This window comes from Marinobacterium lutimaris (assembly GCF_900108065.1).
Taxonomy (GTDB): Bacteria; Pseudomonadota; Gammaproteobacteria; order Pseudomonadales; family Balneatricaceae; genus Marinobacterium_D; species Marinobacterium_D lutimaris.
Genome location: NZ_FNVQ01000001.1, coordinates 169,874 through 281,900 on the forward strand (window position 1 = coordinate 169,874; position 112,027 = coordinate 281,900).

Annotated in this window: 112 protein-coding genes, 7 tRNA genes and 2 pseudogenes (2 of these 121 cut by a window edge); 69 read left to right on the plus strand and 52 right to left on the minus strand. The window is 57.6% G+C overall.

What is annotated here, in order from left to right; genetic code table 11:
- Positions 1–71, minus strand: partial view of an amidohydrolase family protein gene (locus tag C4S72_RS00805; protein ID WP_104001189.1) — the 5' end (the start) only. The gene continues 763 nt to the left of window position 1, outside the view; only the first 71 of its 834 coding nucleotides appear in the window; it begins with the start codon at positions 69–71; the stop codon falls past the left edge of the window.
- A 189-nt stretch (positions 72–260) separates the two neighbouring features.
- Between C4S72_RS00805 and C4S72_RS00810 the strand changes: the two genes are divergently transcribed.
- Positions 261–1,004: a GntR family transcriptional regulator gene (locus C4S72_RS00810; RefSeq protein WP_104001190.1), complete on the plus strand. Its 744-nt coding sequence runs from the start codon at positions 261–263 to the stop codon at positions 1,002–1,004.
- A gap of 118 nt (positions 1,005–1,122) precedes the next feature.
- On the opposite strand, the gene C4S72_RS00815 is transcribed toward C4S72_RS00810, so the two are convergent.
- Entirely contained in the window at positions 1,123–2,388 is a 1,266-nt protein-coding gene (locus tag C4S72_RS00815; RefSeq protein WP_104001191.1) for an aromatic ring-hydroxylating oxygenase subunit alpha, read from the minus strand.
- Positions 2,389–2,850: 462 nt separating this feature from the next.
- Here C4S72_RS00815 and C4S72_RS00820 point away from each other — a divergent pair, with 462 nt between their 5' ends.
- On the plus strand, positions 2,851–3,978 hold the full coding sequence (locus tag C4S72_RS00820) for a hybrid-cluster NAD(P)-dependent oxidoreductase (RefSeq protein WP_104001192.1): 1,128 nt from the start codon (positions 2,851–2,853) through the stop codon (positions 3,976–3,978).
- A gap of 161 nt (positions 3,979–4,139) precedes the next feature.
- On the opposite strand, the gene choV is transcribed toward C4S72_RS00820, so the two are convergent.
- The 6 genes from choV to betI all read right to left on the minus strand — a co-directional run bounded on the left by choV (position 4,140) and on the right by betI (position 11,297).
- Positions 4,140–5,348, minus strand: coding sequence for a choline ABC transporter ATP-binding protein (gene choV, locus C4S72_RS00825; RefSeq protein ID WP_104001193.1), 1,209 nt, complete (start codon positions 5,346–5,348; stop codon positions 4,140–4,142).
- A 1-nt stretch (position 5,349) separates the two neighbouring features.
- The gene (gene choW / locus C4S72_RS00830; protein WP_104001194.1) at positions 5,350–6,195 is read right to left on the minus strand and encodes a choline ABC transporter permease subunit; all 846 of its coding nucleotides are present in this window, start codon (positions 6,193–6,195) and stop codon (positions 5,350–5,352) included.
- A 41-nt stretch (positions 6,196–6,236) separates the two neighbouring features.
- The gene (locus tag C4S72_RS00835; RefSeq protein ID WP_104001195.1) at positions 6,237–7,193 is read right to left on the minus strand and encodes a choline ABC transporter substrate-binding protein; all 957 of its coding nucleotides are present in this window, start codon (positions 7,191–7,193) and stop codon (positions 6,237–6,239) included.
- Positions 7,194–7,386: 193 nt separating this feature from the next.
- Positions 7,387–9,135: a choline dehydrogenase gene (betA, locus tag C4S72_RS00840; protein ID WP_104001196.1), complete on the minus strand. Its 1,749-nt coding sequence runs from the start codon at positions 9,133–9,135 to the stop codon at positions 7,387–7,389.
- Between the two features lie 24 nt (positions 9,136–9,159).
- Positions 9,160–10,620 carry a betaine-aldehyde dehydrogenase gene (gene betB / locus C4S72_RS00845; RefSeq protein ID WP_104001197.1) on the minus strand — a complete coding sequence of 487 codons (1,461 nt, stop codon included), beginning with the start codon at positions 10,618–10,620 and terminating at the stop codon, positions 9,160–9,162.
- A gap of 38 nt (positions 10,621–10,658) precedes the next feature.
- On the minus strand, positions 10,659–11,297 hold the full coding sequence (betI, locus tag C4S72_RS00850) for a transcriptional regulator BetI (RefSeq protein ID WP_104001198.1): 639 nt from the start codon (positions 11,295–11,297) through the stop codon (positions 10,659–10,661).
- Between the two features lie 457 nt (positions 11,298–11,754).
- On the opposite strand from betI, the gene C4S72_RS00855 reads away from it, so the two are divergent.
- The gene (locus C4S72_RS00855) at positions 11,755–13,572 is read left to right on the plus strand and encodes an SLC13 family permease (RefSeq protein ID WP_104001199.1); all 1,818 of its coding nucleotides are present in this window, start codon (positions 11,755–11,757) and stop codon (positions 13,570–13,572) included.
- A gap of 29 nt (positions 13,573–13,601) precedes the next feature.
- On the opposite strand, the gene C4S72_RS00860 is transcribed toward C4S72_RS00855, so the two are convergent.
- On the minus strand, positions 13,602–14,192 hold the full coding sequence (locus C4S72_RS00860) for a HutD/Ves family protein (protein ID WP_104001200.1): 591 nt from the start codon (positions 14,190–14,192) through the stop codon (positions 13,602–13,604).
- Positions 14,193–14,713: 521 nt separating this feature from the next.
- Between C4S72_RS00860 and C4S72_RS00865 the strand changes: the two genes are divergently transcribed.
- The 15 genes from C4S72_RS00865 to C4S72_RS00935 all read left to right on the plus strand — a co-directional run bounded on the left by C4S72_RS00865 (position 14,714) and on the right by C4S72_RS00935 (position 29,071).
- The gene (locus C4S72_RS00865) at positions 14,714–15,445 is read left to right on the plus strand and encodes an IclR family transcriptional regulator (RefSeq protein WP_160115424.1); all 732 of its coding nucleotides are present in this window, start codon (positions 14,714–14,716) and stop codon (positions 15,443–15,445) included.
- A 14-nt stretch (positions 15,446–15,459) separates the two neighbouring features.
- On the plus strand, positions 15,460–16,200 hold the full coding sequence (locus C4S72_RS00870) for a transporter substrate-binding domain-containing protein (RefSeq protein WP_104001202.1): 741 nt from the start codon (positions 15,460–15,462) through the stop codon (positions 16,198–16,200).
- A 38-nt stretch (positions 16,201–16,238) separates the two neighbouring features.
- Positions 16,239–16,907 carry an amino acid ABC transporter permease gene (locus C4S72_RS00875; protein ID WP_104001203.1) on the plus strand — a complete coding sequence of 223 codons (669 nt, stop codon included), beginning with the start codon at positions 16,239–16,241 and terminating at the stop codon, positions 16,905–16,907.
- Positions 16,907–17,677 carry an amino acid ABC transporter ATP-binding protein gene (locus C4S72_RS00880; RefSeq protein WP_104001204.1) on the plus strand — a complete coding sequence of 257 codons (771 nt, stop codon included), beginning with the start codon at positions 16,907–16,909 and terminating at the stop codon, positions 17,675–17,677. The genes C4S72_RS00875 and C4S72_RS00880 overlap by 1 nt, the downstream gene beginning before the upstream one ends.
- Positions 17,674–19,059 (plus strand): formimidoylglutamate deiminase, encoded by a 1,386-nt coding sequence (locus C4S72_RS00885; protein ID WP_104001205.1) that lies wholly within the window; start codon positions 17,674–17,676, stop codon positions 19,057–19,059. Before C4S72_RS00880 ends, C4S72_RS00885 begins: the two co-directional genes overlap by 4 nt.
- Entirely contained in the window at positions 19,060–19,842 is a 783-nt protein-coding gene (gene hutG, locus C4S72_RS00890) for an N-formylglutamate deformylase (protein WP_104001206.1), read from the plus strand. It begins immediately after the preceding gene.
- 371 nt (positions 19,843–20,213) lie between these two features.
- Positions 20,214–21,353 carry a methyl-accepting chemotaxis protein gene (locus C4S72_RS00895; RefSeq protein WP_104001207.1) on the plus strand — a complete coding sequence of 380 codons (1,140 nt, stop codon included), beginning with the start codon at positions 20,214–20,216 and terminating at the stop codon, positions 21,351–21,353.
- Between the two features lie 2 nt (positions 21,354–21,355).
- Entirely contained in the window at positions 21,356–22,204 is an 849-nt protein-coding gene (locus tag C4S72_RS00900; RefSeq protein ID WP_104001208.1) for a nitrate- and nitrite sensing domain-containing protein, read from the plus strand.
- Between the two features lie 225 nt (positions 22,205–22,429).
- Positions 22,430–23,215 (plus strand): DeoR/GlpR family DNA-binding transcription regulator, encoded by a 786-nt coding sequence (locus C4S72_RS00905; protein ID WP_104001209.1) that lies wholly within the window; start codon positions 22,430–22,432, stop codon positions 23,213–23,215.
- Positions 23,212–24,279, plus strand: a complete 1,068-nt coding sequence (locus C4S72_RS00910; RefSeq protein WP_104001210.1) for an ABC transporter ATP-binding protein — start codon at positions 23,212–23,214, stop codon at positions 24,277–24,279. The genes C4S72_RS00905 and C4S72_RS00910 overlap by 4 nt, the downstream gene beginning before the upstream one ends.
- Complete coding sequence (locus C4S72_RS00915; RefSeq protein ID WP_104001211.1) at positions 24,269–25,561, plus strand: ABC transporter substrate-binding protein; 1,293 nt, start codon at positions 24,269–24,271, stop codon at positions 25,559–25,561. Before C4S72_RS00910 ends, C4S72_RS00915 begins: the two co-directional genes overlap by 11 nt.
- 107 nt (positions 25,562–25,668) lie before the next feature.
- Entirely contained in the window at positions 25,669–26,541 is an 873-nt protein-coding gene (locus C4S72_RS00920; RefSeq protein WP_104001212.1) for a carbohydrate ABC transporter permease, read from the plus strand.
- 13 nt (positions 26,542–26,554) lie between these two features.
- Positions 26,555–27,364: a carbohydrate ABC transporter permease gene (locus C4S72_RS00925; RefSeq protein WP_104001213.1), complete on the plus strand. Its 810-nt coding sequence runs from the start codon at positions 26,555–26,557 to the stop codon at positions 27,362–27,364.
- Positions 27,361–28,239, plus strand: coding sequence for an endonuclease/exonuclease/phosphatase family protein (locus C4S72_RS00930; RefSeq protein WP_104001214.1), 879 nt, complete (start codon positions 27,361–27,363; stop codon positions 28,237–28,239). The genes C4S72_RS00925 and C4S72_RS00930 overlap by 4 nt, the downstream gene beginning before the upstream one ends.
- A gap of 1 nt (position 28,240) precedes the next feature.
- Positions 28,241–29,071 carry an HAD-IIB family hydrolase gene (locus tag C4S72_RS00935; protein ID WP_104001215.1) on the plus strand — a complete coding sequence of 277 codons (831 nt, stop codon included), beginning with the start codon at positions 28,241–28,243 and terminating at the stop codon, positions 29,069–29,071.
- A gap of 28 nt (positions 29,072–29,099) precedes the next feature.
- Here the strand turns inward: C4S72_RS00935 and C4S72_RS00940 are convergent, their stop codons facing one another.
- On the minus strand, positions 29,100–29,489 hold the full coding sequence (locus C4S72_RS00940; RefSeq protein ID WP_104001216.1) for a cupin domain-containing protein: 390 nt from the start codon (positions 29,487–29,489) through the stop codon (positions 29,100–29,102).
- A gap of 210 nt (positions 29,490–29,699) precedes the next feature.
- The gene (locus tag C4S72_RS00945) at positions 29,700–32,087 is read right to left on the minus strand and encodes an arylsulfatase (protein ID WP_200826634.1); all 2,388 of its coding nucleotides are present in this window, start codon (positions 32,085–32,087) and stop codon (positions 29,700–29,702) included.
- A gap of 303 nt (positions 32,088–32,390) precedes the next feature.
- Here C4S72_RS00945 and C4S72_RS25710 point away from each other — a divergent pair, with 303 nt between their 5' ends.
- The gene (locus tag C4S72_RS25710; protein ID WP_160115425.1) at positions 32,391–32,534 is read left to right on the plus strand and encodes a hypothetical protein; all 144 of its coding nucleotides are present in this window, start codon (positions 32,391–32,393) and stop codon (positions 32,532–32,534) included.
- The gene (locus C4S72_RS00950) at positions 32,534–34,165 is read left to right on the plus strand and encodes a hypothetical protein (RefSeq protein WP_104001217.1); all 1,632 of its coding nucleotides are present in this window, start codon (positions 32,534–32,536) and stop codon (positions 34,163–34,165) included. Before C4S72_RS25710 ends, C4S72_RS00950 begins: the two co-directional genes overlap by 1 nt.
- Before the next feature lie 26 nt (positions 34,166–34,191).
- Here the strand turns inward: C4S72_RS00950 and C4S72_RS00955 are convergent, their stop codons facing one another.
- Genes C4S72_RS00955 through C4S72_RS00965 form a run of 3 tightly spaced genes read right to left on the minus strand, consistent with a single transcriptional unit; the run spans position 34,192 to position 35,735 of the window.
- Entirely contained in the window at positions 34,192–34,647 is a 456-nt protein-coding gene (locus C4S72_RS00955; protein ID WP_104001218.1) for a hypothetical protein, read from the minus strand.
- Positions 34,648–35,151, minus strand: coding sequence for an AAA family ATPase (locus C4S72_RS00960; RefSeq protein WP_104001219.1), 504 nt, complete (start codon positions 35,149–35,151; stop codon positions 34,648–34,650).
- 47 nt (positions 35,152–35,198) lie between these two features.
- Positions 35,199–35,735, minus strand: coding sequence for a hypothetical protein (locus tag C4S72_RS00965; protein ID WP_146071845.1), 537 nt, complete (start codon positions 35,733–35,735; stop codon positions 35,199–35,201).
- A 234-nt stretch (positions 35,736–35,969) separates the two neighbouring features.
- Here C4S72_RS00965 and C4S72_RS00970 point away from each other — a divergent pair, with 234 nt between their 5' ends.
- From C4S72_RS00970 to C4S72_RS00980, 3 genes are all read left to right on the plus strand, one after another.
- Positions 35,970–36,932 carry a DUF6635 family protein gene (locus C4S72_RS00970; RefSeq protein WP_104001221.1) on the plus strand — a complete coding sequence of 321 codons (963 nt, stop codon included), beginning with the start codon at positions 35,970–35,972 and terminating at the stop codon, positions 36,930–36,932.
- 38 nt (positions 36,933–36,970) lie between these two features.
- Positions 36,971–37,921, plus strand: a complete 951-nt coding sequence (locus tag C4S72_RS00975; protein ID WP_104001222.1) for a glycerophosphodiester phosphodiesterase — start codon at positions 36,971–36,973, stop codon at positions 37,919–37,921.
- 165 nt (positions 37,922–38,086) lie between these two features.
- Positions 38,087–38,308 (plus strand): addiction module protein, encoded by a 222-nt coding sequence (locus C4S72_RS00980; protein WP_235009096.1) that lies wholly within the window; start codon positions 38,087–38,089, stop codon positions 38,306–38,308.
- A 130-nt stretch (positions 38,309–38,438) separates the two neighbouring features.
- On the opposite strand, the pseudogene C4S72_RS25980 reads toward C4S72_RS00980, so the two are convergent.
- The 17 genes and pseudogenes from C4S72_RS25980 to betC all read right to left on the minus strand — a co-directional run.
- Positions 38,439–38,552: pseudogene (locus tag C4S72_RS25980) on the minus strand (YkvA family protein); the annotation flags it as partial.
- Positions 38,553–38,979: 427 nt separating this feature from the next.
- On the minus strand, positions 38,980–39,435 hold the full coding sequence (locus tag C4S72_RS00995) for a DUF6998 domain-containing protein (RefSeq protein WP_104001225.1): 456 nt from the start codon (positions 39,433–39,435) through the stop codon (positions 38,980–38,982).
- Between the two features lie 68 nt (positions 39,436–39,503).
- Positions 39,504–39,944 (minus strand): hypothetical protein, encoded by a 441-nt coding sequence (locus tag C4S72_RS01000; protein ID WP_104001226.1) that lies wholly within the window; start codon positions 39,942–39,944, stop codon positions 39,504–39,506.
- A gap of 147 nt (positions 39,945–40,091) precedes the next feature.
- Complete coding sequence (locus C4S72_RS01005; RefSeq protein WP_104001227.1) at positions 40,092–40,376, minus strand: hypothetical protein; 285 nt, start codon at positions 40,374–40,376, stop codon at positions 40,092–40,094.
- Positions 40,377–40,454: 78 nt separating this feature from the next.
- Positions 40,455–41,045 carry a hypothetical protein gene (locus tag C4S72_RS01010; protein WP_104001228.1) on the minus strand — a complete coding sequence of 197 codons (591 nt, stop codon included), beginning with the start codon at positions 41,043–41,045 and terminating at the stop codon, positions 40,455–40,457.
- Positions 41,046–41,147: 102 nt separating this feature from the next.
- Positions 41,148–41,546 (minus strand): YccF domain-containing protein, encoded by a 399-nt coding sequence (locus C4S72_RS01015; RefSeq protein ID WP_104001229.1) that lies wholly within the window; start codon positions 41,544–41,546, stop codon positions 41,148–41,150.
- A 78-nt stretch (positions 41,547–41,624) separates the two neighbouring features.
- On the minus strand, positions 41,625–41,843 hold the full coding sequence (locus C4S72_RS01020; protein ID WP_104001230.1) for a hypothetical protein: 219 nt from the start codon (positions 41,841–41,843) through the stop codon (positions 41,625–41,627).
- Between the two features lie 63 nt (positions 41,844–41,906).
- Positions 41,907–42,755, minus strand: a pseudogene (locus tag C4S72_RS01025) (IS3 family transposase); the annotation flags it as partial.
- 5 nt (positions 42,756–42,760) lie between these two features.
- On the minus strand, positions 42,761–43,069 hold the full coding sequence (locus C4S72_RS01030) for a transposase (protein ID WP_200826635.1): 309 nt from the start codon (positions 43,067–43,069) through the stop codon (positions 42,761–42,763).
- A 164-nt stretch (positions 43,070–43,233) separates the two neighbouring features.
- The gene (locus C4S72_RS01035; protein ID WP_104001232.1) at positions 43,234–43,560 is read right to left on the minus strand and encodes a DUF7709 family protein; all 327 of its coding nucleotides are present in this window, start codon (positions 43,558–43,560) and stop codon (positions 43,234–43,236) included.
- A gap of 501 nt (positions 43,561–44,061) precedes the next feature.
- Positions 44,062–44,820 carry a hypothetical protein gene (locus C4S72_RS01040; RefSeq protein ID WP_104001233.1) on the minus strand — a complete coding sequence of 253 codons (759 nt, stop codon included), beginning with the start codon at positions 44,818–44,820 and terminating at the stop codon, positions 44,062–44,064.
- 132 nt (positions 44,821–44,952) lie between these two features.
- Positions 44,953–45,216, minus strand: coding sequence for a hypothetical protein (locus tag C4S72_RS01045; RefSeq protein ID WP_104001234.1), 264 nt, complete (start codon positions 45,214–45,216; stop codon positions 44,953–44,955).
- A gap of 335 nt (positions 45,217–45,551) precedes the next feature.
- Entirely contained in the window at positions 45,552–46,829 is a 1,278-nt protein-coding gene (gene aroA, locus C4S72_RS01050) for a 3-phosphoshikimate 1-carboxyvinyltransferase (protein ID WP_104001235.1), read from the minus strand.
- Positions 46,830–46,969: 140 nt separating this feature from the next.
- Entirely contained in the window at positions 46,970–47,449 is a 480-nt protein-coding gene (locus C4S72_RS01055) for a methylated-DNA--[protein]-cysteine S-methyltransferase (protein ID WP_104001236.1), read from the minus strand.
- A 160-nt stretch (positions 47,450–47,609) separates the two neighbouring features.
- The gene (locus C4S72_RS01060; protein ID WP_104001237.1) at positions 47,610–49,394 is read right to left on the minus strand and encodes a SulP family inorganic anion transporter; all 1,785 of its coding nucleotides are present in this window, start codon (positions 49,392–49,394) and stop codon (positions 47,610–47,612) included.
- Positions 49,395–49,545: 151 nt separating this feature from the next.
- Positions 49,546–50,505, minus strand: coding sequence for a choline ABC transporter substrate-binding protein (locus C4S72_RS01065; protein ID WP_104001238.1), 960 nt, complete (start codon positions 50,503–50,505; stop codon positions 49,546–49,548).
- Positions 50,502–52,103, minus strand: coding sequence for a choline-sulfatase (betC, locus tag C4S72_RS01070; RefSeq protein WP_104001239.1), 1,602 nt, complete (start codon positions 52,101–52,103; stop codon positions 50,502–50,504). The genes C4S72_RS01065 and betC overlap by 4 nt, the downstream gene beginning before the upstream one ends.
- A gap of 139 nt (positions 52,104–52,242) precedes the next feature.
- On the opposite strand from betC, the gene C4S72_RS01075 reads away from it, so the two are divergent.
- The 4 genes from C4S72_RS01075 to C4S72_RS01090 all read left to right on the plus strand — a co-directional run bounded on the left by C4S72_RS01075 (position 52,243) and on the right by C4S72_RS01090 (position 56,654).
- A complete protein-coding gene (locus C4S72_RS01075; RefSeq protein ID WP_104001240.1) occupies positions 52,243–53,172 on the plus strand; it encodes a LysR substrate-binding domain-containing protein in 930 nt (309 codons plus the stop codon).
- Entirely contained in the window at positions 53,162–54,955 is a 1,794-nt protein-coding gene (locus C4S72_RS01080) for an ABC transporter ATP-binding protein (protein WP_235009008.1), read from the plus strand. Before C4S72_RS01075 ends, C4S72_RS01080 begins: the two co-directional genes overlap by 11 nt.
- A 9-nt stretch (positions 54,956–54,964) precedes the next feature.
- Complete coding sequence (locus C4S72_RS01085) at positions 54,965–56,113, plus strand: phospholipase D-like domain-containing protein (protein ID WP_104002993.1); 1,149 nt, start codon at positions 54,965–54,967, stop codon at positions 56,111–56,113.
- Between the two features lie 64 nt (positions 56,114–56,177).
- Positions 56,178–56,654 (plus strand): outer membrane lipoprotein, encoded by a 477-nt coding sequence (locus tag C4S72_RS01090; protein ID WP_104002994.1) that lies wholly within the window; start codon positions 56,178–56,180, stop codon positions 56,652–56,654.
- Positions 56,655–56,685: 31 nt separating this feature from the next.
- Here the strand turns inward: C4S72_RS01090 and C4S72_RS01095 are convergent, their stop codons facing one another.
- Complete coding sequence (locus C4S72_RS01095; protein WP_104001241.1) at positions 56,686–57,264, minus strand: glutathione S-transferase family protein; 579 nt, start codon at positions 57,262–57,264, stop codon at positions 56,686–56,688.
- A 434-nt stretch (positions 57,265–57,698) separates the two neighbouring features.
- On the opposite strand from C4S72_RS01095, the gene C4S72_RS01100 reads away from it, so the two are divergent.
- The 3 genes from C4S72_RS01100 to C4S72_RS01110 are packed head-to-tail and all read left to right on the plus strand — an operon-like array spanning position 57,699 to position 62,388.
- The gene (locus tag C4S72_RS01100) at positions 57,699–59,474 is read left to right on the plus strand and encodes an N-acetylglutaminylglutamine amidotransferase (RefSeq protein WP_104001242.1); all 1,776 of its coding nucleotides are present in this window, start codon (positions 57,699–57,701) and stop codon (positions 59,472–59,474) included.
- Between the two features lie 2 nt (positions 59,475–59,476).
- Complete coding sequence (gene ngg, locus C4S72_RS01105) at positions 59,477–61,258, plus strand: N-acetylglutaminylglutamine synthetase (RefSeq protein ID WP_200826636.1); 1,782 nt, start codon at positions 59,477–59,479, stop codon at positions 61,256–61,258.
- Positions 61,255–62,388, plus strand: coding sequence for an osmoprotectant NAGGN system M42 family peptidase (locus C4S72_RS01110; RefSeq protein WP_104001243.1), 1,134 nt, complete (start codon positions 61,255–61,257; stop codon positions 62,386–62,388). Before ngg ends, C4S72_RS01110 begins: the two co-directional genes overlap by 4 nt.
- 64 nt (positions 62,389–62,452) lie before the next feature.
- Here the strand turns inward: C4S72_RS01110 and C4S72_RS01115 are convergent, their stop codons facing one another.
- Positions 62,453–63,622 carry a benzoate/H(+) symporter BenE family transporter gene (locus tag C4S72_RS01115; RefSeq protein WP_104001244.1) on the minus strand — a complete coding sequence of 390 codons (1,170 nt, stop codon included), beginning with the start codon at positions 63,620–63,622 and terminating at the stop codon, positions 62,453–62,455.
- Between the two features lie 233 nt (positions 63,623–63,855).
- Here C4S72_RS01115 and C4S72_RS01120 point away from each other — a divergent pair, with 233 nt between their 5' ends.
- The 3 genes from C4S72_RS01120 to C4S72_RS01130 all read left to right on the plus strand — a co-directional run bounded on the left by C4S72_RS01120 (position 63,856) and on the right by C4S72_RS01130 (position 66,682).
- Positions 63,856–64,413: a helix-turn-helix domain-containing protein gene (locus C4S72_RS01120; RefSeq protein ID WP_104001245.1), complete on the plus strand. Its 558-nt coding sequence runs from the start codon at positions 63,856–63,858 to the stop codon at positions 64,411–64,413.
- Positions 64,414–64,471: 58 nt separating this feature from the next.
- Entirely contained in the window at positions 64,472–65,389 is a 918-nt protein-coding gene (locus tag C4S72_RS01125) for an EamA family transporter (RefSeq protein WP_104001246.1), read from the plus strand.
- A 120-nt stretch (positions 65,390–65,509) separates the two neighbouring features.
- Positions 65,510–66,682 (plus strand): DesA family fatty acid desaturase, encoded by a 1,173-nt coding sequence (locus C4S72_RS01130; RefSeq protein WP_104001247.1) that lies wholly within the window; start codon positions 65,510–65,512, stop codon positions 66,680–66,682.
- Here C4S72_RS01130 and C4S72_RS01135 read toward each other — a convergent pair.
- Positions 66,679–68,343 carry a glycerol-3-phosphate dehydrogenase/oxidase gene (locus tag C4S72_RS01135; RefSeq protein WP_200826637.1) on the minus strand — a complete coding sequence of 555 codons (1,665 nt, stop codon included), beginning with the start codon at positions 68,341–68,343 and terminating at the stop codon, positions 66,679–66,681. The two genes, C4S72_RS01130 and C4S72_RS01135, sit on opposite strands and share 4 nt — an antisense overlap.
- Positions 68,344–68,369: 26 nt before the next feature.
- Positions 68,370–69,863 (minus strand): glycerol kinase GlpK, encoded by a 1,494-nt coding sequence (glpK, locus tag C4S72_RS01140; protein WP_104001248.1) that lies wholly within the window; start codon positions 69,861–69,863, stop codon positions 68,370–68,372.
- 124 nt (positions 69,864–69,987) lie between these two features.
- Between glpK and C4S72_RS01145 the strand changes: the two genes are divergently transcribed.
- A complete protein-coding gene (locus C4S72_RS01145; RefSeq protein ID WP_235009009.1) occupies positions 69,988–70,359 on the plus strand; it encodes a cupin domain-containing protein in 372 nt (123 codons plus the stop codon).
- Positions 70,360–70,380: 21 nt separating this feature from the next.
- On the opposite strand, the gene C4S72_RS01150 is transcribed toward C4S72_RS01145, so the two are convergent.
- Both C4S72_RS01150 and C4S72_RS01155 read right to left on the minus strand, forming a co-directional pair.
- Positions 70,381–70,626 carry a hypothetical protein gene (locus C4S72_RS01150; protein ID WP_104001250.1) on the minus strand — a complete coding sequence of 82 codons (246 nt, stop codon included), beginning with the start codon at positions 70,624–70,626 and terminating at the stop codon, positions 70,381–70,383.
- A gap of 30 nt (positions 70,627–70,656) precedes the next feature.
- On the minus strand, positions 70,657–71,235 hold the full coding sequence (locus C4S72_RS01155) for a YecA/YgfB family protein (RefSeq protein ID WP_104001251.1): 579 nt from the start codon (positions 71,233–71,235) through the stop codon (positions 70,657–70,659).
- 129 nt (positions 71,236–71,364) lie between these two features.
- Here C4S72_RS01155 and recQ point away from each other — a divergent pair, with 129 nt between their 5' ends.
- From recQ to hpaC, 5 genes are all read left to right on the plus strand, one after another.
- Positions 71,365–73,500 carry a DNA helicase RecQ gene (gene recQ, locus C4S72_RS01160; RefSeq protein WP_104002997.1) on the plus strand — a complete coding sequence of 712 codons (2,136 nt, stop codon included), beginning with the start codon at positions 71,365–71,367 and terminating at the stop codon, positions 73,498–73,500.
- A gap of 33 nt (positions 73,501–73,533) precedes the next feature.
- Positions 73,534–73,962, plus strand: a complete 429-nt coding sequence (locus C4S72_RS01165) for a YqaA family protein (protein WP_104001252.1) — start codon at positions 73,534–73,536, stop codon at positions 73,960–73,962.
- A 14-nt stretch (positions 73,963–73,976) separates the two neighbouring features.
- Positions 73,977–74,828 carry a zinc metalloprotease gene (locus C4S72_RS01170; protein WP_146071846.1) on the plus strand — a complete coding sequence of 284 codons (852 nt, stop codon included), beginning with the start codon at positions 73,977–73,979 and terminating at the stop codon, positions 74,826–74,828.
- Between the two features lie 163 nt (positions 74,829–74,991).
- Complete coding sequence (ttcA, locus tag C4S72_RS01175) at positions 74,992–75,951, plus strand: tRNA 2-thiocytidine(32) synthetase TtcA (RefSeq protein WP_104001254.1); 960 nt, start codon at positions 74,992–74,994, stop codon at positions 75,949–75,951.
- 67 nt (positions 75,952–76,018) lie between these two features.
- Positions 76,019–76,510 carry a 4-hydroxyphenylacetate 3-monooxygenase, reductase component gene (gene hpaC / locus C4S72_RS01180; RefSeq protein WP_104001255.1) on the plus strand — a complete coding sequence of 164 codons (492 nt, stop codon included), beginning with the start codon at positions 76,019–76,021 and terminating at the stop codon, positions 76,508–76,510.
- Positions 76,511–76,926: 416 nt separating this feature from the next.
- Here the strand turns inward: hpaC and cydX are convergent, their stop codons facing one another.
- From cydX to C4S72_RS01195, 3 genes are read right to left on the minus strand one after another with little or no spacing between them, the layout of a single operon-like run.
- Positions 76,927–77,028, minus strand: coding sequence for a cytochrome bd-I oxidase subunit CydX (gene cydX / locus C4S72_RS01185; protein ID WP_104001256.1), 102 nt, complete (start codon positions 77,026–77,028; stop codon positions 76,927–76,929).
- 12 nt (positions 77,029–77,040) lie between these two features.
- Entirely contained in the window at positions 77,041–78,183 is a 1,143-nt protein-coding gene (cydB, locus tag C4S72_RS01190; RefSeq protein ID WP_104001257.1) for a cytochrome d ubiquinol oxidase subunit II, read from the minus strand.
- A gap of 19 nt (positions 78,184–78,202) precedes the next feature.
- Positions 78,203–79,786, minus strand: a complete 1,584-nt coding sequence (locus tag C4S72_RS01195; protein WP_104001258.1) for a cytochrome ubiquinol oxidase subunit I — start codon at positions 79,784–79,786, stop codon at positions 78,203–78,205.
- Positions 79,787–80,022: 236 nt separating this feature from the next.
- Between C4S72_RS01195 and C4S72_RS01200 the strand changes: the two genes are divergently transcribed.
- The 5 genes from C4S72_RS01200 to C4S72_RS01220 all read left to right on the plus strand — a co-directional run bounded on the left by C4S72_RS01200 (position 80,023) and on the right by C4S72_RS01220 (position 84,240).
- Complete coding sequence (locus C4S72_RS01200; protein WP_104001259.1) at positions 80,023–81,378, plus strand: sigma-54 interaction domain-containing protein; 1,356 nt, start codon at positions 80,023–80,025, stop codon at positions 81,376–81,378.
- Between the two features lie 11 nt (positions 81,379–81,389).
- Positions 81,390–82,271: a thiosulfate oxidation carrier complex protein SoxZ gene (locus tag C4S72_RS01205; protein WP_104001260.1), complete on the plus strand. Its 882-nt coding sequence runs from the start codon at positions 81,390–81,392 to the stop codon at positions 82,269–82,271.
- 69 nt (positions 82,272–82,340) lie between these two features.
- Positions 82,341–83,123 (plus strand): hypothetical protein, encoded by a 783-nt coding sequence (locus tag C4S72_RS01210; RefSeq protein ID WP_104001261.1) that lies wholly within the window; start codon positions 82,341–82,343, stop codon positions 83,121–83,123.
- Entirely contained in the window at positions 83,120–83,680 is a 561-nt protein-coding gene (locus tag C4S72_RS01215) for an elongation factor P hydroxylase (protein WP_104001262.1), read from the plus strand. The genes C4S72_RS01210 and C4S72_RS01215 overlap by 4 nt, the downstream gene beginning before the upstream one ends.
- The gene (locus C4S72_RS01220) at positions 83,677–84,240 is read left to right on the plus strand and encodes a hypothetical protein (protein WP_104001263.1); all 564 of its coding nucleotides are present in this window, start codon (positions 83,677–83,679) and stop codon (positions 84,238–84,240) included. The genes C4S72_RS01215 and C4S72_RS01220 overlap by 4 nt, the downstream gene beginning before the upstream one ends.
- A gap of 98 nt (positions 84,241–84,338) precedes the next feature.
- Here the strand turns inward: C4S72_RS01220 and C4S72_RS01225 are convergent, their stop codons facing one another.
- From C4S72_RS01225 to C4S72_RS01240, 4 genes are all read right to left on the minus strand, one after another.
- A complete protein-coding gene (locus C4S72_RS01225) occupies positions 84,339–84,794 on the minus strand; it encodes a copper chaperone PCu(A)C (protein ID WP_104001264.1) in 456 nt (151 codons plus the stop codon).
- Positions 84,795–84,841: 47 nt separating this feature from the next.
- A complete protein-coding gene (locus tag C4S72_RS01230) occupies positions 84,842–85,444 on the minus strand; it encodes an SCO family protein (RefSeq protein WP_104001265.1) in 603 nt (200 codons plus the stop codon).
- A gap of 1 nt (position 85,445) precedes the next feature.
- Positions 85,446–85,931 carry a hypothetical protein gene (locus C4S72_RS01235; RefSeq protein WP_104001266.1) on the minus strand — a complete coding sequence of 162 codons (486 nt, stop codon included), beginning with the start codon at positions 85,929–85,931 and terminating at the stop codon, positions 85,446–85,448.
- A gap of 101 nt (positions 85,932–86,032) precedes the next feature.
- Entirely contained in the window at positions 86,033–86,281 is a 249-nt protein-coding gene (locus C4S72_RS01240; RefSeq protein ID WP_104001267.1) for a hypothetical protein, read from the minus strand.
- 89 nt (positions 86,282–86,370) lie between these two features.
- Here C4S72_RS01240 and pdxB point away from each other — a divergent pair, with 89 nt between their 5' ends.
- The 4 genes from pdxB to C4S72_RS01260 all read left to right on the plus strand — a co-directional run bounded on the left by pdxB (position 86,371) and on the right by C4S72_RS01260 (position 89,878).
- Positions 86,371–87,519: a 4-phosphoerythronate dehydrogenase PdxB gene (gene pdxB / locus C4S72_RS01245; protein WP_200826638.1), complete on the plus strand. Its 1,149-nt coding sequence runs from the start codon at positions 86,371–86,373 to the stop codon at positions 87,517–87,519.
- Between the two features lie 36 nt (positions 87,520–87,555).
- Positions 87,556–88,275: a flagellar brake protein gene (locus tag C4S72_RS01250; RefSeq protein WP_104001268.1), complete on the plus strand. Its 720-nt coding sequence runs from the start codon at positions 87,556–87,558 to the stop codon at positions 88,273–88,275.
- A complete protein-coding gene (locus C4S72_RS01255) occupies positions 88,275–89,384 on the plus strand; it encodes an ATP-NAD kinase family protein (RefSeq protein WP_104001269.1) in 1,110 nt (369 codons plus the stop codon). The genes C4S72_RS01250 and C4S72_RS01255 overlap by 1 nt, the downstream gene beginning before the upstream one ends.
- Before the next feature lie 122 nt (positions 89,385–89,506).
- Positions 89,507–89,878, plus strand: coding sequence for a DUF6812 domain-containing protein (locus C4S72_RS01260; protein WP_146071847.1), 372 nt, complete (start codon positions 89,507–89,509; stop codon positions 89,876–89,878).
- 78 nt (positions 89,879–89,956) lie between these two features.
- On the opposite strand, the gene htpX is transcribed toward C4S72_RS01260, so the two are convergent.
- Positions 89,957–90,847, minus strand: a complete 891-nt coding sequence (htpX, locus tag C4S72_RS01265; protein WP_104001271.1) for a protease HtpX — start codon at positions 90,845–90,847, stop codon at positions 89,957–89,959.
- A gap of 139 nt (positions 90,848–90,986) precedes the next feature.
- Here htpX and C4S72_RS01270 point away from each other — a divergent pair, with 139 nt between their 5' ends.
- Entirely contained in the window at positions 90,987–91,889 is a 903-nt protein-coding gene (locus C4S72_RS01270) for a class I SAM-dependent methyltransferase (RefSeq protein WP_104001272.1), read from the plus strand.
- The gene (locus tag C4S72_RS01275) at positions 91,890–92,366 is read left to right on the plus strand and encodes a 3'-5' exonuclease family protein (RefSeq protein WP_104001273.1); all 477 of its coding nucleotides are present in this window, start codon (positions 91,890–91,892) and stop codon (positions 92,364–92,366) included. It begins immediately after the preceding gene.
- Between the two features lie 45 nt (positions 92,367–92,411).
- Here C4S72_RS01275 and C4S72_RS01280 read toward each other — a convergent pair whose 3' ends face one another.
- Both C4S72_RS01280 and C4S72_RS01285 read right to left on the minus strand, forming a co-directional pair.
- Positions 92,412–92,777: a hypothetical protein gene (locus C4S72_RS01280; RefSeq protein ID WP_104001274.1), complete on the minus strand. Its 366-nt coding sequence runs from the start codon at positions 92,775–92,777 to the stop codon at positions 92,412–92,414.
- A gap of 161 nt (positions 92,778–92,938) precedes the next feature.
- Complete coding sequence (locus C4S72_RS01285) at positions 92,939–94,153, minus strand: pyridoxal phosphate-dependent aminotransferase (protein ID WP_104001275.1); 1,215 nt, start codon at positions 94,151–94,153, stop codon at positions 92,939–92,941.
- 210 nt (positions 94,154–94,363) lie between these two features.
- Here C4S72_RS01285 and C4S72_RS01290 point away from each other — a divergent pair, with 210 nt between their 5' ends.
- Complete coding sequence (locus C4S72_RS01290; protein ID WP_104001276.1) at positions 94,364–95,041, plus strand: DNA-3-methyladenine glycosylase I; 678 nt, start codon at positions 94,364–94,366, stop codon at positions 95,039–95,041.
- 14 nt (positions 95,042–95,055) lie between these two features.
- On the opposite strand, the gene syd is transcribed toward C4S72_RS01290, so the two are convergent.
- The 3 genes from syd to C4S72_RS01300 form a co-directional block, all read right to left on the minus strand.
- Positions 95,056–95,613, minus strand: a complete 558-nt coding sequence (gene syd, locus C4S72_RS25715; protein ID WP_160115426.1) for a SecY-interacting protein — start codon at positions 95,611–95,613, stop codon at positions 95,056–95,058.
- Positions 95,614–95,740: 127 nt separating this feature from the next.
- Complete coding sequence (locus tag C4S72_RS25720; protein ID WP_160115427.1) at positions 95,741–96,952, minus strand: hypothetical protein; 1,212 nt, start codon at positions 96,950–96,952, stop codon at positions 95,741–95,743.
- Positions 96,953–96,993: 41 nt separating this feature from the next.
- Complete coding sequence (locus C4S72_RS01300) at positions 96,994–99,570, minus strand: outer membrane beta-barrel protein (RefSeq protein ID WP_104001278.1); 2,577 nt, start codon at positions 99,568–99,570, stop codon at positions 96,994–96,996.
- 419 nt (positions 99,571–99,989) lie between these two features.
- On the opposite strand from C4S72_RS01300, the gene C4S72_RS01305 reads away from it, so the two are divergent.
- The 7 genes from C4S72_RS01305 to C4S72_RS01335 all read left to right on the plus strand — a co-directional run bounded on the left by C4S72_RS01305 (position 99,990) and on the right by C4S72_RS01335 (position 100,690).
- Positions 99,990–100,066 (plus strand) — tRNA-Asp (locus tag C4S72_RS01305).
- A 51-nt stretch (positions 100,067–100,117) separates the two neighbouring features.
- Positions 100,118–100,193: transfer RNA gene (locus C4S72_RS01310), tRNA-Val, on the plus strand.
- Between the two features lie 6 nt (positions 100,194–100,199).
- Positions 100,200–100,276, plus strand: a tRNA-Asp gene (locus C4S72_RS01315).
- 48 nt (positions 100,277–100,324) lie between these two features.
- A tRNA-Val gene (locus C4S72_RS01320) sits at positions 100,325–100,400 on the plus strand.
- Positions 100,401–100,406: 6 nt separating this feature from the next.
- A tRNA-Asp gene (locus C4S72_RS01325) sits at positions 100,407–100,483 on the plus strand.
- 48 nt (positions 100,484–100,531) lie between these two features.
- A tRNA-Val gene (locus C4S72_RS01330) sits at positions 100,532–100,607 on the plus strand.
- A 6-nt stretch (positions 100,608–100,613) separates the two neighbouring features.
- A tRNA-Asp gene (locus tag C4S72_RS01335) sits at positions 100,614–100,690 on the plus strand.
- A gap of 358 nt (positions 100,691–101,048) precedes the next feature.
- Here the strand turns inward: C4S72_RS01335 and C4S72_RS01340 are convergent.
- Entirely contained in the window at positions 101,049–101,471 is a 423-nt protein-coding gene (locus tag C4S72_RS01340; RefSeq protein ID WP_104001279.1) for a DoxX family protein, read from the minus strand.
- A 95-nt stretch (positions 101,472–101,566) separates the two neighbouring features.
- Between C4S72_RS01340 and C4S72_RS01345 the strand changes: the two genes are divergently transcribed.
- From C4S72_RS01345 to C4S72_RS01395, 11 genes are all read left to right on the plus strand, one after another.
- Positions 101,567–102,514 (plus strand): 1-aminocyclopropane-1-carboxylate deaminase/D-cysteine desulfhydrase, encoded by a 948-nt coding sequence (locus tag C4S72_RS01345; RefSeq protein ID WP_104001280.1) that lies wholly within the window; start codon positions 101,567–101,569, stop codon positions 102,512–102,514.
- A 53-nt stretch (positions 102,515–102,567) separates the two neighbouring features.
- The gene (locus C4S72_RS01350) at positions 102,568–103,449 is read left to right on the plus strand and encodes an NAD(+) kinase (RefSeq protein WP_104001281.1); all 882 of its coding nucleotides are present in this window, start codon (positions 102,568–102,570) and stop codon (positions 103,447–103,449) included.
- Positions 103,450–103,456: 7 nt separating this feature from the next.
- Positions 103,457–104,440 carry a metallophosphoesterase gene (locus C4S72_RS01355; RefSeq protein ID WP_104001282.1) on the plus strand — a complete coding sequence of 328 codons (984 nt, stop codon included), beginning with the start codon at positions 103,457–103,459 and terminating at the stop codon, positions 104,438–104,440.
- Positions 104,437–105,288 (plus strand): rhomboid family intramembrane serine protease, encoded by an 852-nt coding sequence (locus C4S72_RS01360; protein ID WP_104001283.1) that lies wholly within the window; start codon positions 104,437–104,439, stop codon positions 105,286–105,288. The genes C4S72_RS01355 and C4S72_RS01360 overlap by 4 nt, the downstream gene beginning before the upstream one ends.
- Positions 105,289–105,338: 50 nt before the next feature.
- A complete protein-coding gene (locus tag C4S72_RS01365; protein WP_104001284.1) occupies positions 105,339–105,608 on the plus strand; it encodes a YeaC family protein in 270 nt (89 codons plus the stop codon).
- 5 nt (positions 105,609–105,613) lie between these two features.
- A complete protein-coding gene (locus tag C4S72_RS01370) occupies positions 105,614–106,447 on the plus strand; it encodes a DUF2797 domain-containing protein (RefSeq protein WP_104001285.1) in 834 nt (277 codons plus the stop codon).
- Between the two features lie 14 nt (positions 106,448–106,461).
- Positions 106,462–109,095 (plus strand): aminopeptidase N, encoded by a 2,634-nt coding sequence (gene pepN / locus C4S72_RS01375; RefSeq protein WP_104001286.1) that lies wholly within the window; start codon positions 106,462–106,464, stop codon positions 109,093–109,095.
- Positions 109,096–109,190: 95 nt separating this feature from the next.
- Positions 109,191–109,577, plus strand: coding sequence for a hypothetical protein (locus tag C4S72_RS01380; protein ID WP_104001287.1), 387 nt, complete (start codon positions 109,191–109,193; stop codon positions 109,575–109,577).
- Positions 109,578–109,593: 16 nt separating this feature from the next.
- Positions 109,594–110,421: an AlbA family DNA-binding domain-containing protein gene (locus C4S72_RS01385; RefSeq protein WP_235009010.1), complete on the plus strand. Its 828-nt coding sequence runs from the start codon at positions 109,594–109,596 to the stop codon at positions 110,419–110,421.
- Positions 110,414–111,007 carry an HAD family hydrolase gene (locus C4S72_RS01390; protein ID WP_235009011.1) on the plus strand — a complete coding sequence of 198 codons (594 nt, stop codon included), beginning with the start codon at positions 110,414–110,416 and terminating at the stop codon, positions 111,005–111,007. The genes C4S72_RS01385 and C4S72_RS01390 overlap by 8 nt, the downstream gene beginning before the upstream one ends.
- Positions 111,008–111,160: 153 nt before the next feature.
- Positions 111,161–111,715 carry a hemerythrin domain-containing protein gene (locus tag C4S72_RS01395; protein WP_104001289.1) on the plus strand — a complete coding sequence of 185 codons (555 nt, stop codon included), beginning with the start codon at positions 111,161–111,163 and terminating at the stop codon, positions 111,713–111,715.
- 36 nt (positions 111,716–111,751) lie between these two features.
- On the opposite strand, the gene C4S72_RS01400 is transcribed toward C4S72_RS01395, so the two are convergent.
- Positions 111,752–112,027: the final stretch of a riboflavin synthase subunit alpha gene (locus C4S72_RS01400; protein ID WP_104001290.1), read on the minus strand. The gene runs 339 nt beyond the window's last position; only the last 276 of its 615 coding nucleotides appear in the window; the start codon falls outside the window, past its right edge; its stop codon occupies positions 111,752–111,754.

Sequence of the window (112,027 nt, forward strand, 5' to 3'; positions counted from 1 at the left end):
GGCAGATCACGGCAGAAAATGTGCGCGTGAGTGTCCACCCCTGCGATGCCGGGTGTAGTAACGTCATTCATTGAGCGCGTTTACCTCTAGATTTTCTTATCCGGCCCGACCAAATAGGAACGTCAGACCTTTTTTCGAATACATGTATTCATATATATGTCTGTAGAAACATATAATTCGACCAATAGACTGTCAATAGTTGTAGACCTCATCAATGGCCCGGATTAAAGTGTGGGTATGGTGAAATAGGGAACCCAAAAATGAGTTCGATGCAGTTGGGCCAGGATGAGCGCCTGCCTTTATATCAACGTCTTAGAGATGAAATTGCGGCCCGTATCGCGGCCGGAGACTGGTTGCCCGGTGAGGTGATACCCACCGAGGCTGAGCTGACAAAAACTTACGGCATCGCCACCGGGACGGTGCGCAAAGCGGTCGATGAGCTGGTTGCTGATGGTTTGCTGCAGCGCCGTCAGGGGCGCGGTACTTTTGTGCGCAGGCCCAATTTTGACAGCTCGTTCATGCGCTTTTTCCGTCAGGAAACGAAAAACAGCGAAGGTGTGCGGGAAGTACCGGAAGGCCGGGTCCTTGAGCGCCGCTGTGTAGTGCCGCCCGCCGAGGTGCGTGACGCACTTGAGCTGTCAGCAGGGGAGAAGGTGATCTACCTGGAGCGTCAGCGTCTGGCTAACGGCCGGATCCTGTTCCATGAGGATATCTGGCTGCCTGAAAGCCGGTTCAAAACGCTGATGAGCATTGAGCTGTCGGAGTTCGACAATCTGCTCTATCCGTTTTACGAAGAGGTCTGCGACCAGCGCATCGCGAGCGCCCATGAGGAGCTTACGATCGCTATCGCCGATGAAGCTATCTCGGCGGAGCTGTCGGTCAGCGCCGGGCAGCCGATCGTTGTGATTGAGCGGCTGGCGCGGGGCTATGATAAAAAGCCGTTGGAATATCGCCTGTCGAAAGGTGCTGCGGATACTTTCCGTTATCAGATCGATATCGCCTGATCGCCAGAGTCGGTGTTAAGGGGCCTGGCTAATCAGAAAAGCCAATCAGGCAACTCAGACAGAAAACGCCAGACAGAAAAAAGGCTGCCAATTGGCAGCCTTTTTTATTGGAACTTGCTTACTTCTCGAGGTTCTCCAGGGTGGTATCGGTGTACCAGTCCATGAAGTTGATGACGCCAAACTCGAAAGTCTTGGAGTACGGACCCGGCTGGTAAGCAACAGAGTTGATGCCGCGCTGGTTTTCCTCGCCCAGAACGCGGTCCTGGTCGTTGGTGGCGTCCCACACCTGACGCAGACGGGCAGGATCGTAATCCACGCCTTCAACCGCATCCTTGTGTACGAACCACTTGGTGGTGACCAGAGATTCCTGAGCGGAGATCGGCAGCACGCGGAACACGATGAAGTGGTCGGACTGCATGTGGTTCCAGGAGTTCGGCAGGTGCAGGATACGCATGGAGCCGAGTTCACGGTTCTTGATGCGGCCCAGCAGCTTGGTGCAGCCTTCCTGACCGTCGATGGTCATGACCTGAGTGCCTTCCTTCAGCGGCATACGGACGATACGGTTACGTAGGCCGAAGCTCTTGTGCTCGTGCGGAATGCCTTCTGCGTCCCAGGCAGCTGCCTGGCGAGCGTAGTGGTCGAGGAAGTCCTGCGGTGCACGCGGGTCGTTGGTGTCGTCCCATTCCAGCAGGGTGTTCAGCAGTTCCGGGTGGCTGCCCGCACAGTGGTAGCACTCACGGTTGTTTTCCAGAACCAGCTTCCAGTTGGCCTTTTCGTACATGTTGGACTCAACGGCCAGCTTGGTGTTCTCAACGTCGTACGGTTCCATGTACTCGTCGAGAGTCGCCAGGAACTCGTCGAAGTCACCTTCCGGCTCTTCTTTGCCCAGGCAGATGTAGATGAAGCCGCCGCCGACCTTGCAGTGAGCCTTTTTCAGACCGTGCTGCTTCATGTCGAAACCTTCACCCATTTCGGTACCGGCGAACAGCAGGTTACCTTTCAGGTCGTAGGTCCACTGGTGGTAAGGGCATACCAGGTTGGCAACTTTGCCGCGGTGCTCGGTGCAAACGCGAGAGCCGCGGTGACGGCAGGTGTTGTGGAACGCATTCACGCTGCCATCGGCGTCACGTACGATCAGAACCGGGTTCTGGCCGATCTCAACGGTGAAGTAGTCGCCGCGGGAGGGGATTTCGCTGGTCATACCAACAAAAAGCCACTCTTTCTGGAAGATCTCTTCCATATCCAGGCGGAACATGTGCGGGTCGTTGTAAAGCGGAGCCGGCAGTGAGTAATCACGGCGGCGCTCTTTGAGCATGCCGGTCATCGCTTCCCGAGCCTGGCCCAGGCTCGCGTAGGTGAGGTTAAGCAGATCGTTCTGGTTCATCAGTACTGTATCTCGAACATAACAGTGGGTTGCATGCCGCCGCGGCGGCCCTCTTATAACGACCCAATACCCGGTTGTCCGTGGTGTTCAGGGTGTCTGACGGCAATCCTGCCTTCGAGTAGGGTTATTCATTATTCTGTTCGCGACATCGACCCGTTCTATTTGAGACTAGGGGGGGGCAAAAAGGCCTTAAATGGTGTTTTTAAGACAATTCCACGTCGCGAATAAGTAAGTTATAAAATGTGCTTGAAATGACAATTCGCACTACACGAGATCCAGAGGGAGATCGTGAGCAAACTTATGGCATTTCAGGCTTCCAGCCGGGTAGCGATGGCAGCGAAATAAAGTTGCAACTCTGCCGTCGTCATCCACACTAAAGTGTGGTTCAAGCCGGGCTGAGACGCCATAAATTTGTTCACCTTCTTTCTCTAAACCCAACAGCCAATTTTGGAAGTGCCAGCCATGAACAATCCGAGCATTTCAATCGTTAACAGCGATGCTTTTGTTCCAGTAACAACCCAGACCTGGAGCAACGGTCGTCACGCTGTACGCTGCGTTAAGGTGATTCAGGAAACCTGGGACGTAGCCACGTACTGTTTCATGGCCGAGCAGCCGGTTATGTTCTTCTTCAAGCCGGGTCAGTTCGTGACCCTGGAGCTTGAAATCAACGGCGAGCAGGTGTTCCGTTCCTACACCATCTCCAGCTCCCCGTCTGTGCCGTACAGCTTCTCTATTACCGTCAAGCGTCAGCCGGGCGGTGTGGTATCCAACTGGCTGCACGACAATATGATCGAAGGCTACGAGCTGGCCGTGCACGGTCCGGTCGGTGCCTTCAACAGCATCGACTTTCCGTCGAACAAGGTGCTTTTCCTTTCTGGCGGTGTCGGTATCACGCCGGTGATGTCAATGACCCGCTGGGCGTTCGATACCAACGCTGATGTGGACATGGTGTTTGTGCATAGCGCGCGCACCCCGCGTGACATCATCTTCCAGCGCGAACTGGAAACCATCTCCTCCCGTATCACCAACTTCGATCTGCACCTGATCTGTGAAAAGGTCGAGCCGGGTCAGTCCTGGGCCGGTTACCGCGGTTTCCTGGATCGCGTCAAGCTGGACATGATTGCGCCGGACTTCATGGAGCGTGAGGTGTTCTGCTGCGGTCCGACACCGTATATGAAAGCGGTCAAGCGGATGCTGGAAAGCGCTGGCTTCGATATGAACCGTTACCACGAGGAAGCCTTCGGTGCGACGCCGGAAGCGGTGGAAGAGCAGGCGGTCGAAGACGCCGAGCAGGCAGCGGAAGAGCTGGATGCACTCGAAGCCAGCGATATGTTCAATGTCGAGTTCACCAAAACCGGCAAGAGCGTACGGATCGCACCGGGGGAAACCGTTCACGCGGCAGCTGCCAAACTTGGCCTGCATATCCCGAAAGCCTGTGGTATGGGTATCTGCGGTACCTGCAAGGTGAAACGTGTTGAGGGTGATATCGAGATGTCCCACAACGGCGGTATCACCGATGACGACGTGGCAGAAGGTTACTTCCTCTCCTGCTGCAGCGTGCCGACCGGCGATGTGGTTGTAGAGTATTAAGTAAATCACCGGGGGCTGATCGCGGCGGAGGCGCCGCTCCTACGGTCGGATTTAGCTGTAGGCGGCACGCCTGGCGCCGATTGAACCTGGCACGGAACATAAAAAAGGCCGATCCATCGCTGGATCGGCCTTTTTGCGTCTGAGGCTCAGTTGGTCGCGGTTCAGGCAGCGTCCGCTTCGCTATCGGTGCTCTGGGTGAAGTGCTTGCCTAGCAGTGCATGGTAAAAGTCGCGATCGGACAGCATGCCGACGAGTTTGTCATCCTCCGCCAGTAGCACCGGCTGGCCGCTGCGATAGCGCAGTTCGATGGCGTTGCGCATGGATACCTCCGGCGTGGTCACCATCAGCATATCCTTGCCGACCTTATCCAGGCTTTCCGACTCGTCCCAGTGGGTCAGTGTCAGTGATTCGGCACCACGCTTGGCGCCGACCGGGCAACCCTGTTCAAGCAACACTTCGCTGTTCTCGTTGGCATTCAGTGTCAGCGAGCCGCCACTGCGTTCGCCCTCAGACACCGGCGTCATCAGTGAGCGGCCACGCAGCACGTTGAGCGGGTTGGTGTGCGCGACAAAGTCTTCCACGTAGGCGTTGCTCGGGTTGAGGACGATATCCTCCGGCTTGCCGTGCTGGATGATACGCGCCGATTCCATGATGGCGATATGGCTGCCGATCTTCAGCGCTTCGTCCAGATCGTGGCTGACGAAGAGAATGGTCTTTTTCATCCTTTCCTGCAGTTCGATCAGTTCATCTTGCAGCTGGGCGCGGATCAGCGGATCAAGCGCCGAGAACGGCTCATCCATCAGCAGGATATCGCTGTCCATGGTGAAAGCGCGGGCCAGGCCCACACGCTGCTGCATACCGCCGGACAGCTCATGGGGAAATTTATCCTGCCATTCGGCCAGGCCCACCATCTCGAGCTTTTCCAGGGCTCGGCGGCGGCGCTCCTTCTTGCCGACGTTCTGCATCTCCAGGCCAAAGGCCACATTGTCCACCACGCTAAGCCAGGGCATCAGCGCGAACTTCTGGAACACCATGGAGATCCGCTTGCTGCGCAGGTGGCGCAGGGTGGGGGCGTTGCAGTGGGCCAGATCGACACTGTTATCGCCGTCCTGAACCTCCAGGCTACCGCGCGAGATGGCATTGAGTCCGTTAACCGCGCGCAGCAGGCTGGATTTGCCGGAACCGGACAGCCCCATCAATACGCAGATTTCGCCTTCGTTAACGCTCAGCGATGCGCCCTGAACACCGACCACATCGCCGGTTTTTTCCAGGATCTCCTGGCGTGACAGTCCCTGGTCGATCAGGCTCAGCGTCTGCGCCTGGTTGTTACCGAACACCACGTCGAGGTCTTTGATTTCTACGGCGGCCATATTAAATCTCCTCCTTGCTGCCCGGTTTCTTGCAGATGCGGTCCAGAATGATCGCCACCAGTACGATGGCCAGGCCCGCCTCAAAGCCCTGGGAAATGTTCACGGTGTTCAGGGCGCGAATCACCGGTTTGCCCAGACCATCGGCGCCGACCAGTGCGGCAATAACCACCATCGACAGCGACAGCATGATGCACTGGGTAACCCCGGCCATGATGCTCGGCATCGCCGCCGGTAGCTCTACCTTGAACAGCAGCTTGGTGTTGCTGGCGCCAAATGCCTTGCCCGCTTCGAGCAGCTCTTCCGGCACTCGGCTGATACCGAGGTAGGTGAGGCGGATAGGAGCTGCGATGGCGAAGATGATGGTGGAGATCAGGCCCGGCACCACGCCAAGACCGAACAGCACCAGGGTCGGGATCAGGTAGACGAAGGTGGGAATCGTCTGCATCAGGTCCAGAATTGGACGCAGAATGGTGTACACCCAGCGCTTGTGCGCCGCCAGGATACCGACGGGAATACCGATCAATACCGATAGCGATGTCGCCGTAAGCACCAGTACCAGAGTTTGCACCATCTCGGTCCAGTAACCCATGTTGAGGATCAGCAGAAGTGCTGCGACGGAAAAGATTGTCAGCGTCAGTTTGCGATGCAGGCCCCAGGCCATGGCTGCCACCAGGGCGATCAGCGCCCAGGGAGGGAACCAGAGGAAGACGTCCACCAGTGACAGGATTACCCACTCCAGCGAGATCGCGATGGCATCGAAAAAGCCCGCCGCGTTCCAGGTCAGCCAGTCGACAAAGGCTTCCATCCAGTCGCCAAGCGGCAGTTTATGGTCTGTTAACCAATCCATTAAAAAGTACCTTTATCATTTCTTTTCATGAGCAGCAGCGATCAGATTTCGAGGTGCGCTTTGACTGCAGTGAGGCCAGGTTTGCCGTCCAGGGTGGTCACCCCGTCAAGCCAGGTATCGAGTACTGCGGGGTTCTGCTGCAGCCAGGCTTTGGCGGCATCGCTGGGCTGTTCCTTGTCATCCAGGATCGCGCCCATCACTTCGTTTTCCATCTCCAGGCTGAAGCCCAGGTTGTTGAGCAGCGTGCCGACGTTAGGGCAGGCGTCGGTGTAGCCCTGGCGCACGTTGGTGTGTACGGTGGCGCCGCCGTAGTTGGGGCCGAACCAGTCATCGCCGCCATCCAGGTAGGCGAGCTTGAAGTTGGCGTTCATCGGGTGAGGCTCCCAGCCAAGGAAGACGATCCAGTTATCGCGGCGCACGGCGCGTTTAACCTGGGACATCATGCCCGCTTCGCTGGACTCGACGATCTCGAAATCGCCCAGCTCGAAAGCGTCCTTTTCGATCATCTCCTGGATCAGGCGGTTGCCGTCGTTACCCGGTTCGATACCGTAGATGCGGCCGTTGAACTCATCGGCGTGAGCGGCGATATCGGCGAAGGAGTGAACGCCGGCGTCGTAAACATACTGCGGCACGGCGAGGGTGTACTTGGCGCCTTCGAGGTTGGCACGTAGGCTTTCTACCGTGCCATTGTCACGATACTTGGCGATGTCGCCCTCCATGGTCGGCATCCAGTTGCCGAGGAATACATCGATATCGCCGTTGGCCATGGAGCTGTAGGTCACCGGTACGGAGAGCAACTGGGTGTCGGTTTCATAGCCCAGGCCCTGGAGTACTTCGCTGGCGATGGCGGTGGTGGCGGTGATGTCGGTCCAGCCGACATCGGAGAATCGCACGGTAGCGCACTGATCCGCGGCGTTGGCGGCTGTCGCACTCAGGCTCAGCAGCGCTGCGCCTCCGAGTGCGGTGATTAGTTGGGTGTTTTTTCTGGTAAGGGTCATCGGGTCGTACTCCTCGGTTACTGGTGGTACTTCTTGGGCACTGCCAGTCACCGCCTGGTCAGCCTGGCAATCACGGCTCGGCTGAGCAGGCGGAAGATCCTGGTCTGGCTCCGGTGCACGGAGCCAGCACTGGCATATCTCTACTTGTTTTGGTGTTGCGTGTTCTTGGTTCTGCTTTTAGTGGTTGCTGTTGTTAATGGTTTGCCAAGGGTCTTGTGGCCGGTTCTGGCCGTTGGCGGCTTTCCCATTCCGGGTCGACCCAGAACTCTGCGTCGCTGGCCACTTCCGGTGTCTTGCCCAGAATCAGGTCGGCGGCACGTTCCGCGACCATGATCGTTGGGGCGTTCAGGTTGCCGTTGGTGATGGTCGGAAAGATCGATGAATCAACAACACGCAGATGTTCAATACCACGCACGCGGCACTCGGGATCGACCACTGCCATTGGGTCATCCTTGTCGCCCATGCGGCAGCTGCACGAGGGGTGGTAGGCACTCTCCACGTTGGCGCGCACCCAGGCGTCGATCTCCTCATCGCTCTGCACGCTGGCGCCAGGCTGGATCTCTTCACCACGGAACTCATCGAGCGCCGGTTGGTTGAGGATCTCGCGGGTAAGACGGATGGTGTCGCGCCAGTCCTGTACGTCCTGTTCGGTGCTGATGTAGTTGAACAGAATGCGGGGCGGGATCTTTGGGTCTGGGCTTTCGATCCAGACGCGGCCGCGGCTCTCCGGCTTGTTAGGTCCCACATGCACCTGAAAACCGTGCCCGTTGAACGCGGCCCGGCCGTCGTAGCGCATGGCGGCGGGTAGAAAGTGGTACTGAATGTTGGGCCATTTGAGGCCGGCGCGAGAGCGGATAAACCCGCAGGACTCGAAATGGTTGGTAGCGCCCAGGCCCGACTTGAACAGAATCCATCGGGTGCCGATCAGTCCCTTGCTGATCAGGCCAAGCTTGGAGTTCAGCGTGATCGGTTTATCGCAGCGATACTGGAAGTAAACTTCCAGGTGATCCTGTAGGTTCTCGCCGACGCCGGGCAGTTCATGCTCCAGTTCTACCCCGGCGTTTAGCAGCACATCTGAAGGGCCGATGCCGGAGAGTTGCAGCAGGTGCGGAGAGCCGATGGAGCCTGCAGAGAGGATCACTTCGCGACGGGCGAACGCCTGGTAAAGGGCACCGCTGCTTTCGAACTCTATCCCTTCTGCCTTGCCGCTATTGAGCAGTATTCTGCGAGTCAGAACACCGGTGCGCAGGGCAAGGTTGGAGCGCTCGCGGGCGCGATCCAGGTAGGCGCGGCTGGTGGAGGCACGTACGCCGCCATCCACCGTCATATGCATGGGGCCAAAGCCCTCCTGCTGGTAACCGTTGTAGTCGGCGGTTTTCGGATAGCCCGCTTCCTGGCCAGCATCGATAAACGCCTGGTAGAGCGGGTTCAGCGACATCCCGTTGCCGTTATTGGTGCCTACCGGTCCCTGGCTGCCACGATACTTAACATTCGGACTATTCGGACTATTCGGACTATTCGGACCATCCTGGCTCTGGCTGCTTGAGTCGCTCCAGTGCTCTGCACGCTTGAAGTAGGGCAGGCAGTTAGCGTAGCTCCAGCCTTTGGCACCCTGTTGTTCCCACTGTTCGAAGTCGCAGGCGTGACCGCGCACGTAGACCATTCCGTTGATGGATGAGCCGCCGCCCAACACCTTGCCGCGCGGGCAGTGCAGCTGGCGGCCGTCGAGGCCAGGTTCCGGGTCGGATTCAAACTGCCAGGCAAATTTGGGCATGTTCATCGGGTAGGAGAGCGCCGTGGGCATACGGATCAGAATATTGTTATCCGAGCCGCCGGCTTCCAGCAGCAGCACGCTGTGTTCGCCGCTTTCGCTCAACCGGTCTGCCAGCACGCAGCCTGCGGAGCCGGCGCCGACGATGATGTAATCGAATGTCTGTTTCATAAGCTTAAATCGTATCTGTCCCGATCAGGCGTAAGGTGACGCAACGTCGCCGAGTTCCACGAACACCGATTTGGTCTGGGTGTAGGCTGCCAGGGTTTCCATACCGTTCTCTCGACCGATGCCAGACTGCTTGTAACCGCCGACGGGCATTTCCGCAGGGGAGGCACCCCAGGTATTGATCCAGCAGATACCGGCCTGGAGCTTGGCGATCACGCGGTGTGCGCGTGAAAGGTCCTTGGTGAACAGGCCCGCGGCAAGGCCGTATTCGGTATCGTTGGCGCGAGCGACCACCTCCTCTTCACTGGAGAACTTCAGCACCGACATCACCGGTCCGAAGATCTCTTCGCGAACCTGGGGCATCTCGTCACTGCAGTCGGCAAACACGGTGGGAGCGACGAAGTAACCCTTGTCGAGACCGTTTTCAGTGACCCGTTCGCCACCGCAGACCAGACGGGCGCCGGCTGCCTTGGCAGCATCGATAAAGCCCATCACCTTGCCGAGGTGCTCTTCGGAGATCAGTGCACCGATTTGGGTGTTTGGATTCTGCGGGTCGCCGACAACGAGTTTGGCGGTGCGCTCGGCGAGCTGTTCAAGGAAGGCGTCGTAGATCGATTCATGCACGAACACGCGGGTGCCGTGGGTGCAGACTTCGCCCTGGGTATAAAAGTTGGCCAGCATAGCGCCGGATACGGCGTTTCTGAGGTCAGCATCTTCGAATACGAGCAGCGGCGATTTACCGCCCAGCTCCATGGTTACCTCTTTCAGGCTCTGGGCGCTGGCGCCCATCACCTTCTTGCCGGTACCGCATTCGCCGGTGAAGGAAACCTTGGCGATCTCCGGGTGACCGGTGAGCATCTGCCCGACACGAGCATCGCCCTGTACTACGTTGAATACACCATCGGGCACGCCCGCCTCGGAGTAGATTTCCGCCAGTTTCAGGGCGGTCAGCGGGGTTTCCTCCGACGGCTTGAATATCATCGCGTTGCCTGCGGCGAGGCAGGGGCCGGATTTCCACATGGCGATCTGGATCGGATAGTTCCAGGCGCCAATGCCGGCGCAGACGCCCAGCGGCTCGCGGCGGGTGTAGAAGAAGTTGGTACCGCCCAGGTCCTGATGCTCGCCACCCAGGCTTGCTGCCAGACCAGCGTAGTACTCGACCACATCGGCGCCGGTGACTACGTCCACTTCCCGCGCTTCCTGCATCGGCTTGCCGGTATCCAGTACTTCCAGGTCGGCCAGCTCATCGTTGCGTTCGCGCAGAATCTGCACCGCTCGCATCAGGATGCGGCCACGCTCGGCGCCGGACATGGCGCCCCAGATCGCCTGACCCTCTTTGGCTGAGGCAACCGCGGCATCCACATCGGCCTCGGCTGCCTGCTGCACGTCGGCGAGCAGTTCGCCGGTGGCCGGGTTACGGGTCGGAAAGGTCTCTCCGGAGCTGGCTTCGCGGTACTGGCCGTGGATGTAAAGGGTCTGTTGCTGCATCGTTTTGTACTCTTTGTTAATCAGGTTCTCGCTGCTAATCAGCGGTTCGCTGTGCGGCGATTAGCGCCGAGGCGCTGGTGGAGTTCAAACAGTTCAGGGGGGAGGTGGCGCTCCAGATAGTCGTAGATCGTCGCCACCGCAAGATCTGCATTTATCCCCTCTGGGTTGAGCGCGCCGCGCAGCCAGATCCCGTCGATCAGCGCTGCAATCGCATGGGCAACAAAGTCGGCGCGTTCGGTGGGCAGGGCGCGTTTCAGTTCTCGCTTCAGGTGTGACAGCAGGCGTTTTTCATTCACGCGCTGCAGTCGGAACAGCTTCTCGTGGTGCATCGCATGGGCCCAGAAGGCGAGCCAGGTTTTCACCACGCTGGAATCCAGCTGGCGAGGATCGAAGTTGCCGCGCACGATCGCCTGGATCCGGCCCACCACATCATCGGGGTGGGTTTGCGCCATCTGTTCGCGTACGCCGATCGACAGGTCCTGGAGTACCGAGCGCATGGTCGCCTCGATCAGTCCATCCTTGCCGCCGAAGTAGTGATTGATAATGCCCGGCGACACCTGAGCGGTTCGGCCGATCAGTGCAACGCTAGTGGCATGAAAGCCCACCTCGTCGACGGCCTGCATGGTGGCCTTTATCAATTGCGGCTTGCGTACCTTGTCCATCCCCACTTTGGGCATAAGCGATCCGGCGTATTTATTTTGATTAATCGTTTAATTAAAAAATACGCACTTCGATGGAGATGTCAAAGGTGGTTCAAGGGTGAAGAGAATGATTTTGGCTATCTTCTTCAAAATGGAGGTTAAAATCTTTTAACGTGCAGGAATAAATCGATGATAAATGTCGCTTAAATATGTTGTATTGCGAAGTAGTTGGTGTGCGCTTTTAGTGCTTATTGGTTGTTATTTGCACTATTCTGGGTCTGATTCTTCGTGCTGCGAAGTAATGTATCACGTTTAAGACGTTGTTTCTGCTTCACCCGGCTTGGGTTAGCATCAGGGTAGACGCTTTTATGGTGAGCTTAGGCAGGGCCGGTTGAGCGATAGTGGCTGGGAATGCTCGCTGGCTGAGTCATAAAAGTGCCTGCAGTGACGAGTAAGCTGAATGGCCGGATGTTATCGATAACGGAATCAGGGAATGACCACAGAGATAGGCTTTGTCTTCGCAGTACTCGGAATCACCATTGCACTGTTTATCAGTGACAAACTGCGTATGGATCTGGTTGCGCTGATGGTTGTGGCTGTGTTGGCTGTTTCTGGCATCGTCACGCCGGCCGAGGCGGTGTCTGGTTTCGGTAATCCCACGGTGGTGATGATCGCCGCGCTGTTTGTGGTCGGTGAGGGGCTGTTCCGCACCGGCGTTGCGGCGGCTGCCGGTAACTGGCTGCTCAAGGTCGGCGGCGGTAGCGAAGTCCGCTTGTTGTGTTTTCTGCTGCCGGTGGTGGCGCTGCTTTCCGCCTTTATGAGCTCCACCGGTGCGGTGGCGCTGTTGATTCCGGTGGTGCTGAGCATGGCGCGTCGCTCCGGTATGCAGCCCTCAAAGCTGATGATGCCGCTGGCGTTTGCTGCGCTGATCGGCGGTATGCTGACGCTTATCGGCACGCCGCCGAATATCGTTGTCAGCGGTGCCCTGAAAGAAGCGGGACTTGAGCCGTTTGGCTTCTTTGAATTCACCCCGATCGGCGCCGCTATTCTGCTGGTCGGCGCTGTTTACCTGATTACCCTGGGCCGTCGTCTATTGCCTGCGCGCACCAGCGAGCAGCAAACGGATCACTGTGATGTGCCCGGGCTGATGGCCAGTTATGGCGTCAGCGGCCAGCTGCACAAGCTGGTGGTGCAGCCGCTTAGCCCGCTCAAACATCAAACCGTGGTTGAGGCGGCGTTGCGCTCGGAGCATCGCGTCACGCTGGTGGGGATCCGCCGCTCCGGCACGCTGCTCTCCAGTATTCTGCCGGTGCTGGCAAATACGCGGCTGGAGGTCAGGGACGAGCTCTGGGTGTATGGCCAGGAAAACGATATCGAAAGGCTCTGCCTCAGCCATCGGCTGACTCACTACGGCTCGCCAGCCAAAGAGATCAGCAGAATGGGGCGCGAGTTCGGTGTCGCCGAGGTTATGCTGCCGCCGGGTACGCCGCTACAGGGGCAGAGTATTAAAGAGGGCGCATTTCGCCAACGCTACGGCCTTAGTGTGATCGGCCTGCGCCGTCGCTGTGAACCGCTGGACACCGATTATCGCGAAACCCGGATGGAGGGCGGCGATACGCTGCTGTTGGCCGGCAGCTGGGAGCGGATACGGGCGCTGGAAGGGCGACGCGACCTGGTACTGTTACAGACCCCGGCAGAGCTGGGCGAGATTCCGGTGCATGGCAGCCGGGCACCGTTGGCGTTGCTGGTATTGGCGGCGATGCTGGTCTGTATGACAGCCGGCTGGCTGCCGGCGCTCACCACGGTTTTGCTGGCAGCCCTGGCGATGATACTGACCGGTTGCGTCAGCCTGCCGGAAGCGCTGCGCTCGCTGAATGCCACCAGCCTGATTTTGATAGCCGGCATGTTGCCGTTGGCGCTGGCGATGGAGAAGAGCGGGGCGCTGGCGTTTGTGGTTGAGCATCTGGTGAGTTGGCTGGGCGGAGCATCGCCGCTGCTGCTCAGCACCGGGCTGTTCCTGCTGACTTCATTGCTTAGCCAGTTTATCTCTAACACCGCTACCACGGTGCTGATTGCACCCATAGCACTGACCGCCGCGCAGCTGCTGGGGGTCAATCCAGAGCCGTTGATGATGACCGTTGCCATCGCGGCGTCCACCGCTTTCGCGACACCGATCGCCTCGCCGGTCAACACCCTGGTGCTGGCACCGGGTAACTATCGTTTTTCCGATTTTGCCCGGGTCGGTATTCCGCTGCAGCTATTGGCCTTGGCGATTACCCTCGTTATGACGCCAATCCTGTTCCCTTTCTGATTCCAGGGCGCTTCTCGGAGCGCCCTTTATCATCCCTTTCTGCTCAGCTCGATCAGGCAGCAGGCGCTGCCCTTGCCCGATAATACGAGTTCGGTCAGCGTGCCACCGGCTTCCAGCAGCAGGCAGTCATGCCGGCCCAGCGGGATCGCTTTTTGAGCGTTCCAGCTGAGGCTGATGCCCTCATCTGCCGCGAACACCATTACCAGGTCCGCGGATGAAAACAGTTTTATCTCCTCTATCGGTTTCAGCCACTGCAGGCGTGCGGCGTATTGTTGTGGCGCGTAGATGAGGTTGAAGTCCTGAATCGGCCCGTCGACCAGCTCGCATGCCACCTGGCTTGCGCCATCAAAGGCAAAGGCGTCGAGCCGGGTCAGTGGACGGGATTGCTCGCCATCCACCGTCAGTTTCATCCCCTGGCCTTCAAGTACGGTGATAACGCGCTGGTAGTCGTTAAACGTCGAAAAGGGCCCCGATTCAGCCACATCAGCGATCGACAGACGCCAGCCGAAGCTTTCCAGACCGCTGTCCGAGTCGCAGGCTATTTCGAGGGTGCTGCCGGCGCCGTTTTTCCAGGGCATAGGGTTGTAGTGGGCGGCGGAGAGCAGGCGGTAGGAAGCCATGGCGTCAATATCCTTAATGCAGTTTGCGGTGAGCATGATCTATGCGGTTCAGGCGGCGACCGGACGGAGAGCTGTGCTACGACATTAATGGGCTGGCGCCAGATAAGCGGCCTGTTGTGATGTCGAGTTGTGGCAAGTCGCGCAGATTTACGATCGGTGAGTGCCGCAATGACTGGCGTTCTGTCGGTGCCGAGGCGGGCAATCTTAGAGTTAAAGCTGCGAGGATATCAAACAGATCCGCATCGTCGGTGCAGGCTGAGGCCTTTCCTGATCGCTGCCTGAATGGATTTTTGCACCAAAATCATTCTGGTTTTTCTCTGCTGTGTTTCTTTCTGGTGCGCGTCGTTGGTCGCCGGAGCTAGCTGATCGCCCCGTAGTTTTTCCTAATTTATAAAAAATGGAATGAATAACTCGTTGATCAAATTAAAGTTCCCAATATATGGGAATTAAAGAATCATATTTTGGCACTGATCTGGCAAAGATCGATTTAACGTCGATTAATGCAGACAGAGAATAGTGCAGTGACTGAGACCGTTTCATCCCAGGAGAAGAACCTCTATCTGCTCAAGGTACTGGCAGAGAGTCAGGAGCCGTTAACGGTTCAGGATCTTTTAAAAACCTCGGGGTTTTCAAAAAGCACACTCTATCGCCAGCTCGGTTACCTGAAGCGGTGGGGGCTTATCTGTGAGTATTCCGGCCACTTTTTTGCCGGGGCGATCGCGCTGCAGCTGGGTAGTCAGAACAACTACATCAACCTGCTGAAATCCTGCGCTTATCCAGCGCTGAAACATCTGTCTGAAGTCACCGGTGAAACGGTGACGGTCAGCGTCGTCCATGATGACTTGGTTTTCTGTGTGCAGATGATCGAAGGCAAACAGGCGCTTCGCTGCTCGATTGAGAAAAACAGATCAATTCCTCTGAACCGGGGTGCAACGGCTAAATGCCTGCTGGCCCAGTTTGATAAAAAGCAGCAGATCCGCGCTGTGCGCGCGCTTATTCCGGACCGCATCAAGCAGGTCGAGCTTTTAAACGAGCTCGACCAGATTCAGGAAGATGGATATGCCACCAGTGAAGGTGAACTGGATAAGGATGTCTGGGGCGTAAGCTCGCCGATCTCTTTATTCGAAAATGGCACGTTTTACAGCTCAGTTTCACTGATGGCGCCCGTATTTCGGGTTGGTGAAAATCAGGGTTTCTTTATCGAGGAAACCCGAAAAGCTGCGCAAATGATTAAAGAAATAAATTTCGACTGACGAAGGAATTAAAAATGAAGAAGCTGTCTCATAAATTGCTTTCATCCCTGTTAATCACCCTGTCTGCGGCCAGCTTTAACGCCTCCGCCGAAGGCACGCTGAAGGCGGTGACCGATGCCACCTTCCCGCCGCTGGAGTTCGTCAAGGATGGCGAGATGACGGGCTTTGATATCGACCTGATCAACGAGGTCGCCAAGCGACTGGATATGACGGTCGATCTGGTCCAGGTCGATTTCAAAGGCCTGATCCCGAGCCTGGTTTCCGGCCGTGCCGATATCGCCATCTCCGGTATCTATATCACTGAAGAGCGCGCCAAGGTGGTCGACTTCACCAACACCTATCTGGCGGGCGGCCTGGTGGTGCTGACCCAGCAGGGCAATGAAGCGATCAACTCACCGGAAGATCTGGCCGGCAAGTCTGTCAGTGTGCAGATCGGCACCAAATCGGTGGCTTACCTGAAGGAACATTACCCCGAGACCAAGCTGGTTGAAGTTGAGAAGAACCAGCAGATGTTTAACCTGGTTTCTATCGGTCGCGTCGATGCGGCGGTCACCGGTAAGCCCGCGGCCTTCACTTACGCCACTGAGCGCGGCGGCGTCAAAATCCTTCCGCAGCAGCTGACTACCGAAAACTACGGCATCGCGGTGCGTAAGGATGCTGGCGATCTGAAAGCGCAGATCGATCAGGCAATTGAAGCAATGAAGCAAGATGGCACTTACGACGAGCTGTACCAGAAGTGGTTCCCGGCAACCTGATCACGTTCTTCTGTTACGCAAAAGTTAAGGTGTTTTAAATGAGTCTCGAATTAGATTTTACTCCGGTCATCGAAGGGCTGCCCACGCTGCTGGACGGCACGATGATTACCATCGCGGTGACGGCCTGTTCACTGGCTATTTCACTGGTGGTCGGCAGTATCATTGGGGTAATCAGAAGCAATCGCGGCACGCTGCTGTGCTACATTTTTGACGGCTATGTCGCGGTTATTCGCGGTACTCCGCTGCTGGTGCAGCTGTTTATCTGGTATTACGGCCTTCCCCGTGTCGGCATCATGCTGCCGGCCTTTCTCTGCGGGGTGGTGGGGTTAAGTCTATATTCGAGCTCATACGTTTCTGAAATTGTTCGCGGGGCTATCCAGTCGATCGATAAGGGTCAGATGGAAGCTTCGCGCTCTCTCGGCATGAGCAAGCAGCAGGCGATGCGTAAAATCATCATGCCGCAGGCTTTTGTCAGAATGCTGCCGCCGCTGGGGAATGAAACCATTGCCCTGATTAAGAACTCGGCGCTGATCTCACTGATTACCATCCATGACGTGATGCATGCCGGTGCCAATATCATCAGCACCTCCTATCGCGACCTGGAAACCTACATATTTATCGCTTGTATCTACTTTGTCCTGACCAATACGGCGACCTTTATTCTCCGCAAAATTGAAAAACACAAGCTGAAGGCGGGAGCTATTTGATGTCCAAGATTGAACCGCATAACAGCGCCCTGAGCCTCAGCGGAATACAGAAGTATTACGACGACCATCATGTACTCAAAAGTGTCGATTTCTCGGTGAAGCCCGGTGAAGTGGTGGTTTTGATCGGTCCCAGTGGTTCTGGCAAGAGTACCTTGCTGCGCTGCTGTAACGGGCTTGAGATCGCACAGGAAGGCGATATCACTATCTTCGGTCAGCCCCTGGTGGCGGGCGGTAAACTGATTGAAGACCGCGAGCTCAATCGCCTGCGTGAAGACGTGGGTATGGTGTTCCAGTCGTTCAACCTGTTTCCCCATCTGAGCGTGTTGGAAAACGTCTGTGTTGCACCGCTGACCCTGAAGAAGGCGACCCGCCCCAAGGCCGAGAAGCTCGCCAAAGAGCTGCTGGCCAAGGTCGGTCTGTCGGACAAGATTGACGCGATGCCGGGCAACCTCTCCGGTGGTCAGAAGCAGCGCGTGGCCATCGCCCGTGCCCTGGCGATGACACCCTCGGTGCTGCTGTTTGATGAGCCCACCTCTGCGTTGGACCCAGAGCTGGTTGGCGAGGTGCTGCAGGTGATGAAAATGCTGGCGAAAGACGGCATGACCATGATCATCGTTACCCATGAGATGAACTTCGCCCGTGATGTGGCCGACCGTGTTGTCATGATGGACAACGGCACCATCCTCGAAGAGGGAACACCGGAGCAGATCTTCAAGTCGCCGACCCATGCCCGCACCCAGGAGTTTTTGCAGACGGTGTTTGCAGCATGATGAATAACGTTATGAATACGCTGGCGGTGAAGCAGCTTTTACTCGCCGAAGGCTGGGTTGAAAACCGGTTGATCGAATGGGACAGCGCCGGAAATATCAGTGCGCTTGGTCCTATTCCCGCAGGCTACGATGGTCCTGAAGCGGGCACCGTGGTGGCGGGTATGCCCAATATCCATTCGCACGCTTTTCAGCGGCTGTCGGCGGGGCTGACCGAGTACCGTTATGCCGAGGACGACAGTTTCTGGAGCTGGCGTCAGCTGATGTACGCCTTTGCCTCGAAAATAACCCCCGAACAGCTCGAAGAGATCGCCACGCACCTTTATCGCGAGATGCTCTGGGCCGGCTACACCTCGGTCTGCGAATTCAACTACCTGCACAACGATGAGTTCGGCCGGCCCTACATGGAGCCTGACAGCTTCTTTACCGCCCTGATCCGGGCGGCGAAACGGGCGGGCATCGGGCTGACACTCCTGCCCGTGTTCTACCAGCGCTCAGGCTTTGGCGCCGAAACCGTCAATGACGGTCAGCGCCGCTTCGCCACCACGCTGGACGAGTACATGCAGCTCTGGGCCTCGCTGCAGGCACGTGCCCAGACCGAGGGGATCGGCCTTGGTGTTGCGCCGCATTCACTGCGGGCGGTCAGCGAGTCCGATCTGCAGCAGTTGATCGCCCGGGTGAAGGCGATTTCTCCCGAGGCGCCGGTACATATCCATATCTCGGAGCAGATCCGTGAAGTGGAAGACTGCCTGGAAGCCACCGGCTGCCGGCCGTTCGAACTGCTGCAGCGCACCTGCGCGGTGGATCAGAGCTGGTGCCTGGTGCACGGCACTCATTTTGACAAGAACGAGCTGGCCGCTGTGGCCGAAATCCAGGCGGTTGTCGCTATCTGCCCGACCACCGAGGCGAACCTTGGCGACGGCATCTTCGACTGGCTGGAGTTTGCGAGTCATGGCGGTCGCTGGGGCATAGGTTCGGACAGCAATACGCTGATCGACTCCCGTGAAGAGTTGATGTTGCTGGAATACTCCCAGCGCCTGCTGCGCCGCAAGCGCAATATCGTTTGCGACAGCAAACAGGCCCATGTCGGTACTCACCTCTACCAGGAAGCGCTGAAAGGCGGCAGTCAGGTCAGTGGTATCAAGGTGGGTCGCATTGAGGAGGGTTATCGCGCCGATCTGCTGGAGCTCGATGGCGAACTCTTTGAGGGCCTCAGCAAGAGCGGCGACTTTATCCTCGGCAACCATATATTTGCCGACTCGCACAAAACCAGCATTGTCGGTGTCTGGTCGGCGGGCAAACGGGTGGCGAGCCCCGCGACCGAAGCACGGCCCAAACTGCCAAAGGCACTGCAGGCGCTACGTAATCAGTATCTGGAAAACTAAATGGAACAACAGTTGTATCAGCTTCACCGCGGTGAAGCGCCGCTCGTGGTCACCATGCCACATCTGGGTACCTACGTGCCCCAAGAGATCAGCCAGCATTTTACCGAGGATGCGCAGGCGCGTATCGATACTGACTGGCACCTGGACAGGCTCTATAACTTCGTCGAGGCGCTGGGCGCCACGGTGATTCGGGCCGAGGTGTCGCGTTACGTGGTCGATCTGAACCGGCCGCCGAGTAATGAAAGCCTCTATCCGGGGCAGGTGGTTACCTCGCTGTGTCCCACCGAAACCTTCGATGGCAAGCCGGTTTACCAGCCGGGCTATGATCTGACCGACGCAGAGATAGCACGGCGCAAAGAGCTTTACTGGCAGCCCTGGCACGACTGTGTGGCCGCAGAGCTAGAGCGTCTGAAAGCGAAGCATGAGCGCGTGGTGTTATGGGATGCCCACTCGATCCGTTCGCTGCTGCCGCTGCATTTTGAGGGACGTCTGCCCGATTTCAATATCGGCACCAACTCCGGCCGCAGCTGTGACAAGTCGATTGTTGAGCCGGTACTGGCTGCCGTGCGTGAAGCGGCGCCGCTGACTCACATCCTGAATGGCCGCTATAAAGGTGGCTATATCACACGTCACTATGGCGATCCGGACAACCGGGTTCATGCCGTGCAGATGGAGCTGGCCCAGGCCTGTTATATGACCGAGCTGTCGCCCGATCAGTGGGATGACGATAAGGCGGTGGCCGTGCGTCGCGTGCTGGAGCGTATTCTGCGCAGCTATGTGTAGTTAAAACACATGAGTTAAAACACGTGAGCTAAAACATGTGAGCTAAAACATGTCAGTCAAAACAGCTCTGTTAAAGAGCCGCTAACGTGCGTAGCGGCTCTTTAACCTGTTGCTTCATGCACAAGTCTGAGCCGTGTTCGGCACCAGTGCAGTGCAAAAAGGCGCGATCCAGGCTCCGATTCTTGTATCCCGCATCCAGCTTTTTGGAGCCGCCGCTTTATTTATTAAATAGTTAGCAAAAGCTGGAACAGGGTTTGCTGTCTATTTTCTGAACAAGACAATCAGTTCAGGCAAAGAAGCCTTCGGAAGATCACCGGCGCAGAGCGCGGAAGATCTCCCGAAGGCTTTTTTTATTCCAGAGAGGGAGCTTTATGCGCAGCTTAACCTATCCGGCGTTTCTACTGCTGCATCAGCTAGGCATCAAGGGTGTGTCCTGGTTGCTGGCGCTTTGCGCCTTGGTAGGGCTGGGGAGTAATCATCTGGCACAGCAGCCGGCTACCGCGTCGCTGTTCTTCGGCGTTGCAGCCTATCTTGGGCTGGCGCTGCTCTGGCGCGTCTCGTATGAGCTTGGAGCGCTGCTGCGGCACTACGAAAACAGCGATGTTGAGGCGTACCAGGCGCAGTCGACACTGGCCGACTGCCAGCTGCTGCAGCCCCTGGGCCAGTGTTTCCAGCAGCGGCTCATCCAGGCGCGACGGGCACAGGAGGGGCTGCAGCAGCGTCTCGATGAGATTTCACACTCCTCCCATGAACTTGAGCAGAGCGCCGTCCGGGTGACTCTGAGTGCCGAGCGCCAGACCGATGCCGCCGGCACCGCCTCCGCTGCGGTAGAGGAGCTGAACCTGGGGCTGCATGAAGTGGCCGAGCTGGCGGATAGTTCCCGCGTTGGCAGCGCAGAGGCGGGCCAGCAGCTGGCGCAGGGCGTCGAAGAGCTCAACGCGCTGGGTGAGTGCATCGCTGCCATGGCGGAGCAGGCCGCGATCACCAATCGACTGATGCAGCAACTGAGGGAGAACTCCAGAAGCATCAACGCCATGTCGGCGGTGATTGGCGATATCGCCGATCAGACCAATCTGCTGGCGCTCAATGCAGCCATCGAGGCGGCCAGGGCCGGCGATAGCGGTCGCGGCTTTTCGGTCGTCGCGGATGAAGTACGCCAACTGGCCACCCATTGCCAGGCGTCCGCCTCGGGGATCGCCACCAATATCGACAATGTGCAGAAACACATCGAAGAGGTGGAGCGGCAGATGGCCGGACTATCCACCCTGGCGCAGCAGAGTGTAGCGGGTTCGATGGATGTCAGAACGCTGCTGCAGCGGGTCCAGGAGCGAACTGCAGAGCTGACCCGTCGCGTGATCCAGGTCGCAGAGAGCACGGAACAGCAGAGTCAGGCGGTGGCGGAGATCGCAGCCCTGACAGAACAGGTCTCCAGCGGTAACTCGGAAAATCTGAGCGCCGCCGGTCAAGCGCGCAGCATAGCGCACCATCTTGCAAAGCTAACGGAGTCTTAATCATGAACTTCTCAGAGTTGGGGTTGGGTATTGAACTGGCGGCGCTTACATTGGCAGGAGTTAGCATTCTGATGCTGGTGCTGCATCGGTGTCTTGTGGTGCGTAGGCGACGCCTGCTGCATGGCAATATCGAGCAGCTTCAGGTGCTGCGTGGGCTACTGGCCGATCTGCAGTGCCACCGGGGGTTGAGCACCGGCCTGTTATCCGGTGACAAGCGTCTGCGCCAGGATGTGACCAGCACCTGTGACAGGCTGGATCGCAGCATCCGTTACGCGCAGACGCTCGATGGCTCCCACGCCGAGCGCTGGCAGTCGATTACGCGGCAATGGCAGGCGGTGCGTAACGTTCATGGGCGGGATCTGGCAGTTAACCTGATGGCGCACAACAAGATCATCGGCGATACGATATTCCTGATCGAGGATATCTACGCCGAACGAGATCTCTGCGCCGACAGTGCCGAACTTGGCTACCTGGTCTGTATCTGGCGCGAGGTGGTGCAGACTGCAGAGTGGAGCGGCCAGGCTCGTGCGCTGGGAACGGGAATAGCCGCAACCCGCAGCAGCAGTGTCGACCAGCGTGTGCGTCTGCGCTTTTTGCACCAGAAGATCGGCGAGCTCTCGGATCTGGCCTTTGAGCATCTGGAACAGGGCTTCGCGGATACCCACAAACTCAGCGCCTGTCGTGAAGCGGTAAAGGGGTTTCTCGCCAGCCTGGAGAGCGAGCTGTTGAGCACGGATCGGCCCAGCATCGAGGCCAAGCAATACTTCGATCAGGCCACCGGCGCCATCAATCAACTCTTCGGCTTGGTGGATTGCGCACTGCTGGACCTGAAGCGGATTCACGGCGCCTGATTGTCTTCCCGTCATCTTATTATCAGGGGCTCAGATGCTGAGCCCCGGTTCAAGCCTCTCCCATTTCGCCCTGCTTGCTTGTCCCGCTGTTTAAATTGTTTTGAAACATAAACTTAGCTTTTCTGTCATCTGTGCGTTGCCGCACTGTCATCAAGCGTCCCGATAATTTCGTTCGAAGCTAAATCGCACTGCTGAGCAGTAGTAATAAGGTTCGAACGAAACTCAATGAGCTTATCTGATCGACAAAACCGCATCCTGGCGTTTCTTAACCAGGCGGGCGGCAACCTGACCAGCACCGAGCTGACCGATGCTTTCGATGTATCGGTGCAGACGATCCGCAAGGACCTTAACGAGCTGAGTAACCAGGGACTGGTGCAGCGGGTTCACGGCGGTATCACGCTGCCACGGCAGAACCGCAACCTCTCGTTCAGCAATCGTCAGGTGATCAACCTGGATGCCAAGCGCTCCATCGCCCAGGCGGTGGCCGATCGCCTGCCGGAAGGGGCGTCGGTGTTTCTTGGCATCGGCACCACGCCGCAGCAGGTGGCGCAGGCGCTGCTGGGTCATCCCGGTCTGCAGGTGGTGACCAATAACCTCAATGTGGCGCTAACCCTGTGCCGCAACCCCAATATCGAAACCCTGATCGCCGGTGGCCGTATCCGCCCCGCGGATCAGGACGTGATGGGGGAGGACACCACCCGTTTTCTGCGCCGTTTCCAGGTCAACTTCGGCATTTTCGGCATCGGTGGCCTGTCGGAAAGCGGCGAACTGATGGATTTCTCATTGGAAGAGTCCCACCTGTCGCGGGCGATTCTCGATTGCAGCGATCAGCGCGTGCTGGTGGCTGACAGCAGCAAATATCTGCGCAGTGCCCCCATCCGTACCGGCCTTCTCGATGAGGTGGATCTGTTCGTGACCGATCACTTGCCGGAACCCGTGGAGGCGCTGCTGCGTGACAAGCACACGGAGGTGATCTGTACCTCCGGCAATGAAACAGGAGAGAGCGCATGAGCCAGTTGCAGGTTCAGGGGCTTTGCAAGGCCTGGGGCGAATCCCGGGTAGTCAGTGAGCTTAACTTTTCCATCGAACCGGGCGAGTTCGTAGCGCTGCTGGGGCCGTCCGGTTGCGGCAAATCCACTACGCTGAAAATGATCGCCGGGCTCGAAGAGCCAACCTCCGGGGTTATCAGTCTTAACGACAGGGACATTACGCATCTGGCGCCGGGCAAACGCGGGCTGGCGATGGTGTTTCAGTCCTATGCGTTGTTCCCACACCTGAGCGTGGCCGAGAACATTCTGTTTGGTCTCAAGGCACGCCGCGTGGCGGCCGATGAGTGCCAGCGCCGCCTGAAGCAGGTGGCAGAGCTGGTGGATCTGGGTGCGCACCTGAACAAAAAGCCGGGGCAGTTATCCGGCGGTCAGTGTCAGCGCGTGGCGCTGGCGCGGGCGATCGTAGCGCAAGCGCCGCTCTGCCTGATGGATGAGCCGCTCTCGAATCTCGATGCCAAACTGCGCAACGAGATGCGTGCCGAGCTGCGCGCATTGCAGCAGCGCCTGGGTATGACCGTGCTCTACGTGACCCACGACCAGGTCGAGGCGATGAGCATGGCGGATCGTATCCTGCTCCTCAACAAGGGCGAACTGGCCCAGGAAGGCACACCCGAAGCGCTGTATAACCGGCCCGAAAATACTTTTGTGGCGCGCTTTATCGGTAACCCGCCGATGAACCTGATCGAGCAGGGCGGTAGTCTGCTCGGCGTGCGCCCGGAACATATCTATACCGCTGAGCAGGGCCTCGGTGCCCAGGTGACCGGCTGTGATTACCACGGCGCCGATACCATTATCGATGTGCAGCTGCCGGTGTTCGGCAACCAGGTCGTCAAGCTGCGCAAGCCCGGTCATCAGGTTTTACCTGTTGGTATGGAGCTGAAGCTTGGCTGGCCGTCTGAACACGAGCACCGCTTCGACAAGGCGAGCGGGCAGCGTCTCGATTCCTCTTTAGCGTCACCCTCAACCAAACCATCAAGCTCTTCTTTAAATAACCCCTCCAAAACGGAGTCTTCCCATGTTGGATAAAGGCAAGCTGCATAAAGGCAAACGACTGCTGGCTATCGCTGTTACTTCACTGGCGGCTACTGCGGCCCAGGCCCAGACCGAACTGACCATGTACTACCCGGTATCTGTGGGCGGCCCACTGACCCAGGTGGTGGATGGCATGATCGAGCAGTTTGAACAGCAGAACCCGGATATCGACGTCAACGCCATCTACGCCGGCAACTACAACGATGCCCGCATGAAAGCGCTGGCGGCGCTGAAGAGCGGTGAACCGGCGCAGCTGTCGGTGATGTTCTCCATCGACGTGCATGAGCTGAAAGACCTGGATGCCATCGTTTCCTTCGACGATGTGGTGGAGACCGATGAGGAGCGCCAGTGGCTGGACAGCTTCTACCCGGCGCTGATGGAGAACGGCAAGGTTGATGGCACCACCTGGGGTATCCCGTTCCAGCGCTCCACCATCGTCATGTACTACAACAAGGATATGTTCCGCGAAGCTGGGCTGGACCCGGAACACCCGCCGCAGAACTGGGACGAACTGGCCGAGATGGGCCAGAAACTGGTGAAGAAAGACGCCGACGGCAATGTGGAGCGCTGGGGCGCCATGATTCCGTCCACCGGTTATCCGTACTGGATGTTCGGCGCGCTGGCCAAGCAGAACGGCGCCGACCTGATGAACAGCGCCGGTAACGAGACCTACTTCAACAAGCCGGAAATGGTCGAAGCGCTGCAGTACTGGAAAGACCTGGGCAGCAAATACAACGTGATGCCGGAAGGCACCATCGAGTGGGGCACCCTGCGTCAGAACTTCCTGGAAGGCAAAACCGCCATGATGTGGCACTCCACCGGCAACCTGACCGCCGTTAAGAACGCCGCCGATTTCGACTTCGGTGTCGCTTTCCTGCCGGCCCACAAAAACTTCGGTTCACCCACCGGTGGCGGCAACTTCTACCTGTTCAAGGATGCCACCCCGGATGAGCGTCGCGCGGCGCTGAAACTGGTGCGCTTTATGACCTCACCGGAGCAGGCGGCTCTGTGGAGCAAGGACACCGGTTACATGGGCGTGAGCCCTGCGGCCTATGAAACCGACATTCTCAAGCAGTACGTGGCCGAGTTCCCGCCGGCAGCGGTGGCCCGCGACCAGCTGGAGTACGCCACTGCAGAGCTGTCGACTCACCAGTCCGGCCGTGTCCGCAAACTGCTGGATGATGCGATCCAGTCAGTACTGAACGGTCAGGCCGAGCCGCAGGAAGCGCTGGATTCTGCCCAGAACCAGGCGAAACGCATCCTGTCCCGCTACTGATCTGAAACCGGGCCGTGGCACCTCGCACGTATGAAGAGCAGGTGCCACGGCTTTGCATTACGGCTCCGGTATTAGGGGCCTGGCCGATCCATTTCAAGGCAATAGAGATGAAACGACTGTCATGGCTGCACGCCTGGCTGATGCTGCTTCCTGCGCTGGCCATGCTGATGGCATTCACCCATATCCCTGCGTTGACCACCATCTGGCATTCGCTGTTTTACCCGGCACGGGGGAGCGAACCGGAGGAGTTCGCCGGGCTCGATAACTACCGCATGATGCTGGATGACGATGTTTTCTGGCAGGCGCTGAACAATAACCTCTGGTATGCGCTAGTGACCGTGCCGGCCTCCATGGTGCTGGCGCTGGCGATGGCGCTCTGGGTGAACGGCAAGATCCGTGGACGCAGTGCGCTGCGCCTGGCGTACTTTACGCCGACCATGCTGCCGATGATCGCCGTGGCGAATATCTGGCTGTTTTTTTACAGCCCCGAGATCGGCCTGTTTAACAAGGTGCTGGGGTGGTTTGGCGTCGCCGGGATCAACTGGCTGGGCGATACCGACTGGGCTTTGCCAAGCCTGATGCTGATGACCATCTGGAAAGAGGCGGGCTTCTTTATGATCTTCTATCTGGCGGCCCTGCAGGCGCTGGATCGTGATATCTACGATGCCGCCGCGCTGGAAGGCGCCAGCCGCTGGTATCGCTTTCGCCGCCTGACGCTGCCGCTGCTGATGCCGACCACGTTGTTTGTGCTGGTCAACGCGGTGCTCAACGCGTTCAAGCTGGTGGACCACCTGTTCATCTTGACCAAAGGCGGCCCCAATAACGCCAGCAACCTGCTGCTCTATTACATCTACGAAAATGCGTTCAGCTTCTTCGACGCCAACTACGCCGCCACGCTGACCGTGGTGCTGCTGGCGATGCTGATCCTGCTGGCGCTGCTGCAGTTCGGCGTGCTCGAACGCCGTATCCACTATCGTTAAGGGCGAACAGATCATGGCTCGCTTTACTCATGCTTTATCGACTTCCGCTGCCTGGCTGCTCGGGCTGCTCTGGATTCTGCCGCTGCTCTACGCCTTCTGGGCCTCGACCCATCCGGCGGAATACGCTACCCGGTTCGACTTGTTTGCACCGCTGACCGGGGAGCACTTTGTTACCGCCTGGAACCAGGCGCCGTTTATGCGTTACATGCTCAACACGGTGATCATCACCGGGCTGATCCTCACCTTTCAGCTGATCCTCTGCACCCTGGCCGGCTATGCGCTGGCGCGGATGCCGTTTCGCGGTCGCGGGCTGGTGTTCGCCTTGGTACTGCTGCAACTGATGGTGATGCCGGAGATCCTGATCGTTGAGAACTACCGCACCCTGTCGATGATCGACCTGATCGATACCCATATCGGTGTGGGCCTGCCGTACATGGCCAGCGCCTTCGGTATCTTTCTGCTGCGCCAGACCTTCAAAACCGTGCCCCAGGAGCTGGAAGACGTCGCCCGTCTTGAGGGCTGCTCCCGCCTGGGCGTGCTCTGGAAGGTCTACGTGCCGCTGGCCAAGCCGACTTATCTTGCCTACGGCCTGGTGTCGATCAGCCACCACTGGAACAACTTCCTCTGGCCGCTGGTGGTGACCAACACAGAGAGCAGCCGACCCCTGACCGTGGGTATGGCGATCTTCGGTGCGCCGGAATCCGGAGTGGACTGGCCGGTGATCTGTGCCGGCACGTTGATCGCCATCGGCCCGCTGTTGGCGATCTTCCTGCTGTTCCAGCGCCGCTTTGTGCAGTCGTTCATGTATGCGGGGCTAAAATGATGACTCAGCCCATACGGATACTCAGCTGGAATATCCAGAGCGGTCGCGGCTGCGATGGTCTGATCGATATCCAGCGCACTATTAATTTTCTAAAAAAGGATTTTTTAAAACAGGATTGCCTGAAAAAACAGGCTGAGCTGGATGTTATCTGTCTGCAGGAGGTCGCGCGCTATTTCCCCGAGTACACGGCAGCGGGCCAGCGGGATCAGTTGCAGGCGCTGATCGAGGCCTTTCCCGATCACACCCCGGTCTGGGGTGCTGCGCTAAGCTGGCCGGGAGAGAGCCCGGATTGCCGTCGCGAGTTCGGCAACCTGACGCTGACCCGTCTGCCGCTGCTCGATTCGCGGGTGCACGTGCTGCCGGGCATTGCCCCAGACTCTGTAGGCGATGAGCTGCGCACGCCGCGCTGCGCCGTGGAAACACTGCTTGAATGCGGCGGCGCGCCTTTGCGTATTCTGAATACGCACCTGGCGTTTCACGATGGCGCCGAGCGCATGGGGCAGCTTGATTATCTCAATCGAATTCAGCTTGCAGCTAGCGCTGAAGCGCTCCGGCAGAGCGGCAGGGGCGCCGGTATTTTTGCAGCTCCCTTTACCACCGCACGCACGCTGATCTGCGGCGATCTCAACCTGGATTCCCGCTCCGATCATTACGGCTGGATCAGCGAACAGGGCTGGCGCGATGCCTGGCGCAGCTTGAGCCCTGAGTCTGACCATGCGCCCACCTGTGGCATTTTCGACAGCGCGCAATGGCCCGAAGGTCCGCACTGCCGCGATTACTTCTGGCTGCAGCAGATCGATGCACTCGATCTTCATGTTGATACCGCCACCGATCTTTCCGATCACCAGCCTTTGCTACTGACTCTGGAACCCTGATATGCCCGTAAACCGTTCAACCCTGCCAAGCCCCTTGCCGGCGCAGCTGGAGCATTCCGTGCGCTACCTGTTTACCGATGTGGACGACACCCTGACCTGGGAAGGGCGTTTGCCTGGCGCCACGTTTACTGCTCTGGAACAACTGCACAAGGCGGGCGTTCAGGTGATTCCTGTTACCGGCGCCTGCGCCGGCTGGTGCGACTGTATTGTCAGAACCTGGCCCGTGGCGGCGGTCATCGGTGAGAACGGCGCCTTCTGGATGCAAAAGGACAGCAACGGCCATGTGCAGCGCCGCTATATGCAGTCGCTGGAGGAGCGTACAGCCAACAGGGCGCGCCTGCTGGAGGTGCAGAAGGAACTGCTCGCTGAGCTCGGTTTTGCACGTATGACCGTTGATCAGACCTACCGCGAAACCGATATCGCCTTCGATGTGGGGCAGGAGCAGAACCTGACATCACAGCAGCGTCATCTGTTATTGGACCTGCTGCATCTGTCCGGTGTTCAGGCGCGGCTGAGCTCCATCCATATCAACGCCTGGCTCGGCGATTACGACAAGGCCAGTAGCGCGATGGCCTGGCTGGAGCAGGAGTCTATTCAACAGCGACGAGTGATAGCCGATCAGGAGGTGGCGTTTATCGGTGATTCAGGTAACGACGTGGCGATGTTCGAACAGTTCAGCAACACTGTGGGGGTAGCCAACATCCAACCGTTTCTGGAAAGCCTGAGCCACAAACCCAGGTTTATCACCAGCGCGAACGGTGGCTTTGGCTTTGTGGAGCTGGCTGAGCGAATCCTGGCGAGAGCCGGCTCGTTCGATGCGGGCGCCGCCTGAAACAGCAACCGTCAGGGCGGGGTGAGTGCTAATCTGATGACACCGAATCCCTGTCCCATACGAGATTGTTCCTGGATCGGTCAAAGTACGGAGCAAATACCGAAAGCGCGGCGAAGCTTTGTCCCTCTCTCAGTATCGGGCCGTGCAGCGTACCCTGGGGGATAAAGACCAGATCTCCGCGATGAACTTCTGTTACTTCATCGCCCACTTTGAAATCCACGTCGCCGTCGATAATGACCAGTACTTCGTCATGCTGATTCTGGGTGTGAAGTGCATTGCCGCTGTCGCGCACGATGCCCACGTTGGCGGTCAAATGCTTGCCATCGAACACAAAGGTTCGCTTGATCGGATCGCTCCTGGTCGATTCATCGGTATCGAGTGACCGAACGATCTGGTCGAGGTTTTTAAAGTATTTCACTTTAACCTCCTTGATCTATTGCGCAGCGAAGAATGGGAGGTGAGTCAGGGCGAAGTTGCAAAGCGATGCCCGGTTCATCACCCCATCTGTGGCTGCCATATCAATAACCATAGAAGACCATAGGGGAATGTGTATTGAGCGGAGTTCGCGGAGCGAGACGGGTAATAAAAAAAGGCCTGCCGTGTCCGGCAGGCCTTCTCTGTTTCGAGCTTATTTCTTCAGATTTACCACCACCTGCTCCAGCGAGCCCTGGAAGGTGAACGGCGGGGTGTAGTCGTAGCTCACCGGGGTACCGGTATCGGCGCCGATATCCTGGTTTTCCGACAGTGAGTATTTGAACGGTGTGGTGCGTTCAATGGTGCCGCTACCGGCGTTGCGGCCATCGATCATCAGTTTGACCGAGCCGGCTTTACCCATCTCATCGCCACCTTCGTAACTGAACTCCATCTTCAGCTCATGCTCGCCGGCGGGTACCTCGGCTTCACTCGCGACGGTATAAACCTCAACATCGATGTAGTTGTGCGCCACCTTCAGGACACCGTCTTTCAGGTAGAACGCCCAGCCGCCAGTGTTGCCGCCCTGGGTGAAGATCATACCGTTGGCTTTCTCTGCCACGTTGACCTTGGCGCTGACGCTGAATGATTTGTTCTTCAGATCCGGCGCTGAGGATTCCGGCAGGCCGGTCAGCGGGCCCTGGTAGACAAACTCGTCACGTCCGCTTGCCAGGTTGGGCTTGCCGGTAAACTCGGCGCTGAAGCGTTCGGCGCCGCGCCAGTCCAGCGGCAGCGCCTTGTTGGCGGAGGCCTGGGCCCACCAGAGCGCCTTCATCTGTTCCAGTTTGGCGGGGTTTTCGGCAGCCACGTCATGAGCCTGAGAGAAGTCTTCTTTCAGGTTGTACAGTTCCCAGTCGGCCGTGAACGGATCGAAGTCACCGCGCACCGGGTCCCAGGGCTCGAAGGAGAGGGACGCGGCCCACCAGCCGTCCTGATACATACCGCGGTTGGCAACCATTTCGAAGTACTGGGTAGTACGAATTTCCGGGGCGTCGGCATCCACCAGCGTGGAGAGGAAGTCCTTGCCCTGGATCGGTGTCTGAACCGTACCGTTGACGCTACGTGGCTGGGCAACGCCCGCTGCTGCGAGAATGGTCGGCGCGATATCGATCACGTGCAGGAACTGCCGACGGATCTCGCCGCCCTTGTTATAGCGTTCCGGCCATTTGACCACCATCGGGTTGCGGACGCCGCCCAGGTGGCTAGCTACCTGTTTTGTCCACTGGAACGGAGTGCCCATGGCCCAGGCCCAGGCAGCCGGGAAGTGGTTGAAGTGCAGTTCGGTACCGATCTCGTCGATACGCGGCAGCATATCTTCCGGCGTCATCAGGTAAGCGTTAAAGAAGGCGTTCTCGTTCAGCGTGCCATCCAGGCCGCCCTCGGCTGAAGCGCCGTTATCGCCGACGATATAGATAATCATCGTGTTGTCGGCATCGGGCAGGGTTTTAACGTAATCGAGCACACGGCCCACTTCCTGGTCCACATGTTCGCCATAGGCGGCGAACACCTCCATCATGCGGGCGTAGAGCTTCTTCTGATCCGCGCTCAGGCTGTCCCAGGCTGGCAGACTTTCCGGGCGTGGCGTCAGATCGGTGTCTTTAGGGATGATACCCATCTCTCTCTGCTGCGCGATGACCTGCTCACGGTAGGCATCCCAGCCCATATCGAACTTGCCCTTGAACTTGTCGATCAGCTCTTTCGGCGCCTGGTGCGGGGCGTGGGTTGCGGCGGGCGCAAGGTAAGCGAACCAGGGTTTGTCCGGCTGGATCGCTTCCAGTTCTTTCAGCCAGTTGATGGTGTGGTCGGCCAGATCGACACTGAGGAAGTAGTCATCCTCTTCCGGTGTGCCTATGGGAGTCTGGTTCTCAAACAGGTAGGGGCGGATCTGGTTTGTATCACCGGCCATGAAACCGTAGAAGTAATCGAACCCCAGGCCGTTGGGCCAGTGATCGAACGGGCCGGCCTTGCTGGTTTCGTAGATCGGGGTGTTGTGGTTCTTGCCGATCCAGGAGGTCACGTAACCGTTCTGGCGCAGCACCTCGGCAACGGTGGCGGTGTCCTTGGGAATAATGCCGGTGTAGCCGTCGTAACCGGTAGCCAGCTCGGTGATAACGCCGGTGCCTGACACGTTATGGTTGCGTCCGGTCAGCAGTGCCGCACGGGTGGGCGAGCAGAGCGCCGTGGTATGGAAGTTGGTGAAGGTGACGCCTTCTTCTGCCAGCTGGTCCAGCGAGGGCGAGGGTACCTCGCCGCCGGTCACCGCAAACTGGCCAAAGCCGACATCATCCAGCAGCACCAGCAGCACGTTCGGGGCACCTTCGGGGGCGGTGATCGGCTTGGGGAACTGGGGCGCGTCTGCGTCCTTGTAGGTGGTGCCCAGGTTGCCGGAGAACTTCTGCTCGGCGTAGGGCAACACAGCCTGGCCATCTCGGGCGGCCATGGCCGTTTCCGCGGCCTGGGCGGTGGCGAACAGGCTTAAAGGCGCGGCGGCGATCAACACGGCCAAACGGGCGCGGGTAAATCGCAGGGTGAAGTTGATACCCATCGAATCATTCCTTTTCCATTTGCGAACAATTAGGAACTACTGCCTAGCACTTGAGAGTCGGCTTGGTGTTCTCTCCAGCGCAAGATTCCTTTCTTTGAAATGAGCACACCAGATCAGCTTAGACCATTTAAGTGATGGGTGTATGAAGAAAAGCGTCATGTAACGTATTGATTAAGATCTTTTTATGACGGGTCGCGGGGAGTGGAAAGTCAGACTGCTGATTTCCAGCAGCCGGTTGTTATTCCACAACGGGCTAATTAGACTCCGGCGCTTGATTCTAATGACATCGCCTGAGAACAAGGGATGTTGCAGACGGTTGTCGAATGCCTGGATGCGATCCGGGTAAGCAACGCAGATGCAGTGGTAGACGCCATACAACTGCTGCTGCGACTGTCGCTGTCCGGTCCGTCGATTCACTGCTATTTGATGTACAAGGATGTAAGTTAATGAAACCGAAGTCGTCTTCACGCCGCTATGTCGGTGTGATCCTGCTGTCTGGCTTACTACTGGCCACTTTTCTGACCTGGCGCTCAAGTCCCCCCGAAGGGCTCAGCTTTAACCCCAAACCCGGTGACTCCCGAGACTATCGTGTCGATCTCCATATGCTCATCACCGCGGAGGGGGCTTCACCTTCGCATCATGAGAATGTTGTCAGTCTGCAAAGCCTGTTGCGTTATAGCGTTGATTCTCTGTGGTCCCAGAACATCCACGTACAGCCCCTTTTTATGAGCGTCTCCGATGGCTATGACGTTATGACCAGTGCGGGCAGAGGCCCCTTCGGTCGCTCCTCGATCAAAGAGCTGATGAGTGCCGGTTTTAATCTGACGATGGATGATTCACAAACGATGATCAAGGCGGTCAACGAGGAGACCTGGCGCGGCCTGCTTGAGCAAACGGGCGAGGAACTGGAAGCGCAGATGCGTCAGCAGATCATGGTGCCTGCGGTGACCAGCGCCATTCCGATGCAACAGGACGCCGAGGTTCATGTGCAGGGGTTCCAGGGAATGCCGCCGCTTAACCTGAGGGTAGAGGCGGTGGATGACGACGGAATCACGGTTGACCTGGTCAGCGAAGCGGGTGCCCCCGCACTAGCTGTTGCTGTTGGCTCTGATGAGGTCAGAACGCAGATCATGGACGTTAAAGGACGCATGCGCTTAAGCCGCGATGGCGGTTGGGTTGAATCGATGGTCCTACTCAGCAGCCAGAAGGTGGAAGCTCATGGCCGACGTGCGAATGTGCGGGTCGTGCTGTCGGTACATCATGTTGACAGTGCTGCGTCTGTTCCTGTCGAACTGAGCCTGAAACGTGGGCTAGGCCTTGCACGGCTGATCGCCAACACTAAAGGTCTGGAAATGAACTTGCCGCAAACGGCGAGCGAGCAGCAACAGCTTCCTGTTTTAGAGCCAGTCGCCGCGCCGTTTGCAAACCCGGAAGGGCAGCTATCGGTGGATAAGGAAGCTGGCCGAGTGGAGCTTCAGCTGAATCTTGATATGCAGCCAAATGAAGATTTTGGGCAGATCATTGGGGTAGAAACACTCGAACTTTTCAACGCTGAAGGTGAGGTTCTCGACATCCCACTGGTACTGGAGGAGATCGGAACGGGAGGTTTGCACGGCGCCGACTTTGTCATCCGCTTTCTGGCGGCGGGATGGGAGAAACCCGACCTGGAAAAAATCGCCAAAGCGGAAGCCGTTCTGCAGTATCGCGCTCCGGCTAACCCGACTAAGGTCTCGCTTCCATTGGCAGATACAGCGACCGATATTCACGAGGGAAATGCCCAAGCCCGGGCTATTCCGACGGAGGGTGGCTGGCGCGTGATCCTGAAAAGTACTGGCCATGACTATTATCTTCTCGATCGCTCGGACACCTTCCCTGGACTGTCGGCACAACTGGCCAGCAGCCCTTTTGAGGGCACCACGGCTATTGAGCGGGGCATGCTGGGACGAGTCACCACGACAGACGCCTGGGAGACCAATTATACGGTTCAGGGCGAGGGTGACCGGTTTAAACTGCTCTTGGTGAAAGGTGCTCCCGTTATCGAGACATCTCCTCTTAGCTTCATCAGCGAGCAGGAGTAGTACTCGAGCCGCATTTTCCGGCGAACCTATAGAGCCGGTTTCGGCATAGCAGCTTGATCCCGAATAGCTTGATCCCGAATAGCCTGATCGGCGCTTGTCGGCCCGCATGGAGTCATCGGTAATCTTTCCAGCATCAGTAGCCACGAGTGAGCGATCTCCTGGCTGCTGAACGCCTGTTGCAGCACGCCACTGGAAACCGCAGCAGAGATGGTCACGCGTAAGAAGGTCGCGCGGAAGAAGGTCTGCCCGCCCGCCAGTATCTCCACCTTCTTGCCGATATGATGCTGCGTCAGGGTTTCAAAACTCTGGCTGCCCGCAGGCGTCAGTTTTACAAAGACCGGCCAGCCGAAAGAGTTCGGTTCTCCCATGCTGACCTGTTCAACGAAAGCGGGGCAGAGGTGGAACTGCAGCGGCTTTTTTTGCGGCTCTTCGGCAGCGGCAAGAGTGGTCAGCAGTGATAAAACGAGCAGGACCCATTTCATTCAGTCACGCTCGATGCGCAGGATATTGAGATTTTCCTCTGCTGTTGGCGGCTCGAAAAATCGGGTGACATGGGCGAATACTTCAGCGGTGTCGAAGTGAGCCCGCTCTGGCTGCTCAAGACGCCGCTGCGCGACCTGAGCCAGACACTGGTCATCGGTGAGATCCAGAAACTGCATCTGATGCTCACAACCAACTTCACAGCATAATGCCTTAAACCAGGCGCGTTGGTTCACCGTGTTGGCGGGAAAGTCCATCACTACGCTGGTGCCGGTGGCGAGGATGTTTTGGACATGGGCATGGATAAACGGCTTGATGCTTCTCGACAGGGTCAGGTAGTCATCGAAGGTTTGAATCTGCTCCGGGTAATGCGCCGCCAGCCACTCATCTTCTGAAATCAGTACCGCGCTGTTTTCTGTGGCGACCGCTTTGGCCAGGGTGGATTTGCCTGCGCCCATCTTGCCGCAGAAAAAGAAAAGTGTTCCCGGTTGTCCCTCGGTGTTCATGCCCAATCCGTTGGTCCCTGTAGTTTGGTTTTAGTCGTCTTTCGATGTTAGCTGCTGGTTGCTCTGCCTTGGTTCTCAATCTTCTCTTCGGCCGCTGCCGGCGCCTGGCAGGAGGGTGTGCCCTGGGAGTTTTGATAAAGAGCATAGGCGGAAAACATCAGCACGATCAGGCCCGCCGCAATCAGCGGTTTGTCCCTGCCGAGATTCTGAAGCCCATCCCGCTTGGCTTTTGCCAGATCATCCGGGTGATAGACACCGGCGCGGCAGAACAGCAGCGTCACAAAGAACATACCGGCAACGGCCAGAAAAGTATGCAGCGTATAGGTGAAGGCGATCAGCGAGCAGGCGTTACTGATGCTGTTGGCGCTCACGCCCAGTACTGCCGCGCAGGCCATCATCGCCAGAGCAAACAGATTGATCGGTGTTTTCGAACGGGTTACGGCGGCCCATGCGGTGCTATGAAAGCTCGAAGGCTGCGGACTCGATCTGTCAGCACCTGCCTTGATCGGGCGGCCGCACTGGACGCAACTGGCAGCTTGATCGGATATCTCGTGATCGCAGTCCATGCATCGGATTAAAGCCATAATGCGTCTCCTGACGGTGGTTTATCTGGGCAGCTGCTGTGCCGCTCTTTTACCGGCATGCCGATAAAGAATAGTGGTGCAGGGGCACAAGTGCCGGAAAGTTGATGCACTGCCCAGTTTTGACGACAAACTGAAATTGGGCACGCCAGCCGGATCAGCTCCTGTAAGCTCTCTGGCCAGGTATGCGCAATTGCGGTTTAATGCGGCTACTTGCAGTGAGATACACCGATCATCATGCCCATAGAGATATCGCCTGAGCAGCAGCTTTCCCGCGCCGAGATAGAACAGGCGATCAACTCGGGTGTTGAGCGTTACTTCAATGATTGCCGTGCGCGGGTTCCCGCGTTTATCCGGCGCCATTTCCAGTACCCCGGTGCCATTGCCACCAACCGTGTAGCGCTGGGCTGGGATACGCTGCGTGCGCCGGTCAATCTGCTCTGGGCGCCGATGTACGCGTTGGCATCTGTGCTGAAAGCCCTGACCAGAAAACGCAAAGGTCTGGGCTGGCTATATCGTGCTGCCGCGCTGGTGCCGGCGGGTTTTACCACCCGGGTTCAGCAGCATATCTCCGATCTGATCCTGATCGAGCTGTTGAACGACGGTAAAGAGGGGCAGCTGCTTGAGAGCTATCTGGTTGACGCTCTGGAGGCGTTATACGCCCGCCACACCTGTGAAGCGACCGACCATCGCCAGTTCATCCGCACCATTGAGCCGCTGGTGGCCGATGCGCTCAGCCAGTACCGGGTCACCCGCACCGCATCCGCCGATATCACCAACAGCATCTCCTGCACCGTGCTCGGCGCCTTCGCCTTTCAGAAGTTCACCCCCGGCGGTATCGGGCTGGGCGTGGTGCTGGCATCTATCGTCGCGAAAACTCTCGCAGCCCGGGACTTTATCTTCGGGGAGGCCGCCGGAAACTGGTACTACGGCTGGTTTCCGCCGGAGCCCTCCTGGACCATAACCGCCGCCGTGATGCTTGCCGTACTGTCTGCACTGGCAGCGTTTGCTGCGCTATCCGGCATGATCTTCGACCCGCTTCAGGCAAGTATTGGTATGCATAAGCGGCGCCTGCATAAGCTGCTGGATCACCTGGAAAGGGATGTGAACCGCAGCACCCAAAGCAGCTTCCGCCCCAAAGATCAGTTTGTCGCGCGGATACTGGATGCATTTGATCTTATCCGCACCGGGCTACTCTAACGCCATACACTTTCAATGCATTAAGGACAGGGATCGCCATGAAGCATAGAGATTTGAACCGCCGTCCGTTGACGTCACTCCTCGCCATAGCGGCATCGCTGCTGGCTTTCACCGCGCAGCTGCCTGCCCATGCAGACGACAGTGGCGTTCAGACCCACCCGGATGATCTGAAAACCTTCAAGTTGATCGCCCATCGCGGCGCCAGTGGCCATGCACCGGAGCACACCTGGGCCGCCTACGATAAAGCGCGAGAGATGGGGGCCGATTATCTGGAGCTGGATCTGCATATGAGTGCCGATGGCGAGATCATCGTGATCCACGATGACAGTCTGGATCGCACCACCAATGGCGAGGGCAGGGTGCAGGAGCATAACCTTGAACAGCTCAAAGCGTTGGATGCCGGTTCCTGGTTTAACGAGAAATACCCCGACCGTGCCGATGAAACTTATGTAGGTGCAAAGCTGCTGACACTGGATGAAGTGATCGGTCGCTACGGCAAAGAAGTGCGCTACTACATCGAAACCAAGTCGCCACAGCGCTACCCCGAGCTGCAGCGTGAACTGGTGGAAACCCTGGATGAGGCGGGGCTGATCGAGTCAGGTTCGGTGGTGATCCAGTCCTTCAGCCAGGCCAGCCTGCAGGAGATTCGCGGGCTCAATGCCGATATACCGCTGGTACAGCTGCTCTGGTATTCACCGCGGGAAGAGGGCGGCCTGAAAGAGTGGAACGACACCACACCGGCCCCGGAAGATATGACCGATGCCGATTTCAAGAAGATCGCCAGCTACGCCATCGGCGTCGGCCCCAATGTGATCTATCGCGGCAATGAAGTGATCGATCAGCGTTTTATCGAACAGGCCCACAACAACGGTCTGATCGTGCATTCCTACACCATCAACGAGCCGGAACAGATGCAGCGCCTGATCGGCTGGGGTGTGGATGGGATGTTTACCGACTTTCCGGATCGGCTGAGGGCGATGGTGGATTGATTGCTGCCGGTGTGCTGATTAAAAAGCAGGTCACGACAGCTTGATCCGTACGGGATTTCGAGTGCCAGACTGGCTACGAACAGCATGTCTGTCTGCCTTGTGGCCGATAGTTAATCGAGCTAGCATAATCTTATTGCCGAGGCCGGAGGTAGCATGACTGCTGAAATGTTAAACCAACTGCGCGCTCAGATATCGACTCTAACCGAGTCGGAACGGGCCGAGCTCGCTTGTGAGCTCATTACAAGTCTGGATGGGCCTCGAGACGACTCAGCGGAGCCAGCGTGGCAGGATGAAATTTCAAAGCGCCGCTCTAAGGTAGAGAGCGGCAGCGCAAAGTTGCTTAGCCGCGAAGAGTTCCGAGCCAAAATGCGAGAGAGGATCGGCTAGAAACGGTGCGGCGATCACGCAGACTCTTCCCATTGCTCTAACAGCTAACCTGCGTTCGCAGCTATACCTGTTTCAGTTTCCACTCTTTGTACTTGTGAAGATCGTTCTCGATCATCGATAAGCAGGCGGCGACAACAAAAGCATCGTCAACAAGGCCGATAACCGGTATTACATCAGGGATAAGATCTATAGGCGTCAACACATAAAGCAGCGCCGCTACAATCGCCGCGATCGAGTACCAGGGAATCTCCCGGTAGCTGCCATTAACGTAATCCTTCACGATCGCAAAAAGCAGCTTCAGATCTTCGATATATCTGCCCAGCGGACCGCCGGTTTTGAACTTGTCCTCGATCTCTTTCTGCTTGTTCAGAACCGTATCGACATCTTCTTCGGTGACCTGTTGAGACCTTTTTTTCAGCTCTTCATTGGCCTGTTCTTTGGTTATCTTTGTCATGATGCATCCTTGATAGAAAGATCTAATGCCGGATTAAGGAGCTGAAACACCGGCTAACTCTTCGATATCTATTAGATCGACTTCGCGTCCCAAGATTCTTTTGTATTGCACTAACTCTGGAACCGGAATGACCGGAACCTCGATGCCCTCATAATTTCTGACGACCGAATGCCAAGCATACCGGTGACCTTAGAGGAGCATCCTCAGCAGTGGCTTGTTAAAAGGCTTTAGGCACCCGGTCCGTTTGCGCCACTGTGTGATTGAGTTGCCGGAGTTTGTTGAGAGAGATCTGAAACTGACCGTTACTTGGTAGTGGGTTGCCTTTGAACTGCTCCCAGACCAAAGCACCGGGCCCGTTATAGATCTCCTCGAAGGTACCATCGGGGAGGATCTTGATACAGATCGTGTGTTCAGGCTCGCTCCTGAACGCTACCGATCTCGCCTGGGTTGCCTTGATCTCAACGTTCAAACCCTCAGGTGTGATCGCGTCATAGCCCTTATTAGAGGCCGTCATCAGCTTCAGGCCATAGGCGTCGGCTACCAGGCATTCACCGATACTTCCGACCATATGACCATCGGGAGTGAAATGCCTGCCTGGGAACATCTGCTCAAGCTCACCGACCGTTGCATAGAGTTGAGTCACCAGTCTTTGGAACTCTTTATGATTGATCACTCCTGGCCAACTCCTTTCCGTTCGATCATGCACAAAGCCCGAGGCGCACATACCATTACTTTCGGCTATCACCTTACTGTAGCTTCAGCAGAGGGTGACAGTTTCCTGTTATAAACGAGTATCTGGATAGCGCAGAGCATAGGCCAAAGTGCGAGGCCAAACAGCAGAACCTGTTCGAATGGAGCGAAGCCTGAAACGCTTATCTTGTATAGCAACGCAAGGGTGAGTAGGGCGCCTATGACGAGTGATAGAGAGTACTTTCTGACGTTGATTGTCTCGTTAATGCAATGGCGGTAAGTCAGCATCGTAAACTTGATCAGCGAATAGATGCCCGCCCAGTAGATAAGTGTTATCAGCAAAACCGATCTGTCGATCCCTTCGCGGCTGTTGGACAACAGGCTGACAACTGAGGTGAGTGTAAAGAGGAAGCCATAAATCGAGCTGGATACCAGAAGATAGCAAAGCGTGGCAAGTATGAGAAAGGCCTGAATACTGATGAGGTTTTTCATGGTTATTTAAGACGTTGGAATGTGCATCCGTATGCTTGTCAATTTGTTCACCTAATTCCCGCGTGGCTAACTCAATTGACGGCGCAGGAATGGTCGGCAACGGAGCAACGTGCAACTAGAGTTCCTTTGAGTATCTTGCTGACTGGTTCATTCGCCTATAAAAATGATGCCGTAGCCCTCAAGTTCTGACTTTTTGAGAACAGAGATTAGAGACTTGTAAATCTGACTACCGGTGCTCTTTGCTTCAAGAGACTCAATCAGCGGTTTTACCCCGGAGCTCAATTTCAGGTCGCTGTACTGATCGATGAACAAGCCCGTCTTTGCTCGGTACAGCTCGATAGCTGGAAGAATTTCGGCGTACTCGGTACTGTTGATTGACAATATATGATCTTGCGTCCGACCGTCGATAATTTTGTGAACATCTATACTCATTGACTTATAAATCCCACTTTGAATTGGGTGGATCGTGCCGTTACGTAACAGATACTTTTAATCGCATTGTTTTAGTATTTAGAATGCCAGTAATCTATTTAATTTTTTAACAACACTATCGCGGACACTTTGTTTTTTGAAAGTTGTTGGAATATGTAAAAGGAAGCTTGCCCACCGATATTTACTGGTTTTTCTATCAGTTGACTCAATATAATCTCTGAGATCGACAGCTGATTCTCGATTAAAAGCCCAGAGCGTTTCATTTTTGACGTTGAAAGAGTAAAAGGCATCATAGGGCCAATTTAAAATGTATGGCTTTCTGGTATGGCAATGACCACATGATACCGAGCCAAGATCCGTACCCTGGCTTCTGGTTAGGTACTTAGAGTGATTCCAGTTTTCTGGCTTGTACCCTTCAGGTAGTTCGTAGATGGCTTCAGTAGAGCCGCCATGCAAATTTGCATAAAAAACTGCTCCATGCCATTTGTGACCACATGAATCTTTGAACTGATAATATTGAAATAGATCACTTTCCTCGAAGAATGGGATATCTTTCTTCAGGGTAATCCTGACGACTTCACCAAATTCGAAGACAGCATGCTCGCCACACCACGGACATTTAATGTCCAAGATGTGAGGCATTGGATTCCATTCGTACGTTCCAGTCATCTCGATCTCAATTTGCGATAACGCCTAATGTAGGGGCGGATCAGCGTAGCTGAGGAGGTCCCAGCCACACGCTGTATGGCGAAAAGTGCATTGTTATAAATATTATCTAATATCAACTATGCATTTTCCTATTGGCATCAAAGCGATATTTACAAGTTTTATATGCTGTAAACCAAACGGAATACCGATTATAGTAATAAAGAAAAATAGAGCTGAAACAAGGTGCCCTAGGGCTAACCAAATACCTGCAAATAGCAACCAGATTATATTCCCGATAAGTCCTAAACTTCCTGTCCCGATATCTGATTTTCCGGTAGAAACCTCTCGTGATACGGCCTCTTTTCCAAAAGGGAAAAATGAGAATAGGCCAATATTAAAGCACGCTCTGCCCCAGGGTATACCGATAATACTAACGAAAGCTATCAGTCCAATCAGGAACCAAGCCATGCCCATAAAAAAACCGCCAAAGACAAACCAGATTACATTTCCAATTAATCGCACTTTAGTACCAACTCCTTTTTGATAATTTATAACAGTCTGTTAATGAGGTATGCGACCTCATAATAATTATAAAACTAATTACGCTCGGGACTCACCTTCTTTGACCAGATCTCGCTTAAACATTAAAACTGCAAGGTAAATAAGACCGAAAATAGGCACTATAGAAAATACTGCCCCAAGCACGGCAGCCAACACAGGCGTTTCTGTTTTTCTTCTGCCCAAGTAGTAGCTGATGATCGCAACAACTACTGAAAAGATGGCTATGAACTTTCCAATTACTGTTAAATTTATATACATGGGAATACTACTTTATTCTCGTTACTTTGGTTTTGGTCCTACCCACAAAAAGTAGACACTAGATTATGCGCATTTGCGCTCATACTCTGCTGGGCTGACATAGTCCAAAGCTGAGTGTCTACGTATGCGGTTATAAAATACTTCGATGTACTCGAATATCCCTGATTTAGCTTCGTCCACTGTTCGATATTGTTCAGCATAGATCAGCTCCACTTTGAGCCGACTGAAAAACGACTCCATCACTGCATTGTCCCAACAGTTCCCTTTTCGACTCATGCTGGGTTGGCAGCCGTGACGCTCCATCAAGGCCTGATAGCGGTTCGAACGATACTGGACGCCACGATCCGAATGGATTATTAAACCAGGCTCGATATCACGACGTTTAAATGCCATTTGCAGCGCATCAGTGATCAACTGTTCGGTCATGCTGGTATCAAGCGCCCAACCGACGATGCTGCGCGAATACAGATCCATCACCGTGGCCAGATACAACCAGCGATCCTTGACCCAGATATAGGTGATATCAGTGGTCCACTTTTGGTTTGGACCATCCGCGTTGAAATGACGTTTGAGAAGGTTATCGGCCACGCCGGTCATCGCTTCGGTGTTCGGCGAATACTTGAAGGCCTTGCCGTTACGAGCCCTGGTACCGTGACGTTTGAGGATCTCAGCCACGTAATTGACCGAACACGGGATGCCTAGAGCGTTGAGCTCCTTGGCGATTCTTGGTGCACCATAGCGGGCTTTGTAAGTGGCGAAGGTATCCATGACCTGCTCTTCCATGATCTGCCGCTTGAGCTCACGAGAACTGATATCCCGGTTGAGCCAGCGGTAATATCCTGATGCCGATACCTTTAACACTCGAAACATCAGACGTATCGAAAACTGTCCTCGATACTCCTGTATCAGAGCGTACTTTACTCGTGCTGGCTCGCAAAGTACGCAGCAGCCTTTTTTAGAAACTCGAGCTCCTTCTTCAGCGCATCCCGCTCGCGCTTTAACTGGCGAACTTCTTCGCTTTCAGACTTGGAGTAGTCGACACCATTCAGGCTGTTGAATTGCTTCTCCGACAATCGGTTGAACTGGCGCTTCCAGTTATAGATCTGACCCGGATGAATCCCCAGTTCTTTCGCAACCGAGGCTGCTGTATTCCCAGGTTGACCCGCGCGCTTTACCGCTTCGCGTCGGAACTCCTCGGTATAGTGCTGATACTTTTTCCTGGCCATCTTACACCTCCCCGTCAGGCGTAAACCTAACTATAGAAGGTGTCTACTGTTCGTGGGTAACTCGGTCATCTAACGCCGAAGCTCGGTTGCCGCCGGAGCAGCCGAAGGCTGCAGAGGAAACCCAAAGCGCGGCAGCGCTTTGGGCGGTCAACTGCAGCGATCTGTTAGCTTTTCTTTGCCAAGTATTTTTTCGCAGACTGCCCAACGAAACTGCGCCCAGGATTTGACCCACTAATCCATTCATCCAGAGAGAATAATTCGAAAAGTCCGACTTTAATCAACGTTGGCACCGCAGTTTCTAATTCTTCTTCGACTTTGCCGCGCTCGCCTGAGTTGTATAAGGCGACGTTACGCAGCATTGTTGCCACAGTGCCTGTTTGTACCCTGCTGCCGTCCTTGAGAGTTACCGCCGGGAGTTCTTCTCCTTCGGCTACGATTTTTTTATTGATAGCACCAAGTTGTTCGGTATTTTCTGGCGACTCTTCGGACATCTCTAACTCCTTTAACAAGCCTTGTGCAGCTAACAGTCTGTTAATGAGGTCTACGACCTCATAATAATTATTAGCGGGTATACCTTTTAATTTTCATATCTTACCGTAGCGTTTTATAAGCTACTGATATAAAAGAGATAAAAAATAGGTGGTTTCGTTCTGAATTGAAGAAAAGGTATTTCATCGCGTAGCGATGTTTCTAAACAGGTAGCAGACTGGGCAGTTGCTGAAGTGTTCGCTGTAGTGATGTGGCCAAGCTCAGCTGGATGATTAGCTGTAGGAGAGGTCAATGAAGCCCAACTATCCATGTATCAGTCCCTTGGGATCGTTTGCTTTGGTGTTTATGCGTCTACTTCCTGTAGGACGCGGGAGCCAGTTTGGTTCTTTTTGTACGAAGGCACAAGCTTTACATGTCTTTATGGGGCAGGTGTTGGGTGAGGCTATAGTAGGTAGAAGGGCGGATTAGCACGAGTAGACAGGATACTCCGGGCAATATAGGCTCTACCGCTTGAAAGAACCGGTCTCTTCCTCCGTGAGAAACCTACCCTCATCAACATCATAGTAGCGCGGCGTCTTTTCATAACTTTCTACCATGATATTGCGGCCAGGGCTAAACGCGCCGCTGGGCATGGGGCGTAGCTCCTTGGTCCATTCCGATGCAGGCATCAGGGCAGAAGTCTGGTCGAACTCTTTAAGAATATTGCGGGAAGTATCGACCACTTGCAGGGCGAATTCATAGCGTTCCAGAAGATCGTTTAGCGTCACTGACAGCTCATCAGCCAGTGGTTGCCTTGCCAGTTGCTGGCGCAGCTGATTGATCTCTATCGCCGGGCCCCAACCATCAATATGGTTCAGCGAATAGAGCGTTTCTGCGCGGGTGTATACACCGCGAAGGTAGGTGTGGTCGATGGTCGCCTGCTTGGCTGCGGTGTCCCGGCGCAGCCGCTCGGCTTCCGCTGCATAGTGGGTTTTAAGCTGCAGCAGGGTTTGAACCTCCAGGTTCAGGCTATCTTTCTGATCCTGTAACTGCTCCTTTTGAGCTTGCAACCGGTCACGATCGGCCAGGGCGATATAAGCTTGGTTGTACTGTTTGATTTCGCCTGCGATCCAGAGGCCGAAACCTGCCAGCAGCGGCAGAAGTGTCGCCAGTGCAGCGGGGGTGATCCATTTGGTTCGCCCAGCGGCGCGCAGCTGTTTGATCTCTTCCCTGAGCTTTTCCTGTTCCAGTGCCCGTTGCTCGGCAGCTTCCTGGTCAGACATGGTTAGCGTTCTCCGTACAAACGGCCCGATTGTCTGTTGATGCTGCCGTGCTTCCCGTTTTATCGATTTCTATAAATTTTATGGCTAGGGGCGGGAGCACGGCTGTTGGATCAAGCCGGTTGGGTACCGGGCTTAGGAGGCTTCGAAGAGCTCAACCGTTGCCGGGCGGACACCGTCGTACTTCATTGCGGCCGCGGCATCATCCCCTTGCAGGGCTTCGGTAAGCGCGGCGACGCTGGACACGTTTTCTATAACAAGTCCTACTTTGTTACCGCCGTTTGGGCTGACAAAGGTTTTCGCAGTCATTCCGTGACTCGCCAGAAACTCGTCCCGTTTGGGGGAGCTTAGCCAGTGGGCAACATCGTCCACTTCATGAATAGCTATTACCGTAGTCATATTGGCAACCTCGTGGCGGCCAAGCGCTGGCGCCTGGAAGCCGTGCAAGTTATCGGGCTGTCTAATTGATCGGCCCGTTCAGTTGTGGGTCAGCGATGTGAAGCAAGGGCAGAATCCACGCCTCATAGCGCCAACCGTAACCGAATTAAACTTAGTGTAATGAGTGATTACCCGCAAAGTTGGCTTTATGCCGGTGGCACGAGAAGAGCTTCGGGAGAGGCGAGGGGATTGCTCTGGCTTCTGTCTAAGCTGTTCGGTAGAAGCCGTTTTGTAGAAAGAATAAGGGCCCCATCAAGGAGCCCTTATTCAGCACGATTTGGTTGGATCGCTGGCGATCAGCCGGTGACCTGTTTGAACAGGTCGAAGTATTCGGGGAAGGTCTTGCGGGTGCAGCCCGGGTCGTTGATGGTGATCGGAGCGTTACCGAAAGCGGCCAGGGAGAAGCACATCGCCATGCGGTGGTCATCGTAGGTGTCGATGGCCGCACTGGTGATCTCGGCCGGCGGGGTGATCTCGATAAAGTCTTCGCCTTCGACCACTTCGGCACCGACTTTACGCAGCTCGGTGGCCATGGCGGCCAAACGATCGGTTTCCTTGACGCGCCAGTTGTACACGTTGCGGATCGCTGTGGGGCCTTTGGCGAACAGGGCGGTAGTGGCGATGGTCATGGCCGCATCGGGGATGGCGTTCAGGTCCAGATCCACGCCGTTCAGTTCGCCCTTGGTGACTTCCACCCAGGTTGGCCCGTAGCTGACCTGTGCACCCATCTTGCCGAGCACTTCGGCGAACGCCTTGTCGCCCTGTACGCTGTCGGAGCCAACGCCATATACGCGGATGGTACCGCCAGCGATGGCGGCAGCCGCCAGGAAGTAGGAGGCAGAGGAGGCATCGCCTTCCACCATCACTTCGCCCGGTGAGCGGTAGCTCTGGCCGGCTTTAACGATAAAGCGCTGGTAGTTGTCGTTGATCACCTCAACGCCGAACAGCTTCATGCTGTGCAGGGTGATATCGATGTAGGGTTTGGAGACCAGTTCGCCATCAACGACGATAGTCAGGTCATCCTTGGCCAGCGGCGCCGCCATCAGCAATGCGGTGAGGAACTGGCTGGAGATGTTGCCCTTGATGCTGACTTCGCCGCCGTTCAGGCCAGAAGCCTTGATCTTCATCGGCGGGTAGCCTTCATCACCCAGGTATTCGACATCGGCGCCGAGCGGACGCAGGGCATCGACCAGGTCCTGGATCGGGCGCTCGTACATGCGCGGCTCGCCGGTCAGTTCAAACTCGCCGTTACCGAGGCAAAGCGCAGCGGTGAGCGGGCGCATAGCGGTGCCGGCGTTGCCCAGGAACAGCTCGGCGGCATCGGCCTTGAACGGACCTGCAACGCCCTGCACGGTGCAGCTGCGGCGGTCTTCGGCCAGCTCGTAACTGACGCCCAGCTTAGTCAGGGCGTTGAGCATATGCCGCACGTCATCGCTGTCGAGCAGGTTGGTGACCCGGGTTTCTCCCTCGGACAGGGCGGCCAGCAGCAGAATGCGGTTGGACAGGCTTTTAGAGCCCGGCAGTTGCACTTCGCCGGAGGCGTGTTTCAGCGGAGAGAGAGTCAGTGATTCCATGGTCATCCGTTCGTGCCGTTATTCTGGGTATCTGGCAGGGCCGGGAGCTAGCGCCCGGCGCCATTGGGGCTGCATAAACTACCTGCAAAGGGCTACTCGGACAAGTGTTCAGCAGCGTCTGCTTTCAAGGTTGGCCGCTATTATGATCGACTACTTTCCAGGTCAAGCAGGGCCTGTTTGATCAGCAAACCGCCAGCGTAGCCGGTGAGGGCGCCATCGGCACCGATCACGCGGTGGCAGGGGATCAGTATCGCCAGCGGGTTGCGGTTATTGGCCAGGCCTACCGCACGGGCGGCGCGTGGTTTACCGAGGCTGTTGGCCAGTTCACCGTAGCTGCGGGTTTCACCGAAGGGGATCGCCTGCAGTGCCTGCCAGACCTCGCGCTGAAACTCGGTGCCCTCGGGCGACAGTGGAAGGTCAAAGGTCTGTCGTTTGCCAGCGAAGTACTCGCTGAGCTGGTGCGCCGCTTCCAGCAACACATCGTTAGGCACATGATCCAGAGATACATGTTCAACGCGGCCAAACTCCACGCCGGTCAGGGCTTCATCGCTGGCGGTCAGCGTCAGCGCACCGATCGGCAGGTCGGTGAGGTGTAGTTGGGCGGTGGCTTGTGTGTTCATCTTTCCTCCCGGGCTTGATCGTTATCAATGCCCTGTGACAGTAGGAAGAGGATAGTGTGAAGGCTTTAGCACGACAACTAACCCAAGGTTTCGGACACCGCTGGGTAACTTTTCGAAGCCCGCCGACTGCGATCCAGTATGGCGGGTTTCTTTTGTTTGGCTATCTGTCTTCTTCCAATCCATCTTCTATCGAGCAATCCACGGCAGGGATTTTCTCCAGTGAATCGGGCGCCGGTGGGCACTCCCTGAAAATCCTTGCCGTGCAGTGGTCGCAGATCTCCCGGTCCAGTTCAGGCACCACACTGGCGATCGCCTCTTTCGGACTGCCGAAGAAGCGAGCCGCGCCGATTCGGCCCAGCAGTCCGGTGCGCTCCAGGTCATCCAGCAGCACGCCCTTGAAGGCGCAGAACATCAGCTGGCCGCCGCGCTTTTCAATCAGCTCTGCTTCCTGAATCAGCATCTCGAACGCCGATACATCGATAAAGTTGATCCCCTTTCCGAGAATCAGAATCCTCGGTGGGCCGATGCTTTGCTCCGCAAGCTGCCTCAGGTGGATCTGGATATGCTCGACGCAGCCAAAAAACATGGAGCCATCGATACGGATGATCTGGAACTGCGGGCATTCACGCAGCTGGTGGCGCTTGATATTGCGGATACTGCGGCGCGGCGTGTTCTGCAGCGGCGCCACCGGGATCACCGACGGCCGCGAGGTGCGGCGCAGATAAAAGGCGATCGACAGGAATACGCCCACGTAGATCGAAAATACCGGGTCGATCAGCAGGGTGGCAGCGAATGTCGCCAGCAGGACGATACTCTCCTGGCGGCTGATCTTCAGGATCTGAGCGATATGGTGACGGTCGATCAGGTTCCAGGCGATCAGCAGAATGGTGCCCGCCATGGCGGACATCGGCAGCCACTGGGTGATGCTGGGGAATGAGATCAGAATCACTGCCACGATCAGCGCATTGGTAATCGCCGCCAGCGGCGTCACGGCGCCGGCATCGTAGTTGGCGCCAGAGCGGGTGAATGAGCCGGAGCCTGCAAAGCAGGAGAAGAAGCTGCCGACACTGTTGGCGATTCCCTGGCCGATAAATTCGCGGTTGCCGTCGATCTGCTGGTGCGAACGCAGGGCGATGGCGCGGGCGATGCTGACCGCCTCTATCAGCCCCAGCAGCGCCAGTGCAAAGGCACCGGAAGCCAGGGTGCTGATGCTGGATAAACCCATCTCCGGCAGCGCGGGCAGCGGCAGCCCAGAGGGGAGGGCACCCACGGTTTCTATACCGTTCTCCTCGCCACCGAGCAGCCAGCCGCAGAGCGATCCGATGACCAAAGCCAGTAGCAGATGCGGCAGACGTCTATGGATACGGCGGATAATAATGGCGCTGAGCAGCGTGGCCGCGCCGACTATCAGCGACGAGATATGCGCATCGGGCAGGGCGAGCCAGAGCTGCTGGAAGGTTTCAAACAGGTTGAGCCCGCCTGGCAGTTCGACACCAAGCAGGTATTTAAACTGGCTGGCGGCGATCAGAATCGAGGCTCCGGCGGTAAAGCCGATTACTACCGTGTGGGAGATAAAGTTTACCAGCGAGCCGATCCGCAGCAGACCCAACAATAGCTGTATCAAGCCGGTCAGCAGCGTCAGCGTCAGCATGGTGGAGATAAACTCGGCGCTGCCGGGTTCCGCCATTTCGCTGACGATACTCATGAGCACGATGGAGACGGCCGCCGCGGGGCCGGTGATCATATGCCAGGAGGAACCCAGAATCGCCGCCAGCGCGGTGATAATGATGGCAGAGTAGAGGCCCGTTTCCGGCGGCATGCCGGCGATCAGCGCGTAGGCAACACACTGCGGCAGGGCGATGATCGCGCCGGTGATGCCGGCGCTGAGATCGTCACGCAGCTGTTGTTTGCCAAGGTGATGGCGCCATTTGAAGTATTCGATCAAGCCCGGACTCCGGCCAAAAGATCAATGATGGGTTCTAGGACTGTTATAGCGGAAGTGTACTCTTTTCCCGTACTTTTTGATTTTAGTACAGGGGACTCTTCAAACAGAAACCCCGGCACGCGACGGTGCCGGGGAATGTACGTGCCAGCGCTTACTTCTGCGCCAGGCTGGCTTCAACCGCAGCCAGGCCCGGTTCGCCGGACAGGGTGGTGACGTTTTCCAGCCAGGGCTTGATCGCCTCCGGATTTTCGCTCAGCCACTTGCGCGCGGCGTCATTGTCGGACATGCCGTCATCAAGGATGTAGCCCATGATTTCGTTTTCCATCTCCAGGTTGAAGCTCAGGTTGGTGAGCAACTGACCCACGTTGCCGCACTCTTCGCTGTAGCCTGTGCGGGTCAGTGTACGCACGGTGGCGCCGCCGAAGTTGGGACCGAAGTAGTCGTCGCCGCCAGTGAGGTACTCCATTTCCAGGGTGTTGTTCATCGGGTGCGGCTCCCAGCCGAGGAACACGATGAACTGTTCACGGCGCACGGCGCGGCGCACCTGGCTCAGGGTGCCCTGCTCGCCGGACTCGACCACGCTCCAGCCTTCGAGGCCAAAGTCGCCGCTTTCAACCATGTTCATCAGCATCTCGTTACTGGCGGAACCGGGCTCAATGCCGTAGATCTTTTCGCGGAACTCGTCGGCAAACTTGGCCAGGTCGGCAAAGTCGGTGACGCCGGCGTCATAGACGTATTTGGGCACGGCCAGGGTGAACTTGGCACCCTCTAGGTTGGTGCCGATAACGTCGACGGAGTCTTCATATTTTGCAAAGAAGTCTTTCTGTGCCGGCATCCAGTTGCCGAGGAACAGGTCCACTTCGCCACTTTTCAGTCCTTCAAAGCCGATCGGCACCGCCAGCGTATCCACCTTGGGGGTGTAACCCAGGCCCAGCAGCAGGGTGCTGGTGACCGCGTTAGTGGCAGCGATATCGGTCCAGCCAGGCCCTGACATGCTGACATCGCGACAGCTTTCCGGGTCCTGGGCAGCCAGTGCGCCGCCGGATAGCAGGCCAAGGCCCAGAGTGGTGGCCAGGCTTAGGGTGTTCAGCTTGAATAGAGACTGTCTCATGTAGCGTCCTTTTGTTCGTTAGCGTTGGGACGAGGGAAGCGCGCGTTGTACTCCAGGTCGTCCAGATCGATGTTGTTGCGCATGTAGCTGCGGCTGGCGTCGGTAAACGGCTGGTGGTCCCAGGCCGGTTCGACACCCTGCTTGTGGGCTCGGGCAATCAGCTTGCGGCGGCGCTGGCTGACCAGCACGCGCTCGGTGATGGCGTCGCTGTCCCAGCGCTGTGCAGACTCTCGCCGGAACGCTTCCAGCGTATCGGCAAAAGCGGGGTTATCCGCGAGGTTGTTCAGCTCTTTTGGGTCTTCCGCCAGATTAAACAACTGGTCCGGATCTCCCTTGCAGCACACATATTTGAAGTCGCCACGCCGGATCATGAACAGGGGCGCTACCACGCCCTCGCCGGTGTACTCACCGATCACTTCATCATGGCCGTTTTCACCCCTGAGATGTGGCATCAGGCTGCGGCCATCGATCGGCATGGCGTATTCGATGGGGGTAAAAGACTGACCGCTGAGGCCCGCCAAGTCAACAAAGGTGGGCAAAAGGTCAATGGTGGAGACCGACTGGCTGACCCGTTTCGGGGTAAATCGCTTGGGCGACCAGACCAGCATCGGCACCCGCGCGGACCACTCGAAATAGCTCATTTTGTACCAGAGGCCGCGCTCGCCGAGCATGTCGCCGTGATCGCCTGAAAACACCACGATGGTGTTATCGGCAAGGCCTGTCTGCTGCAGGATCTTCATCAGTTTGCCGATCTGGTCATCCACGTAGCTGGTGTTGCCGTAATAGGCGCGACGGGCGTTACGGATCTGCTGTTCGCTGATCTGCTTCTCATCTTTCTGGTACACGTGCAGCAAACGGGCAGAGTGCGGGTCCTGATCGGCATCGGCGATATTCACGCTGGGCAGATCGATCTCTTTATCCGTGTAACGATCCCAGTATTCCGGTGGAGTGGCGTAGGGGTCGTGCGGATGAGTCATGGAAACGGTCAGGCAGAACGGCTGGTCATCGTTGCTGCGGGCGCGGTCGTAGAGGTAGCGCTGGGCCTGAAAAATTACCTCGTCATCGAAGTCGAGCTGGTTGCTGCGCAGCACCGGGCCCGCCTGGGTCACCGACGACATGTTGTGATAGTAGCTTGGGCGGGTGTCGAAGTTTTCCCAGTCGACAAACCAGCCGTAATCCGCCGGATAGATATCGGTGGTCAGACGCTGTTCAAACCCGTGCAACTGGTCCGGGCCGCAAAAGTGCATCTTGCCGGATAGGGCGGTTTTGTAGCCCCGCAGGCGCAGGTAATGGGCGTAGGTCGGGTAGTCGGCCGGGAAGTCCGCGGCGTTGTCCCAGGCGCCGATGCGTGTGGGCAGCTGGCCGGTCATCAGCACATAGCGGCTCGGCGTGCAGAGCGGGCTGTTGCAGTAGGCGGATTCAAACACCACGCCCTCCGCCGCCAGGCGATCCAGGTTAGGCGTTTTGGCGGTATTGCCGCCGAGAAAGGATAGCGTCGGCGCGGCCAGCTGATCCGCCATGATGAAAAGGATATTGGGTTGGGCCTGGTTGCCGCTATTGGCGTGGCGGAGCCCCTGGGAATCTGTGCTTGCGGACATAAAAACCTGTATTCATGGTGAGACCCCGAACGGGGTGGGATTAGCCTGGTTGATCGGTGCGCACCGGTGAACTTAGCTTTTCATAGGGCTGGCAGGGTGTAAACTGACTGAAAACTGATGGTTGGAATTAGGCTGGCTAATGTTACTTTGCGATCGACTGCCCTCGCTGCAAAGCCTGCTGATCTTTGAATCGGCGGCGCGGCATCTCAGTTTTACCGGCGCCGCGCGCGAGCTGGGCACGACCCAGTCTGCGGTTAGTCAGCAGATCCGCGCGCTGGAGTCTCAGTTGGCGTTAGTGCTGTTCAACCGTATCTATCGCGGTGTTGAGCTGACGCCGGATGGCCAGGAGCTGTTCAAGGCGGTAGAGCAGGGGTTGCAGGGCATTGCCGGAACCCTGGAGCGTCTGCAGCACCGGCGCCTGCACCAGAAGCTGAATGTGGCCACCGATTTCGCCCTGGCATCCTACTGGCTGATGCCGAAACTGCCCGAGTTTCGTCAACGCCATCCGGAAGTGGATGTGCGCATTTTGACGACCCAGCACCCCTTCGATATGGATGAGCAGGATCTGGATGTGATTATCGGGTTTGCCAGTCAGCAACCGGGTGGCTCCGCTACGCGTCTGTTTGCCGAAGAGGTGTTCCCGGTTTGTCATTCCAGCCTGGTCAGCGATCCGGCCAGCGTCGATGGTACCGCGCTGGCGCGCCTGCCGCTGCTGGATCTGCACGATGAGATGGGCGCCGGCTGGCTCTCCTGGGAGCGCTTCATGTCGCATCACGCTGTGAGCGCGGCGGAAGCCGTGCCGGTGTTGACCATGGATAACTATATCCTGTTGATGCAGGCGGCACTGGCCGGGCAGGGCGTGGCGCTGGGCTGGGGCACGCTGGTGGATGGTCTGATCGAGCGTGACCTGCTGGTGGCGCTGCGGCAGTTTACGGTGACCACGCCGGGCGGTTACTTTCTGGTAGAGCCACATCCGCAGGAAGCGGTGAACGCCAAGCGGCATTTTATCAATTGGTTGTTGGAGACGCAGGGTGACAGCGAGGCAGAAGGACTCTCTCTTGAGCAGTGAAAAGAGCGGCCACTATGACTGGCGCTACATTCTGAATATCGGCCTGGAGCACCGCCGCGAGCTGGTGCTGGCCAACCTCATCGCGATTCTGGCCACGGTGGTGTCGGTGCCCTTGCCGCTGCTGATGCCGCTGCTGGTGGATGAGGTGCTGCTCAATCAGCCGGGGCCGATGGTGGGTTTCGTTAACCCGCTGGTGCCGGAAAGCTGGCACGGGCCCTATCTCTATATCGGCGCGGTGCTGTTGCTGACCGTCGTGCTCAGGCTGCTGGCGTTGGGGCTCAACGTCTGGCAGACGCGGCAGTTTACGATCATCTCCAAGGATGTGATCTTCCGTATCCGTTCGAACCTGCTGCAGCGGTTGCAGAAGATCTCCATGAACGAATACGAAACCCTCGGCAGCGGCGCGGTGGCGTCTCACTTTGTGACCGACCTGGATACCGTGGATCGCTTTGTCGGTACCTCGGTGAGCCGCCTGCTGGTGGCGTTGCTGTCGATTCTCGGCACCGCCGTGATTCTGCTCTGGATGCACTGGCAGCTGGCGCTGTTCATCCTGTTCCTGAACCCGTTGGTGATCTATCTGACCATGTCGATCGGCAAGCGGGTGAAGCTGCTGAAAAAACGTGAGAACCGCGCCTTTGAGGTGTTTCAGGGCGCGCTCACCGAAACCTTGGACGCAATCCAGCAGATCCGCGCCGGCAACCGCGAGCGTCACTACCTGGTGCGCCTGACCGACAGGGCCCGCGAGGTGAGAGATCACTCCACCGCGTTTGAATGGCAGTCCGATGCCACCAACCGCCTCAGCTTTATGCTGTTTCTGGTCGGTGTGGATGTGTTCCGCGCCGCGTCAATGCTGATGGTGGTGTTCTCCGATCTCAGCATCGGCGAGATGATGGCGGTGTTCGGTTACCTCTGGTTCATGATGGGGCCGGTGCAGGAGGTGCTGGGCATCCAATACGCCTGGTTCGGGGCCCGCGCTGCATTGGCCCGTGTTAACCGGTTGATGGATCTGAATCTGGAGCCGGCCTATCCGCACCTGAAAGATCCGTTTGCAGACCACAAGCGGGTGGGTATCGAACTGGACGATATCCACTTCAGCTATATCGAAGGTCAGGAGGTGCTGCGCGGCATCAGCCTGAAGATAGAGGCCGGAGAGAAAATCGCCCTGGTGGGTGCCAGTGGCGGCGGCAAATCTACCCTGGTGCAGGTGCTGCTGGGGCTGTATCCGCCGCAAAAGGGCGAGGTGCGCTTCGATGGCGTGCCGGTGACCCAGATCGGTCTGGATCGGGTGCGGGAGCATGTGGCCACGGTGCTGCAGGCACCGGCGCTGTTTAACGGCAGCGTGCGTGAAAACCTGGCCATGGGCCGAGAATATGAAGATGACCAGCTTTGGCAGGCGCTGGGAGTGGCGCAGCTGAAGGGATTTGTTGAACAGCTGGGCGGCGGCCTGGATACGGTGATCGGCCGTCAGGGTGTCCGCCTTTCCGGTGGTCAGCGGCAGCGCCTGGCGGTGGCGCGGATGGTTTTAAGCGACCCGAGCGTGGTGATTCTGGACGAGGCAACCTCGGCTTTGGACACGGAAACGGAACATGCGCTGCATACTGCACTCGAAGATTTTCTACGCGGTCGTACAACGATCATTGTCGCGCACCGGCTCAGTGCCGTGCGTCAGGCGGATCGGGTGTATGTGTTTGACGGCGGTGAAATCAGCGAGGAGGGAAGCCATGAGGAGCTGCTTGACCAACAGGGACTGTACGCAAGGCTGTATGGAGCGAGGCAGCACTGAGTGAGCGGTATGAGCAGAATACGCGCAGGGAGGCCGCGTTTCGGCTGGCGTGACGGCAACAGCGTCGAGCTGTTTGTCGACGGTGAGCACTTTTTTCCCGAGATGATCTACGCGATCCAGTCGGCGCAGCAATCGGTGATGCTGGAGATGTACCTCTGCTCAAGCGGCATTGTCATGAATCGCTTTATCGCTGCTCTGGCCGAGGCCGTCGGCCGGGGTGTTAAAGTCTTCCTGTTGCTCGATCACTACGGCGCGCGGGGGCTGGTAAGCGAGGACCGGCAGCGCCTGAAGGATGCGGGTATTCAGCTTGGCTTCTATAACCCGGTCGCCTTTAGCAAATGGAGCCGCAATTTTGCCCGTGATCACCGCAAACTGCTGGTAGTCGACAGGCGTTGCGCCTTTATTGGTGGCGCCGGGCTTACCGATGATTACGCTATCGATCAGCCGCGCAAGCCGGAAACGCCCTGGCATGAATTGATGTGTCGGGTGGAAGGCCCGGTGGTTCACGATATGGCGGTACTGTTCCGGCATCTCTGGTGGCGTGTTACGGCAGAACACATTGGTCTTGGGCCAGAGCTGTCGCCGCAGAGCGGGATTGGCGCGGCCCAGGTTCGTTTGCTAAGTACCGCGGGGCTGGCCAACCAGAGTATTAAAATCAGTACACTGAAATGCACCGCTCGCGCGAAAGAGCGAGTCTGGATCTGTACCGCTTATTTCCTGCCGTCGTTTTCCCTGCGTCGGTCCCTGCGGCGGGCAGCCCGGCAGGGGCTGGATGTACGCCTGCTGGTGGCAGGTCCGCTCACCGATCATCGCTGGATCTACTACGCCTCCAAGCGTTTCTACCGCCGTCTGCTTAATGCCGGTGTGCGCATCTACGAATACCAGCCGCGTATGTTGCACGCCAAGGTGGCGCTGTTCGACGAGCGGGTTTCCGTCGGCTCGTGCAACCTGGACCACTGGAATCTGCGCTGGAACCTGGAGGCCAATATCGAGGTCTGTGAACCCGGCTTTACCCGCGAGGTCGAACAGTTATTCGAAACCGATTTCGGCGATAGTGTCGAGGTCGATGCGGTAGAATGGGAGAAGCGTCCCTGGTACCGCAAGGTTCGGGAAACGGTATGGGCGCTGATCTGCCAGTGGATACTGCGTATCCGTTAAGTCTGGAACAGGCGGAGCGGGACAGGAAATAAGCGCCCCGAGGTGCAATACAGGTAGGACAATGATGAAACGAGTAACAAGTTTGAAAGCCCCGGCGTTACTGCTGGTGCTGACAGCGGCGCTGGGCGGCTGTGCGCAGCAGAGCCTGACCGGTGATGCTTACAGCCGCAGTGAAGTGCAGCGTGCGCAGAATGTGCAGTATGCGGTGGTTGAATCGGTGCGTCCGGTGGTGATAGAAGGCCGCACTGACGGTGTGGTCGGCGGTGGCGCCGGTGCGATTGTTGGCGGCGTGGCCGGTAGCACCATTGGCGGTGGGCGTGGCTCCGTGATTACTTCGGTGCTGGGCGCCGTGGCCGGTGGTATCGTCGGTCAGCGTATCGAGGAATCAACCAGCCGTACCCAGGGGCAGGAGATTACCCTGCGCATGGATAACGGCCAGTTGACCTCCGTGGTGCAGGAAGTCGAGAACCAGAACTTCTTCCGTGCCGGCGACCGGGTAAGGGTATTGGGCAGCGGCAGTACGCTGCGCGTCACTTACTGATCGGTCTGGCCGGCGCCGCTGAGCGCTCCGGTCAGACCAGACGCGGATCGGTCGGAATCACATCCGGCCGTTCCTGCTGTTCAGACAGCCAGCTCACCAGAGCGGGCGTATCTTCCAGCACCAGGGTGTCACGGAATAGCCCCCAGTCCAGCGCGGTGAAAAGACAGATCGCGCGATAATCCCACTGTTTGAACAGGCCATCCTGCACCAGGCCTTCCAGCGCCTGGAGCGACAGGGTCACCCTCTCTTTCTGCAGATTAAACAGCAGCCGGTCTTCGTTGGTATCCAGGCCCGAACGCTGCGACAGCAGCAGTGTGACCATGGAGTCGTTGACCGCATCTATCACCGTGAGCTGGTTCTCTTCCTTCCAGCTCAGCGCAGGCAGGCCCAGCTTTGCTGCCAGGTAGCGGAAGATCACCCGCGAATCGTAAATCACGTCGTCGCCATCATGAAGCACCGGGATCTTCAGCGCCGGATTCTGTTTGCGCAGCTCATCGCGATCTTCACCGTAGATGTTCAGATCGACAAACTCGTATGCCTGACCCGTGGCGGCCAGCAGCAGGCGGATGCGGCGTACATAGGGGGAGGTGGTGGATCCGATCAGTTTCATGGTGTCCCTTCTTTTCAGCCGGTTGAGTGTTACTCGAGTGTACTGCACCGGCGACCAGAGTTAGACCTTCAGATTGAATGGCTTTAAAGGTTTTTAGGTCGTAATAATCAAATCTTTTAAAACAAATACTTATATCTTGGCGCCCGTTTGTGGTGCGGTGCTGGCTTTGCTAGGGTAAAAGGCATCACTTCTTGATGGGTAGGGCAGGGTGTTCAGTACAACGCACTCAGGCCTCAAGGGCCTGAGCCCCGGCAAGATAGTCTTTGCCTCTGTGCCAACGCGGGTTCGGCTGAACCCCTTTTCTTGGGTCGTTGCCGACCCGGGCCCCCGCTCAGTTCTTAATTCTGTCGCTTTATCTTCATCCCGTTCCCTGAGAGTACGTCGGGAGCGTCGCGACCTTTACCCCATGCGCTGTTAAGGAACTACATAAGCCTATGTGCGGAATTTGTGGAGAGATCATTTTTGACGGCGGTACGCCGTCGGTTACCGCCGTTGAACGGATGGCGGAGAAACTACGTCCCAGAGGGCCCGATGCGGGCGGTATCTATTCCCAGAAGAACTTCGTTTTTGGCCATCGCCGCCTGAAAATTATCGATCTGTCGGACCATGCTCAGCAGCCGATGCATGACCCGGACCTGGGCCTGACCCTGGTATTCAACGGCTGTATCTACAACTACAAGGAACTGCGCGAAGAGCTTCAGGCGCGTGGCTACCGTTTCTTTTCAAGCGGTGATTCCGAGGTGATCCTGAAGGCGTTTCACGCCTGGGGACCTGACTGTGTCAGCCGCTTCAACGGCATGTTTGCCTTTGCCATCCATAACCGTGACACCGGCCGTGTGGTGATGGCGCGGGACCGCTTCGGTATCAAACCGTTTTATTACTCCGAGCAGGAAGGCAAGCTGCGCTTCGCCTCCTCGCTGCCGGCACTGCTGGCCGCCGGTGGCGTCGATACCGAGATCGACCCGGTAGCGCTGCACCACTATATGCAGTGGCACGCCGTGGTACCGCCGCCCTACACCCTGCTGAAAGGCGTACGTAAGTTGCCGCCGGCCACCTACCGGGTGATCGAGGCGGATGGCTCCTTCAAGGATACCCGTTACTGGACCCAGACCATGGGGCCGAAGGACAAGGCCGACGAGGGCAAGACCCAGCGGGAGTGGGAGGACGAACTGCTCGAGGTGATGCGCCGTTCGGTGGAACGTCGCGCCGTGGCCGATGTGCCGGTGGGCGTGCTGCTCTCTGGTGGGCTGGATTCCAGCCTGATTGTCGGTCTGCTGGCAGAGCATGGTCAGACCGGGCTAAACACCTTCTCGGTGGGTTTTGAGGCCGCCGGTGGCGAGAAGGGGGACGAGTTCAAATACTCAGACATCATTGCCAATCACTACAACACCGAGCATCACCAGATCATGGTGCCATCCAGCCGCCTGCTGGAAACCCTGCCGGAAACCTTCGGCGCCATGTCTGAGCCGATGGTGAGCTATGACAACGTGGGCTTTTACCTTCTCTCCCATGAGGTCTCCAAACACCTGAAAGTGGTGCAGAGCGGCCAGGGGGCCGATGAAGTCTTCGGCGGCTACCACTGGTATCCACCGATGCTGAATAGCGAAGACGCGGTGGAGGATTACAGCAAGGCGTTTTTCGATCGCAGTGAAGAGGAGTTCGCCGAGGCGATCAGCGCAGACTTCGTAGGCGACAACTACTCACGCCAATTCGTAGAGAACTACTTTGCCGGGATCAGCGCCCCGCGTCCGGTTGATAAGGCGTTGCATATCGATACCAACGTGATGCTGGTGGATGACCCGGTCAAACGTGTCGATAACATGACCATGGCCTGGGGGCTGGAAGCACGGGTGCCGTTCCTCGATCACGAGGTAGTGGAACTGGCAGGGCGCATTCCTGCCGAACTGAAGGTGAAAGACAGCGGCAAGTATGTGCTTAAGGAGATGGCGCGGCGGATCATCCCCAACGAGGTGATCGACCGGCCCAAGGGCTATTTCCCGGTGCCAGCGCTGAAGTATATCGAAGGGCCTTACCTTGAGTTTGTGCGCGATTACCTGGACAGCGACACCTGCCGCCAGCGTGGCCTATTCCGCCGGGAATATCTGGACCAGCTGATGGATGCACCCCGCGATCATATAACACCGCTGCGTGGTTCCAAGCTCTGGCAGGTATCCCTGCTGGAGATGTGGCTGCAGACCCATGGAGTCTGACCGTGACCAAGAAACCGGAACAGGATAGCTCGCAACAGAAAGAGCGGCAGAACCCGATGGATCCCTCGGTGATGGCGTCGCTGAAACACTGGGGCGATCCGCTGGATCTGCCCGGTGAAAAGATGCGCGAAGAGGTGGCACTGGACTGCGGTTGGGGCCGGCTGATCTTCGGCCAGACCTTCCGCGATCCGCAGAAGCTGGCGCAGCTGCTGCGCAAGGAGCGCGAGGGACGGCGCGATATTGCACTTTATGTGCGTGAGCCGCACGTGGTGCTCTCCTATGCGCCCCAGGATCTGTTTATGGATCCGTCGCTGACCTACCGCCTCGACTTCAGCAACTATCAGGAGCGCGACGACTTCCCCGAGGGGATGCGGATTCGCGAAATCACTCCGCAGGATGACCAGCGCCGTATCAACCGCCTGCATATGGCGCGGCATATGGTGCCCGCCTATGACGGCTTCTACTCCAAGCTGCCGGACAAGCCGGAGCTGACGGTGCTGGTGGCTGAAGAGGTAGCCTCCGGCGAAATCATCGGTGTGGTCACCGGCGTTGACCATCGTGAAGCGATCAACGACCCGGATAACGGCTGCAGCCTCTGGGCGCTGGTCAGCGATCCCCAGGCGCAGATTTCCTCGGTAGGTGAGTGGCTTTCGCGCGCGCTGATCGAGCTGATGCGTGACCGAGGCCGGGCGTTCATGGATCTGTCGGTGATGCACGATAACCATGCCGCCATCCATCTCTATGACAAGCTCAATTTTGAACAGGTGCCGGTTTACTGCCTTAAACACAAAAACTCGATCAACGAGAAGCTGTTTATCGGCCAGGACCCGGAAGAGGAGCTCAACATCTATGCCCGCCTGATCACCAAGGAAGCGCGCCGACGCGGTATTGGTGTTGAAGTGCTGGATGCCGAAGGTGGCTTTTTTCGCCTGTCGCTGGGCGGTCGCTGGGTGACCTGTCGCGAATCCCTCAGCGAGATGACCTCCGCCGTCGCCATGAGCCGCTGCGACGACAAGGCGGTCACCCGTCGCCTGCTGCAGAAAGAGGGGCTGCGCGTGCCCGAGCAGCTGGTGGTCAGCGATGAAGCCGGGATCGAGAACTTTCTATCGCGTCATCACTCGGTGGTGGTCAAGCCCGCCCGTGGCGAGCAGGGCCGTGGTATTCAGGTGGGTTTGAGTAGCCTGGATGAGGTCAGCGATGCTGTGGACGCGGCGCGGTTCTACTGCGACAAGGTGCTGCTGGAGCAGTGTGTCAAAGGCGAAGACCTGCGCATTATCGTTATCGATTACAAGGTTGTGGCCGCGGCGGTGCGTCGTCCACCGAAGATTATTGGTGATGGCGACCAGACTATCGGCGAGTTGATTGAACGTCTGAGCCGCCGCCGGGCGGCGGCTACCGATGGCGAAAGCACCATCCCGCTCGATGCTGAAACCGAGCGCTGTGTGGCCCGTGCCGGTTACAGTCTCGATGAGATCCTGCCCCGTGGTGAGTGGCTACAGGTGCGAACCACGGCTAACCTTCATACAGGAGGCACTATTCATGATGTGACCGGCGAGCTGCACCCGGTCCTCTCGTCGGCGGCCATTCGCGCTGCCAAAGCGATCGAAATCCCGGTGGTGGGACTCGATTTCATGGTGCCCGATGTGAGTGGGCCCGATTACGCCATCATCGAAGCCAATGAGCGCCCGGGGCTGGCCAACCATGAGCCGCAGCCCACGGTGGAGTGCTTTGTCGATCTACTCTTTCCCCACACCCGCAGCCAGAAAGAACGGAGCAATAAGTGACCAAACTGCAAATTGATCAGGAATACCTCAAGGAGCAGCTGAAGAACCTGCTGCTGACGCCCAGCCCCTCCGGCATGACCGACGATGCGGTGCGTTACGTTTGTGGCGAGCTGGAAAAGCTGGATATCCGTTACGAGCTGACCCGGCGTGGTGCGATCCGCGCCATTATCCCCGGCAAGAATGATTCCCCGCGCCGCGCCATCGCCGCGCACCTGGATACCCTGGGCGCCATGGTAAAAGGGCTAAAACGGGAAGGGCGCCTGCGCGTGGTGCCGATCGGCCACTGGAATGCTCGCTTTGCCGAAGGTGCACGGGTGAAGGTGCATTGCGATAACGGCCAGGTCTACACCGGGACTATCCTGCCACTGAAAGCCTCGGGTCATACCTACAATAAGGGTGTCGATGAGCAGCCCTCGGACTGGTCCAACCTGGAAATCCGTATCGATGAGCCGGTGAATCAGATCGATCAGCTCTGGGATATGGGGGTCCGTGTGGGCGACTTTGTCTCCGTGGACTCCAAGCCCGAGTTCTGCCCGAGCGGACATATCAACGGCCGTCATCTGGATGACAAGGCTGGCGTTGCCAGCATGCTCGCGGCGGCCAAGGCAATGATGGATGCGGACGTGAAGCCGGAGCTGGACTGCCACCTGCTGTTCACCATTTCGGAAGAGGTGGGCGTGGGCGCATCCCACGTGTTGCATGGCGATATCGCCGAGATGGTCTCCATCGATAACGGTACCATCGCACCGGAGCAGAACACCTGCGAGTACGGCGTCACCATCGCCATGCAGGATTCCAGCGGCCCATTTGACCGTCCGTTGACCCAGCACCTGATCAACATCTGCAAACGTGAAGAGGTGGAGTTCAGCCGCGATGTGTTCCTCTACTACCGCAGCGATGCCGCCTCGGCGCTGGAGGCGGGCAACGATATCCGCACCGCGCTGATCTGCTTTGCCCTGGATGCCTCCCATGGCTGGGAGCGCACCCATATAGGCTCACTGGAATCGGTGGCGAGTCTGCTGGTGGGTTACATGCGCTCGAAACCGCTGTTCGCCGAGCATGAAAACGTCATCGGTGATGAGAGCGAATACCCGCTGATCGCCGCCGACCGCGAACGGTTGAAAATGTAAGTCGGTTTGGGGTGCCGCCGCAGCTATTTTTCGTAGGAGCGGCGCCCCGCCGCGATCACCCGCCTTATGTTCGTGTTGCCGCTACGATCTTTGGCAGGTGGTAAGCCACCAACCCCGCAACCAATCCCCAGAATGCGCTGCCGACCCCCACCAGGGTCATACCTGATGCCGTGGCCAGGAATGTAATCAGCGCGGCATCGCGCACCTCGTCGTCCTTGAGTGCCGCCGACAGGCTGCTGCTGATGGTGCCGAGCAGGGCTAGGCCCGCGATAGCCATCACCAACTGCGATGGAAAAGCCGCAAACAGGGCGGCTACCGTGGCGCCGAAAATACCGGTCAGCAGGTAGAAAAAGCCGGCCCAGGCGGATGCCAGGTAACGTCGTTTCGGATCTGGATCCGCCTCTTTGCCCATGCAGATCGCTGCAGTGATCGCCGCCAGGTTGAAAGCGAAGCCGCCCAGCGGCGCCAGGATCAGACCGGTCAGACCGGTACTGGTGATCAACGGTGAGGCAGGAGTGTCGTAGCCGTTGGCCCGCAGTACCGCCAACCCGGGCACGTTCTGTGACGCCATGGTGACGATAAACAGCGGTACGCCGACGCCGATCAGGGCGGGCACCGAAAACTCCGGCCAGGTCCAGATCGGACGGGCCAGCTCCCAGCTCAGGGTTTCTACCTCGAGCATTCCCTGCAGCGCAGCGATCAGCAGACCCATGGCCAGAGTCAGCGGAATCACATAACGTGGCAGCAGGATACGGCCGAGCAGATAGGTCAGCAGCATGGTGCCTACCAGCAGCAACTGGGTTTCCATGGCGCCGAACAGTTGCAGACCGAACTGGAACAGCACGCCCGCCAGCATGGCGGCCGCAAGAGGCGCGGGAACCTGTTTCATCAGGCGATCGAACCAGCCGGTGATACCGCACAGGGTGATCAGCGCGGAGCTGAACAGGAACACGCCCACCGCCTCATTCAGGCTCAGGCCGGAAAGGCCAGTGACCAGCAGCGCAGCGCCCGGCGTGGACCAGGCGGTGAGTACCGGCGTTTTGAAATAGAGCGACAGACCCCCGCTGGTGAGTGCCATGCCGATACCCAGGGCCCATAGCCATGAACTGATCTCGGCGGCGCTGGCGCCCGCGGCGGATGCGGCCTGAAAGATGATGGCAGCGGAGCTGGTGTAGCCCACCAGTACGGCGACAAATCCGGCTGAAATATGAGAGAGGCTAGGCGTAAAACGCATGATGCTTACCAATATGTTGAGCTGATGGCTTCGGTCGATGATTTTTGGCTGTTTATTAATCTGTGCGACTTATTAATGTTTGCGACAGGGAACGGTTATTCAGCGCCGCTGGCTTGGAAATGTCGGACGCTATAGCGCACAATATGCGCAAAGGATACGCTCGGACGTTATAGCGCACAATGGTTTTACTAGTCATTGCTTATATATTCAGTGCGCTTTTGGCAGGAGATGGCATGAAAGAACCCGGTCAGTACCTGGCGCAGGTGCTTAAACAGCGCCGCCAGGCCAAGGGATGGAGTCTGGATCAGACTTCCCGCAACACCGGCGTCAGCAAGGCGATGCTGGGGCAGATAGAGCGCGGCGAGTCGAGCCCGACGGTGGCCACGTTGTGGAAGATCGCCACCGGTTTCAATGCCGCCTTGTCGGACTTTCTTGAGCCTCCAGACATTGAGGATCAGGGAAGCGTGCGTCAGGCGGATGAGCTGCGCCACCAGCCGGCCGTGGATCAGATGCTGGTGGCGACCATCTTCCCCTACGATGCAGCGCTGGGTTTTGAAATGTTCGAACTGACCCTGATGCCGGGCTATACTCGCAGCTCTGAACCGCATGCGCCCGGCGTCATCGAGCATGTGGTGCTGCTTAGAGGCGAGATGGAACTGCTGATCGAAGGGCGCTGGAAGCTGCTGCTTGAGGGTGACGCCATCCGCTTTGCCGCCGACCGTCCACATGGTTATCGCAACCTTGGCCGTGAACCCGCGGTCTTTCATAACCTGATTCATTACCCTGCCTGATACCTCCGTCACGGAGCGATCGACATTTCCCGGCGTAGCGCGCCGGTTCGGAGCTGTTTTGAGTATTTCGCATTGGGGCCTGGCGCTGCTGATTGTGCTGGGCTGGGGGCTTAATTTCGTTGTTATCCGCTTTGGTCTTGATGAGCTGACGCCAATGCTGCTCGGCGGATTGCGTTTTCTGGTGGTAGCCATCCCGGCGGTATTCTTCATCAAGCCGCCGAAAATGCCGTTGAAGTGGCTTCTGGGGTATGGCCTCACTATCAGCTTCGGGCAGTTTGCGCTGCTGTTTACCGCCATGCATCTGGGGATGCCGGCAGGGTTGGCCTCATTGGTGCTGCAGTCGCAGATGTTGTTTACCATGATTTTTGCGCTGCTTCTGCTCGGCGAACGCTGGCATCTGCCACAGCTGATCTCCCTGGTGGTAGCGAGCATCGGCCTGGTGTTTCTGGCCAGCGCCACGCCAGCCACCGAAATGACTCTGGTTGGCTTTTTGCTGACAATTGCGGCCGCCGCCAGTTGGGGCTTGGGGAACATCGTTACCCGGCGCATTGGCCAGATGGACGGTGTCAATCTGATGAGTGTGGTGGTCTGGGGAGCGCTCATTCCACCGATCCCGTTTTTCCTGCTCTCCTGGTGGCTTGAGGGGCCGGAGATGATCTCGCAGAGCCTGGCCAGCGTAGGTTGGAAGTCGGTGGGAGTTCTGGTTTATCTGGCGACGGTCGCGACCTTGTTTGGCTACGGTTGCTGGTCGTTCCTGATGAGCCGTTACCCGGCCTCTACCGTGGCGCCGCTAACACTGCTTGTTCCTGTGGTTGGGCTGCTTGCCGCCTGGATTGTGCTGGGGGAGTCGTTGAGCCTGTCGCAGGGCATCGGCATCGTACTGATTCTGCTGGGTTTGATGATCAATGTGTTTGGCCAGAACTTGAGGCTTAAACGCAGGCTGCGTCGCATGGGGATCGATAAACCCGAAATTTGATCAATTAGTGAACACAGACTCCGGTTGCGGTGACTAAGATTTAGACACTGCTGTTGAGATCCGCCGCGCCTACTTTTTCAGTGGGTGTGGATTCGTAAACCTCCCAAACCGGAGTTTGCCATGCTGACAGGCTTTTTTGACCTGCCCTGGTGGGGCTATATCGCGGTCGTTCTGCTGCTGACCCACCTGACGATTGTTTCCGTGACCGTCTTCCTGCATCGTAGCCAAGCACATCGCTCGGTCTCCCTGCATCCTGTACCTTCGCACCTGATGCGTTTCTGGCTCTGGCTGACCACCGGTATGGTCACCCGCGAATGGGTGGCAATCCACCGCAAACACCATGCTCATTGCGATGCTGATGAGGATCCGCACAGTCCACAGGTGGAGGGCATCTCCAACGTGCTCTGGCGCGGGGCGGAGCTATACCGTGGCGCCCTGGATGATCCGGAGCTGCTGGCGCGCTACGGCAAGGGCACACCGGATGACTGGGTCGAGCGCAAGCTGTACAGCCGTTTTCCATACCTGGGCATCAGCTTGATGCTGGTGATCGATGTTCTCTGTTTCGGGGCCATCGGACTTACGCTCTGGGCGGTGCAGATGGTGTGGATTCCGTTCTGGGCGGCGGGGGTTATTAACGGCGTCGGCCATTTCCTCGGCTATCGCAATTTCGAGACCGGCGATGCGTCGCGCAATATCAGCCCTCTGGGGCTTCTGATCGGTGGTGAAGAACTGCACAACAACCATCATGCGGCACCTTCATCGGCACGACTTTCCTGTCGCTGGTTCGAGTTCGATATCGGCTGGTTCTATATCCGTTGCCTCTCCGCTCTACGTCTGGCGGAGGTACGCAGTGCCGGCATGATCAGGCAGCTTCCTCTGGCACCTGATGGTGCGCTTAATCGCCTCCAGTTGCTGCGCCTTTATGCCCGCCAGGTGGTGCTGCCGATTCTTAAGCAGGAGCGGCGCGCGGGCAGTCGTGCTACCCGTGAACTGCTGCGTCGCAGTCGCTGGCTGCTGCTGAGGGAGAAACATCGTCTCAACGCGGCGCAGCGCTCACGGGTGGATTCGTCGCTGTCACTGAGTACGCGTCTGGCCACGGTTTATGAATATCAGCATCGGCTGCGGGAGGTCTGGACGCTGCCGGGACGTTCCAGCGAGCGGCTGAGTCGGGCGCTGCATGACTGGTGTCTGGATGCAAAAAGCTCCGGCATCGCCGTGCTTGAGGAGTTTGCCGAGCGGCTGATGAGTGTGTCTCAGGTCAGCCGCGCGGCGGTCAGCTCGCGTTCTCTTTAGCCGTTTGGCTCTGTAGTGCTTGGCTCTGCATTGGTTGGCTTGGAAGCAGGCTCGGAGCTCTGGCTTTGCAGATACTCCGCCAGCTTCTCTTCCGCGCGGTCGCCAAACAAAATGACACAGGCTTCTCTCAGCCCGGGGGCGTCGCGCAGAGCGTCTTTGGGCACTACCTGAGCGATCTTGGAGCGGCGCCGCAGAAAGTCGTCCAGCCGGGTGACCATCTCCCGACGCGCCGCCATCTCTACCTCTCCGCGCAGGTACTCGGCGTTGTCGATCAACAGCTCGCCCCAGCTCGGGTTTTCCCGTATTCCCTCGAGCAGTTCCAGTGAACTGGCGCCATAACGACGCCAGAGGCGCGAGGTGAGTTTCTCGCTGGATGAGCCGGGTGTCATGCCATCCAGGTTCATCAGCCGCGCCTGGTGCAGATATTCCGCATAAACGCTTTTGTGGGGTTCGCCGTACCAGATCCGCTGGGCGTAGGGCAGGTCGATATCCAGCTTGCTGATGATCTCGCAGATCTCTTCGCCCACGTTGATACAGTCGGTCAGCTTGCCGCCGAAGATGCTCAGGTGACGCTGTTGCTCGTTCACATCGATGGCGTGTTTGCGTGACAGTTTGACCCAGTCCGCCTGTTTGCCCTCACCGTTGCTGACCGCCAGCGGTCGCACACCGCAGCGTTCGGCGATGATATCTTCCCGGGTCAGCGGTCGTGGCAGGTTGAGAAGGGCGTTGGCGTTATCGAGCACGAACTGTCGGTCGGCCTCAGAGACCTGGGCCTCGGCGCTCTCCACCTGGGTATCGGTGGTGCCGATACAGGTTTTCGGCCCCATGGGGATGACGAAAAACAGTCGGCCGTCGCTGGCAAAGAAGGTCAGGATGCGGTTGCTGTCGGTAAGCCGCTCGACGATCAGGTGGATCCCCTTGGAGAAGAGGTGCCGGTGCCGGGTGTTCTGGCCGCTGCCCTGGTTGATCTTGTCGGCCCAGGGGCCGCAGGCGTTGATTACCGCTTTGGCTTTTATCTGCAGTGTATTGCCGGACTCCAGGTCCTGGGCCCTGGCGTGCCAGAAACCGTCTGTCCAGGTCAGTTCCTGGCATTCCACGTAGTTGGCCGCGCTGGCGTCGTAATCCATGGCGCTGCGGATAAAGTTGAAGGTAAAGCGGGCATCATTGTCATACAGATAGCAGTCTGAATACTCCACGCCGGCCTGGGTAGCCGCCGTGTTGATGACCGGCTCACGAGCTTTCAGCCGGCTCGGCCCCATGATTTCCGGCAGCCGGGTCTTGCCCCGGCCAAACAGCCAGTAGAGCAGGGTGCCGGCATAGAGCATCCAGGGCGGTTTGCGAAAGCCGTTTTCCACCGAGGCGAGAAAGCGTATTTCACGCACGGTGGAAGGGTAGGCGCGCATTAACTGGTTACGGCTGCGGCAGAGTTTGTTAACCAGCAGATACTCGCCGCTCTCCAGGTACTTGATGCCGCCCCAGGCCAGGTTTGAACTGTTGGAACTGGTTTCTCCGGCAAAGTCGCCCCGGTCAATCAGGGCCACGCGGGCACCGCGAGCAGCCAACGCCGCCGCAGAGACGGCACCGTTGATGCCGCCGCCGAGAATCAATACATCGAACTGGCCCGATTGCAGACGCCCAATGTTGCGGCTTCTAAGACTCAAAATATGATCGCTCCCTGAAACTCTCTTTATTCCTCTGATTTCAATACACGCTTGATCGCATCGGCCCAGCCACTCAGCAGCTGTTGGCGCTGATCTACCGGCATGCCGGGCTCGAACTGGCGCTGACACTGCCAAAGCTCGGTGAATGCCTCAAAATCGCCATAGAGCCCCGCCTGGCGCCCGGCCAGATAGGCGGCGCCCACGGCGGTGGTCTCTGCAATCTGGGGTCGGATAACGGTAGTGCCGAGAATGTCCGCCAGAAACTGAAGCATCCAGTCGTTGGCCACCATGCCGCCGTCCACTCGCAACGTGGCGGGTGTAATGCCATCGGCTGCCATCGCCTTGAACAGATCGCTGGTCTGATAGGCCATCGCTTCCAGCGCCGCCCGGGCGATCTCGGCCCGGCCGCTGCCACGGGTCAGGCCGAACAGCGCACCACGCGCATCGGGTTGCCAGTAAGGCACACCGAGGCCGGTAAATGCGGGTACCAGGTAGACACCGTTATTGCTTTCGATGGAGCGGGCAAGTGTTTCGGTTTCGGCGGCGTTGCGGATGATCCCCAACTCGTCTCTGAGCCACTGCACGGCGGCACCGGCGACGAAGATAGAGCCTTCAAGTGCGTAGCTGGGTTTGCCATCAAGCTGGTACGCAACGGTAGTGAGCAAACGTTGCGAGGATATGACAGCTTCATCACCGGTATTGAGCAGCACGAAGCAACCGGTGCCGTAGGTGCTCTTGATATCGCCCTTGGAAAAACAGCACTGGCCGATACTGGCGGCCTGCTGGTCGCCGGCAACACCGAGAATCGGCAGCGACTGGCCAAGCAGCGAGGCGTCTGTGGTGCCAAAGTCGCCGGCGCAGTCGCGAACCTCGGGCAGCATGCTGGCGGGGATACGGAACAGCTCCAGCAGTCGCTCGTCCCACTCTCCCTGGTGAATGTTGTAAAGGTTGGTACGGCAGGCGTTGGTGGCATCGGTCAGGTGCGAGGCGCCGCTGGTGAGCTTCCAGATCAGAAAGCTGTCGACGGTGCCGAACAGCAGTTCGCCCCGTTCAGCCCGGGCGCGGTTGTCGGGGTTGTGATCCAGTATCCAGTTGAGTTTGCTGGCAGAAAAATAGGGATCCAGCAGCAGGCCGGAGCGTGCCTGCAGTTCCTCTTCGACACCCTCGCGCTTCAAGTGCTCACAGTAGTCGGCAGTACGCCGGTCCTGCCAGACAATGGCGTTGTAGACCGGCTTGCCGGTGCGTTTGTCCCAGACCACCGTGGTTTCGCGCTGGTTGGTAATGCCGATGCCGCAGATCCGGTAATCGTTCTCCCGCGCCCAGTCCAGCATTCGTCTGACCACGGTCAGTGAAGAGTGCCAGATATCCATGGGATCGTGCTCAACCCAGCCGTCGTGAGGATAGTGCTGGGGAAACTCCTGCTGTGCCGAAGCCAACTGGTTGACCTGGTCGTCGAAGAGTATGGCGCGGCTGCTGGTGGTGCCCTGATCGAGTGCGAGGATGCACTGCCTGTCCGTCATTCCTGGCTCCGTCCTGTTATGCTGAATGAATAGCTGAGCTCTTTTGATGAGCTCTTGGATAGTATTTCAGTATAGAAACATTGATCAAAGTGCCAGCCGCAAAGGCTGGGCTAGGGAGGCAATTTTGACTCAGGTTAACAATCTGCTGGCGAACCTGCCGGATGCATCGACAGCGGAGGTGTTCGAAGCGCTGGCCAGCGCCAAGGGTGTGGAGATCGAACGGATCGTCTCCCACGGGCAGAGCTCACCGGAGATCGGCTGGTATGAGCAGGACAGAAACGAGTGGGTGATGGTGCTGCGCGGTGCGGCGCGGATCGATTTCGATAGCGCCGACAGTTCGGAGTTGGGAAAGAGTGCTGAACTGAGGGAAGGGGACTCGCTGAATATCCCTGCAGGCTGTCGTCACCGCGTTGGCTGGACCACGCCGGATTTCCCGACCGTCTGGCTGGCGGTTCATTACCCGCCCGATCAGGATCCGTTCGACGAAGGTTTTTAAACCAGGCCTTATGCGCTGCGCTCAGCCCGGATTGCGGCGTCCGGGCTGAACAACGGGAATCTGCTGATCCGGACTCTCAGTGGTGCCTGCCGAGAGTTTGACGATAGCGTCGGGACCGTCCGGGTCGGTGTTGCTGAGCGCCCGATCCACACTGATCACCTGGTAGGTGAGCTCATCGATACGCATCGGCTGCCCGGCCTTGGGTAGCTCGGAGAAGCGGCACAGCTCCTCCTTTTTGTCCGCGAAGATCAATTTGACGGTCAGCATGGCAGGCTCCCTGCTGCAGAGCGGCCGGAATTACTTCTCCGGCGCGTGGAAATTGAGGTACAGGTCGATCAGTACTTCCGGGATCTGTTCGCACATCTCTTCAGACAGGGCGCGATCCTTGCGGATATCGGTGATCTCGCTGTCATCGAACAGCTCGGAGGCAACCATGATCGGCAGCAGCAGACCGGCTACCGCTTCTTCATCATCACCGAACCACTCTTCTTCACGCAGGAATACACCTTCCATGAACGACTGCGCCCAGAGAGTGATCTCCGCCAGCTCTTCGTCATCTTCGGTTTCCAGCGTCAGCTCGCAGGGCAGCAGAATTTCCTGATCGGAATATAGATCGCTGCCGATGGTGCGGTAGAGTTTGCGCAGCAGATCGAGCATCTGGCTCTTCTGGGCATCGGATTCCCACTTGGGTTCACCGTCAAACAGCAGCTCAAGCCACTCGCTTTCCGGTACATCGACCGGAGAGATATTGATCGCGCACAGCAGGCCGTGGGCGCTGATCAGGTCGAGAGCTTCTTCCGAGACGGCGGACGAAAACAGAAACTCTTCGAGGATATCCAATTCGTCTTCGGTGATAAGGGCGGTTTGAGCGGTCATGGGCGTGCATCCAGATAGATCGGTTTGCGGCCGATTCTACTCTCTAAAACCGCCTACTGGTACCGCTTTCAACCGCTTCTTTGCGCGCTCTGGATGACTTGAAGGTCCGCTTCGCGGATAATGCGCCGCATGATTGAGCGCGCACAGCAGATACTGGCCGAGGTATTCGGCTACGAGAGTTTTCGCCCGCCGCAGGACGCCGTTGTGGAGGCACTGCTGGCAGGTCAGGACAGCCTGGTTATCATGCCCACCGGTGGGGGCAAATCCCTCTGTTACCAATTGCCATCGCTGGTTCGCGAAGGCACGGGTGTGGTTATCTCTCCGCTGATCGCACTGATGCAGGATCAGGTCAATGCACTGTCTCAGCTGGGTATTCGCGCTGGCTGTCTTAATTCCTCGATACCGCTGGAACAGCTTCAGGCCACCGAGGCACAGCTGGTCGCCGGCGAGCTGGATATGGTGTACATCGCGCCGGAGCGCCTGTTGCAGCCGCGTTCGCTGGCGCTGTTTCAGCGTGCCAGGCTGTCACTCTTTGCGATCGACGAGGCGCACTGCGTATCCCAGTGGGGGCATGACTTCCGCCCCGAGTACATGCAGCTCAACCGCCTGCGCGAACTCTTCCCCGGTGTACCGCGAATAGCGCTGACCGCCACCGCAGACGCCCGTACCCGCCAGGAGATTATCGATCGCCTGGAGCTCACCGATGCCGCGCGCTTTATCCGCGGTTTTGACCGTCCCAATATTCGTTACCGTATCGGTCAGAAAGACCGTGGCCGTGAACAGCTGCTGCGTTTTCTGCGTGATGAGCACGCCCAGGATGTAGGGATTGTTTACTGCCTGTCGCGCAAACGGGTGGAAGATACCGCCGCTTGGCTCAGTGAACGTGGTTTTAATGCGCTGCCGTATCATGCGGGCCTGTCGCCGGAGCTGCGACAACACCATCTGCACCGCTTCCTCACCGAAGAGTCGATCATCATGGTCGCCACCATCGCCTTCGGCATGGGGATCGACAAGCCCAACGTCCGTTTTGTGGCGCACCTGGATCTGCCGAAATCGGTGGAGGCCTACTACCAGGAAACCGGCCGTGCCGGCCGTGACGGTGAGCCCGCCGACGCCTGGATGGTTTACGGTCTGCAGGATGTGATCTTCCTGCGGCAGATGCTGGAAGGCTCCCAGGCCGACGAGGTGCACAAGCAGGTTGAGCGGCAGAAACTGGAAGCGATGCTGGGCCTGTGTGAGATCACCAGCTGCCGGCGCCAGGCACTGCTGGCCTATTTTGGCGAACCGGATCATCAGCCCTGCGGCAACTGCGATACCTGCCTTGAGCCGGTGCCAGTCTGGGATGGCACCGAGGCTTCGCGCAAGGCGCTGTCTGCGGTGTTCCGCTGTGGCCAGATGTATGGCGTCAATTACATCATCGATGTGTTGCTGGGCGAGAGTTCCGATAAATCCCGCCAGCGCGGCCACGAGCAGCTGTCCACCTGGGGTATCGGCAAGGAGCTGGATCGTAACCAGTGGCGTTCGGTGTTCCGCCAGTTGGTGGCCCGTGGCTATCTGAAGGTGGAAGCCAGCCACGGTGCGCTGCAGCTGTCGGAGAGCTGCCGTGCGCTGCTGCGCGGTGAAGAAACCCTGGAGCTGCGTCGCGATCTGCGTACCAAAACTGCAGGGCCCAAGTTGTCTGGCGGCAAGAGCAAGGCATCCCAGCAGCAGCTGGATGCGGAGGATCATGCACTCTGGAATGAGCTCAAGGCGCTGCGTAAGCGTCTGGCCGATGAGCAGGATGTACCGCCTTACGTCATCTTCCACGATGCCACGCTGATGGAAATGGTGGTGTACCGGCCGCTGACGCCGGTGCAGCTGCGCCGCCTTAATGGCGTAGGTGAGCGCAAGCTGAACCAGTATGGCGACCCCTTCCTCGAGCTGATCGCCGAGCATCAGGCCGTCCCAGTGGATGACGGCGACAACCAGGCGGAAGAGACACTGATGCTTTACCGCAGTGGTATGACCGTGGAGCAGGTGGCGCGTCAGCAAAAGCTCTCGCCGAATACCATCTATAGCCATCTGGCCGCGGCGATTCGTAAGGGCGCTATCGGTGTCGATGAGGTGGTGGAACTTCCGGCGCCGGAGCGGCAGCAGATAGAGCAGACTATTCTTGAGCACCGCCGGCATAAAGGTGGCTCGCTGAAGGTGGTGCATGAAGCGCTCGCCGGTGCCTATGAATATGGCGTGTTACGCTGCATCGCCCAGGGGCTGGACCAGGCTTGATTAAGGGCACTTTTTGATGCGGCTAGAGCGGTGATGCAAGAGCTCTGGGCGGAGTATTCGCTTCCCGGGCTGTTCCTCAGTGCCTTTATCTCCTCGACCCTGCTGCCTGGTGGCTCCGAGGCGCTGCTGGCCTGGGAGGTTTCCCAACGCGGCGAGTGGCTGCTGCCGGTGCTGGTGGCCACCGCCGGCAATCTTCTCGGCAGCATGCTGACCTTTGTCATGGGCGTCTGGTTGCGCCGGCGTTATCCCCTTCGCATACTTTCAGAGCGTCACCGTCGTGCAGAGCAGCGTCTGAAGCGTTATGGCCCGGCCGCGCTGTTGCTCGCCTGGTTACCGATCATTGGCGATCCGCTCTGCCTGGTCGCAGGTTGGATCGGTTTTTCCTGGCGTAGCAGTGTGCTGCTTGTTGGGCTGGGCAAGCTGGCGCGATATCTGGCGGTGGCGGGTCTGATTCAGTTATGAAGCTGGGTGGCCTGATGCGGCGATATTCCATACTCGGTTGGTTGCGCGTGTTTCTCTTGCTGGTGCTGGTATTGATACTGGCGCTCTATCTGCTGCTGTCCAGCACCCGCAGTGTGGACTGGCAAAACCCGGTAGTGGTGCGCATCTACCCGATCAATGCGGATGGCGATGCGGTCACTCAGTCCTACGTAGAGCAACTGGACGATCGCAGCTTTGACGATATCGAGACCTTTTTTGCCCGCGAGGGTTATCGTTACCGCATCGGTTTGAGCGCGCCGGTCAGCGTCGATCTGGCGCCGTCCATCGATTCGCAGCCGCCAAAAACACCAACGCAGGCGAGTATCGTTGAAGCGCTCTGGTGGGCGATCAAGATGCGTTTCTGGGTCTGGTGGCAGGATGGCTGGCAGGCCAACGATGCCGACGTGCGAATCTTTATGAGTTTCTATGCGCCGGGTAATCCCCAGGGGCAGCAGCATTCGCTGGGGCTGCAGAAGGGTAATATCGGGCTGGTGAACGGTTATGCCGACCCTGAGCATCAGGGGATCAATAACTTTGTCGCCGCCCACGAGTTGCTCCACACCCTGGGTGCCAGCGATAAATACGATATGAAAACCGGCAAGCCGCTCTGGCCCGATGGCTTTGCGGACCCGGTAAAAGAGCCTCTGTTTCCGCAGCAACGCGCTGAGATCATGGGTGGTCGGGTGCAGGTGACGCCGGGTTGGTCGCTGCTGCCGCCAAGCTTGAGCCACGCTATTATCGGCTCGGCCACCGCCATCGAAATTGGCTGGCTGGGACCCGTGGCGATACGCTCGGAATCTGATTCACAAGCTGCCCCTCAATCTGCCCAGAGCTCTGCCGCCGAATAGCTGCAGTTGCCTGATCATCCTTACGCCAACACAACCGTGTTAGACAGGCGCGATTCGGTTATAATTTCGCCCCTTTCGATTTCTCGGCAATTGCCCTGGGCGATTTTCGAAGCGATCCGGTTAACCGATTCACTCAACTTTTTATCCAAGTACGGCAACCAGCATGCACAGCGAAAACCCAACCGAAGCGCAGGCGGAACAGCTCTCCGTTGAAGCGGAGCGCAAGCGCAAAACCCGCACGAACAAACTGCAGAAGCGTCTGCGCCGCGAGGTTGGTCAGGCGATCGAAGCCTTCAACATGATTGAAGCAGGCGACAAGGTGATGGTCTGCCTGTCCGGCGGCAAGGATTCCTACGCCATGCTGGATATCCTGATGAACCTGCAGAAAAGTGCACCGGTGGATTTTGAGCTGGTGGCGGTGAACCTGGATCAGAAACAGCCTGGCTTCCCCGAGCACATTCTGCCGGCGTACCTGGAAAAGGTCGGTGTGCCTTTTCATATCGTCGAGCGCGACACCTACTCCATCGTTAAGGAAGTGGTGCCCGAGGGTAAAACCACCTGCGGTCTCTGCTCACGCCTGCGTCGCGGCACACTGTACGGTTTTGCCGATGAGATCGGCGCCAACAAGATCGCGCTGGGTCATCACCGCGACGATATCCTGGAAACCTTTTTCCTCAACATGTTCTACGGTGGCAAGCTGAAGTCGATGCCGCCGAAGCTGGTTTCCGATGACGGCAAGAACATGGTGATCCGTCCGTTGGCCTACGCTCGCGAGAAGGATATCGCCGAATATGCGGAGCTCAGGGAGTTCCCGATCATCCCTTGTAACCTCTGCGGCTCGCAGGAAAACCTGCAGCGCCAGGTGATCAAGGAGATGCTGAACGGCTGGGACAAACAGCACCCGGGCAGGATCGAAACCATGTTCCGCTCGCTGTGCAACGTGGTTCCATCCCATCTGGCCGATACCGAACTGTTTGACTTTAAAGGTCTGCAGCTCGGATTCCCGCATGGCATCGTCGATCCGGACGCCCGTGCGGAGTTTCGTGCCGAATCAGACGAAGAAAACCAGAACGGAAACGGCGGCGTACAGACCATGGAGCGGATCGACGTGCTCTCGCTCTGAACCGTTAAATCCGTCTTAGCCATCTCAAGTAAACTTGTGCAGCAAGCGATGTAAGGATTCATTCTTCATGCCCAACGAACAGCAACAGCTTTTCCGTAATGCGATGTCTCAGCTCGCCGGTGCCGTCAACGTAGTGACCAGCGCGGGCGAAGGCGGTACCTGTGGCCTGACAGCCACCGCAGTCTGCTCTGTATCTGACAGCCCGGCCACCGTGCTGGTCTGCATCAATCGCGAAAGCGCCGTCAACGCAGTGATCCGTAACAACGGCCACCTATGCGTTAATGTCTGCAGCGCCGAGCAGCAGGAAGTCTCCTGTCACTTTGCCGGTATGACCGAGCTGAGCATGGAAGAGCGCTTTAAGCTCGATACCTGGGATTACGGCGTACTGAAACAGCCGCTGCTGCGCGGTTCACTGGCGAGCCTTGAAGGCCGTATCACCGATATCGCCGAAGTGGGCAGCCATTCTGTGTTCTACGCCGAGATCGACAACATCGTTGTCCGTGAAGGCCAGGATGCACTGATGTACTTCAACCGCAGCTTCAAGACACTGTCGGCTTGATAGCGCAAGCTACCAGTTGAACTGAAACGGGGACCGATTGGTCCCCGTTTTTGCTTTGGTTCTCAGCTATCCGCTAAATCGGTAGATAATTTTGTTTTTCAGTTCCTTTGAAGCCCGGTTTCGCCTGCTGGCGAGATAAGGTACTTGTGCGGACAAGTACCTTATCAATCCCAAACCGCCCCTACTGCTTGATCGGCTGCGCCGATTTCCCTGTGCTTCTCGCCTGAAAGAGCGGGAAAGGCTTTCTTTCAAAAATCAGTCGCTCCCTCGTCGCTCAAACAGCCTTTCCCTTGTTTCTCTTTCAGTCTGCGATGCTCGGCTGCGCAGAAGGGGAGTCACGGGTGCGCTCAGTAAGTTAGGTTGAAACCGAACCTGTAGCGCAAATGAAAACGGGGACCATCTGGCCCCCGTTTGTTTTATTGCTCGTCGTCTATGTTTTCCGCTTCAAGCCACATCGCATTGATGATGCCGAATGAGCAGGCTAGCAACACGCCGAGTATCCAGGCGAAGTACCACATAATCCGGTCTCCTCAGTAAGATGAATGATCGTTCTTGTTGATGACTTCCACCGACACCTTGGCCCACAGCGAGCGGTAGCACCACAGGGTGTAGAAGAGGATGATCGGGACGAAAACGATCGCCGCGTAGGTCATCACGTTCAGGGTCAGGTGGCTGGACGAAGCGTCCCACAGCGTCAGGCTGGAGTTGGGCTCCAGGCTAGACGGCATAACGAACGGGAACATCGAGAAGCCGGCAGTGAGGATGATACCCGCCATACCCAGGGAGCTGGTCAGGAACGCCCAGCCGTAACGGCGTGCACCCATTAGCAGGAAGGTGCCGGCGAGGCCGAGGAAGCCGATGACCGGTGCCAGCATGGTGGCCGGGTATGTGGAGTAGTTGGCTAGCCAGGCGCCATCGCCACGGATCACCTCTTTCGCCAGCGGGTTGGGCAGGGCATCGTGAGCCGGTGCAGAGACGATCTGGTAGCCGTCGATGCTGGAGCTCAGCCAGATACCGGCCAGGGCGAAGCAGGCCAGAGTCACCAGGGCGCAGATCTGACCCCAGGTGCGGGCGCGGTCGCTGACGCGGCCTTCACTGCGCAGCGCCACATAGACGGCGCCGTGCATCGACAGCATCGCCAGGCTGACCACGCCGCAAAGCAGGCCGAACGGATTCAGCAGGCCGAACAGGTTGCCGTCGTAGCTCGGGCGCATGAATTCGTCGTGCTGGAAAGGCACGCCGAGCAGCAGGTTGCCAAAGGCGACACCGAATACCAGCGCCGGCACGGCACCACCGATGAACAGGCCCCAGTCCCAGGAGCTGCGCCAGCGCGGATCGGCGATCTTCGAGCGGTAGTCAAAGCCCACCGGGCGGAAGAACAGCGCGAACAGCACCAGCATCATCGCCCAGTAGAAGCCGGAGAAGGCCGCTGCGTAAACCGCTGGCCAGGCCGCGAAGATGGCACCGCCGGCGGTGACGAACCAGACCTGGTTACCTTCCCAGTGCGGTCCTACGGTATTGATGACGACACGACGTTCGGAGTCGCTTCTGCCCAGAATCGGCAACAGGGCACAGGCGCCGAGGTCAAAACCATCGGTGACAGCGAAGCCGATCAACAGGACACCGACCAGGGCCCACCAGATCAGTTTCAACGTTTCATAATCGAATAGCATCTTAGTTACCTCTTCCTACTCAGGCGTTCACTGACGACTTGGCTGTGCTCGGAGCGGGCAGCTCGTCGTGATAGCGACCGGTATGCAGACTGCTTGGGCCTTTGCGGGCGAAGCGGATCATCAGGTACATCTCGATAATCGCCAGCACCGTGTAGAAGGCGACGAAGGCGATCAAACTGCCGATCAGGTCAGCCTCGGTAAGGCTCGATGTAGCGATAAACGTCGGTAGTACCTCACCAATCGCCCAGGGCTGACGGCCGAACTCGGCCACAACCCAGCCAAACTCAGATGCGATCCAGGGCACTGGCAGGCTGAACAGCGCCAGGCGCAGAAGCCAGGTTTTGTGGAAGGCAGTGCGGCGGGCGGTGAAGTAGAAGCTCAGGGCAAACACCATCAGCATCCAGAAACCGCAGGCCACCATGATGCGGAAGCTCCAGAACATCGGGAACGATGGCGGTACGGAGTTTCTCGCCGCCTGGGCGATCTGCGCTTCGGTGGCATCCGTCACATTCGGTGTGAACTGCTTCAGCAGCAGGCCGTAACCGAGATCGACTTTTACATCGTCGAATTCGGCGCGCAGTTCCGGGGTGTCCTCGCCGCCACGCAGACGCTCGAGCAGTGAGTAAGCGTGCATGCCGTTGCGGATACGCACCTCATGCTGGGCAACCAGGTCCTTGATGCCGGTGACCTCTTCATCGATGGAACGAGTAGCGATCAGGCCGAGCAGGTAAGGAATACGCACGGCGTAATCGGTTTCCATGGTCTCATCGTTGGGTATGCCGATCAGGGTGAAGTGGGCCGGTGCTTCAGAGGTTTCCCATTCCGCTTCGATGGCGGCCAGCTTGGCTTTCTGAACGTCGCCAACTTCGTAACCGGACTCGTCACCGAGCAGGATCACCGATAGTACGGCGGCCATACCGAAGCCGGACGCTACCGCGAAAGAGCGGCGGGCAAACGCCAGGTCACGCCCTTTCAGCAGGTAGTAGGCGCTGATACTGAGTACAAACATGGCAGCAGTACAGTAGCCGGCAGAGACGGTGTGCACGAATTTAACCTGGGCAACCGGGTTGAAGTAGACATCAGCAAAGCTGGTCATCTCCATACGCATGGTTTCAAAGTTGAATTCGCCGCCCACCGGGTTCTGCATCCAGCCGTTAGCCACCAGAATCCACATGGCAGAAAGGTTAGAGCCGATCGCCACCAGCCAGGTCACCATCAGGTGTTTCACCTTGGAGAGGCGTTCCCAGCCGAAGAAGAACAGACCTACGAAGGTGGACTCCAGGAAGAACGCCATCAGGCCTTCAATAGCGAGAGGTGCGCCGAAAATGTCGCCCACATAGTGAGAGTAGTACGCCCAGTTGGTGCCGAACTCGAACTCCATTGTCAGGCCGGTGGTGACGCCCAGTGCGAAGTTAATACCAAAGAGTTTGCCCCAGAACTGGGTCATATCCTTGTAAATCTGCTTTCCGGTCATGACATAGACTGACTCCATGATTGCCAGCATGAAGGTCAGGCCGAGTGTCAGTGGCACGAATAGAAAATGGTACAGCGCCGTGATGGCGAACTGTAGCCGGGAAAGATCAACGACGGATTCGGTGATCATCACTATCTCCTGAAGGCTTATAGATGACGCGGTTATTCACAGGATACACAGCAGCTAGCATGCCAGATGCAACTTAAAAACAGTGTTGCATTTGCGGCACTCTTGGAACTCCCGTGGTTACTGGAAAGTTGGATCTGAAATACTTCTTTATAGATAGCGTAGAACAAAAACAGAAGAGACAAAGTGTCACACCTGGCAGATAATGGCTGTCACATATGACAGTTAAGAGGCGGCAGATGCAGGCGGAACTTCATCTGATTACAAAGGAAATGACGGAGATACTTGAGGGTATTGCCGAACCGGCCACGTTGATCGGGCTGGATTACCGGATTCTGGCGACTAATGCCGCCTACCGGGAAATCTATGGCGACGACCGCCCGGTGCAGGATCGCCACTGCTACGAGGTATCTCACGGTTATCAGGTCCCCTGCGATCAGGCCGGTGAGTCCTGCCCGCTGAAGCTCTGCTCAAAGTCCGGCAAACGCCAGCGCATGCTGCACCTGCATACCACGCCTGCGGGGGAGGAACATGTGGATGTGGAGATGCAGCCGGTCCACAGCGCCTCGGGTCAGCTGGTCTGTTTCCTGGAGATCATGCACCGGGTGAAAGAAGCCAAGGCGCGTCCTGGTGAGCAGGAGGGGATGGTCGGGCGCTCGGAGTCTTTCATCCGCATGCTGGAGATGGTGCATCGCGCTGCGCCCAGCGATATCAGCGTGCTGCTGCTTGGTGAGTCCGGCACGGGCAAGGAGCTGGTGGCCAAGGCTTTGCATGACAGCAGTCTCCGTGCCGGCAAGTCCTTTGTCACCGTGGAGTGCTCTGGGCTCAGTGAATCTCTGTTTGAGAGCGAGCTGTTTGGTCACGAGCGCGGCGCCTTCACCGGCGCCGTCAGCCGTAAGCGCGGTCTTGTGGAAGCTGCGCGAGGTGGCACTCTTTTTCTTGACGAGATTGGCGAAATACCGCTGCCACAGCAGGTAAAGCTGTTGCGTCTGATCGAAACCGGCGTCTATCGGGCGGTGGGCAGCGTTGAGCCTCAGCATGCCGATGTGCGCTTGGTCTGCGCAACACACAGAGACCTGAAAGCGATGGTCGAGCGTGGCGAGTTTCGACGTGACCTTTATTACCGTATAGCACCTTTTCCCATTCCTCTGCCCAGCTTGAAACAGCGTATCGATGATCTGCCGCTATTGATCGAAGTGCTGCTGCGTCGGCTGCCGCAAGGCGAGGGTGTCAGCATCAGTCGTGCGGCGCTAAAGGTGCTGATGAGGTATGACTTTCCCGGCAATATCCGGGAGTTGAGAAATATTCTTGAGCGCGGCATCCTGTTGGCCGATGACGGGGTCATCGGTGTGGATCAGCTGCCGCCAGAATTGCTGGTGAATGGACCGCTGATTGCCGGTGAGGCGCAGTCCGCAGCTCAGGCCTCGGGGTTGACTAATGGGTCGGTGATTCCTCTGGATGCGCTGGAGGATAACTACCTGCGCCAGGTGGCGGCGCGTTTCCCCGGAGAAAATCGTGATCTGGCTGCGCTGCTGGGTATCAGTGAACGCACGCTTTATCGTAAGCTGCGGCGTCTGAAAATCGGTGCTGGATAAAGGATACAGCCATGTTGAAATCCAGAATGCTGCGGGTGTTCGCGCTGGCGCTGGCGATGCCGGGCGCTGCCAGTGCGGACCTGCCGGAGCTGTTCGGTAATCTGCAGATCCCGTCGACATTACCGTCGATGGTGGAGGATTCGGCTGATCTGATTATCCAGGTGCCCAGGCAGGTCGACCCGGCCTCTCCGGTGCCGATACGGATTCGCGTGCTGCAATCGCCGGTGGCTGCCATTACGCTGCTCAGCGATGCTGTAGACCCGGTACAGCTGGCCAGTTTTGACCTGCAGCCTGGTATGGATGCGCAGGTGGCCACTCGGTTTATGAGCGCTGAGGTTGCCGGTGTGATGGTCGTCGTGCGTACGGCGACAAATCGTATCTTCGCCGGGCGCCGCACCTTCGAGCTGGTACCGAAAACCGCGCCGTTACTGGCTTTGGCACCGGACGCCCAGGCATCCGGCAGCACCGTTTCTATAAAGAATGCTCCTGCGGTATCTGCAGCAGCTTCTTCTACTGTTTCTTCTGCCGAGCCTGCTGAGGAGTCCTCTGCAGCATCCTTGGTTGAGAACGCGCCGGATTCACTGGCGCTGCGGCTGGATGCGGTAGTGGTGCGTGATGATTCTGTCCGCGTCACCCTGCGTAGCGCCGAACCGCTGGTGCGCCGCATGCAGCATCAGGCGATTCGGGATCCACAAAATCCGGTCACCCGGTTTGAGTTGAAGCACAAGGGACGTGTACTGGTGAGCGCAGATCTGGACGCCGCCATGTGGAGTGACCCGTTTTTCAGTTTCAGTTTCGTCGGCGGCAAGCCGGGCGACAGCCTGACACTGAGCTGGGCACATGCAGATGGGGAGCAGGGAGAGCTTCAGACGACCATTCAGCCCGCAGCCTGACGTGGCGGGCTTTTAGCGCTGTTGCCTTTTTGATATTAATTACCGACTATTTTTAAGGAGAAGGCTTTGATGCGTAGCTTAACGCTGATAGGCTGCTGTTTCGCTTTGTTCCTGGCAGGCTGTGTGCCAGGTAATGGGCAGCCGGGTGCGGCAGCGGGTGGTGATGGTGCAGCGGCAGAGCCGCAGGCAGCTCTCAATGCAAAACCCGACGCAACTCTCGATGCAACACCCGATGCAAGAGCGCAGGCACCCGCTGAGACGCCCCGAGCCGCAGCTGATGGCTCTGAAGGCGCATCCGCAGGTGGATCTGCCGGATCTCTGGGCAACCAGCTGGATCAGTTGAATGGTCGCCTGACCCTGGTGCAGGAGCAGCTGATGCAGCTCAGGGCCCAGGTTCAGCAGCAGGGAGAGCTGAATCAGATGGTGCTGACCCGCCTGCAGCAGATGCCGCAGCAGTCAGCCAACTCTCAGGATGCCCTCGCCGCTATGGATGCCGAGGGGGCCTCATCGGTTGATGGCAGCCAGGTTGATGCTGCAATTGCACAATTGCTGCAGACGGTCAATGAACTTGGTCTTTCCAGCAATAGTGATCTCTATGGCGTGGCTACCACCTATACCTCTAGAGGGGTATGGGTATTGATCCGCTATCGGCGTGATACTGGCGAAACCTGGCTTGCCGACCAGGGCCGTTGGGCGGCGCTGGATGAGGAGGGGTACCCCGCGGCTTCCAGTTATGAAGTTAAGCTGCAGCGGGCCGACCAAGACCTCAAAGGCTACGTGGCAGTAAGGATAGATCGCAATACAGGTGAAAGCTGGTGGTTGAATGACCGGCGTTGGCAGAGATACGAATGAGCACGCAACACTCCATTGAAGACCTGATCCGCCTGTTTAACGGCCTGTTCCTTGGTAGCTACAACACCGAGCTGGTAGCGGGCGACGATGAGCCGGTTTATCTGCCCGCAGACGCGGCAAATCCGCATCATCGAATCATCTTCGCTCATGGGTTTTTCGCCAGTGCACTGCATGAAATTGCACACTGGTGTGTTGCAGGTGCGAAAAGGCGTACACTGGAAGACTTTGGTTACTGGTACAAGCCGGACGGGCGTACTGCGATGGAGCAGGAAGAGTTCGAGCGGGTGGAAGTGCAGCCTCAGGCCTACGAGTGGATTCTGTCCGAGTCGGCTGGGCATCGCTTTAACTTCAGCGCCGATAATCTATCGGCGGGTCTGGGCGCCAGCAACCAGTTTATGCAAAACGTACATGCAAGGGTACTTGATCTGTTGGAGCGCGGTTTGCCTCCCCGGGTTGAGGCTCTATCGTCTGAATTGCGTGCGTTCTACGGAACGCCGCCATTGAACGCCGAAAGATTCGCGCTTGAGCGCCATCTTCCGGCAGGAGAGGCTGCATGAGAAACCTTAAGATCAAGGCGACGCGCTGGCAGGAACAATCCCTGCCTGCGGATACGAAGCGCGAGACCTTTGCGTCTTCGTCGTTGCCGGACAATCTGGTGGATCACTCCATCTGTCGTTCCGATAGTTTTCTCTACCACCGTCTTGGCATCCAACAGAACGGAGAACAATCCTGGTATCTCTACGCGCTGTCGTTAACCGGGGAACCTTCGCTTTGGGTTCTGGGGGTTTTTGATACGCCGGGCCAGGTGGACTTTTTCCTCGCGCTGCACAGTGATAATCCGCTCAAGGTACCGGGCCTGCGTCAGCTTGAGGCGGGTGCTGGCTGGCTGCGGATTAACGACGCCGGTGAGCTGGCGTATCCACACTACAGCGGCGTGTATCAGGTGGGCCTGAAAACCTACCGGGTAGCAGCAGTGGTCAGCCAGCCGGGCATCTATACCGCCAGCTATGGTGACCGCGATCACACCGAATATCTGGGCGAAGCCTCTGAAAAAGAGATCTGCCTGCTGCTTTACAGCCATTTCGACAGTCGCCTGCGGGGCTGCAAGCTCTGCTGAGGTGAGCGCTTATCTGCGTTGAATCCTGATGAGTCTGGGCCTGACCGGGCAGGGTGCCCGGTCGGGTTTGATGATGAGTTGTCCGCTAAATCTGTGTCTCAGTTTCCGCCTTGGTGCATCTGGTGGCCCATCGGCATGACCGGCTGTACCGGGATCTCCAGCGCCTCGCTGCTGCCATCTGAAAACTCCAGTGTCAGATCGATCTTGTCTCCCGCGGCCAGGTTTTTCTCCAGGCCAATCAGCATCACATGCAGGCCGCCGGGTTTCAGGGAGACGCTCTCGCCTGCCGGCAGTTCAATGCCGTCGATACGACGCATCCGCATCACGCCTTCGTCCTGAATATGGGTATGCAGCTCTGCAACGCCGGCCACGCTGGTGGTCGCGCCGGTCAGAGTCAGCGCGGCATCGCCCTTATTGGTGATCTGCATGAAGGCGGCGCTATTGGGCTGGCCGGGAGGTACTGCGCGGGCGTAGGCGTCGTTAATGCTGACATCTGCTGCAAAGGCGGGTGTGGCCAGCATGCTCAGGAGCAGCAGGGGGGCAAGGGCTTTCATCGTTCCAGTCTCCAGTTTTTATCCGCGAAGAGGGGGGCTTCGCCGGCTTATTCGTTGAGCAGACTTTCCAGTCGGTTTTTGACTTCGCCTGGCTGCACGCCATGATTGAGCAGACCGGCGAACTCGCCGTTGCGGTCGATCAGGTAGAGCCGGGATGAGTGATCGACGGCATAACCCAAGGCGGAATCTTCGAGCTCTACCTTGCGGTAAAAGGCACCGTACTGGCGCACCACCTTGTCGATCTCTTCCGGGGTGCCGGTAAGGCCGATCAGGCGGTCGGAGAAAAAACGGGTATAGGTTTTCAGCTTTTCCGGGGTGTCCCGCTCGGGATCAACGCTGATGAAGATGCCCTGTACCTGGCTGCGTTCTGTTTCATCAAGCTGGTTTAGCCCCTGGCTGAGTATTGCCAGTGATGTAGGGCAGACATCGGGGCAGGATGCGTAGCCGATATAGAGTACGGCGACCTGGCCGTGAAAGTCGGAAAGCGATACCGGCCCGTCAGCGGAGGTAAGGGTAAAGTCGCCGCCGATCTTTTGGCTGCTGATGCGATTGTCTGCAGGCGCCGGTTTGAGCACAAAAGCGGTGATCATTCCCGCCAGCAGGCAGGCGCTGAGGATCAGTAGTATTCGAAGCGTACGCAGCTGTTTCATCTTATTTGGCCTCGAAATCGAACCAGGTCCTGTAGCTCTTATTTTCCGTTTCTATCAGTATCAGGGCGCGCCATATCATGCTGCCGGTGGTGCAGACGGCAAGCTGGGTTTCGCCTTGCCAGAGCTCTGCTGCGGCGGGCTGCAGTTCCGTCTGGTTAAGCCCCATATACATATCGCGTCCTTCCAGCGAAAGGCTGACCCTTGTCGGGTTGATCCCCTGGGTTGTCAGACTGGCTGTCATCGGGCTGGCGGAACTGGGCGGCCTGGGCGTCAGTTCAAACGTCAGCTCAATCCCATCCTGTCTCAGCGTACACTGCCCCTGTGCAATATCGCAGGTAGGCGGCGTCAGTTCGATCGCTTCTGGCGTTTCGGGTGTCAGCAGCTTGGGAAGCGCCACAACAAAAAACAGGGCCGCGCAGAGTGTGATTGCCAGCGGCAGTATAAGCCGCAGTCCACCCTTGGCGGGAGATGTTTGCTGTTCGTCCATGGGTACGCAGTCTAGGTCAGTAAGAGTTGAGGAAGAAGTGGCATATTGTCGCATTGGCGCTGTCACGAAAGCCAATGCGGAGAGGCAGTGGGGGTAGCGTATCAGCTCAGGTCGAAGCCGAAATCGAGCTGTTCTTCGCCGGTGACGCAGCGGCGGAAGCCCTGTTTGCGCTGTTCACGGTTGATCTGCAGCATCATCGCGCGGGCGGCCTGGCGTGAATCCACCAGGGTATGACTCTGGTGGCTGGCAAGGCTGTTACCCCAGCACTGTTCCACAACCCAGTCTCCGACCAGGTCGCGGTAGATCCGGATGACCCGGTAGTCACTATTTTTCTGCCAGCGAACGATCAAGGAGGGTTGTTTCCGCAATATTTCCAGAGCTCTATAATGGCGCGGAATTGAGCCTGAAACCCAGCTGTTTGTAAAGACCGGAGGCCCCTGTGAACGGCAGACTGAAGATAGTAGCGGACGAGAATATTCCGGCCCTGGAACCTCTGTTCGCTGAGCTTGGTGACCTGGTCAGGTTGCCGGGCCGTTCCATGAGTGCCAGTGACCTGGCGGATGCAGACCTGCTGCTGGTGCGCTCGGTGACTGCAGTGAACGCCGATCTGCTGGCCGGCAGCCCTGTCGGCTTTGTCGGCACCGCCACCATCGGTACCGATCACCTGGATATCGGGTGGCTGGAGAATAAAGGAATTCAGTGGTGCAGTGCTCCGGGTTGCAACGCCGACTCGGTGGTCGAGTATGTGCTCAGCGTCCTCTGGCATCTGGCCGATGAGCAGGGCTTTGATCCGCTGTCGCGCAGCTTCGCCGTGATTGGCGCCGGTAACGTCGGCGGTCGTCTGGTGGAGCGTTTGCGCGCGCTGGGAATCAAAGTGCTGGTCTGTGATCCGCCGCGGGCGGACAGGGAGGGGCCTGAGGGCTTTGTATCTCTGGACCAGGCGCTGGCTGAAGCGGACTTTATCTCGATGCATACGCCGCTGGTGCGCGATGGCGAGCATCCGAGCTACCACCTGCTGAATGGCTCCAACCTCGACAAGATCCGCCGGGGCGCCATTCTGCTCAACGCAGGCAGGGGGCCAGTGATCGATAACCTGGCGCTGGAGGCGTTTATGCAGCGGCGCTCTGATGTCAGCCTGGTGCTGGATGTCTGGGAGCATGAGCCGGCGGTATCGCCTGCACTAGCCCGCCACTGCCGTATTGCCACACCGCATATCGCGGGCTATTCGCTGGATGGCAAAATCCGCGGCACCTGGATGCTCTACCGCGAAGTCTGTCGCTGGCTGGGGCGTGAAGCGGTGCTGCCGTTTGAATCGGTATTGCCGATGCCGCAGGTGGAGCGGATCTGTTGCAACGGCTACCTGTCGCCGCTTAAGCCTATCGCCTTGACCTACGACCCCTACCGCGATGACAGGGCGCTTCGCGCCACGCTGGTGCTGCCGGAGGCGGAACAGCGCCTGGCGTTCGATCGGCTGCGCAAGGAATATCCGGTAAGAAGGGAGTTCTCCAGCCTGGAGGTGGAAGGGCTGGAGGATGAAAGCCAGGCCGAATTGCTGAGTGGCCTCGGTTTCAGGCGCCCGATGGCGTAAGCTTGGCGGTTTGGATCAGAAATAGCGCGACATTATATGGCCAGATATCAACCCGAGCTGGAGGGAACCAGCCTCAAGACCCTTACCGAGCTGCGGCCTCGTATCGGTGAGCGAGTGCGGTTGGAGATGCGCTCGCCGCGTGGGCGCTATCTGGTGCAGTTGATAGGCTTTCGCGAAAACGGCTCGGTGATTGTTTCGGCGCCACGGGGCTCGGGTACACCTCTGCTGGTGAGCGAGGGCGCGATGCTGACCGTGCGCCTGATGACTGGCAACTGGGTCTGCGCTTTCGACACCCGTCTGATTCGCATCCAGAACCAGCCCTATCCTCAGTGGCATCTGGCCTGGCCGCAGCAGGTTGATGCCCAGCGTGTGCGCCATCATACCCGGGTGCCGGTGAATCTTCGGGTGTCCGTCGACAGGGATGATGTCGACGCGCTGAACACCGACTTCCCCGTCGCGGCCTGCTGCACCGATATCCATGTTGCTGGCGCCTGTCTTGAAGCGAACCGAATCCTGGGCTGTAGCGGCGATAAGATTTTTGTGACGGCGCGACTGTCGGTGAGCGGCATAGATCACGTGTTGCTGGCGCCGGCGATCATCCGCAGCGTCTATGAAGCCGAGGGCGGGCCGTTCAATGTTATCAGCCACGGTGTCGAGTTCGTCGATCTGGAGGAGGAGACTCATCTGATCCTGGCGAGCTTTGTTTACCAGCAGTTCCTGGTGGAAACCGGCTACCTGGCTCAGGAGGAGAGTTAATGACATTTACCCTTGGGCTGGTGGTGAACCCGCTGGCAGGGCTCGGCGGCAGCGTTGGTCTCAAAGGCAGTGACGGTGCCGAGACGGTGGCCAAGGCGCTGGCGCTGGGAGCAGAAGCCAAGGCCCCTGAGCGAGCGATGACCGCTTTGCAGGAGTTGGTCGGCCTCGATTTTCGCTTGATCACCTGGGCTGGCAGTATGGGGGAAGACTCCGCTCTTGCTGCCGGTTTTAGTCCCGAAGTCATGGGGGTGGCAGCTCAGCAGCCGTCGACGGCGGCGGATACCGAAGCGGCAGCCGTTACGCTGGCGGAGCAGGGTGCAGATCTGATTCTGTTTGCCGGCGGTGATGGCACGGCGCGAAACATCTGTGCAGCTGTGGCCGAGCGTTGCCCTGTGCTGGGGATTCCCGCCGGCGTGAAGATCCACTCTGGTGTCTACGCGATTACGCCGAAGGCGGCGGGTGAGGTAGCCGCCATGCTGATTCGCGGCGAGCTTGTCACACTGTCCAGCGGCGAGGTACGCGATATCGATGAAGAGGCGTTCCGCGCCGGCAAGGTTCGGGCGCGTTATTACGGTGAGCTGCTGGTGCCCAGTGAGCATCGCTACCTGCAGCACGTGAAGAATGGTCAGCGTGAAGATGAGTCTCTGGTGCTGGATGATATTGCCGCCGACTTCGAAGAAAGCATGCAGCCCGGTGTGCGTTACATCATGGGCTCAGGCTCGACCGTGGCGGCGATCATGGAGCATTTGGGGCTGGATAACACGCTGCTGGGTGTGGATCTGATTCAGGATGGCGAACTGATCGCATCTGACTGTACAGCCAAGCAGTTGCTGGAGCTGACCGAAGGCGTGGAAACCCGGGTGGTAATCACGCCGATCGGCGGCCAGGGGCATCTGCTGGGGCGTGGCAATCAGCAGTTGAGCCCGGAGCTGATGCGGCGAGTGGGGCGCGAGGCGCTTTACGTGGTCGCCACCAAGACCAAGATCAAGGCGCTGGATGGGCGGCCTCTGCTCATCGATAGTGGCGATTCAGCCCTTAACGGGGAATTCTCAGGGCTAATTCCTGTCCATACTGGATATCGCGACGCGATTCTCTACCGTGTTGCGTAATTGAGAAGCGTTTGTTTCTAGAAATGGCACGACTTTAGTCTATCTAAAATGTTAAAGTGTCGTTCTATTGATACGTTTTATGCGTGTTTGCGAATATACGAAGCTCAAGCGGGGAGAAATAGTTGTCTGTTGTCCTGAAGCAGAAGCGAGAGATCAAAGTCTATGTCCGGATGCATGACGGCAGTCGGCAGCTGGGTAATGTCTTTTTGGGCCCCGATGAGCGCCTGCAGGACATACTGAACGACGATCGGATGTTTCTACCGTTGCAGGTGGACGACCAGAGCTCCCTGGTGATGCTATCCAAAAGGTATATTCAGCAGATCGAGGAAGTGCGCCCTGAGACGGTTAAGCGTCGCAACGACGAGGTGTACAACCATGCCGGTCAGCGACGTCCGGAGCCAAAGCCTGAAGCGGTGAAGGAAGAGGTCAGAGCGCCAAGGGCACTTAACCTGGAGCTGGATGACTTTAAGCCTGTGGTTCCCAAGAAAAGCTGATCGAGACACTGGAATAAAAGAAGGCCCGGCGATTGCCGGGCCTTTTTGTTGTTGCGTGCTGAGCGCGCAGCTTAAGTCTTAGCCGCGCTGCTTGAGTGCGGCGATGCGGTCATCCAGCGGGGGGTGGCTGGCGATCAGTGCCATGAAGCCCTGTTTCAGGTTGCCGTTAATACCAAAAGCGTTGAGCTGCTCCGGCAGTTCGTCCGGCGCGCCGTACTCCGCTTTCAGACGCTGCAGCGCGCCGATCATGGCGCCGGTGCTGGCAAACTCTGCACCGGCCTCGTCGGCACGAAACTCACGACGACGGCTGAACCAGGCCACGATGACTGATGCCAGAATGCCGAAGATGATCTCAAATACGAAGGTGGTGATGTAGAAGCCGATACCGACGCCGCCACCGTTGTCTTCACCGCGGCGCAGGAAGGAATCCACGGCGTAACCGACGATACGGGCAAAGAACATGACAAAGGTGTTCACCACGCCCTGAATCAGGGTCAGGGTCACCATATCGCCGTTGGCCACGTGGCCGATCTCGTGGGCAAGTACTGCACGTACCTCTTCCGGGCGGAAGCGCTGCAGCAGGCCGGAGCTGACCGCAACCAGGGCGTTGTTCTTGTTCCAGCCGGTGGCGAAGGCGTTCGCCTGCTGTGCCGGGAAAATACCAACTTCGGGCATGCCTACACCGGCTTTTTCTGCCAGCTCGGCCACGGTTTCAAGCAGCCAGCGTTCGTCAGCGTTGCGCGGCTCTTTGATCAGCTGGGTGCGTGTACCCATCTTCGCCATGGTTTTCGAGAGAAACAGGGATATGAATGATCCCGCGAAGCCGAATACGGCACAGAATACGAGCAGAGATCCATAGTCCAGGCCGCTGCCTGCCAGGTAGGAGTTCACTCCCAAAAGGTTGAGTGTGACGCTGGCAACCAGCAGGACCGCCATGTTGGTGGCCAGAAACAGTAAGATTCTCATCATGTTGTGTTGGGTTCCCATAAATGACTGTGTTTTGACACAGGAAATTGTCCTGACTCTTTGATAAGGGCGGTCGAGCAAAGTTTCAATATAGGGGTGGCATTTATATAATGCGCCCCTTTTTTATCGCCGGAGAATCTGCGTGCAGCGTGCTGTTGAATCTGTCATCGAGCAACTGGAGCTTGCCAGCGGGCAGGTGCGTCGCCTGTTTCATGGGCGTGGCGGCGGTGCGCCCGGTCTTGAATGGCTGGTGGTGGATTATCTGCCGCCGGTGGCGGTGATCCGTGCCTATACCGATGAGCTGCCGGAGCCGGTTGATAGCCTGGTCGGGGCCCTGGTGGGAGCCGGTGTTGAAGCCGTTGTGCTGCAGTTGAGAGGGCGTGGCAGGTCCGCGCAAAGCGAGGTGCTCAGCGGCGAGGTTGCAGACAAGCTGGTGGTTGAAGAGGCCGGTCTCAAGTACCAGGTGAGGCCGCTGCAGAATCAGAATTCTGGCCTGTTTCTCGATATGCGTCCGGGGCGCGACTGGGTGCGCGAGCATGCACAGAACCGCAGGGTGCTGAATCTTTTCTCTTATACCTGTAGCTTCTCGGTGGCCGCCATGGCCGGAGGCGCCGAGTCGGTGCTCAATATCGATATGAGTTCAGGGGCGCTGGCGACCGGTAGGATCAATCATCAATTGAACTCTTTACCGACTAAAACAGTCGGATTTATGGCCGTTGATCTGCTACGCTCCTGGGGGCGCGTGCGCAGGCATGGGCCCTTTGATCTGGTGGTGATCGATCCACCGAGTTTTCAGCCTGGCAGCTTTGTTGCTGAGCGGGATTATCGCAAAGTGCTGCGCCGCCTGGATGAGTTTGTGGCGGGCGGAGGCCAGGTACTGGCCTGTCACAACGATCCGGCGCACAGCGAACAGTTTCTTCGCGAGTTGATGGAGCAGGAAGCCCCAGGCTTCAGTTTCCGTCAACGCCTGGCCCAGGCGGAGGATTTTCCGGAGATGGATGCGGAAAACGGGCTGAAGGTGTTGCTTTACCAAAAGGATATGTAAGTGGAATTGATCTGTATTGATATTGAGGCAAGCGGCCTTGGTCCGGATTCTTACCCGATCGAGGTGGCCTGGAAATGCGACATCAGCGGTAACAAGGATGAATTTTTAATCGATCCGGCATCGGTAGAAGGCTGGGATTACTGGGATGAGTTTGCTGAGGAGTTGCACGGAATAGGGCATCACCAGCTCGGCAGTGAAGGGATTTCGGCAGCGCAGGCTTGCGAACGCCTGAATGCGGAGTTGGCAGGAAAGACCCTGACCTGCGACGCCTATGACTTCGACCTGTTCTGGCTGACGCGTCTGTTTGAGTCGCAGCAGCAGCCGATGCTGTTCAGTATTCAGGGAATTGAGCGTTTGCTGACTCCTCAGCAGTGCGAGGCGTATCGTCTGAATACGAGGTTTCGTCGCCATCGGGCATTAAGAGATGTGGAAGATGAGCTTGGCGCGATTCGCCAGCTACTAAAAGAGGTCGCCTGAAGGCGGCCTCTTTGGTTTTCAGGCCTGAAAGGTTTCCAGATCAGGTCAGAGGTTGGCGACCTGGCTTTCAATGACGCCGCGGATCTCTTCATAGGGTTCCACGTTTTCCGGGAAGAAGAAGAGTTTGTAGTACTGACGCTCCACCACCTGATCCTGGCCTTTTGCCCGGTCGTTGTGAGAAGCGTAGAGGTAGGTCATCTGCACGTGTACGACGCGGGTGTTGACCGGCAGTTCGAACTCGTGACCTTCCAGGTCGTACCGGACCTTGCGCTCCTTGATGGTGTAAAAGGAGGCCTCGGCGATATGGTCCGCATTCAGCAGAAAGTTTGAGGTGACTGGCACGAGACGGCGCTTTTCCAGGCCGTTGTGCTCCATATATATGCCCAGGTTCTTCTTGATCTTTATAAACATCCCATGCTCCTGTCGTGCCTGTAAATGCCGTATATGAACTTTCTAATATTTAGCATATGTCAGAACAATGACACGGAAGTTTCAGTCTGGCCACTGAAACTTCCATGGAATGGGATGCTCGGGCTGGCTGCCCGGGTTTGCTGTTCAGCTTACTGTTCGGCTTACTGTTCGTAGGTGCGCAGGAAGTTACCGATACGCTCGATGGAGTCGGTGAGCAGGTCTTTGCCGGGCAGGAACACCAGTCTGAAGTGCTGGGTGTCGGGCATATTGAAGCCGCTGCCCTGCACGATCAGCACCTTCTGCTGCATCAGCAGATCCAGCGCGAACTTCTCGTCGTTGTGGATAGGGTAGCGCTGCGGGTCCAGTTTCGGGAACAGGTACATCGCGCCCTTGGGCTTAACACAGGATACGCCGGGGATGGCGTTAAGCATTTCCCAGGCGAGATCGCGCTGATCGCGCAGGCGGCCGCCCGGTACCAGCAGCTCGTTGATGCTCTGGTAACCGCCGAGGGCGGTCTGGATGGCGTGCTGCGCCGGAACGTTGGCGCAAAGGCGCATGTTGGCCAGCATGTCCAAACCCTCGATATAGTCGCGGGCGGTGTGTTTGGGGCCGCTGACGATCAGCCAGCCGGAGCGGAAGCCCGCTGCGCGATAGGTCTTCGACAGGCCGTTGAAGGTCAGGCAGAGCACATCATCCGCCATCGAAGCGAGCGAGGTGTGCTCGGCTTCATCGTAAAGAATCTTGTCGTAGATCTCGTCGGCGAACAGGATCAGCTTGTGCTCACGGGCCAGCTCGATGATCTGTTCCAGCAGCTCCGGCGGATAAAGCGCGCCGGTCGGGTTGTTCGGGTTGATAACGACGATGCCGCGGGTACGGTCGGTGATCTTGCTGCGCATATCCTCGATATCGGGATACCAGTCCGCCTGCTCGTCGCAGTGATAGTGCACGGCGTTGCCGCCTGCCAGGCTCACGGCGGCCGTCCAGAGCGGGTAATCCGGCGCCGGGATCAGTACTTCGTCATTGTCGTTAAGCAGCCCCTGCATCGACATGACGATCAACTCGGATACGCCGTTGCCGATATAGATGTCATCGATAGAGACGTTGGCGATACTCTTGCGCTGGCACTCCTGCATTACCGCCTTGCGGGCAGAGAAGAGGCCCTTGGAGTCGCAGTAGCCCTGGGCGCTGGGCAGGTTGAGAATCACATCCTGGACGATCTCTTCCGGCGCGTCGAAGCCCCAGGGCGCGGGGTTGCCGATGTTCAGCTTTAAAATCCGGTGACCTTCATCTTCCAGGCGCTTGGCTTCCTGCAGTACCGGACCACGAATGTCGTAGCAGACATTGATGAGCTTGTTCGATTTTCGGATTGCTGGCATCGTTTGTATCGATCCTGAAACGGGCGGTTTGGGCGGCACGGCGCCGCTGTGTTTCGTCCCCCGAAGTGGGGCTGAGAAAAGGCGCTAATAATACGCCCTGGCGTGAGGCTTCACAATTGAGTCTGGGCCAGCTGAGCGGGCGCAATCGATTAATCGGGCGCATCTTCTCGGCTCGATTAATCGAGCTTAGATTGGAAATAAGGGAATTTAATGAAAGGTTTTTCTGAACTCTGTATCCAGGCACAGAATCTTCATCCGGAGATGTCGCTTGAGGCGATGTTCGGCCCGGGCCCGCGCTCGGAGCAGGCATTGATCGATACGCCTGATGATCGGCTTTTTTCCGATATGACGCGCAGAATCTTTCGCGCAGGTCTCAAACATTCGCTGGTAGACAGTAAATGGCCAGCGTTCGAGACCGCCTTTTTCGGCTTCGATCCCTACAAAGTGAGTCTGCTCAGTGATGAGCAGATCGAAAAGATGATGCAGAACGAGACGTTGATCCGTCACCTGGGCAAACTCAAGGCGACCAGGGCCAATGCGCTGCTGGTGTCGGAAATCTCGGAACAGAAGGGCGGTTTCGGCCGCTTTCTCGCTGACTGGCCTGTTACCGACATCGTCGCACTATGGACGTTGCTGAAGAAGGAAGGCACCCAGTTGGGCGGCAACTCCGGTGCCTCTTTCCTGCGTATGGTGGGCAAGGATACCTTTATGCTGACCGATGATGTGGTGACAGCGTTAAAGGCGCAGGGCGTGATCGACAAGAAGCCCACGGCACAGCGGGACTTGAAGCTAGTGCAGGAGGCGTTTAACAGCTGGCATGCGGAATCGGGTAAGCCGATGTGCCAGATCAGCCGGCTGCTGGCACATTCAATCGGTCGTCATGACTAAGCGTTGATCCACGCTTACTCAACGATCGGCGTCAGTTGCTCCAGAAACGCCTGCAGGCTGCTGGCGAGCTGGCGCAGCGGTTTCTTGCCCGGTCGTTCCAGCCAGATGCTGCCATCCTCGTTGTTGAGCGTCATGAATTCGTCGCCATCGGTACAGGCGAAAAACAGTGACAGCGGCTGGCGCTGTTTCTGTTTCGCCATAATGTGGCCAAGCAGGTTGGCGCGCAGACGCTCCATATCCTCCTCATTCCAGCAGAACAGCAGGGTCAGCTCGCCTTCGGGATGGCTGGCCTGCAGATGGTCTGACCAGCAACGGGTATACCAGGTGACGATATCCGGGTGGATCTCAAGTTCCAGGGCCTCGCTCAGGCGGGTAAACATATCGCTGGTCGGGTCTTGGAGAACCGGTTTCCAGCGCACCGAACTGCCTTCGACAGGATCTTCGGTGAGAATACAGGGGGAAGGCCATTCCGGGTCGTAGGTGCAGCTCGGTTCCTGGCCGTATTTGTCCAGCTGGGCGGTAAGCGTTGCGTCGAAGAAGCGGTCCAGGGTATCTGTCAGGGATAAGGCCATCTTTGCTCTACATCTTCTCAGGTGAAACAGTGGCCACCATACCAGTTTCGCCCGCTTCAGACAGGTGCTTTCAATTTTTTGATGGGGAAGCGCCCCGCCCCGAAGGGCAGGACGTGAGGCGCTGTGTTTACTCGAGCGCGTTGTCGTGGACGTATTCGAGCACCTGGACGGCGTCGTTGGCCATATTGGTGAACACATCGATACCGCCTGCTTCGTTGTCGAAGATGGAGGAGCTATCGACGGTACCGAAGTCGTCTTGAAGAACCTCGTAGATATCGACGGTGATTGGCACGTAGATAGTGTCACCATCAGCGTTGGTTTGCTCATCAAGCACGACCACGGATACGCCGCTATAGGTCTCCTCGGCGCTGTAGTCGTTGATGCTGCCGTCGGTCACGTATGTTTGCAGTGCGCTGAGCACGTCGTCACCGAGGAAGCCGGTGATGCCTATCACTTCGTCGATGGTCAGATCACCGGTTTTATCCGAGGCGGCAGACAGAGCTGAGGCGGCCAGCTCCAGCACGGCATCCTGAGGTACGACGAAGCTGTAAGTAGTCTCCCGGCCATCGGAACTGGCGGTGGCGGTCAGTGTGACCACAGAGACGCCGTCATCATTCACGCTGACGGGGGCGGTGAGGAGTGCCTCATACAGCGCCAGGTTTTCCAGCGGAGAGTCGATGGTGACGCCATCGACGACCAGGCGGCCGGACTCATCCAGAGTGACATCCTCGCCCAGCACCAGGCCGTCGAGCTTGCTCAGCGCCTCGGTGAGGGAGTGTTCGATGACGGTGGTGGGGGAGCGGGCCACGTTAAGGCGGCCAAATTCGACCTCCTGCAGCGTGACTCCCTCAGGGAGCACCGTACCTTCCGGCAGTTCGCCGTCGATCAGCTCCACTTGAGAACCGTCGGACAGAATAGCCACGGTGACACTTTCGTCATCATTGGGGTGATACAGGGTGCCGTCATCATTACGCAGCACGATGACGATGTCGCCGTAGTCATCGCCCTTCATGCTGTCGTTACCTGCGTTACCACCACCGGGTTTGCCCTCATTGCCGGGTTGTCCGGCCCAACTTGGGCGGTCGCTGTCTTCTTCCTCTTCGGCCAGGAGGTCGATAATGTCCTGGCGTCCCTGGCGCAGCCCCTTCAGGCTGCTGCCGGCTTTGTGACCGGATTCCATCTGGCCGTGGCTCTGGCCGCTCATGCCCTGGCCTCCGCCTTCGTGGCCGCCTCCTTCGTGGGATGCGGCGAAACTGGGGGCGGCACCGAGGGCTAGTGCCAGGGAGAGGGTGGCAGCTGAGATTGCTGTGGCAAGACGTTTTTTAGCTATTGTTTTCATTGTCTTAGTCCTTGTTTTAAGTCTCGGATCCAGGTGGCTGGTTAGAAGTAGTAAACCAGGCCGGTGCGGAAGCGGGAGCGTGAGTTATCGAACTTCATACTGTCTGAATTGCTGTGTTCTGTAGTGAATTCGTAGTCGTCGTACTGGGTCTCGCTGTAATCGATGCGCAGCGCCGTTTTTCTACCAACAGGAATTTCGGCGCCCAAGCCCAGGCGGGTGCCCCAGACCTCGTCGTCACGGTTGATGCGGTTGTTGTCGTTCCCGCCCTTGATCCAGTCGGTGTTGAAGCGAGCCCGTTCCTTGCCGACGCTGGCGAACAGCAGCGTACCTTGCTTGAGGCGGTATCCGAGCCGCAGGTTCGCAGCCGTGCTGGAGTTCATCTCTACGCCAAAGTCCCGTCCCGTCGGGTCGCGGTCATGCTCCCAGCCGGCGCGAAGCAGGTCGGCATCCACTTCCAGTGCCAGTTGCCAGGGAGAGTCAAAGGTCCAGGCGTAGCCGATAACCGGTGCGAGAGCGCCGTGGCCGATGTCGCCAAAGTCGCCACCAAACGCGGAGGGCGATGTGCTGCTGCTTTCAGTGTGAAGGCCGGTGGCGCGTGAAGTGAGGCTCGAACTGCCCAGTGTCAGCCCGGCGTATACGCCGCTCTGCTGGCTTGTATCCACGGCTTTCGGCGCCGTCTCGTTCATGCGCCAGCCAAGACCGAGGGTGAACGCGGTGGCGCGGGGATCGTAATCCGCGTACTCCGGCTCACCGGTGTGTCCGCTATAGCTGATGCTGTAGTCCCGGCTGTCTGTTACACCGTAATCCAGTCGCAGGAAGGTGTGTGGGCCGGTGGGGATCTCAGTGCCGAGGCCGTATCTCAGCCCCCAGCGGGAGTCGGAATCATCGTAAGCCTCTTGCGGATACTCATTCACTCGGTTGTAGGTATCGAAGCGGCTGTAGGCGCCACCGACTCTTGCATAGATCAGATTGTTGCCCGGCAGGCTGTGACCAAAGCGCAGGTCGAGAACGGTACGGTCTTTAGTGTCGAGGCTGAGCGTCTGGGCATCGTCTCTAGTCTTGCTGTGGGCCAGGTCGGCGTCACTGACCAGATAACTGCCCTCAAGGCCGAGATACCAGGCATCGATATAGTAGCCGTAACCAAGGAACGCGCCGCCGGCCAGTCCGGAGTCAGCGTAGTCTGCCTTGTCTGTGCCTTGGTGGCCGCGCTCGCCGGATACCTTGGCACCGGCGGTTTCTGATCCGCCAAGAACACCGGCGTAAAGACCTGAGCTGGAGAGAGCTTCAGTGGTATAGAACACCGGAGTGGCGTAGGGATCGACCAGGCTGGTGCCGTCAGAGCCCAGGCGCATGCCGAGGGTCAGCATCAGCGTCTGGCTGTCATAATCGGCGAAGGACTGCACATTGGCGTCATTGACCGATGCGCCTGAGCTGTCGCCGAGGCGGGCTAATGATGAATTATGCTGGTCCAGGGTGTAACTGGCCCCGAGATAGACGGTCTTGGTCAGGTAGTGCCTGTAGCCGAGGGATGCGGCCAGCAGCTTGTCGGTTCTGTCCAGCTCCTGGTAGTCCTCGTGCGCGAGGTACAGTCCGGCGCTCAGCTCATCGCGGGGTGTGATGCTTGTCGCAATCTGCCCGCTCAGTCCTGTCACCAGGTAACCTGATGCGCCTGCCAGAGTGGTTTCTTCCAGCGAGCGTGAAAGGCTGAGGTTGAGCCGGGTGGCAGGCGTGATCTGCCAGTTCAGTCTGCCGCCAAAATCGACCTTGCTGATGTTGTTGAAACGAGGGTCATCGTAGCTCTGGTACAGCTGGCCGATAAAACCCTCAGTTGATAGTGTCGGCGTGATACGGGCCGACAGGCCCAGGTTGATGCGATAACCCTCGGAGTCGCGGTCAAAGCCGTAGTCATCGACAGAGTCGCTGTAGTTGCGCTGGTCTGCTCGAATCTGTGCGAAGGGGTAAATAGCCTGGCGGGGCTTGAAGTTAAGCCGGAGCCCCAGTGTTGACTGCAGTCTGTCGCGGTCGCTGTTGTTGATGCTGAGGCCGCTAACCGTATCGTTGTCGTCGAATCGATAGGATTCCATGGACCCTGCCAGGCGCCAGCCAAGATCGCTGCCGGTGTGGCTGAACAGGCCGTAAGCGTCGGTTACATCATATTCGGTCGGTGAAGTTGCCGCGGCGGGAAGGTCGGGGCTCGAACGATCTTCATGCACGCGGTTGTGGCCAACCCCCAGGCTACCCAACGTATTTGGGGAAAAACTGCGCTGCAGTCCGGCGTTAAACCAGTAATCGTCGTAGTTTTCGTCGTTGTAACTGTCGTAGCGGCCGCTTTCGAAACCGGCGTTGGCGTTCCATCTCAGCTCATCGCTACCGGCTGTCACACCGGCGTTGGCGGAGAGCCCAAGCAACTGGTCGTCGCTGGTCTGATCGTGTTCCGCATAGAGGTTGTCTACGTGGCGGTAGAAGGTTTCCAGCTCGCCGGTCCAGACGGGAGTCTTGGAAGAGGGCGAGTCATTTCCGCTATCGGTGGGTTCGGCTGCAATGGATGGATTGGTTTCTGCCAGCCCCAGCAAAAGCAGGGAGAGCAGGGGTAAGCGGGTGTGAAAGCCAAGCATCATTAATCGTCTTTAGTTCGGTTAATAGCGATGGCCGGTCCATGGCTCTACGTTTTCTGTATAGCCAATAAAACACATGCTTGGTGTGGGTTTTATATATTTATTTATTCTAAATTAACTAGATGCTGATGCATTTTTATACTCATTTAATGCATCTATTTGTTTCGGTTACGAATATTCTGCGTTCGATTCGAGGTGGTGAAACCTGATCCCTGTCAGGTTTGTGTGAAATCTATACAGCCAGTATCAGCTGCTTGTTGATCAACGTTTACACAGCTTCAGGCTTTGAGCGGTGTATGAAAAAATATTTGCGATAACCGTTTGACAATACAGGGAAAGCCATTAAAATTCGCACTCCGTTCTGAGGGGTAACCCACAGCAACGAAGCGGCACTGCCGCAGAGACTCTAAGTCTCAGATAGTGGAGTGGTAGTTCAGTTGGTTAGAATACCTGCCTGTCACGCAGGGGGTCGCGGGTTCGAGTCCCGTCCATTCCGCCACTTCTTCCCGAAATCCTTGGGAAGTCGTAGAAGTTGTAAAGGTCACGTTTTGGGCGAATAGCTCAGTTGGGAGAGCATCTGCCTTACAAGCAGAGGGTCGGGGGTTCGAACCCCTCTTCGCCCACCAAGACGCGGAGTGGTAGTTCAGTTGGTTAGAATACCTGCCTGTCACGCAGGGGGTCGCGGGTTCGAGTCCCGTCCATTCCGCCACTTCCTTCCAAAGAGCTCGGAAGGTCGTAAAGTAAGAGCCAGCGTTTTGGGCGAATAGCTCAGTTGGGAGAGCATCTGCCTTACAAGCAGAGGGTCGGGGGTTCGAACCCCTCTTCGCCCACCAAGACGCGGAGTGGTAGTTCAGTTGGTTAGAATACCTGCCTGTCACGCAGGGGGTCGCGGGTTCGAGTCCCGTCCATTCCGCCACTTCCTTCCAAAGAGCTCGGAAGGTCGTAAAGTAAGAGCCAGCGTTTTGGGCGAATAGCTCAGTTGGGAGAGCATCTGCCTTACAAGCAGAGGGTCGGGGGTTCGAACCCCTCTTCGCCCACCAAGACGCGGAGCGGTAGTTCAGTTGGTTAGAATACCTGCCTGTCACGCAGGGGGTCGCGGGTTCGAGTCCCGTCCGTTCCGCCACTTCAAAAGTTGAAAGGTTAGAAAGCCTGCCTGTCAGCTCATATGGAATGCCCGAGTCGCGCTCTTTATAAGTGCAACCGCCCATTTCAGCACTTTTTCGATTAATACCTTCCTTTTTTTCTCTGAAGCATCTCGCTTCGACGCTTTTACTCATCTTTTGTCGCCGCAGCCTCAGGGTTCGGGTTTTACTTCGCGCGTACGATCTTTGCCGCAGCTCTCTGGTGGGCTTCGGAGTTATTGTGATTTCGTACGCTGGCGTTGGGTTTATCTATTGATCTGATCAGTGCGCTTTGTATCGGCTGGGTCCGCCGGGACCTGTGTTGTTTTCGTCTCGGCGGAGTCTTGGAGGGGCGAAGGCTTAGCGCCAGGCAGGGTTGCTGACTACGGAGTAGCGACCGCAGCCCAGGAACATGATCGCCAGGGCGGCGAAAAAGAACACCATCATATGTTCGATGCCCCAGGCGCCTACCGGTGTCACGGTGAAGGTCTTGGCGACGCCGGTCAGCATCCAGGCGAATACCATGGTTCCGAGCATGAAAAGTGCGGAGATACGGGTGAGGATGCCGAGTATCAGCAGCACAGGTGCTACAACCTCGCCCATATAGACGCCGTAAGAGATCCAGGTGGGCAGGCCGTTGGCTGACAGGATGCCGGCGATTCCGCCCAGGCCATGGGTGATTTTGTGCCAGCCGTGCATCAGCATCATGGCGGCAAAAGATGCTCGCAGGACGAATTTTCCCAGATCGGGGCAGTCGAGCAGCCGGTTGATGGTGGATAGCATAAAAAAGTCCTTTTATTTGAGGGGTTAAGCTATGACATTATCGCTTTTGGATGACGGAATCTATCGTCTGCTGTTGAGCTTTGTCAGGTGGTGTTATGAATAGCAGGGCGTTGCCTGTTACCGAGCTGGAATCGCCGTTTTACCGCCGTGCGGGTATTCGTGCCGCGGTGCTGCGGCTTGATCAGACGCACCCGCAGATCAGTGGCAACAAGTGGTTTAAGTTGTTACCACTGATTCGTCGGCTTGAGGCTGGTGCAAGACCTAGGTTGTTCAGTTTTGGCGGTGTCTGGTCGAACCATCTTCATGCGCTGGCATTTGTCGGCAAACGCTTCGGCGTGGAAACGCTTGCGTTTGTGCGTGGCCATCCTGAGCAGACGGAAACGGCGATGTTGCGCGATGCGCGCAGTTGGGGGATGAAAATCCACTTTCTCGGGCGCGAAGACTATGCCCGCCGCAGCGATGCCGAATTCCTTGATGAGCTGGCTAAGGCTTATCCTGGCTGGGAGTGTCTGCCAGAAGGTGGCAGTAGTGCCGACGCCGTGGTGGGCTGTTCCGAGATCTGGTCATTGCTCGAAGAGGGTGAGTGGAGTCGGCCGGATCTACTCGCCTGTGCTTTGGGTACGGGTGGTACGCTGGCAGGTCTGATCGCTGGCAAGCCTGCGGCAACAACGGTTCTTGGAGTGCCCGTGCTTAAGTTGGGCTCTGAGGCTGAAAGATCGGTATGCTCTCTGCTGGAGGCGGCGGGTTATGCGGATCCTGGTGGCTGGATGCTGGATACAGATGGCTCCTGTGGTGGCTATGCGCGATTGCCGGCGTCGCTGGCGCACTTTATCTGCGCCTTCGAACAGCGCTACCCTGTGCCTCTTGAACCGGTTTACACCGCCAAGTTGTTCCAGGCCGTAAATCGACGGATTCAAAGCGGCAGCGTGGCGCCGGGAAGTCGTGTTCTGTTCGTCCATACCGGCGGCCTTCAAGGGCGGCGAGGTATGCAGACGAGAATAGATCGTGCGCTCTCTGCCTTTCAGGGGCCTCAGCCCTTATAATGCAGCGAGTCCCCGATGGGATGCCACCGGATCGCAACACTAAGGGCAGTGCAATGGAGAGTTTTCGAAATATCGGTCTGATCGGTCGCCTGGGCAGCAAGAAGGTGATCGATACGCTCAAGGCGTTGATCCGGTATCTGGAAGATCAGGGGGTGAATATCATCCTCGATGAAAAAATTGCCGAGGTGATGCCGGGTCACGGCCGCCAGGTCGCCAAACAGTCCCGCATGGGTGAAAGCTGCGACCTGGTGATTGTCGTCGGTGGCGATGGCAGCCTGCTTGGTGCAGCACGTTCCCTGGCGCAAAGCCATGTGCCGGTGCTTGGCGTTAACCGCGGTAACCTGGGCTTTCTAACCGATATCACTCCCGCTGAGATAGAAGAGAAGGTGGGAGAGGTGCTCGCCGGACGCTATGCCGTCGATACGCGCTTCCTGCTTGATGTGACGGTCAAGCGTGATGGTGAGCCGATCGCTGAATCCACCGCGCTGAATGATTGCGTGCTGCACCCGGGCAAGGCGACCCGGATGATCGAGTTTGAGCTCTACATCGAGGGCCAGTTCGTATACACCCAGAGATCGGATGGTCTGATCGTTTCCACGCCGACCGGCTCTACTGCCTATGCACTCTCTGGCGGCGGACCGATTATGCACCCGCGGCTGGATGCGCTGGTGCTGGTGCCGATGTTTCCCCATACCTTGTCCAGCCGCCCGATCGTTGTCGATGGCAGCAGTGAGCTCAAGCTGGTAATCAGCGAGCGCAACGAAACCTATCCTTCGATCTCCTGCGATGGTCAGATGAATATTGCGTTGGCGCCGGGTGACACGGTGACCATCCACAAAAAACCGCACAAACTTAAGCTGCTGCACCCGCTGGATTATGACTTCTACCGCACCTGTCGGGAGAAGCTGGGCTGGGGCACCAAGCTGGGCGAATAGGTGACTTGTGACAGAAGACTTTCAGGGCGTTGACCTGATCGGCGATGTCCACGGCTGTGCGATCAGCCTCTGCCTGCTGCTTGATCGCATGGGCTACCGCCGCATCGATGGGGTTTACCGACACCCGACACGCAAGGCGCTGTTCATCGGCGATATTGTCGATCGGGGGCCGCATGTCCGTGAGGCGCTGCATATTGTGCGCGCCATGGTCGATGGCGGCCAGGCCGGTATTATCATGGGTAACCATGAGTACAACCTTCTTTGTTACCTCACACCATCCCCCGACGGCAGGGGTTTCCTGCGGGAACACAACCCGCGTCATCAGCGCATTCTGCAACAGACGCTCGACCAGTTCGCCGAGTACCCCGAAGAGCTAAACGATTACCTGCAGTGGTTTATGCAGATGCCCCTGTTTATCGAGACGGACAGGTTTCGGGCGGTGCACGCCTGCTGGTCGCAAACACTGATTGATCGTTTTCGTGCGGAGCATCCGGACGGCCGTATCGATCATGAGTTTCTGCTGCGTTCCTCGGTTTCCGGTAGCTTCGAATGGGATGTGATGGATCGTCTGTTGCGCGGTACTCATCTGCGGTTGCCGAACGATGAGGTGATTGTCAGTCGCGATGGCTTCAAGCGTAAATTCTTCCGCACCAAATTCTGGGCTGAAACCCCTCAGCGCCTTGGCGATGTGGTGTTTCAGCCCGATCCTTTGCCTGAGCATGTGGCGCGGCGTGAGATTCAGCCGTCCCAGCGTGAAGATCTGCTCTATTACAGCCCCGATGAGAAGCTGTTGTTTATGGGGCACTACTGGTGTGAAGGGGTGCCTGAGCCGATCACCGATAACATCGTCTGTCTCGATTACAGCGCCGTGAAATACGGCAAGCTTGTAGCCTATCGGTTGGATGATGAAACCAGTTTCCGGCGCGATAAATTTGTTTGGGTGGATGTGGCCAGAGAAGTGGGTCGCATGGATGCGGAGTTGGGTGGATGATCCCTGTTTTCAGTGCGCCGCTAAGTGAAGACCTGGCGCCTTTTACCGCACTGCTTTGGGAATATGAGATTCCTCACCGGGTGATAGAGGAGGAGGGCAAGCAGGTGCTGCTGGTTTCTCCCTCTATAGATCCGGGTAAGGTGCGGTCGCTTTATCAGTATTGGAAGGATGGCGGTGACCTTAATGCCATAGAGATCCGGCGTCCGGTTCGGCGCCAGAGCCGTTTTGGTGTTCAGGCGGTGAACCCTTCGCGGATACCGGTGACGCTTGCGCTGATCGCTCTTAGCGTTTTGGCTACCTTGCTGATCAGCTTTGGTGTCAATGACAGCTGGATGTCATGGCTGACTTTTACCAACTATCTCACCGATGATCAGAGCATCGGGTCGGTGCTGACCATGCTCTCTTCGGGGCAGTGGTGGCGTCTGGTTACGCCGATTTTTCTGCATTTCAGCGTGCTGCATATTCTGTTCAACCTGCTGTGGGTCTGGGTAGTAGGGCAGCGGGTCGAAGTGATGCAGGGCGGTAAGGCGCTGCTGGCACTGGTGCTGGTTACCGGTGTGGCATCAAACCTCGCGCAGTACCTGATCTCTGGTCCGCTGTTTGGCGGTATGTCCGGTGTGGTGTTTGGTCTGCTGGCCTACACCTGGATCTGGGATCGGCTGGAAAAACGCCGCCGCTTCGGATTTCCGCCGGCACTGATGGGGTTGATGGTGCTGTGGCTCGCATTGGGATACACCGGCGTACTCGAAGGTGCGGGTATGGGGGCTATCGCAAATACCGCGCATCTGGTTGGCATGCTCGCAGGCCTGGCCTGGTATCCAATCGGACGCCTGTTCGGGCCGCGTTGAGTGGCGCTGTGTTAGTATGAGCAAGAGTAGAAACAGCGGGAGTTTTACCGATGAATTTTGAAAAAATGATCGAGGCGATGACGCCTGAGGTCTACCAGTCACTAAAGCGAGCGGTTGAACTGGGCAAGTGGCCCAATGGCGAGCGCCTCACTCAGGAGCAGCGTGAAACCAGCCTGCGTGCGGTAATCGCCTATGAACATGCGCGCAATATGCCGGAGGCAGATCGGGTTGGCTTTATCGATCGCACCAAGGCTGATGGCAGCAAGCATGGCAGCGATCCTTTTGCTGCGGATACAATCAAGATTCTGACTGAGCACTGAGCCGAATGGAGTTACTGGGTAAGGGCGCTCTGCGCAAGATGGAAGTCGCACTGGAATCGCCGGTGCAATACCGCTTAAGGCTGGATGACGCTGAGCAGACCATCGATATGAATGCGTTGCTCGGACAGCCGATCACGCTCAGGTACGAAGGTGCGATCAACTGCCTTCATTGTGGCCGCAAGACCAAGAAGAGTTTCAACCAGGGTTTCTGTTATCCCTGTTTTACCCGGCTGCCGCAGTGTGACAGCTGTATCGTCAAGCCGGAAAAGTGCCATTTTCACGAAGGTACCTGCCGCGATCCTGCCTGGGGTGAGCGCAACTGCTTCGCGCCACACATCGTCTACCTGGCAAACTCCTCCGGCCTCAAGGTGGGTATCACCCGTCGCCAGCAGATCCCGACCCGCTGGATCGACCAGGGTGCGGTGATGGCGCTGCCGATTCTTGAAGTGGACAACCGTCTTCATTCCGGTCTGCTGGAACAGGTTTTTGCCGCCCATGTAAACGATAAGACCAACTGGCGTGCCATGCTCAAGGGCGAGGTGCCGGAGCTGGATCTGAAAGCCGAACGTGACCGCTTGCTGGAGCTCTGTGCCGAGCCAATTTCGGTGCTGCGGCAGGAGCATGGTGCGGATGCTATCCGAGAGCTGCCGGAGCAGGCTCAGGTCGATATCGAGTTTCCGGTATTGCAACATCCGACCAAGGTGAGCACCTTTAATTTCGACAAACAGCCAGAGGTGGCGGGCACGCTGCTCGGCATCAAGGGGCAATATCTGATACTGGATACCGGCGTGATCAATATCCGCAAGTTCGGTGCCTATCAGGTCAGCATTTTCGCGTGAACTCAGGAGTGACAATGTCTCAGCAGGGGTCTCAACAGTCTCAACAGCAACCAGAGCCGATCTACCTCAAGGATTACAAGGCTCCGGCATACCTGATCGATCACACCGACCTGCGTTTCGAGCTCTATGAAGAGGAAACGCTGGTCCGTGCCACTCTCAAGGTACGGCGCAATCCTGCGCGTTCCGGCAAGTCACCGCTGGAGCTGCATGGTCATGAATCACTTGAACTCTGCCGTCTTTCTATCGACGGCGAGGTATTGTCAGAGCGGGATTTCAGCCGCGATGACGAGCTGCTGCATATCGCCGATGTGCCGGATGAGTTTGTACTGGAGTGTCTGACCCGAATCCATCCGCAGCTCAACACCGCGCTGGAAGGGCTCTATAAGTCTGATGGCATGTTCTGCACCCAGTGCGAGGCGGAAGGTTTCCGTCGCATCACCTTCTACCCTGACCGTCCCGATGTGATGTCTGTGTTCCGCACCACGGTGGAAGCGGATCGCAAGCTTTACCCGGTACTGCTCTCCAACGGTAACCCGGTAGAAAGCGGCTCGGCCGATGATGGCCGCCACTTTGTCACCTGGGATGATCCCTTCCCCAAGCCCGCTTACCTCTTTGCGCTGGTTGCCGGTGATCTGGCGGTGCTCGAAGACAGCTACATCACGGCATCAGGGCGCAAGGTTAAGCTGCAGATCTATGGCGAGAACAAGGATCTCGACAAGCTTGACCACGCCATGCTGTCGCTTAAGAACGCCATGCGCTGGGATGAAGAGGTGTATGGCCGCGAATACGATCTGGATATCTACATGATCGTGGCAGTGGACTTCTTCAACATGGGCGCCATGGAGAACAAGGGGCTCAACATCTTCAACACCAGTTGCGTGCTGGCGAGCCCGCGTACCACTACCGATGCCGCGTTCCAGCGCGTCGAAGGGGTGGTTGCGCACGAGTATTTCCATAACTGGTCCGGTAACCGTGTCACCTGTCGTGACTGGTTCCAGCTCAGTCTCAAGGAGGGCTTTACCGTCTTCCGCGATTCCGAGTTTTCCGCTGATATGAATTCGCGCACCGTGAAGCGTATTGAAGACGTCTCCATGCTGCGCACGGCACAGTTTGCGGAAGACGCCGGCCCCATGGCGCACCCGGTGCGTCCTGAATCCTTTATCGAAATCTCCAACTTTTACACCCTGACCATTTATGAAAAGGGTGCGGAAGTGGTTCGCATGCTACACACCCTGCTGGGCGCGGAAACCTTCCGCAAGGGCTCCGACCTTTACTTTGAACGTCATGACGGTCAGGCGGTGACCACCGATGATTTCGTCCAGGCGATGGCCGATGCTTCTGGTCGCGATTTTACCCAGTTCAAACGCTGGTACAGCCAGGCGGGCACGCCGCGGGTTGAAGTCAGCGATAGCTGGGATGCCGCCAAGGGCGTTTACAGCCTGACATTGCGTCAGAGCTGCCCGGCAACGCCGGGACAGACTGAAAAACTGCCGTTCCATATGCCGGTGGCATACGGTCTGGTGGCTCAGAACGGCGTTGAGCTGGAAGCCGGCGTGCTGGAACTGACCGACAGCGAGCAGACTTTTACCTTTGACGATCTGCCGGAGAAACCGGTGCCGTCACTGCTGCGCGGTTTCTCCGCGCCGGTGAAACTGAGCTATCCGTACAGCGACGAGCAACTGCTGCTCCTGCTCAAACACGACGGCGATGGTTTTAATCGCTGGGATGCCGGTCAGCGTATCGCCGTGAATCTGATGCAGCAGCTGATCGAAGATCATCTGGCCGGAAAGGCGCTGAGCCTGCCGGATGCGATGGTCGATAGCTGGCGTGCCGTGCTTAACGATGAATCCCTGGATCCGGCCATGGTTGCCCATCTGCTGCGTCTGCCGAGCGAGGCTTACCTGGCAGAGCTTGCGGAGGTGATCCAGGTTGACGCGATCCACGCCGTGCGGGAGTTCCTGCGCAAGGCGCTGGCTGTGGCTCTGCAGCCCGAGTGGCTGGAGGCTTACAAGCGCTGCACATCGGATGAGCCTTACAGCCCGGATGCGGAATCCTGCGCCCGTCGTGCGCTGAAGAATCTCGCCCTCGGCTATCTGCTGGCCACCGATGAAGATGCACTGCTTGCCCTTGCGGAGGAGCAGTTCGTCGATGCCGATAATATGACCGATCAGCAGGCGGCGCTGAGCCTGGTGGTTCATTCCGGCTTCCGCGAAGCGGGTCAGCGTTTACTGGATGATTTCCATACCCGTTGGCACCATGAAGCGCTGGTAATGAACCAGTGGTTTGCGGTTCAGGCCAGCGATCCCTGGTCCGGTGCGCTGGAGCGGGTAAAAACGCTGCAGGAGCATCCGCTGTTTGATGCAAAGAACCCGAACAAGCTGCGCTCGCTGGTGGCGGCGTTCTGTGCTCAGAATCCGGTCAGCTTCCATGCCCAGGATGGCAGCGGCTATCGTTACCTTGGGGACTGGATCATCAAGCTGAATAAGAAGAACCCGCAGATTGCGGCGCGTCTGCTGACACCGCTGACCCGCTGGAAGCGTTATCCGCAGGCTGCCCAGCAGCTGATGACAGCCGAACTGGAGCGTATTCTGGCGCAGCCAGAGCTGTCCAAGGACGTCTACGAAGTGGTCAGCAAGAGCCTGGCGTGAGCCCGGCTTCTGTATAAACGTCGCGGGAGAGGTTGACGCTGCCCCTCGCGATGGCTTTGAATCTATGGAATAAAACACAACCGGGATAATAGAGAATGGATAGAACCCTTGGCGTATCCGACAAGTTCGAACTGCAGCAGAACTATCGCCGCTTTCTGAAGTATCAGGAGCAGTTTACCCTCGCCAATGATGCTCTGAAGGATGCACGGGCAAGCCGGGTCTGGATTGCGGGGCTGATCATGCTGCTGTTCGCACTGGCCTCCGATTTCTTCCTGGGCGCTTCCGCCGCACTTTTTGGCCTGTACTTCTACCGCATAGCGCTGGCCTGGTACCAGAGCTCCCAGGCGGAAGAGGGCCGTGAGCAGATGGAGCGCTGGTTCGCAGGCAAAGGGCTGAAGTTTCAGGGACGGATTCTCTACTTCCGTGAAGACGATATGCTCGAGAATCCGATCGACCCGTTCGACGACGCGCTGTATCAGTAAGCCGGCAGCCTGAACCGTGAAGCGTGAGTATCGACGCCTGAGTCGGCGCACCCAGCAGCTGCTAGAGGCGCCGGAAGGGATCAATATCGATTTCAAGCGCGAGGTTCAGGCGGTGCGCAGTGCCGATCTGGTAGCGTTCGCCAACTCTCCCCAGGGTGGTACGCTGCTGATCGGTATAGACGAATACACCAGCCCCGATGGCGTTCAGCGGGGTCGGGTGGTCGGTTGCGATGTGGATGACCGGGCGCGTCTGCTGCTGGTCAACAAAGCCACCGAATGCATTCCCAATATTGATCTTCGGATCTACACAGAAAACCTCTCCCAGGCTCGACCGGTACTGCGTGTCGAGATCCCCAGTGGCAATCTCAAGCCTTACTGTACCCACGGTGGTGAGTACCGTATTCGAACCGATGGTCGTAACCGCGCGCTGTTACCGGAAGAGCTGCTGGCGATCTACATGGATCGCGAGGGTGAGCAGTTCCTGTCCCGTTTTCGTGATGCGGTATTTCAGCTCGAGCATCAGGTCGAGAACGTTAACTACTCGCTCAGCAGCGGCATGTTGTCGGTCAGCCAGCATCTCGAGGATCTGGATGACCAGCTGCGCCATACACTGCATCGGATCGAACAGCTCACTGACAGTAACAAGAAACGCTCGCGTAACCTCTTGCAGGCGCTGCGGGAAAGTCAGCGCAGCATTCTGCAACTGGAGCAGGTGGTGGTGCCAAAACGCGGCGCCGTCAGCAGCAGCCTGCTGGAAGACATAGAACATAAACTCGGCATGTTGCTCGATCTGGTCGATAGCGATGCCGAAATTTCCGATAACTCGGAGGGATTCCGTGACTGATCTGCTGGAGCGCCGTTTTTGGGTTTTTGACCTGGATGGCACCTTGACCCGGCCGGTGCATGATTTTGCCCATATTCGCCGTGAACTCGGTCTGGCGCCGGATGCGGATATTCTCTCGACCCTGGGGGCTTTACCGTCTCCGGAGAAAGAGTACCAGTTCGAGCGTCTGGACGAGCTTGAACTCTTTTATGCTGCCAAGACCGAGCCTGCGACCAGTGTGGTTGAGCTGCTGGATCTTCTGGCCGCTCGGGGTTGCCACATGGGTATTTTGACGCGTAACTCCCAGCCGGTGGCGATACGCTCGCTACGCGCCATCAATGCGCTGGAGTTTTTCAACCCGGAGGATGTGCTGGGTCGTGATGAAGCACGTCCGAAACCCGATCCCGAGGGGATTCAGACGTTGCTCCATCGTTGGCAGGCAACACCCGATCAAGCGGTGATGGTGGGGGATTTTCGCTACGATCTGGAGGCCGGACGCACCTGCGGTACCGCCACCGTGCATGTTGATCACGGTGTGCATGCTGGCTGGCCGGAGTTAACCGATCTGCGTGTGACCTGCCTGTCTCAATTGGTTGAAAAACTCTAATTCCAGGGGAAGCCGTTTAGTTGATTTAAGCCAGTGGCATGTTCTGAGAGTTGTCTATAGTGGTAGGTGAGGGTCGCTGGTAGAGCTTCGCCTGAAATGGATGGTACGGATATCTCCCAGCCGTCTTCTCACTACTCACTCGGAGGGTTCACTATGGCTATCATTGCGGAACTGCATCAGGAACACGTCAATCTGAAGCGTCTGCTCGACATGCTTGAGCGCAAGATAGAGAAGTTTCGAGAAGGTTCTCACCCTAATTTTCAACTGATGTCCGATGTGGTCAGCTACGTAGGTGGCTACGCGGATATCCATCATCACCCTCGCGAAGACCGAATGTTCGAGTACTTTCGGGGTCGCGATGCCGAGCTGGACAAGCTGATGTCGGATTGTGAAGCCGAACATGCCGAGCTCAAGCATCTTTCATCCCAGATTAAGGACTCTATTGAAGGGGTGCTGCACGATGCTGCAGTGGTGCCGCTGGATCAGATGGTGGATCATCTGGAACAGTTTGTGAAACTGGAAAATGAGCATCTGGATACGGAAGAGGGGAAAATATTCCCCGCCCTGGAAAAGCTTGGCTCCGATGATGACTGGAGCAAGCTGGATGCCTCCCTGCCTTCACCCACCGACCCGCTGTTTGGGCTTAAACAGTCTGAAGAGTACCGCGATCTTTACGAGGCCCTTTACAGCGACAGGGACGAGGAGTGATCCAGCCCTGCTATCTGTGAAGCCGTTTCCTGTTCCTCAGGCCTTCTCGCGTTCGGCGAGATAACGTTCCACCGTATCCACGATCGCCTGGGTCTGGGGATCGATCTCCACATTGACGCGAGCACCTTCGGTGACTGAGCCGAAGGTGGTCATACGCAGGGTTTCCGGGATCAGGTAAACACAGAAACGGTCGGTTTCCACGCGGGCCAGTGTCAGGCTACATCCGTTAAGTCCCACAAAGCCTTTGGCCAGCAGGTAGGGTGCAAGCTTGGTCGGGCGTTCAAACCAGATGACACAGTTGTCTTCGCTCTG

Bases quoted from the DNA above. Each gene is read 5' to 3' on its own strand.
- C4S72_RS00950 (WP_104001217.1), top strand. From the start codon at position 32,534: ATGAAACCGAAGTCGTCTTCACGCCGCTATGTCGGTGTGATCCTGCTG.
- C4S72_RS01225 (WP_104001264.1), bottom strand. From the start codon at position 84,794: ATGAAAGCCCTTGCCCCCCTGCTGCTCCTGAGCATGCTGGCCACACCC.
- C4S72_RS01285 (WP_104001275.1), bottom strand. From the start codon at position 94,153: ATGCCAGCAATCCGAAAATCGAACAAGCTCATCAATGTCTGCTACGAC.
- C4S72_RS01395 (WP_104001289.1), top strand. From the start codon at position 111,161: ATGGCTATCATTGCGGAACTGCATCAGGAACACGTCAATCTGAAGCGT.
- betA (WP_104001196.1), bottom strand. From the start codon at position 9,135: ATGAAACAGACATTCGATTACATCATCGTCGGCGCCGGCTCCGCAGGC.
- betC (WP_104001239.1), bottom strand. From the start codon at position 52,103: ATGTCCGCAAGCACAGATTCCCAGGGGCTCCGCCACGCCAATAGCGGC.
- C4S72_RS00920 (WP_104001212.1), top strand. From the start codon at position 25,669: ATGAAACGACTGTCATGGCTGCACGCCTGGCTGATGCTGCTTCCTGCG.
- C4S72_RS00945 (WP_200826634.1), bottom strand. From the start codon at position 32,087: ATGGGTATCAACTTCACCCTGCGATTTACCCGCGCCCGTTTGGCCGTG.
- aroA (WP_104001235.1), bottom strand. From the start codon at position 46,829: ATGGAATCACTGACTCTCTCTCCGCTGAAACACGCCTCCGGCGAAGTG.
- glpK (WP_104001248.1), bottom strand. From the start codon at position 69,863: ATGACGGACAGGCAGTGCATCCTCGCACTCGATCAGGGCACCACCAGC.
- C4S72_RS01035 (WP_104001232.1), bottom strand. From the start codon at position 43,560: ATGTCCGAAGAGTCGCCAGAAAATACCGAACAACTTGGTGCTATCAAT.
- C4S72_RS01120 (WP_104001245.1), top strand. From the start codon at position 63,856: ATGAAAGAACCCGGTCAGTACCTGGCGCAGGTGCTTAAACAGCGCCGC.
- betB (WP_104001197.1), bottom strand. From the start codon at position 10,620: ATGCAGCAACAGACCCTTTACATCCACGGCCAGTACCGCGAAGCCAGC.
- C4S72_RS01150 (WP_104001250.1), bottom strand. From the start codon at position 70,626: ATGCTGACCGTCAAATTGATCTTCGCGGACAAAAAGGAGGAGCTGTGC.
- C4S72_RS01020 (WP_104001230.1), bottom strand. From the start codon at position 41,843: ATGTATATAAATTTAACAGTAATTGGAAAGTTCATAGCCATCTTTTCA.
- C4S72_RS01345 (WP_104001280.1), top strand. From the start codon at position 101,567: ATGAATAGCAGGGCGTTGCCTGTTACCGAGCTGGAATCGCCGTTTTAC.
- C4S72_RS00855 (WP_104001199.1), top strand. From the start codon at position 11,755: ATGACCACAGAGATAGGCTTTGTCTTCGCAGTACTCGGAATCACCATT.
- C4S72_RS01340 (WP_104001279.1), bottom strand. From the start codon at position 101,471: ATGCTATCCACCATCAACCGGCTGCTCGACTGCCCCGATCTGGGAAAA.
- C4S72_RS00870 (WP_104001202.1), top strand. From the start codon at position 15,460: ATGAAGAAGCTGTCTCATAAATTGCTTTCATCCCTGTTAATCACCCTG.
- C4S72_RS01255 (WP_104001269.1), top strand. From the start codon at position 88,275: ATGACATTTACCCTTGGGCTGGTGGTGAACCCGCTGGCAGGGCTCGGC.
- htpX (WP_104001271.1), bottom strand. From the start codon at position 90,847: ATGATGAGAATCTTACTGTTTCTGGCCACCAACATGGCGGTCCTGCTG.
- C4S72_RS01290 (WP_104001276.1), top strand. From the start codon at position 94,364: ATGAAAGGTTTTTCTGAACTCTGTATCCAGGCACAGAATCTTCATCCG.
- C4S72_RS01250 (WP_104001268.1), top strand. From the start codon at position 87,556: ATGGCCAGATATCAACCCGAGCTGGAGGGAACCAGCCTCAAGACCCTT.
- C4S72_RS01065 (WP_104001238.1), bottom strand. From the start codon at position 50,505: ATGAGACAGTCTCTATTCAAGCTGAACACCCTAAGCCTGGCCACCACT.
- C4S72_RS01360 (WP_104001283.1), top strand. From the start codon at position 104,437: ATGATCCCTGTTTTCAGTGCGCCGCTAAGTGAAGACCTGGCGCCTTTT.
- C4S72_RS01100 (WP_104001242.1), top strand. From the start codon at position 57,699: ATGTGCGGAATTTGTGGAGAGATCATTTTTGACGGCGGTACGCCGTCG.
- C4S72_RS01045 (WP_104001234.1), bottom strand. From the start codon at position 45,216: ATGACTACGGTAATAGCTATTCATGAAGTGGACGATGTTGCCCACTGG.
- hpaC (WP_104001255.1), top strand. From the start codon at position 76,019: ATGCCCAACGAACAGCAACAGCTTTTCCGTAATGCGATGTCTCAGCTC.
- C4S72_RS01055 (WP_104001236.1), bottom strand. From the start codon at position 47,449: ATGAACACACAAGCCACCGCCCAACTACACCTCACCGACCTGCCGATC.
- C4S72_RS00980 (WP_235009096.1), top strand. From the start codon at position 38,087: ATGTTAAACCAACTGCGCGCTCAGATATCGACTCTAACCGAGTCGGAA.
- C4S72_RS01205 (WP_104001260.1), top strand. From the start codon at position 81,390: ATGTTGAAATCCAGAATGCTGCGGGTGTTCGCGCTGGCGCTGGCGATG.
- C4S72_RS00965 (WP_146071845.1), bottom strand. From the start codon at position 35,735: ATGGCTTTAATCCGATGCATGGACTGCGATCACGAGATATCCGATCAA.
- C4S72_RS01130 (WP_104001247.1), top strand. From the start codon at position 65,510: ATGCTGACAGGCTTTTTTGACCTGCCCTGGTGGGGCTATATCGCGGTC.
- ttcA (WP_104001254.1), top strand. From the start codon at position 74,992: ATGCACAGCGAAAACCCAACCGAAGCGCAGGCGGAACAGCTCTCCGTT.
- C4S72_RS00815 (WP_104001191.1), bottom strand. From the start codon at position 2,388: ATGAACCAGAACGATCTGCTTAACCTCACCTACGCGAGCCTGGGCCAG.
- C4S72_RS00895 (WP_104001207.1), top strand. From the start codon at position 20,214: ATGCGCAGCTTAACCTATCCGGCGTTTCTACTGCTGCATCAGCTAGGC.
- C4S72_RS25720 (WP_160115427.1), bottom strand. From the start codon at position 96,952: ATGAAAACAATAGCTAAAAAACGTCTTGCCACAGCAATCTCAGCTGCC.
- choW (WP_104001194.1), bottom strand. From the start codon at position 6,195: ATGGATTGGTTAACAGACCATAAACTGCCGCTTGGCGACTGGATGGAA.
- C4S72_RS00880 (WP_104001204.1), top strand. From the start codon at position 16,907: ATGTCCAAGATTGAACCGCATAACAGCGCCCTGAGCCTCAGCGGAATA.
- C4S72_RS00810 (WP_104001190.1), top strand. From the start codon at position 261: ATGAGTTCGATGCAGTTGGGCCAGGATGAGCGCCTGCCTTTATATCAA.
- C4S72_RS01005 (WP_104001227.1), bottom strand. From the start codon at position 40,376: ATGAGTATAGATGTTCACAAAATTATCGACGGTCGGACGCAAGATCAT.
- C4S72_RS01235 (WP_104001266.1), bottom strand. From the start codon at position 85,931: ATGGACGAACAGCAAACATCTCCCGCCAAGGGTGGACTGCGGCTTATA.
- C4S72_RS01210 (WP_104001261.1), top strand. From the start codon at position 82,341: ATGCGTAGCTTAACGCTGATAGGCTGCTGTTTCGCTTTGTTCCTGGCA.
- betI (WP_104001198.1), bottom strand. From the start codon at position 11,297: ATGCCCAAAGTGGGGATGGACAAGGTACGCAAGCCGCAATTGATAAAG.
- C4S72_RS01155 (WP_104001251.1), bottom strand. From the start codon at position 71,235: ATGACCGCTCAAACCGCCCTTATCACCGAAGACGAATTGGATATCCTC.
- C4S72_RS01040 (WP_104001233.1), bottom strand. From the start codon at position 44,820: ATGTCTGACCAGGAAGCTGCCGAGCAACGGGCACTGGAACAGGAAAAG.
- cydB (WP_104001257.1), bottom strand. From the start codon at position 78,183: ATGCTATTCGATTATGAAACGTTGAAACTGATCTGGTGGGCCCTGGTC.
- C4S72_RS00915 (WP_104001211.1), top strand. From the start codon at position 24,269: ATGTTGGATAAAGGCAAGCTGCATAAAGGCAAACGACTGCTGGCTATC.
- C4S72_RS01090 (WP_104002994.1), top strand. From the start codon at position 56,178: ATGAAACGAGTAACAAGTTTGAAAGCCCCGGCGTTACTGCTGGTGCTG.
- C4S72_RS00905 (WP_104001209.1), top strand. From the start codon at position 22,430: ATGAGCTTATCTGATCGACAAAACCGCATCCTGGCGTTTCTTAACCAG.
- C4S72_RS01165 (WP_104001252.1), top strand. From the start codon at position 73,534: ATGCAAGAGCTCTGGGCGGAGTATTCGCTTCCCGGGCTGTTCCTCAGT.
- C4S72_RS01380 (WP_104001287.1), top strand. From the start codon at position 109,191: ATGGATAGAACCCTTGGCGTATCCGACAAGTTCGAACTGCAGCAGAAC.
- C4S72_RS01280 (WP_104001274.1), bottom strand. From the start codon at position 92,777: ATGTTTATAAAGATCAAGAAGAACCTGGGCATATATATGGAGCACAAC.
- C4S72_RS01230 (WP_104001265.1), bottom strand. From the start codon at position 85,444: ATGAAACAGCTGCGTACGCTTCGAATACTACTGATCCTCAGCGCCTGC.
- C4S72_RS00860 (WP_104001200.1), bottom strand. From the start codon at position 14,192: ATGGCTTCCTACCGCCTGCTCTCCGCCGCCCACTACAACCCTATGCCC.
- C4S72_RS00960 (WP_104001219.1), bottom strand. From the start codon at position 35,151: ATGAACACCGAGGGACAACCGGGAACACTTTTCTTTTTCTGCGGCAAG.
- syd (WP_160115426.1), bottom strand. From the start codon at position 95,613: ATGGCCTTATCCCTGACAGATACCCTGGACCGCTTCTTCGACGCAACG.
- C4S72_RS00875 (WP_104001203.1), top strand. From the start codon at position 16,239: ATGAGTCTCGAATTAGATTTTACTCCGGTCATCGAAGGGCTGCCCACG.
- C4S72_RS00835 (WP_104001195.1), bottom strand. From the start codon at position 7,193: ATGACCCTTACCAGAAAAAACACCCAACTAATCACCGCACTCGGAGGC.
- choV (WP_104001193.1), bottom strand. From the start codon at position 5,348: ATGGCCGCCGTAGAAATCAAAGACCTCGACGTGGTGTTCGGTAACAAC.
- C4S72_RS01350 (WP_104001281.1), top strand. From the start codon at position 102,568: ATGGAGAGTTTTCGAAATATCGGTCTGATCGGTCGCCTGGGCAGCAAG.
- C4S72_RS01000 (WP_104001226.1), bottom strand. From the start codon at position 39,944: ATGAAAAACCTCATCAGTATTCAGGCCTTTCTCATACTTGCCACGCTT.
- C4S72_RS01220 (WP_104001263.1), top strand. From the start codon at position 83,677: ATGAGAAACCTTAAGATCAAGGCGACGCGCTGGCAGGAACAATCCCTG.
- cydX (WP_104001256.1), bottom strand. From the start codon at position 77,028: ATGTGGTACTTCGCCTGGATACTCGGCGTGTTGCTAGCCTGCTCATTC.
- C4S72_RS00925 (WP_104001213.1), top strand. From the start codon at position 26,555: ATGGCTCGCTTTACTCATGCTTTATCGACTTCCGCTGCCTGGCTGCTC.
- C4S72_RS00975 (WP_104001222.1), top strand. From the start codon at position 36,971: ATGAAGCATAGAGATTTGAACCGCCGTCCGTTGACGTCACTCCTCGCC.
- recQ (WP_104002997.1), top strand. From the start codon at position 71,365: ATGATTGAGCGCGCACAGCAGATACTGGCCGAGGTATTCGGCTACGAG.
- pepN (WP_104001286.1), top strand. From the start codon at position 106,462: ATGTCTCAGCAGGGGTCTCAACAGTCTCAACAGCAACCAGAGCCGATC.
- C4S72_RS00820 (WP_104001192.1), top strand. From the start codon at position 2,851: ATGAACAATCCGAGCATTTCAATCGTTAACAGCGATGCTTTTGTTCCA.
- C4S72_RS00935 (WP_104001215.1), top strand. From the start codon at position 28,241: ATGCCCGTAAACCGTTCAACCCTGCCAAGCCCCTTGCCGGCGCAGCTG.
- C4S72_RS00930 (WP_104001214.1), top strand. From the start codon at position 27,361: ATGATGACTCAGCCCATACGGATACTCAGCTGGAATATCCAGAGCGGT.
- C4S72_RS01115 (WP_104001244.1), bottom strand. From the start codon at position 63,622: ATGCGTTTTACGCCTAGCCTCTCTCATATTTCAGCCGGATTTGTCGCC.
- C4S72_RS00970 (WP_104001221.1), top strand. From the start codon at position 35,970: ATGCCCATAGAGATATCGCCTGAGCAGCAGCTTTCCCGCGCCGAGATA.
- C4S72_RS01030 (WP_200826635.1), bottom strand. From the start codon at position 43,069: ATGGCCAGGAAAAAGTATCAGCACTATACCGAGGAGTTCCGACGCGAA.
- C4S72_RS01200 (WP_104001259.1), top strand. From the start codon at position 80,023: ATGCAGGCGGAACTTCATCTGATTACAAAGGAAATGACGGAGATACTT.
- C4S72_RS00900 (WP_104001208.1), top strand. From the start codon at position 21,356: ATGAACTTCTCAGAGTTGGGGTTGGGTATTGAACTGGCGGCGCTTACA.
- C4S72_RS01010 (WP_104001228.1), bottom strand. From the start codon at position 41,045: ATGACTGGAACGTACGAATGGAATCCAATGCCTCACATCTTGGACATT.
- C4S72_RS01300 (WP_104001278.1), bottom strand. From the start codon at position 99,570: ATGATGCTTGGCTTTCACACCCGCTTACCCCTGCTCTCCCTGCTTTTG.
- C4S72_RS01095 (WP_104001241.1), bottom strand. From the start codon at position 57,264: ATGAAACTGATCGGATCCACCACCTCCCCCTATGTACGCCGCATCCGC.
- C4S72_RS00955 (WP_104001218.1), bottom strand. From the start codon at position 34,647: ATGAAATGGGTCCTGCTCGTTTTATCACTGCTGACCACTCTTGCCGCT.
- C4S72_RS01195 (WP_104001258.1), bottom strand. From the start codon at position 79,786: ATGATCACCGAATCCGTCGTTGATCTTTCCCGGCTACAGTTCGCCATC.
- C4S72_RS00910 (WP_104001210.1), top strand. From the start codon at position 23,212: ATGAGCCAGTTGCAGGTTCAGGGGCTTTGCAAGGCCTGGGGCGAATCC.
- C4S72_RS01085 (WP_104002993.1), top strand. From the start codon at position 54,965: ATGAGCAGAATACGCGCAGGGAGGCCGCGTTTCGGCTGGCGTGACGGC.
- C4S72_RS01170 (WP_146071846.1), top strand. From the start codon at position 73,977: ATGCGGCGATATTCCATACTCGGTTGGTTGCGCGTGTTTCTCTTGCTG.
- C4S72_RS01370 (WP_104001285.1), top strand. From the start codon at position 105,614: ATGGAGTTACTGGGTAAGGGCGCTCTGCGCAAGATGGAAGTCGCACTG.
- C4S72_RS00885 (WP_104001205.1), top strand. From the start codon at position 17,674: ATGATGAATAACGTTATGAATACGCTGGCGGTGAAGCAGCTTTTACTC.
- C4S72_RS25710 (WP_160115425.1), top strand. From the start codon at position 32,391: ATGTTGCAGACGGTTGTCGAATGCCTGGATGCGATCCGGGTAAGCAAC.
- C4S72_RS01365 (WP_104001284.1), top strand. From the start codon at position 105,339: ATGAATTTTGAAAAAATGATCGAGGCGATGACGCCTGAGGTCTACCAG.
- C4S72_RS01215 (WP_104001262.1), top strand. From the start codon at position 83,120: ATGAGCACGCAACACTCCATTGAAGACCTGATCCGCCTGTTTAACGGC.
- hutG (WP_104001206.1), top strand. From the start codon at position 19,060: ATGGAACAACAGTTGTATCAGCTTCACCGCGGTGAAGCGCCGCTCGTG.
- C4S72_RS01075 (WP_104001240.1), top strand. From the start codon at position 52,243: ATGTTACTTTGCGATCGACTGCCCTCGCTGCAAAGCCTGCTGATCTTT.